Raw genomic sequence first — 115,343 nt, forward strand, 5'->3', positions numbered from 1 at the left:
TAAGTTTACTCGGTGCATACATAAACTGGGGCTTTGGAATTGTTGTATCTGTTTTATACGCAAAAGAAGTGGCAAGGCAGCTGGACGGATTAGATTATAGACTAGCAATCGCCTCTTCTTACTCTGGATTTCTCATTTGGCATGCCGGTCTTTCTGCCTCTATTCCTCTTACGTTAGCAACAGGCGGTGAAACGTTAATTAAAACGACTGCTGGAAGTATTAAAGAGGCGATTCCAATAACAGAAACGTTATTCTCACCATACGCTCTCGTTCCAGTTATTATTTTTCTCATTACGATGCCTCTCATTAATAAAGCGATGCATCCAGATGAAAAACATACGATTACAGTAGATCCTAGCGTGTTCCATGAAGAAGCTGCTGCTCAAGAAGTAGAAAAAAATACGTTCGCTGAAAAGATGGAAAATAGCATTATTATTACACTTTGCGTTGGATTGTTAGGTCTCATTTATATTTTCAATTACTTTTATACGAAAGGTTTTAACCTTACTCTCGATATCGTGATTTTTATGTTATTAATTGCAGGTCTTATTTTCCACCGTACTCCGATTCAGTATATTCGTGCTTTTTCAGACTCTACGAAAAGTGCTTCTGGCATTTTACTTCAATTTCCGTTTTACGCAGGAATTATGGGCATGATGATTGGAGCAAATAGTGAAGGACTTTCACTTGGAGGAGCTATTTCTAATTTCTTTATTAGCATTTCAAATGAAACGACTTTTCCGCTCTTTACATTTTTAAGTGCTGGCATTGTTAACATTTTCGTTCCATCTGGCGGCGGTCAATGGGCTGTGCAAGCACCAATTATGATTCCAGCTGGCGCTGAACTTGGTGTACCTGCTGCAAAAACAGCAATGGCAATTGCATGGGGCGATGCTTGGACGAATTTAATTCAACCTTTCTGGGCATTACCAGCATTAGCGATAGCTGGTTTAGGAGCTCGTGACATTATGGGATTTTGTGTTGTGAACTTACTATATGCGGGTTTTATCATTAGTCTATGCTTCTTATTTATTTAAACGAAAAGCTAGTTTTATACTAGCTTTTTTACATAATAAATCACTTATTTCCCATGAAATTTATAATCTTCTCCCACTCTAACTCCGTAAGATGTAATGACTCAAATGCAAAAAAATCTTCGCACACTTTTTCAATTAGATGTGGATTTTCCCTCAAAAAATTCCACTGTAATACTTTAGGAAGAAAATGCATTTCATATTCTTTACTTCCCCGTACTACCTGATCAACTTCTCTTTCACAAATTCCTCTTATTAAATAATCATTTCTTAACTCTATTTGAATTTGCTGAAATGTTTCGCTACATTTTTTCAATTGAAGTAAACACGTAACATACTTCCGAAAAAGTTCGCCATCATACTGAACACAGTTTATAATACGATCGACTTCATTCATAATGCACGAGCCTTTTCTTCTATTTGTAATAACCATTTCTCACGCTTTGATACTTTACTCGTTTTCACAGATTGAAACACTGACCGTTTTATATCGCGAATGCCACAAAAACGTAAAATACCTCTCTTCATCATAATCCAATCTGCTGATCGATATAACAATGCGACGTACCATAGAGGCGAGTCTAACGTATTAATAACCCATGCTTTTTTCCCTTGCAATAATCCTTTCGGCAGAGCCCCTTCATATTTATAAGCAAATCCAGCTACGAAAATACGATCGATAAATCCTTTTAAAATTGCTGGCATCCCCCACCACCATATTGGATAGATGAATAGAAGTGTATCTGCTTCTTCTACTAACGTTCTATACCGAGCTGTTTCCTCTTCATTTACTAAATCGCGTCTTTTCTTCTCTTCATTAAATACGAGGACTGGATCAAATTGTTCTTTGTATAAATCAAGTACGGTAACTGAATGATTTGTTTCCTGTAGTCCTTTTTGCACATGATTGAAAATCGCCGCGTTAAAACTTGAAGGGTTAGGATGAGCATATATAATTAGTACGTTCACTACAAAACAACTCCCTCTATACGTTAAAGTTTCTCCTTCTTTAATAACTTCTCTACAATTTGTACGTTTTTCGAACTTTGCAACAATCGATTTAATAATATAAGTAACTCTTCTTTTTCTAAATCTTTCAGTTTCTCTTTAACTGCACTCTCACCAGCACCTTGCATATCATAAACAACTGCCACCATATGTTTACAATAATTTTCATAGGGACACTCACAGTTACTTTCTGAAAAATCTTCGAGATCGATAACTACTTCATAATTCCCTGCATTTCCAGTAACGAAAGCAAACACTTTTTTATCTTGTATTTCAACATCTTCTACATGCCCATCTTCATAATATTCATATCCCTTATCTACAATGTACTTTGGGATCCATTTCGTTATATCTTTTAATAAGTAAGCGTACATAATTGTACCCCTTCCTTTAATTCCCTTTTGACTTCAAAAATCCTGCATGTTATTCTAATTACTGTTAAGTAGCAAGTCTACGTGACAAAACGACTGACACCTATTCGGCGAAGGTGTCTCTTTTCATTTGCAGCCGATATGAATTGCCTCTTTCAGGCACATTCAATTTTTGACACTACACACTCAACACCATTCCCTGTATCAGGCTGCTTTAGCAGTCTTTTACTCTACATACTCCGTTATTTTAAGAAAAAAGAGAGCTTAGCTCCCTTTTCTCGCCTTATACAATACCCCTTTTTCAGCATAGAGATATTCATCAGCTAATGTAATTTTCCCATCCAGTTTTAGTTCGTCTAATAATCTTGATAAATAAAATTGATGCAACATCTTTTTCGTGAATTTTCCTTCATGATGCGAAACGATATGTTCTTGAATATCTAACAATGATATCGGCTTATCTTGCTCTATCATATATTCATAAACTGTACTACGCAGTTTTACGTATTTTTCGAGTGTCACAGTAATGCGCAACCCCTTTCTTCTTAATATAAATTTTCGTAATCGGTTTTTTTGCAATAAAAAAACCTCTCCGATAAGAAGAAGTTACGTATATATCTTCGTCTTATCTCCCAGAACAAATATGTTCTGCTGGAATTAGCACCTGCATCGCGGTTGCTGGGTTTCATCGGGCCAGTCCCTCCACCTCTCTGGATAAGAAAATATTCACTTAATTCTTACTATACGTAATTCCACTTCAATTGTCAAACAAATATAATAAATATAACAAATTATATTTTCTTCCTTACTGTTCATACTACCCATATACGAACATGCAAGGAGGATTATGAAATGCATCAAAATGCTCGCGGATATGTACAAGATTCTTTTCAATCATTACAAGAAGCTAAAAATTGTTTAGAAGAAGCGCTCGAAACAGTTGAAAAAGATTTTAATCGCGCTCGTATTGAACAATCACTTTATGCTGTTGAACAAGCTATTCAACGTTGTGAGTACACCGTTCACATTTTAGAAAAAGATTAAAAACTTCCCATCAATTGATGGGAAGTTTTTTCAAATGGCATACTTCATAATTATTGCCGTTATGATTAAAAAATATACAGAATTAGCAATTTCTAAAATTCCTACTTTTATAATAGAAATTTTTTTGCCATACAACACAATTGCTCGAAAGACACTTGGTATAAAAATAAGAGAACACCACGGATTAATCACAAATATGATTATCGTTAATACAATATGATATCCCCAAGATATAAGACGATACTTCGGATTATTTTTTTCACGAATCATCGTTTTCACATAGAACGTACTACCTAAAAAGTATAAAAATGAAATAAGCGCAATGAATAATGCTGTATGATCGATTTGCTTCATTGAAAAGGAATAACTAATTAACCCACCGATACAAAACACAATAATCGCACAAATATCATTTAATAGTGCTCTTTCATTTTTTTGACGAGCGTAATACATATTCACTATAAATAATGGAATCATTACTATTACGAATAAAAGAATTCGCCACTCATATAATAAAGAAATCATCCCAAATAGGAACGCAATAAGAAAATAAATAATGGCAACTTGTAAAAACTCTTTTTTTCGTCTTTGCTTTATGTACGTAAGAAATGGGTACGTAGCTAAATAGATAAAGAACCACGCTAAAAACAATGGAATATGATAAATAGTAGGTTTCCCAAGTATGACACTTAATAAAAAAGGAATAACAAGCATGGCCCATGCACCATGTTGCTTCGGAATAACTAACTTCATTAACTATACACCTCCCTTTTGAAAAAAGTTCTCACCTACAATTATACAAATAATTTTATATAATAGCGGATGCATATTGAATCGATTTTTTGACAAAAAAATGCTCCTTACATTATGTAAGAAGCATGAAAGAGGCAAACGAATATGTAAGTCGCGACCCTACCTTATATGAGTATGCTTTTCTATGTCACGTTATGCTCATCTAATATACCGTATTTCTTTTTAAATCTTGTAAGAATCGTAATCCATGAAGTACTAAATAGTAATAAGAAAATAACATTCGAAATCGCATGGCTCAAATCAAAGTAAAAACTTGCGATATAATACGAAATGACAGTTTCCCATGTTGCTTCTCGTATAAAACCGAGAAGGCCCCAGAAATTCATAATCCAGCCAAATAAAAAGCCAACAATTACTCCGTAAAGAAGTCTTCCCCATAGCTTTTTCATAAAAACTGTATTACGAAGTAAACCTGCTATAAAACCAATCATGCCCCACGAAAACATTTGCCACGGTGTCCATGGACCTTGTCCTAAAAAAATATTAGATACGATTGCTGCTGTAGCACCAATCATAAAACCAGTTTCACTTCCAAATACAATTGCAGAAACGATAATGACAAAAGAAGTTGGTTGTACACTTGGTAAAATAGAAAATGGCACCCGGCTTACTGCTGCAATTGCCGCTAATACAGCAACGAGAACAATTTCACGTGAAACAAACGCCTTTCTTTCAAAACGGATATAGAAAGGTAACATAATAACCGCTAATAGAAACAAACTACTTAACATGTAATAACCGTCCATGACAAGTGTCGTAAAGAGTAATGTGCCGATTATTACTGCAAAGATACATATTATGAATGCAACATATCGTTTGGACAAGCTTCGTACACATCCTCCCACGTTAATGCATATGGCAATTCTTTTCGAATGAATCGATTAATAGATGTTGTATAAAAGAAGTTGCCGCTAAAAAATTCTTTCGGTGCATCATTCATAATGACTGTTCCATCAAATAACATCATACATTGATCCACGTATTTCGCTGCAAACTCAATATCATGCGTTGCCATTACAATTGTTGTACCTTCTTTTTGCAGCTTCCTAAATAGTTCTCCTACTCTTTCTTTCTTCCATGGATCCAATCCCTTTGTCGGTTCATCAAGTAATAATATCGTTGGCTTTGATAATAACGTCGTACATAACGCAAGTAATTGTTGCTCTCCTCCGCTACAATCATGCGGATGGCGTTCTTTAAGCGAGTACAACCAAAACTGTTTTAGCGTATCTTCTGCTATTTCTTTTCCTTGTTCTCCATATAATTCACGCGCACGTTCATAAACCTCGTCCCATACTGTATCAAATGTAAAATGGTAATACGGATGCTGCGATACATACCCAATACTTTTAAACCGTTCTTTCGAATCAATTTTATGTATCACTTTTCCGTTCCACTTTACTTTTCCTCTTCTCGCTTTTTGTAATCCTGCTAAAATCGTTAACAGTGTAGACTTACCTGTACCGTTCTTCCCAACGAGCGCTACCCATTTTCCTTTTTCAATCGAAACTGATAAATCACGTAAAATAAGCGGACTATTTTTTTCATATTGGAACGAAATATGCTCTGCGCTTAAAATTACCTCTTGCTTTTCACTTTGTGCTATTGGGTCATTTACATATGATATCGCTGCAAAATCATTCATTTTCATTTGCGCCTCTCGCACTGTAAACGGAATATCTCTCACATTCCACTCTAAAAATAGCCTTGGAATTTGCGGAATAAATGGACGGAATGTTTCTACTCCCCACATATCCGTAATAACAATTTTAGGACTACCATCATACATAATACGGCCATTATCCATACAAACAACGCGTGTTGCAAGCGGGATAACTTCATCTAAACGATGTTCACTTAAAATAATCGTAATTCCAAGTTCTTCATTAATCCGTTTTAATAATCCTAAAAACTCTTTTGCAGCGATTGGATCTAACTGCGCTGTCGGTTCATCTAATAATAGCAATTTCGGCTGCATAACTAATACCGCAGCTAAATTAACAAGTTGCTTTTGCCCACCAGATAACGTGTGAACAGATTGATGCAATAAATCTTGAAATCCTAAAAAGCTAATAAGCTCTGCTATTCTTTTTTGAATAATATGTGATGATAATCCGATATTTTCTAAAGAAAATGCTAATTCTTGAATCACTGTATCCATAACAATCTGGTTTTCTGGGTTTTGAAATACCATCCCAATTTCTTGGGCAGATAACAAATCAGCTACTTCCTCTATTAAAACACCCTCATAAAATATCTCTCCAGAACGCGTACCAATTGGAAGTAACTCCTTTTTAAAATGTTTTAATAACGTCGTCTTCCCAGATCCCGATCCTCCAGCAAGTGCAATAAACTCACCTTTTTGAACAGAAAGAGAAATATGCTGTAACGCTTTTTTATTTTCATCAGCATATACAAATGATAAATTGTTTATTTCTGCATGCGCCACCATATCCATTCCCTTCCTTCCATCATAATTGGTAAACTAATAAACAGTGTAAATAATACAAACATCATTCCATCGTATTGCTGGAATAAAATAGATTCGACTTTCGGATAAATAATCAATTTCCCTCCGCCATAATTACTACATACAATAGCAGCTATAAATAAAATGATTAAATAACTGAGCGTATACCAATCACGCCTTTCCATTCTATAGCGAATATACGTCGTACGCTTCGTTACACCAAATCCACGAGCTTGCATAGAATCTGCCGTTTGCAGTGCATCTTCTAATGAACAAATTAATAATACTTGCAGCAATTGCATACCATTTTTGACGCGTTCTATTATCGAACCTGAATCTACCTGCACACCTTTCGTTTTTTGGACGAGTGTGATTTTCTTTAATCGCCTTATAAACAAAGGAACAAATCTCACTGTAATCATCGTTAACAATGCAACTTTCGGTGAAATTCTTGAAAACAAATATAAAAATTTATGACTGGAAATAATATCATTGTATGACGCAAACGTAAACATAACTGCAACTAGTAATAACCCCATTACTATTCCAAACATAATCGCCTCAAGCTTAACACGGCTATCACCTAACCAAAATAACGTAGTTCGACCTCTATGCGTTAATAACGAATTAAATAAAATTACCATAAAAAAGAAAACAATTGTGCTCGGTAGCATCTTTCTTATCTTTTCGCTATTTCCTTGCACCACATTTAACATAATAATTAATACTATTGCTCCAATTAAAAAAAGAGGATGAAGACACATCGTACATAGTATCATCACCCCGATATAATAGAAAAAATTCACAAAAGGATGTAAAGAAGAAAAACTTATTTTCATAGCCCTTTACCGAATGCCTTTCTTATTGTAATACGTATACCCACTCAATTGTATCTCCTGGTTTTACCGTAACTACACCAGCACTATGGTTTGGAAAAGCACCGTTCACACGATATTTCCATCCACTAGTATCCGCAATATCTTTTTCATATAAATCATTAATACCTTTTACATAAATACTATCTCTAGATCCGCTTGCATCAACATCTAATCCTGTACGTTGTAATACTTTATACACAGTATCGCCATCTTGTACATCCATCTTTTTCGCACCCATTATATATCCGTTATTTCCTTTTACCGAGATTGTTACTTGTTTTGCTTGCGGTTTAGGCGGTGGAACCGGATCTGATTTTCGTTGTTCAGAATTTGGAACGGTCGGAGTCGGTATCGTTTTCTCCGCTTTATTCGGATCAACTTTTTGCTCCTGCTTCGGTGTTTCTTTCGGCTGATTCACAACCTTTGCTTCTTCTTTTACTTCTGGTGCTTTCGGTTGTTGTTTCTCTTCTTGTACTTGTTGCTGCTCTGGTTGCTTATTTACAGCAGGTTGCTCTTTCGGTTGTTCCTGTTGTTTCTCTTCTTTCTTTACCTCTGGTTGTGCCTGCGGCTTTTCCTCTTTCGGCTTCTCTTCTACTTTTTGTTCTTGTTTCTCTTTCTGTTCTTCTTGCTGCTTTTGCTCTGATTCAGCTTGCTTTTCTTCTGCTTTTTCTTCTGGCTTCGCTTCATCTTTTTGTTCTTCTTGTTTCGCTACCTCTTCTTGCTTCGGTTCTACCTTCTTTTCAGGCTTTACAGCTGCCTCTTCACATCCGGCAAGTAGCCCGAGCGAAAGCAGTAAAGAAATGAACCATTTCACCTTACTCATCCTATCTCTCACCTTTCATACGAAAATTAGGAGCAAATAATTGCTCCTAATTTTTTGTTAAGCTGCTTTACGTCTCCATAATACATATGCAGAAGCAATACATAATACACCCATACCTACTTCTGTTGCTGCGCTATGAGAAGATGCTCCTGTTTTTGGTAGACTGTTATCGTTTCCGATTTTTTTATTCTTAACTGGTTCGTTATCTACAACTACTTTTAGATTTTCATCTTTTGTTTCTTGTTGTACTTGTTTTTGTTCTTTCGGTTCTTCAATAACTTCTTTTTCTACTACATTATTTTCTGGTTCAACGACCTTTTCTGGCTCTTCAATCGGTTTTGGCTTAATTACATCACCAGCGTCTACATTAGACCAATCATAAATAGATTTTCCCATTTCCTTAAATTGAAGTAATGCTAAAAGAGCCTGTTCTGTAGCCATTCCGTTACCATTTTGATCACTTGGTAACCATTTAAATTCACCATTTGAAAGTTGATATGATAATAGGTTTTGCATTGCCTTATGAAGACGATTTTGATCTACATCTTTAACAAGCGATAATCCAATAATTGCTTGCGCAGTACTATTTGAATTTTCTTGTCCATCAGCTGAAAAACCACCATTTTGCAGCTGTTCGTTATATAAATATGCAACAGCTTTTTGTATAGCTGGTTTCACATCTGATCGCTCTTGATAAGGAGCTAATGCTGATAAAACCATACCTGTTACATCAACACTACTAGCACTATCTTTACTACCTGAACTATTATAAGTCCATCCACCGTCTGTATGCTGATTATTTAACAGTGCTTCCACTAGAGCAACTCTGTTCCATTTTGATTCAACTGGAATCTCATACTTCTTCGTATCAAATGCAAGTAAAGCAAATGCATAACCTGTAACAGAATTCACTTTATCTGACTCATACAATTTTTGAACTAAATTATGTCCACCTACATTTTTAGGGTCTGCACTCATTGCATTCATCATAATAATTGTTCTAGCTAAATCTGTCGCTGAAAAACGATTAATGCGCTTTTCTACTTTTTCAGTTACTGACTTAACATAATTTAATTTTGCCTCAATTGGCACATTCTTTCCAGAACGAGAAAGCGCTACAGCTACCCAGTCACTTTCAATTCCATCTTGTAACATCTTATCTGATGTTTTAGAAATGGCTTCGTTTAATTGTGCACTTGGATCTTGAATGTTCTCTTGCTTTGGTTGTTCTGGTTTTTTACTATCTTGGTCACCTTGGTTTTTCCCATCTGGCGTTTTACCGTCTTGGTCACCTTGGTTTTTCCCATCTGGCGTTTTACCGTCTTGGTCACCCTGGTTTTTCCCATCTGGCGTTTTACCGTCTTGGTCACCCTGGTTTTTCCCATCTGGCGTTTTACCGTCTTGGTCACCTTGGTTTTTCCCATCTGGCGTTTTATCATCTTGACCTTCTGATTTTGGTTCTTCTGGTTTGCCACCGTTAGGTTCTTCTGTTTTACACGTCCCGAACTTATCTAACGTTTCTTTCAATGTTTCCTGGCTTATATTGCTCCAGTCTGAAACAAAGCGAAAGACAACAACATCTCCAGATTTTAATTTATAACTATCTGCTCCGACTTCTGCAGACTTATCATTTACATCATATAGCCAAGCACTTGTAGCCCCGGCCATTAAACCATCGATTCCTTTTACATATGTTCCAAACGACATCGTTTCAGATTCTACTTTGTCCCCCATGACCTTTTGCAGCAAACTTAAAGCTGTTTCCCCATCTTTAATTTGCTCTTCTTTCGGACATAACATAATGCCCTTTTGTGATTCCCCAATAATTGCAAGTTTTGCTGTATTTTCTTCAGCAAACGTAATATGTACTGTATTCGCAAAAGAAACAAATACAAGTGTCACTGCCATTAACGACGTAAGCAGCCACTTTTTCAACATTGCCATCCCAAAATTTCCTCCCTTACTACCATTTACACAAAAAAAGGCCCTTCAAGGGCGTGCGATTGACACTCTCTTTTTGTAAGTGTCGAACAAAAATGTACAACACCTCCTACCCGCATTATTCGCGGCTATATTTGTATAGGAAAAATAATTTTGTTTATGAACGTATCATTGTGATAACATTCATTTTTCTTGGCACAACTTACTTCCATTTAAGTTATCGTAAAACGATAAACCTATACATTCTGTAAATTTTAAATTTCTGTATTATTTTACTATTGACAAAGAATTTTGTCCATGCTTTATCGGATTTATTTTCTAAGAATAATAACTTATTAACTCTTAACGATGTAAACTCTTTTCACTAATAATGACGCCATCTTCATCCGCATAGACATATTCATTTGGATTCCAATCCACTTGTCCAAAGTGCAATGAAATATTTCGTTCTCCTTTTCCTTCTTTCACACTTCTATTTGGCATCGCTCCTAACGCTAAAATACCAATATTAATATTCTTTAGTTCACTAGAATCACGAACATACCCATTCACAATAATTCCTGCTAGCTTTCTTTCTTCCGCAATAGCTGCCAAATTATCACCAAGTAACGCACAATTCGTAGACGCTCCGCCATCAACAACTAATACTGTTCCTTCTGGTAATGTTTGCAATCCTTCCTTCACTAGTACATTATCATCTTTCACTTTTACAGTTGCAATTTTCCCGTGGAATTGTTCTTTCTTCCCAAAAGACCGAAAAGACTGGCGACATATTTGTAATTCCTTTTCAAATTCATCACATAGATCAGTAGTTTTCCACATCTTGTTCCCTCTTTTCCTTTTTCTTTCTACATAACATATTCTTGGCTTATTATCGTTTCCCTGTCTAATATTGCAATAATTTGTACGTGCGGGAAAAGGATACAAAAACTATTGCCTTAAGAAGCTACCTTTATTATAATCTATTTCACAGATTAAATTCAGAATATTGAAAATTAACCAAGTGAAGAAGGAGGGATTTTATGCAAATACAAACTGAGGCAAAAAAACAACCTAGTAAACAAAAGTTTAAAATGCCTGATGCGTACGTACTACTATTTTTTATTGCCTTACTTTGCGCCATTGCTACGTACTTCGTTCCTGCTGGAGAATTTAAAAGGGTTACAAACGGGACCGTTACAACGACAATACCAGGTAGCTACCATTCTGTTCCGCAATCACCCGTAGGATTTGTTTCTTTTTTTACCGCTATTGAAAAAGGAATGACACTTGCTGCTCCTATTATCTTTCTAATTTTATTTACAGGTGGAGCTATTGCAATTCTTGAAAAAACAGGTGCTCTTGACGGTTTAATCTATCATGTTATTAACAAATTTCGTAATCAGCAATTACTTTTCATTTGTATAGTTGCTGCGCTTTTTTCTATTCTTGGAACGACTGGTATTATCGTTAACTCAGTTATCGGTTTTATCCCCATCGGCATCATCGTTGCACGCACGTTAAAATGGGATGCTATCGTCGGTGTAGCAATTATTTATTTAGGCACTTATGCTGGTTTTAATGCTACTATTTTATCTCCCTCACCTTTAGGCATTTCACAAAAGATCGCAGAACTTCCGATGTTTTCCGGGATTGGTTTACGCACCGCAATCTATATATCTTTTTTACTTGCCACTATCCTTTATATAAATTGGTATGTAAAACGCTTGAAAAAATCAAATAAAGGAAGCATCCTTGGCGACAACTGGTTTCCCAGTAACGCTCTTTCAAGCGAAAAAGAAACAGAGAAAAAAGAAGTCCCTTGGACGATACGTCATAAATTAATTTTACTCGTTTCAGCTTTATCATTAATTGCATTTTTAATAGGCGCTTTTCGTCTACATTGGACGGACGCAGAAATGACCGCTACTTTTATTTTCATAGCAATTACAGCAGGAATAATAGGTGGCATGAAAGCAAACGATATCGCATCCACTTTTCTAACTGGCTGCCAAAATCTTATCTACGGTGCTTTAATCGTCGGAATGGCTCGCTGTATTTCAGTCATTTTAGAACAAGGCAAATTACTTGATACTATCGTTAACCAGCTCGCACAGTCTCTTGAAGGACAAAGCCCTGTATTTGGCGTTATCGGTATGTACGTAAGTAGTGCTGCATTACATTTCCTTATTTCATCCGGGACAGGAGAATCGGTTATTTTCATTCCGATATTAGCTCCATTAGCTGATTTCATGCACATTACACGCCAAGTTACAGTACAGGCTGTTATGCTCGGAGAAGGTGTAGTAAACTGCTTAAATCCAACTTCCGGTGTTTTAATGGGCGTTCTCGCAGCAAGCGGGATTTCTTATGGAAAATGGATTCGTTTCATGGCTCCACTTGCACTCATTTGGTTTATCATTGGACTTGTTTTTCTTATTGTTGGGGTGAATATTGAGTGGGGACCTTACTAAATACTTAACTAGATAAATAAGTACTATCGTTCCATATAAATATCTATTCTATTTCCCTCACTAGTCCTATAAAAATCATTTATTCTAGTAAAAATATAAGAAGGGATTGATCATAATGATCAATCCCTTTTATCAAAATATAATACCTTTAAAAATCTTAGTTCCAGATTTTATTTACCCATTCTGGATGATCAATAAAAGGGTTGCGGTTATGTTGATATTTTGTAAAAATCACTTCATTACGCTTTCGCTCTAAATCATCGACCGGGTCTTGTTCATTCCATTTTAATAAGACAGATAGTTTCCCCATGTATGGATCTTTATTGTTATTCACTTTTTCATTTAGTTCTAAATCTATTTCGCCGTTGTCCCCCTCGTAACGAACAGCCATATAAAACAGCATTCTAGCAATATCTCCTTTTACACTATCACGAGGTTCCCAAGAATCACTATCATATTTACATTCTGTCGCTTCAGAATGATTTACACCACCGTTATCAAAATCTAGATTTCCACGTGAACTATTTACAGATACATCCGTCGCTCTTAAATGATGTAGATCTGTTCCAGGTCCTGCAGTCGTTCCAAAGTCACCGTGAGATTTTGCCCAAACATGCTCTCGGTTCCAGTTATTTACTCCTGATCCATTCGTAAGTTTCCCTTGCGAACGACCAGTATATAAGAGTATCACATTATTTTTATTATTCGGATCTTCATCAGTATCTCTTAACGCTTCCCAAACCGCACTGTATGATAACTTTGTATGATTATCAATAATATTATGCAATTCCTTCTTTAATTCTAACCCCGTTTTTCCTATTGCGTTATTATAATATGTATCGTCATAATTTTTTACAATAATCTCCTGTGCTGATGCAGGAACCACTTCACCATGTATAGTATCTGTGAATGATAGAGATGCAGAACCTAAAATAAAAAATGAAGATAGTGTAACCATAGCAATCTTTGTATTTCGAAACTTCATATACCCATTCCCCTTTAAAATATAATTTAAAGCTATTAACTAAAAAGTGCTTTCTAACCCCCGAAACCTTTTAGAAACCCATTCCCCTTTTCTGTTTATTTAATACAAGACTCTATCCAGTCTGTATCACTTCTAAACTTTTTGTTTATTCACATTCCAAACAATTTCACTTTTTACAAGGAATATCCTTTTCTTATAAAGATTATTAACATATTCTTTACAACTAAAAAGTAGTTTAATATTAACTTATAAATTTAAATTTATTTATGCAATAATGCATATTTGATAAATACTTTAAAAAACAGTTTGAATAAAATGCATTCAAAGAAAACCGTGCCACAAAACAGATACGGTCTAAGACAGAAATAATAAAAATTAAGATGATAGCTCGACTTTTCCCTTTTCCATAACTATCTTTATTTTTGTGTAAAACCTTTCTTTCTCTGAATAATACGTACAAAAATAGATTGGTTACCATGTAGGCACCAATCTATTTTAATTAAAGAAACTGTGTCAATTCTGAGTTCACAACACGTTGTGCAGTAATAATAACATTTTCAGCTGTTAGTCCATAAACACTATATAGTCCACCAGGTTGATTAGGAACAATTTGAACTTCATATTCAAATGCTTGTCCAAGAGCAGGATGAACTAAACTTAGAGTTGCAAAAGTAGAAGCATTAGAATTCACATTGAAGTTTACCTGTTCAATTAATACTAATGAACCGTCAAGTCTAAAAACTCTAGCTACTCCAGTAAGTGGGCCCGCAGTACGGTTAAGGATCTTCACCCTAACTTTATTTGCATTAGCAGGTTGATTTCCTACGTTTTCAATTGGTCCTGTAGTAAGAGCCATATAACACCACCTCCATTATATTATTATTATATTCAATGATAAATATTAATGTTATAGTCTAATTACCCAATTTATTTAAAATAAAAAGAAGCTCCAAATTCTATTATATTTAGGTCATAGATATTAAACTTAATAAAATCAAAGGCAGGAACATATTTGATATGTTCCTGCCTTTTTATTGTGGGATACCGATAAATAGCCCTCTAGCTAAGATTTTAAAGTGCTACAAAATCAAAAATTTTATCTCACCAAAGTTTTCTACGAGAATCCAGTGAACAGCTTATTTACATAATTTTTGTTCTCAGAAGTTGATCTTGTAGCGCTCTTTCTCGTAATTCACTATGTTTTCCAAAGAAAATAGTGAAAAACAGGGCGGTGAATACATTTACAAAATGACAAAACTGTAAGAATACACGAATGTTTGTAAGAAAGTTCGATGTTTTCTTTTTCCTTTTTTTATTATAGTGAAAAAGAAGAACAAAATATTCTCTTATGTAGGAAAGGAAGATAATAATGATCGATCTATTAAATAAATGGATGTTAGAAAGTACAGCCAATTTTAATATCGTTGTAGGACTTACAGCACTTCTATTTTTGGGTTCAGTAATTGCACTTATTATTATTTACAAAAAAATTGGTAAACCGGTTGAAAGAACAAATGCTATTTATTTAAAAATTACTTCTCGTATGTTTACTACTCAAATTCTAATGAATGCTATATTTATTTCTTTAGTTGGTAAAGATATTGAGAATTTCCGTCAAATCTTTATATTATTTGAAGCTTTTGTATTCTTTATTGGAGCTATTTATTCGTTTAAATTATATAGACAGGAGTACAAATGATTCACTTATAAGAAACAATAAAAAACAGTAGTGATTTTACATTACTGTTTTTTATTGTTCATTTTTAATTGTAAACTTTTCATTTTTAGTTAACTGTATATTCTATACATATGAGGTTAACATAACCCATCATTAGCGTTAGCGAGGAAAAAGGACAACCCTGCTCTCACAAGTGAACCCTTTTTTAGTTCTATGAATCTATACATATTATATACATTCCTATCCTAACGTGGTTTTAGTGCTCTTGTTTGTTACTGGATTAGCCAAAAAACTGTATAAAATCTTGCATACTATTAGCGTGTTTTTTCAAAAATACTGGCATCCCCCAATTGGTGCTTTCTTATGGATATTGCTTGACTCCTCATTAAACACTCTCCTGTTCTTTGTCTATCTTTAAGAATAAACCCTGCTTGTTTATTTCAAGTTCTTGCATCGAGGTTTTACCTTCTCCCAAAGCCAAACAAACAATTCAGATTACATGCCTATATCAAACTAAACATTCAATCTTTATCCAGTTTGTAAATAAAAAAGGACAATCAGCCCTCACCAATCGGGCTTTTACGGGCAGTTGATCCCCACCTAATTTCTTTGCTTCCGCTGAAATTTGAGATGAGGGTCTTACTGCCCGGCAAATAGCGGGATAAAACTAGAACTTCTTTTCCTATGTATATTTACTTCGTTACCTCTCCAAACTGCGCTCTCGTCACTTTCGCCAAGTCATCTACTTTAAGCTCAATTTGTATACCAATTTTCCCGCCACTTACAATCATCGTTTCAAGTGATTGAGCACTCGCATCAATACATGTAGAAAATAACTTCTTCATTCCGACTGGCGAACAACCGCCGCGAATATATCCTGAAACTTTCGTAATATCTTTTACAGGAATCATTTCAATTTTCTTTTCACTTACTGCTTTTGCGGCAGCTTTTAAATTTAGTTCCTCATCTACCGGAATAATAAACACATGATAATTTTTACTATTCCCTTGAGCGATTAACGTTTTATATACTTCTCTCACTTCTCGTCCAATTTTCTCGGCTACTGATACGCCATCAATTTTCCCATCGTCTGGATCATATGACATCATCGAATATTCAATTTTTTCTTTATCTAATATTCGCATCGCATTTGTTTTATCTTTTTTCATAGTGATCTCCTTAAAAGGTTATTTCATATTATTAAGTTTTATTATACACCCTTTTCCATTTCTCCTACATAACTTCACGTATATTTCAAAACTAAAAATATTGATAATTCAAAAATCATCTGATATAATTTGGAAAAACTTACGTTAAGGAGAGATTTGCAATGCTAAATTTTAATACTTCTTTCCAACTTCATCATCAAACGTAACGCCGTGTATCCGAAGAAAAATTTTTCTTCGTGGGTACAGGGCTTTTCCTGTTGACCCACGAAGCGTTCATAAAGCTATGTGGGTATTTTTATACCTGCATAGCTTTTTTTAATTTGAAAAAGGAGTGATTATGATGGAAATGAGAAATGTAAAAGGAACGAAAGACTATTTACCAGAGGAGCAAGTGCTGCGAAATAAAATTAAAAGAGCTTGTGAAGATACGTTTGAACGATACGGATGCAAACCTTTAAAAACGCCGACGTTAAATATGTATGAGCTTATGTCTTACAAGTACGGCGGTGGCGATGAAATATTAAAAGAAATATATACACTTCAGGATCAAGGAAAACGTGAGCTCGCCTTACGATACGATTTAACTATTCCATTCGCAAAGGTTGTGGCAATGAATCCGAACCTCCGCCTCCCTTTTAAACGTTATGAGATTGGGAAAGTATTTCGAGATGGGCCAATTAAACAAGGAAGATTTCGTGAATTTATACAATGCGACGTTGATATCGTCGGTGTTGAGTCTGTCATGGCAGAAGCTGAACTTATGGCTATGGCGTTTGAGCTGTTCCGAACGTTAAACTTAGAGATAACGATTCAATATAATAACCGAAAATTGTTAAATGGTATTCTTCAGGCCATTAACATCCCTACTGAGTTAACAAGTGACGTCATTTTATCATTAGATAAAATCGAAAAGATTGGGATTGATGGTGTACGAAAAGATGTATTAGAGCGCGGAATTTCTGAAGAAATGGCTGATACGATATGTAATACCGTATTATCTTGTCTAAAACTTACTATCGCTGACTTTAAAGAAGCTTTCAATAATCCACTCGTTGCCGATGGAGTAAACGAACTACAACAATTACAGCAATATTTAATCGCCCTTGGAATAAATGAAAATACGATATTCAACCCGTTTTTAGCGCGAGGACTCACAATGTATACAGGTACTGTATATGAAATCTTTTTAAAAGATAGATCGATTACATCTAGCATCGGTAGCGGCGGCCGTTACGATAACATTATCAGAGCATTCCGTGGTGATAATATGAACTATCCAACAGTCGGTATTTCATTCGGTTTAGACGTTATTTATACAGCACTATCGCAGAAAGAAACAATCTCATCTACAGCGGATCTATTTATCATCCCACTCGGGACAGAGTTACAATGCTTACAAATTGCCCAGCAATTACGTTCTACCACTTCCTTAAAAGTCGAACTAGAACTAGCAGGACGCAAATTAAAACGTGCCCTTAATTATGCCAATAAAGAGAATATCCCTTATGTGCTTATTATTGGGGAAGACGAACTTAGTACAAACACTGTTGTGTTGCGGAATATGAAGGAAGGTAGTGAGGTGAAGGTTCCGATTTCTTCTTTAAGTAATTATTTATAATACGAACCACCCTCGTTTGGGTGGTTTTTCTATTTTATAGATACCTAACAATTAGTTTACATAAAATTATTATAATCTATTAAAAATACAAATAAACAATATCCAATTACCTATTATTTTTGGTAATATATAGATACGAATTGTTTTAGGAGGATTAACTTTGAAAACCTACATTCAAGCACTAAAGTGGACTACAGGGATCTATCATCTTTTATTACTTCCTTGTTATTATGTATTTCCAAGTCTTGTTAACCTATATGGGATACCTTTACTACTATTGATTGTTTTACATATCAATACTATTTTATTAGCTAAAAAAGAAGGCATGAATACGTCCCCTCATTATATCGGTATTATCGTTACTCTAGTTGCCTTTTTCCCTTATATAGACATCGTTCTACATATGATAGCAGCCATTTTCCTTTTATTAGATGCTGCTTCTACGAATGCAAAAGAAGTGTATGATTCATAACAGGATGAAATGAAACTTTAATCAGTAGAGTTTTGAAGTCGGTTAGCAAATTACAAAACTTACACAATAACTTCATTGCTAACACCCAAAAAGGATTTACTTTTTAAGTAAATCCTTTTTTAAATTCCCCTCCTTACTCCAGAATAATAAAAGAATATTCTGTTTAATTTTTATAAATTTCTAAATATTTATAATACATTCGAATTAACATACATTTTAGTTATGTAAAAAATCTAAGTTTTAAGGAGATGAATCCATGCTTAAAAAGTTGGTAGCAGGTGCATTATTAACTGTTTCGTCGTTAACTGGAGGAATGGGATTAGTATCAGCTAGTACCGAAAAAGATTATACGATTTCCTCTTTCGAATATGTAACTGTAGATGAAAAGACTGTTGATTCGTTTAACAAATTGAGTGCTCCATCAAAGGAAGACGTAAAAATAACGTTAGTTCTACCGAAACAAAATCAAAATGGAGACTGGTTATCTTATGGATTTTCGAGCAAAGAAAGTTTAGAGTCTTTTATTGAAAAGGATAAACAAAGGTTGAATCATTCAATCACTCTCCTTGGTGTTGGAGGAAGCGGACCTGGTAGTACAGACTTCTATAAACTCACAAATCAAGGTAGCGAGTATTTTTCTCTAAGTAGCGGTTATAAAAACTTGTCTGCTAGTTGGCAAAATCAAATTGTTTCTGTACGTACAGCAGCTCCTACTGCTAGCTATTCAACAATACTATGGGAACATACTTCAACTGACGGATATGGAAAAGGTGTTGTTTTTAAACATGCTGATTGGTATGGTCAAACTGCAAACTTAAATAACTTTCCAACTTCAGCAGTTGAAGTTAAAAAGTAAAAAATATAGAAATAAAAGGTGTTTTCACGTATGGAAACACCTTTTATTTCTACAACTATTTCACATAACTCGTCTATATCAATTTCAACTCTTAACTATTATTTTTCGTATTCCTATTCTCCAAAACCTTCTCCATATTATGAGTTGCCCATTCCATCATTAATAGAATCACTGGACGTAGTGATTCACCAAGCTCAGTTAACGAATATTCAACTTTAGGTGGCACTTCACGGTATACTTCACGATGTATAATGCCATCAGCTTCAAGTTCTCTCAGCTGCAGCGTTAACATTCTTTGTGTGATATTTGGTTTTAATCTTTTTAATTCATTAAACCGCTTTGTACCATCTAATAAATGATACAAAATTACCCCTTTCCATTTCCCTCCAATCACCTCAACCATAGCTTCAACTGGACAAGAATATTTATTTAAAAATGGGTAATTTATATTATTTTCGTTTGGACAATCCATAATAAATCCCTTCCCTTAAAATTAGTATCTTTTTTGATACTATACCACATAAATGTGCGTACTTGTATCTATGTTACTTTAAAAATATAATTTACTTACAAAAATAAATTCATGAAAAGAGGAACTTTTATGACAAATACAAACGAAATTACAAAAGAAAAGATTATGGAGGCTTTTCATTTCAGACATGCATGTAAAGAATTCGATCCTATGCACAAAATTTCAGAAGAGGATTTCAAATTCATTTTAGAAACAGGCAGATTATCTCCTTCTTCTTTTGGATATGAGCCTTGGAAATTTATTGTCGTACAAAATAAAGAATTAAGAGAAAAACTACAACCGTATTCATGGGGCGCTGGTGGGCAACTTGCAACAGCTAGTCATTTTGTTATTGTTCTTTCAAGAAACATTAAAGATATGCATTATGATGCAGAGTATATTAAATATATGATGAACGATATTATTGGATTGCCTGAAGACACTCAAAAAATTAGATATGAATTCTTCAAAAAGTTCCAGGAAACAGATTTTAACTTATTACAATCCGATCGTGCTGTATTTGATTGGGCATCTAAACAAACTTATATTGCTTTAGGTAATATGATGACGAGCGCAGCTCAAATCGGTATTGATTCTTGTCCAATAGAAGGATTTGATAAAGAGGAAGTAGATTCTTTACTTCGTCAAGAAGGCATTATACAAGACGATAACTTTGAAGTATCAGTTATGGTTACCTTTGGTTACCGTAAAGAAGAGCCAAAGCGTGATAAAACAAGACAGACTATGGATACAATTGTTGAATGGATTAAGTAATATAGCACAGACAAATAATGCTCCTAATAGCTGTATACTCATACTAAAGAAGAATGAATTGTTTTCTTACGTATGAATTTGGTTTTTCATGGAAAGATATGTTAGTATGTATACAGTTTGAGTGCTCTATTTTTTAGAGTCGAACAGGAGGAGAATGAATATGTCTGATATTGAAGTTGGCGAAGTGTTTACTCTTAGTGATGAGAATAACGAAGAGCAAGAAGTAGAAGTACTTGGAGCGATGGATGTCGAAGGTGCAGAGTATATTGCTGTTGCCTTTGTTGAAGATATCCAAACAGAAACTGAGGAAGACATTGATATTTTCTTTTTAAAAGTAGAAGAAGATAATGAGTTTTCATACATTGAAAATGATGAAGAGTTTGATAAAGTATCTACTGCGTTTGAAAAGATTTTGGATGAGCAAGAGCAAGAATAGTATGAATGAAAAACACGCGGGCGGATGTATATCCGCCCTCTTTTTATTTATTACTCATCCAGAGACTCACGCAGTAATTGCAGTACATCTTTCATCGCAAAAGGTCCATCTTTTTTAACATGTTCCGCAAATTCTGAAACGAGACGTAATGTTCTCACACTTTCGATTGGATGTTCTCCTGATGCACTTTCAGCTGAAAGCATAACTGCATTCGTCCCGTCCAGTACAGCTTGAAACACATCAGTCACCTCTGCCCTTGTTGGAATAGAATGATCTACCATAGATTGAAGCATTTGTGTTGCTGTAATGACATATGTATTCGTTCGATTACATTCCTGAATCATCATTTTCTGTAAAAGCGGAATGCATTGATACGGTAACTCTACTCCTAAATCGCCCCTTGCAATCATAATTCCATCTGCTTCTTTACATATATCTTGAAAATTCTCGATTGCTTCCATCGTTTCTATTTTTGCAATTACATTAGGTGACGTTTCTTTATACTGTTGTATAAAATCTCGTATTTCTTTTATATGACTAGGTTTTCTTACGAAAGAACACGCGATAAAATCAACATTCTCTTCTAAAAGAAACTGAATATCTTTTTTATCTTTCTCTGTAATAGCTGGTAAACGAACAGCCGCATCTGGTAAATTAACTCCTTTATGAGATGAGATATTGCCACCTGTTTTTACCTTCGTTTCTATTTTATCCGTACTTATCTTTTCAACAATTAATTCAACTTCTCCATCATTAATTAAAATTCTACTGCCTACTTTCACATCATTCGCAATTCCTTCATAATCAACGCTTGCTTCTGTATTACTCCCTGTAACTGGTTGTGTATGTAAAATAAAAGAATCTCCTGCCTGAAGTGTAATTTGCTCTCCCTTCACTTCACCTAATCTTATTTTAGGACCTTGTACATCACCCAAAAATTTAATAGAGTCATCTAATGATTTCACTAAACGAATGATGTCTTTATGACTTTCATGCGTGCCATGCGATAAATTCAGTCGAACAATTTTCATACCATTCTTTATTAACTGTGCTAACGTTTCTTTATTATTACTTGCGGGTCCAATTGTACAAATTCGATCGATTGTCATTTTTGTCACCATCCTTTTTTTAATAAGTTTCCCATATGAACTTAAAAATAACAGAGATTCTGACATGAATAGATTTAAATTTACATGAATTTCATAAAATTAAACCTGTATCCCTTGCTGGCTAAGCATTAGAAGATATATTCGCTTTTTTGCAAATGAAGACATGTTGAATCGAAAGTAAAAGAAAAGTTAAGTATGGGATAAACCATTGAGAGTTTCGAAATTTTCATATATTGTATAAATTGAGTTCGAACTCAAAAATTTAAAAAGGTGGGAAAATTAGTGAATATGAAAAAATCTTTATCGGTGACAACTTTAGGGTTAGCGATTTTAGGTTTTGGTTTTACTAATAACGCAAGTGCTTCAGAGGTCGATACTGTAGACAAGCAGCCCGTTTTAGTTGACTTTGATACAATTCAATCAACAAAAACATCTAGTGTTCCTAGTTTGACTGTTGCAGTTGCACCTAAGAATGACTCTAACATTAGCGTATATACTCCCTTTTTTGGTAACCCATATGCAGTTGCTAAATCGAAATCAACTACGACCGAAGACTATGTTTATGCAAAAGCAAGAACTTTCAATGGCGATGGCTCATTAGTGAATACGAAAAGTAATAGTGCAAAAAAATCATCCTTTGTAAGTGCTACAGCGACCAACACAAGCATCTATTATGGAGATGATTACGCTATCGGTAATCATACCTATAAATTAAGTGGTTATAATGATGTGAATCACGAAACAAAAGCTTTCTGGTAAGAAAGAGAAAAAAGATATGCATCTTGCATATCTTTTTTCTATAATATTTTACATATATTGAGGTGCTATTTATGAAACAAATATATATTATTAGCGGTGTTTTACTTATTTCATTACTTACAATTTATATTTTGTTCAATACTTCATTCATACAACCTCATCCACCTTCCATAGAAAATAAACGAGAGCAACAAACCAATACTATTTCTTACGGATTGAAGGATAATCAAGGCCAACATATTAACAATGGTAGTACAATTACTAGTGAGGATAATAAAATTAATGTAACATTATCATTCGTACATACTATTAATGAAAACCGAAAATATGGATTAATTGTTCTAGAAGATTACGAACAAAAACCTTTTAAAATAGAAGATACTACTAATGAAATATCACACTATTTTTTTGATATGAAACCAAACAGTTCAATTACTACGAAAATCTCTTTACACACTTCTCCTAATGCAAGTGAATTAACCTTTTTAATAATTAAAAAACCTGAATACAAATTAAAAGATAATAACTTAAATAAAGCAGCTATTTTAGAAGATATTCTAAGTATGCGATATTCAATGCATCCTCTTCAGAAAGAAAACGAAAAAATAAAACTCTCCCTTATAGATCCAGATGCTATTTTAAAAGATGGTCTTTACGAACCATTATTTGTTACGAACCGTGAAGAGAACTTACAAACTGTCTTCTTTGAAAAGGAAGGCAAGCAATTAATTTTATCAAACGGTAATGAAACAAATGATGAAATGACTTACGCAATCGTGGCTTTTAAAGATTGGAAACAAGTTGAAATATTTAACAATAGAAAAGTCGTTTATACTAAGGTTGCACCTGAAACGAGGCAAATCTTTAATTTCACATTGCCTTCAGTGGATCAGGAAAGTAATTTGCAACTCGTCGCTTTTCCATTTCCTTTTAAAGTTAGCGAAGAAGATTATGTTAGTCAACAAGCATTCAGTTCCTTTCGTATCGTAATTGAAAATGAAAATGAATAAGTTATACTGTGCACATTACAACAACCAAAAAAAGCCTACTCACACGAGTAGGCTTTTGAAACTATGAAAGTTTCGTCAATAACTGATTTAAATCTTTTTTCGTTTTCGTCGTTAATGATTTCATTTTATTAATATCGATTTTTTCTTTCTCCGCTCCTACAATTAACGGATACATACTTTGACCGATTGTTTTAGAATCCGTCGGATGTGATGCTTCTAGCTCTTTTTCAATCACATCCCACTTTTCATTAATTTGTTTGCCAAGCTTATTCACTGTTTCCAATTTTGGATTAGCAGCTAACTGCTTGTCCAAGCTATCAATTAATGCTACAACTTCTTTAACATTCGTTTTCACAGCAACACTTTTCTTCGGATCTTTCGTTGTCTTTCCGTTATTGTTTGTGCTTGTACTTGTGCTTTGATCTGTTGTTTTCCCGCTAGTCGTTTGATCATTCGTTTTTCCTGTCGTCTCTTTTTCTTTTGTTTTTACATTTTCGTTTTGAGTTGACGTTTTGCCGTTACTTTCTGTCCCTGATGATTCTTTCGTATTTTTTGCATCCTTATCTGTTTTTTCATTTGAAGAAGTATTTGTTTCTTTTTCAGTATCTTTCGTTGTTTTTGACGCTTCATCTGCACTTGTCGTTTTTGCTTCTCCATCATTTTGCGCAGTTACTTGCTCTTTCTTTTCCGTTTCTTTATCTGCTGAAGGACTACAAGCTGCCATAGTAAGCATTGTACCAATTGTTATCGATGCGATAGCGACCTTTTTCATTTTCATATAAATCCCCCTATGTTTTACATAATTTATCCTCCCCTTTACGATTCGATTCCCCCTTAAAAAATCCCTTTTCATACGAATTATCATCTTTCCGACAGTAATCTTCATAATAATACGTACAAAAACTGATAAACTCATTTTAATATTCGAGTTTCTTCTACTTCATTTTTCTACTCGCAAGTAAAAGAAAAAGAGTATATTGTCACATTAAGAATTACTATCTTCATATGACGATATACTCTTCTATCAAATTTTTATCTTTCTTGACATTTTATTTATACAAAAAAATAAAATTTTCTTTCGTTTTTTGTTTCTCAACATTTGTTAACATAATATTTTTATGAATAACCACCATTCGAGTGAATGACTTGCCCAGTAACCCATTTCGCTTCTTCACTTACTAAAAAAGAAATTAAGCGCGCAGCATCCACCGGTTCTCCTACTTTACCTTGTGGGAACTTCCATACTAAATGATGCTTCAGCTCCTCTGTAATCCATCCTGTATTCGTCGGTCCTGGATCTACAGCATTCACTGTAATCCCCTTCTCCATCGCAACTGGTGCTACTGACTTTGTAAATGCTTCAATTGCCCCTTTCGTTGCTGCATATGCAAGTTCATCTGGCATTGGACCTACTGACTGTCCCGAAGTAAGATTAATAATACTCCCGCCCGTTTTAAGTGAATAATGTTTTATAAACAATGAACTTAATAGCATAGTAGCCCGAACATTAACTGTATAATGTTTATCCAACTGCTCTACATCTAATTCCTCAATCCTCGTATGAGTAGAATATACTGCATTATTAACTAGAATAGATGGATCACCTAACCGTTCTGATACCATATAAAACAAACGATTTGGCGAATAAGACTGCGATAAATTGATTTCTGCCATTTCACATCGAACATCGTAACTTTCAATTTCCTTTTTCAGCAAAAAGGGTTCTTGATCACTCATTCCCCATGGCATCGCTTTATCATACTTTGGCCAGTACGTGAAAAAAATGTCTATCCCCTTTTGAGCAAGCACCTTGCATACAGCTGCACCAATTCCATTCAGACGAGTTGCCCCTGTTACAATTGCTATTTTCTTCACCTTTTTCTCCTCCATCTATACACAGATCCCCTGCATGAATACAGAGGATCTATCTTCTTATTGAATATTTGACAGTATACGTTCAGCACCTAATTTTAACATTTTAATAAAGATATAATTTACAATCGTAAACATTACAAATAAAACGATAAACATAACCCACAGTCCGACATGAAGGAAGAAGTATAATACACTTACTCCCCCCACAATAATTAAAGCTATTAAAATATTAGCTAAAAAATTCCATAAAGTTGTATATCGACTTTTAAATAATTTCTGCTCTGTATCCCAATGAATATCTGCAGTTTGCGCGTCCCAGCGTGTTCCGATTAAATTAATTAATAACAACCCGTTCGCACTTAGTAAAAACCACAGTATCATAAAAACTGGAGAAATCCCAGCTACAACTGCCATCGTAATACCGAATACTGCTAAAATGATCACATTAATTAACCAAGCAGTGATTGCTTTCGCAAAAAAGATATCCGAAGCCTTTACTGGTAAATAACGATTCACAAACCAAGAGCTTCCATCTCGCGAAAATGACGTTGTTGCAATGACGTTACTACCCATTAAAAATAACGATGCACAAAGGCCAACACCAATTGCAAATCCTGTTGTCTTTGGATTGTTAATATACTCTGTAATAAACTTTAAGTTTCCATCTTGCACAAATAAAATAAAGAACAACATAATTGGCATAACGAAAGTTTGTACAATGCAATTTAAGAAAAATTGTGGTGTACGGAATAACGTTTTAAATTCTTTTTTCACATACGCTTTTAAATGCGAACTTTGTACTGTTGATTTCTGTAAACCTTCCGCCGAAATAACTTGTTTCTTTGCTGTACTCGTTGAAAGTCCAATAACCCCTTTTAAATATGTACGCTCTGCTATGTAATAAAACAACACAAAGAAGACAAATGAAATAACTGCAAAGATTATTACATATAAAGGTCCCTTCCAATTTGCATTTTCTACTAATGCTACTGCTCCAAAATATGTAGTTGGAAAATAGTTTGTCATTTGTACTAAAAGAGAAGACTGGTTGTTTGCAAGGTAATCCGCAATTGCATCTTCAGAAAACGAACTTTTATTTTTCCACTGCAAAAATACGTTAATTCCTACAATAAATAGTATACTTACGATTCCAATAAATATATTTCCTCGGTCTTTATTTTTCGCTATATTTGTATACCTCATAATAACTGTCATCAGTAACGAAGCTAGTACTAACGGCACAATTGGGAAGAGTAAGTAAATGAAAATCATATATATGTAATATGTAATAAATGCTCCACTTTTTAAACCGTACGTAATAAAGATCGGTAATAAAATAAATGAACTCATTACGTATTGTGTAATTAATACTGTTAAAAATTTGGCTGAAATAATTTGCGCTGGTTTTAATGGTAATGGTAATAACATTTCAATGTCATTGCTGTAGTAAAATACAGTTAAAATGTTCGTAATACTCATTAAAAATACCCATATACTCGCAATCGCAAGTCCCATTGCGATAATCATTCCTGGATCTTGCCCTAAATGTATCATTCCCTCATACATTGCATGCGTGATAGAACCAAACAGTAAAAAGCCGACAAATAAAATAGCTGCAAATGAAAATACATACGCCCATCGCTTCTTCTTATCTGTTATAAAATCTGCGTAATTTAACTTTAATAGTACCTTCGTTAACGTCCAAATTTTACTCATTGCCCGTCATCTCCAAGAACATTTTTTCAAGTGATTCATTGGATTTAAAATGATCTCTCATTTCATCTAAATTTCCTTTAAACTGCAAATTCCCCTTATTAATAATAGCAACCCGGTCACATATTTTTTCCGCTACTTCTAATACGTGTGTAGAGAAAAATACAATCTTTCCTTTATCCGCATGCTCTCTCATCATTTCTTTTAAAATATATGCAGATTTCGGATCAAGCCCAGTTAATGGTTCATCTAAAATCCATACATCTGGCTCATGTACGAGCACACCAATAATAACGATTTTTTGTCTCATACCGTGCGAATAACTTTGAATTTGATCAGATAAAGCATTATAAAGATCAAACTTCTTCGCTAAAGACTCTATTCGTTCTTGTCGTACTTCTTTCGGCACTTCATACATATCGGCCATAAAGTTTAAATATTCAATTCCTTTTAAACGTAAAAACATATCTGGGCTATCCGGCACATAACCAAACGTCTTCTTCGCTTCCATCGGCTCTTCCATAATATTTTTTCCGTTAATCGTAATAGTCCCTTTGTCCACCCCGTGAATGCCAGTAATCATCTTAATTGTCGTGGATTTACCCGCACCATTCGGTCCTAAAAATCCAAAGATTTCGCCGCTAGGTACAGATAAACTTAAATCTTTTACTGCATAAGTAGACCCATTATAACTTTTTGACACATTCGTAATTTCAATCATTCCATCCAATCCTTTCCTTAATTACCAAATAACTATATTGATATTATAGCATAGTTCTATTTTAAGATTTTTACATTTTTCAGTATATTTAACCTTTAAAATAAATATACACCCCTAATCCAACAACTAAAACGACAGCTAGTATAATATAAATCATTGTTAAGCGTTTAATATTCCCCTTTGTCGCTTTGCTATAATTTGCATCACCATTCCGCCCAATTAACACCGTCGCAATGACAGTAATCACTACAAGTAATACAACGATCATGATCCAAGTTAGCATTTCTTCCTCCCCCTCCTTACAACCATTTTACAATATTATCCTCTTTATTTCGCAGCATATTTCCTCTTTTTACTATTATTATGAAGCAAACTGGAAAACTATTATTACCATTCCTATCCAATTGTGATATGTTTGTAACATAACGTGACTTATTTCTAACAACGTAAGGAGGACCTATCATGAAAACAACTTGGATAAAATATTTAGGATTTCTCGGTTTCTTCGGTTTCCTCGGATTTTTTTATGAAAAAGGATTGTTTACTATGTTCTGTTTCTTCTCCTTTTTCACATCGTATAGAACAGTTCAACACGATGAACTGTTTGAACAAATTGTCAATAAATCGTGCCGCAATGCATTTATCGTTACATTACTAACTACTGCTATCATTATATTTATTGAAATGTTATTTCCAAACTCTACGCTACAAGAGATTGATATCGCTCTTATTTTCGGCACACTAATTCTTACATTCGGTTTTTCTATGTTCTTTTATGATAAACCTGTTGATGAAATGGAAGATGCACCATGGCGTTCGTAACGAAGATAAAAGAATACCGCGCAAAATTGAACATGACACAAGAAGATTTAGCGAAGAGCGTTAGTGTGCGACGTGAAACAATTAGTCATCTCGAAAAAGGTAAATACAATCCTTCCTTACAACTTGCTCACGATATAGCGAAGGCACTACATAGTACGATTGATGAGATTTTTATTTTTGAGGATAAATAAAAAATACCGTCATTCTTTCCAAGAAGAATGACGGTATTTCTCATTGATTATCCATATAAAACCGCATGAAATACGCCTAATAGTAAGTATTGATCCTGCATGTAATCTTCATCATATACATTCATCTCAATGTAATACATATCTTCCTCAAGACGAATATTCCAATCTGCAATTACATAGCCCTTTCGTAATAACTTTCCCATTCCAAATGAAGTTTTATGAACAACATATTCTTCTGCCTTATATGTAAAGGTAAATAAGAAATTTGCATCCAATAACTTTCCGTCACATACAAGTATTTCATGCTCTGCATCATGATTATCTTTGTACATTACTAAAATCTTTCTTTGGCGCTGCCTACTTACATCCTTTGCAATGACGCGAATATTGTCCTTACTATCCTTTATTTCATAAATAATATTACTACCAATTTTCGGAATAAAATCAAGCACTCTCATCAGCGTATTTTTATAATAGCCCCTTACTACACCTACTTGCTCACTTCCATTATAAACCTCTATCGGTGTCGTATCTGCTTTGCTATCACACGGTCGTTTGTAAGAGAGCTGCATCATTCGCTCTCCTCTTAAGTACTGATCAAACGTCACAGGATATTCTATCATGCGCAGTTCTTTATTTAACTCATACAAATAGCGTTGAACACTCTCTATTAATGTTATAGTAGCTATACGCTCTTGAAGTTCAAATTCTTGCCAGCTGGAAAAAACATTCCATTGATTATGATCCTCTTCGTAGAAGAAACTAAGAATTACCTCTTCACGGTCAGCCGTTTCATATTTCATAGGCACGTTCTGCCCATGTTGCACTTGTTCCATCCACTGTCCTAAATAAATGCCCAGCTCTGCAACCTTCATACATGATTTTTGAAAAAATACGCTGTCACTCGCGCAAATCGTTACATCTCCTTCGATAAAGCCCTTTGAATAAGCATCATACCGTGGCTCATCCTTCTGCGGGAGATTCTTGTCTAACTCAAATAAAAACGTTAACATTCTTTATTCACCTCTAGTTGTTACACTAATCATACATGACATCGCATCACGCTAGGAAACTATTTATATACGCATATTTAATTCACGCATTATAACACGTGAATGACCTTGTATAGTAGCTCTATTTTTTTGTTCTATATCTTAGTATATAAATTTATATGAGCGATTTTTCAAATATATCTATCGCAACTTACAATATATCAACGATTTTTCAAATATATCTATCGCAACTTACAATATATCAACGATTTTTTCAATATATCTATCACAACTTACAATATATCAACGATTTTTTCAATATATCGATTTTTCGACAAATATCAGCACAATTAAAATGAAGCTACCTTTTCTTCAGCCACTTCTACAATTTCTAAAATTTGTAGAAGACTCTCCATTTCATAAGTCGGATTAACACTCGTCTTATTCTCTTTCAAACTCGGATTATACCAACACGTATCAATGCCGTAATCTTCTCCGCCTTTCATATCAGAAGTTAACGAATCTCCAACCATGAGTACGCTTGATTTATCTGTAATCCCAAACTTTTCAAACGCATAATCAAAAATCTCACGTGCTGGTTTTTGATGACCAACTTCTTCAGAAATAATAATGTGATCAAAGAAATTACATAAAGGCGAATTTCCGATTCTTGATTGTTGCACCTTCGTATATCCATTCGTAATAATACCTAACTTGCAATCTTGTAGATTTTCACATAATTGTACTGCGCCTTCTATAAGATGTACTTCTTTCCCTAAGTTTTCAAGATATACATCACTAAATTGCTGTGCATCTACGTCTATATTATGAAGTGCAAATAATTGTCTAAATCGATCTACTGCTAATTCACTTAGCGTAATCATTTTATTTTCTAAATCTCTCCATAATCCATTACTAATCTCTTTATAGCTTGCAAGATAATCATTATACCCTGTAGGCATATCAAACTGTACAAACGCATTATGTAATGCGTGTCTTTCCGTTTCAGGGAAATCTAATAATGTATCATCTACGTCGAATAATATAACTTTGTATTTCATGATGTTTTTCTCAACTCCTATATTCTCATAGCATAATTATAACAACAATAAGAAAGGGAGGCTAATTAAAACCAGCCTCCCTTCTTTTTACTTTTCTTCCAGCAGTAACACTTTCATTTCTTCTAACGAATCTTTCGTAAAGCCAAGAGCTTTTTCAGCGTATGCTTCAACTGATCCGTATTGCTTTTGAATTTCACCAATCGCAGCTTGCAAGTATTCAGCACGTGCTTCAAACATTGCACCTAATATTGCTCTGCTCTCATCGTTTTGTAATTTCGCACCTAAAAAGGCCATCATTTTTTCATTTAACTTTTCACGGAATCCGTTACTTAATAAGTAATCTTCCATTACTGTTTTTTCCGGTATACCTAGTAAAAGTAATAATAATGCTGAACCAAATCCAGTACGATCTTTTCCAGCTGTACAGTGGTTTACTAACGGTAAGTTTTCCGGGTTTTGCGCTAAGTTTAAGAAGCTCACGAATGCCTCGTTGCCACTTACGAAATCTTGATTCATTTTCACAAGATACTCACCTGGTTTTCCTAACATAGAAAGGTCACCAACTTGGAAAAACTCATTTATATTTAAGTCTTTCGCTAAGTCTTGCATAACTGGTAAGCACACTTGACGAGCACCTGTAATCTCAGGATTTGGCTTATGCTTTACCTCAAAGTCTGTACGATAGTCACAAATTAACTTTAAACCACACTTTTGTAAATAGTCGATATCCCACTCTGTTAGTCCTGCTAATTCTTCAGAACGGTATAATTTGCCCCATTTCACTTTACGTCCATCTGTCGTTTCATATCCACCCATATCACGGAAGTTAAACGCACCTTGTAATGGCAATCTACGCTCAGCTACTGTTACTGCTTGTCCATTACTTCCTACTAATCTAAAATATGGACGTTCATTTTCACTCGGGTTTTCAATTGTATATGATAATTCCCCATTTACAGTTGCAAGTAATTCTCCAGTTTCTTCAATATGTTCTGGTGAAGTACTCCAATAAATACGAACTTCTTCTATATTATTTTCCCATTTTATTTGTAACGTATTATCTTCATTTCTCTCTACAGTTGCTTGTAGCCAATTTCTTTGCTGCTCCATTCTTTCACCAACGCTTTCTCTTATAGTCAAATCTTACTCTATTTTATTATAGGAATAACTACTTTGTCGTTCTCATTTTTCTTTTTATCTTACAAACAGGCGAAAAGTTCTTTTACTTGTTCAAAATTTGTACATGGATTACCGCGAAATACGTATGCGATTTGTTCATTACCTAAATCTTCGTATACAACTGTTCCGCGATTAGGGTGCGAATAAAACTCTAACCCGTTTATAATTTGTTTTGGGCCATAGTTCATTGTCCATGAAGAAATAGGATAATACGCTTTGTTTTTATGTCTACAAACCCAAAGTGCATATAGTTTATTAACTTCGTCCCAGTATACATACTGCGTTTCGTCATTTCCGAAACCGACCGATTCAAGTTTCCAATTTAGTTTTTCATGAATTAACAAATTTACATAGGATACGTCATCTGGAGCATTCCACTCTCTACATCTTCCTATCTCACCCATTTCACTTCTCTTCGCTTGAAAGCTTAATAAGTGAAATGATGTATGTAATATCGTTTTCCCAAGCTCCATATTTACTGGTTGTAATTCAAATAGAAATCGTTCCATTTCGTCTTGGTTTACATATCCATGATCAACAGAAATTTCAACTTGTGTTTTCCATATAGATGTAACGTAACTTTCTTTTCCTTTATAATTTATACCTTTCCAATACACAAGCCCTTTATATTGAAAACAATCTCCTTTTGCTTGAGAAATACAGCTATCCGGAAATACTGGTTCCATTATATCGAGAAAAAATTCCTTTACTCGAAACATCCCAGTTGGAGTAACAACCTGAAACCAAAAAGTTCCCCACTTTTCACCTTCATAACGTTCTGAAACTTTTTCAACATTCCAGCCTTCTAACAATACATTTGGATACAGTAACACGAATGAATGCATGGATTGCTTTAACATATATAGTCCCCTCCCGCTATACGAGTTCGAGAGTATACATCATTCATCCTCCTAAAACTTTCTCACATATCTCTCAGTTGAACTAAGCAACTGACATCCGTTCTTTTCAAAAACATCCTTCATCCACTCATTTTGCATATTTGTCTCACCAATATAATAAGATGCACCTATTTCCTTTAAGACAAACATCGCACCTGCAAATAATGCGGCTTCATATCCCTTATTACGCACATTTGGAGTAACTGCGAAGTACATAAGTTTTCCTTCTTCTAACGTACCTCTTTCAATATGCGGGATTACAATTCCTATCGGCTTTTCATCGACACTCGCTGTTAAGCAATGTTCTTTCCATTGCTCACCAATTTCTTGTAGCATCATATGCACAAATTGATCATGAGCGACTGGTTCTCCCGTCGCTTCATTCCACAGTGAATAAAAAGCCTCTTCTCCAACTTCTTCAATAAGCTTAAAATCAATTTCACTTTCTACATCTTCTACTTCGTATATATCTTTAAATACAATCATGTTTTCCGTAACATATTCAAATGAATACGTTTCAAAACATTTTTTATACACATCATAATTTGGACTTTTTGAAGAGATTTCAAAATGTAGTTTTTCTAATCCATCTTTTTTAGCTTCAGCAACGCAATATTGCATCATTTCCTCTAATTGCTCTTCTGTAAAAATCTCTGCATTATTTTCTTTTATCATAATAGAAGAAGCACTTCTTCTTATTTTAAAATGTTTTTCTAACTGTTCTATCGTCGTCATATTCTTCCCTCATCTATATCATACTCGAATTTCTAATCGTTCTCCTTGCATGAGCAGGATTGTCCTTGAATATATAGAATACTAGAAAAGATCGCATCTTTAAAGTGCGGAGGAGGTTCTCCATTGGATATTACAGCATTGCAACAACAGTTAGAGCTTATACAACAAAATGACTATACGCAACTGCAACATATAGACGTAAATGAGTTAACTTTGAACATGCTTCAGTATATCGGAACGACTGATAGCTACGTTCGTTACCAACTTATATATAAATGTTTTGCGCATTTCATTCATCATGAATTCCTTATGGACGATCAGCTGAAATTACTTCTGCAAACTTGTTTAAGTGATGAGTATTTATATTGTGACATTTACTCCCCACATACAGATGGGGTTTTCACACGTTCTTACACTGTTTCGTTAATTGCGTTAATACTCCAATTCGCTAATTCGCACTACTTTTGTACAGAGGAGGATATCGAAGAAATAAAAAATAAACTCATTACATACACAAACTTAGAAACGGATTTTCGGGGCTATATTGAAAATAAAGGATGGGCTCATTGTCTTGCTCACATATCTGATGCCTTTACTGAAATTGTTCATAATACGTATACAACTTTTGAATGGTACGAGGAGTTAATTCATTGTTTATTAAATAAAATCTTTATTCCATCTGATCTTTTTCATAATAACGAAGATGAGCGCATCGTTACTCCATTACTAGCAATGCTGTATCATGATTTTCCTCAGAACGATTTAATTTCTATTATTCATAAAAAAATAAAAAGGCTTCCTCAAATTAGAAAACGCCTTTCGCTTAATGAGTATTGTATTTTATGTGCTAATATTAAAACCTTTTTACGCACATTATTTTTCAGAACGAAAGATGACCATAACTTAGCCTTTACAGCACGTAAAACAGAAAGAATGTTAAAAGAACTTCCTAACTATTATTAAATACAAGGAGCAATGACATGGGTTATATTGAAGATATGAGAAATCTAGTAGGAAATCATCCACTTATTCTAATAGGATCACACGCCATTATATTAAATGAAAAAGATGAAGTATTGCTGCAACTCCGTACAGATTTTAACCGCTGGGGCATTATTGGCGGTGCCTTAGAATATAACGAAACGTTAGAAGATGCTTTAAAACGAGAAGTGTTTGAAGAAACTGGACTTATTATTAAAAATCCAGAACTATTCCGTACATACTCAGGGCCAGATTTCTTTCAAATCTATCCAAGTGGCGATCAAGTACACGGTGTACTCGTTGTTTATATTTGCCGAGAATTTTATGGTGAACTTGTATGCAATCAAAGTGAATCAAAAGAACTACGCTTCTTTTCACTTAATGAATTACCTAATAATCTTCCTCCTGTTATCGAGAAGATTATTACAGATTATCTAAAAAAATAAGGGAACGCTTAACGTTCCCTCTCAAATCCAATCCGTTTTTTAATTTCTGCTAAATTTATCTTCGCAATAGCGCGTGCCTTCTCAGCACCGTTTTCTAACGCCTCATATAATAAATTCGGCTCATTCATATACATAGTGTATTTCTCACGAGGCCCAGCTAACTCACGATCTACAACACGGAATAGCTCTTTTTTTACATCGCCCCATCTGATTCCAGTCTCATACTTTTCAAGCATCGACTGTATTTCATCTTCGGTCGCAAACTCTTTATATATCATAAATAATGTTTCTAATTCTTTCGGTTCATTTGGAAGTGAAGAGTCTGTTTTGATTTTAAATATTAACTTTCGAAGTTTTTCTTGCTCTGAAAATAATGGGATTACATTTCCGTAACTTTTACTCATTTTCCTTCCATCAAGACCAGGTAAAATAGCTCCTTCTTCTTGTATGACATACTCCGGTAGTGTAAATGTCGTGCAAAATGTATGATTAAAATACGTCGCAATATCACGCGCGATTTCAATATGCTGAATTTGGTCTTTTCCAACTGGTACATGGGTAGCTTGAAATAATAATATGTCAGCTGCCATTAAAATCGGATACGTATATAACCCCATATTCACTCCTACATCGACCTCTAACCCCGCTTCTTTATTTTGCTCCACCTTCGCTTTATACGCATGAGCACGGTTCATAAGACCTTTCGGAGTTAGGCAAGCTAAAATCCAAGCTAATTCTAGAATTTCCGGTACTTCTGTTTGCCGATAAAAAACAACATCTTCACCAAGTCCAAGTGATAACCAAGTAGCTGCTACCTCTTTCGTATAACTGCTGAACTTTTCTGAATCATGCACAGCATTTAATGCATGATAATCAGCTATAAAGTACAATGCTTTTCCTTCATTATTCTTTGACATTTGTAATGCAGGTTTAATCGCACCAATATAATTCCCTAAATGCGGATAACCTGTCGGCTTAATTCCTGTTAACATTATTTTTTCACTCACACTAACTCCTCCTTTCTCAAAATAAAAAGAGCCCCTCATCCTTAAAAAAGGACGAGAGACTCCCGCGGTACCACCTTAATTAGCTATCATTAGCTCACTTCATACTTCAATAACGTGAAGTAACCGTCTTTACCTACTCATTTCAGTTAGAAGCTCCAGAGCCCATTCCATATTCATCCCTTACTGATTTCCACCACACATCAGCTCTCTAAAAAGTTTCGAATATGTACTCTTCTCTTTCATTGCTTTTTCGTTATTTTTTACAGTTTATCACATTTCACTTCCAAACAAACCCTAATTTTCTATTTTATATAGCAGGAATTTCCACTTCAATTGTCTAATGTTATATAGGTTTGTTGAAATATTCGAAACAACTTTGGAGGTTTTTTCATGGTAAAATATATATCAATTTTAGGTTCAACAGGATCCATCGGCACATCTGCATTAGATGTCGTTTCAGCTCATCCTGAACATTTTAAAATCGTCGGTTTAACCGCAAATTATAATATCGATCTTCTTGAGCAACAAATCAAAACGTTTCAACCTCGTATTGTAAGCGTTGCGACAAAAGACTTAGCAGACAAACTTCGTACGCGTATTTCAGCAAATACAAAAATCACACACGGGACTGATGGCTTAATTGCAGTAGCTACTCACCCTGATTCAAATCTTGTATTAAGCTCTGTTGTAGGTGTTTCAGGATTACTTCCAACAATTGAAGCATTAAAAGCGAAGAAAGATATCGCTATTGCTAATAAAGAAACTTTGGTTGCAGCTGGACATATCGTAACTGAACTAGCGAAACAAAACGGATGTCGCTTAATTCCAGTAGATAGTGAGCATTCAGCTATTTTCCAATGTTTAAACGGAGAAAATAATAAAGAGATTGAGAAGTTAATTGTAACAGCTTCCGGTGGTGCTTTCCGTGATAAAACACGTGATGAAATGCAAACATTACAAGCAAAAGATGCTTTAAAGCACCCAAACTGGTTAATGGGCGCAAAACTAACGATTGATTCTGCCACATTAATGAATAAAGGGTTCGAAGTAATGGAAGCGAGATGGCTATTTGATATTCCATATGAAAAAATTAATGTAATGATTCATAAAGAAAGTATCATTCATTCTTTAGTAGAATTTATTGATGGATCAGTTATGGCACAGCTCGGTGCTCCTGATATGAGAATGCCGATTCAATATGCGTTTCACTATCCTACTCGGCTACCTTCTTCCTATGAAAAATTAAATTTATTAGAAATCGGTAGTTTACATTTTGAAAAACCAGATTTAGAGAAGTTCCCTTGTCTACAATACGCATATGAATGTGGCAAAATCGGTGGTACTACTCCCGCTGTATTAAATGCAGCAAATGAAATTGCGAATGCGCTATTCTTAAAAAATGAAATTGCCTTTTTCGATATTGAAAAAACAATTTACAAAACAGTTGAAGCTCATCATAACGTAAAAGATCCTTCACTAGATGCTATATTAGAAGCGGATCAATGGGCGCGCCAATATGCAAATGAATTGTTAATAAAAAAGCGCTAAAACAGTTCCCACTGTTTTAGCGCTTTTTTTTACGTATTCAACTTAACAAATCTATAACCGTGTGTAACTAACACTTTTAATATCGCATATCCTGGAATGGCTAAAATAATGCCCCTAATCCCGAATAAGTTTCCGGCAGTTAAAATGATAAAAATGATAGTAATCGGATGAATATCTAACTTTTTACCCATAACTTGCGGAGAAATAAATTTACCTTCTGCTAATTGTACAACCATCATAACGATAATTACTTTTAACACCATTGCTGGCGAGTCGATAAATGCGATAATTAACGCTGGTGTAATCGCGATAATTGGTCCTACGTACGGAACGATATTTACAATCATCGCTAAAATCGCAAGTAATACCGCATATTTAATACCAATAATAAGATAACCAATTAATAGCATAATACCGATAAATAAGCTGACGATAATTTGACCTCTAATATACGAGCTAATCGCATAATGCATATCATCTAGTATTCTCATTGCTGCTGGTTGTCTTTGCTCTGAAATAAACTTTAAAAAGTGATTCGGCAATTGCTCACCATCTTTTAAAAGATAGAACAATATAAATGGAACCATTACAAATGTCAAAACAACCTCTGTAACAGTACTCAAAAATCCAGTTACATTCCCAGTTACTGATGATAATGACTTTGTAAAATCAACTGTGTATTCTTTTACCATATTCGCAACATTAATATTTAAATTCTCCTGAATTTTACCGAGTAAATTACTTTCCCCGAATCTACGTGCTGCTTGTTCAATCTCATGGCCAAAATACGGTAAGTTATCAATTAATGCATCAATTTGATCTTTAATAATAGGGATAACCGTTACAACTAAAAATACAAATAATCCTAGTACGATTAAATATATGGAAGCTATCGATACGATTCTTGAAACACCTTTCTTTTCTAAAAGCGAAACGAATGGATGCAAAATATAAAATAGCACGCCTGCTAATAGTACTGGGAAGAAAATTGTTTTTAAAAATACGATAAACGGTGTAAAAACAAATGATATTTTTGTTAGCAATAAAATATTAATGAACAATAACGCAAATCCAAGTAATACCGCCAAATAATTTTGTTCTCTAAAAAACTTTCTTAACTTATCTCTTTTTCTTATATTTATTTTCTCCAATGAAACCACCTCTTCGAATGATGAAAAGCCCTTATTCAGGGCTCTTCATCATAATCTATATCTCTATTTCCTTGCAGCTTTCACTACAAATGATACAATAAGAATTAACACGATTGCACCTAATAATGCCGGCACGACATGAATCCCACCAAATGATGGCCCAAAGGATCCAAATAATCTACCACCTAACGAAGCACCTAATAAACCTGCGATAATATTTCCGAACATACCACCTGGGAAATTTTTACCTGTTATAGAACTAGCAATTGCACCTATAATAGCACCAACTATTAATGTGATAATCCATCCCATTTTTAGTCCTCCATTTCTATTATAGTTTGTATGATTCAATACAAACATATGTATTTATCATTGCTAATCATATTTCACTATAGAAATATATTTACTACTATTTTACATATGGAGATACATATATTATATGCAAAAAAGAAAAATATTGTCAAACTCACCCATAAAGCAATTATATTCATATACCATATTTAAAGGAGGCTTCATTGTCTATGATTCTTAAGTTAAATTCCACTTCTTTTGAAGTAGCAACATCCATTTTACAGGTTCAAATTCCAGCTTATAAAGTTGAAGCAGACTACTTAAATAGTACTGCCATACCTCGTTTATATGATACTGTAAACGATATTCAAAATTGCGTTGAAACATTCTATGGATATTTTTCTGAAAATAAACTTGTCGGTTTTATTTCTTTTGTACAAGAAGAAAAACTAATCGATATCCACAGGTTAGTTGTATCGCCCAATTTTTTTCAAAAAGGAATCGCAACGAAACTCCTAATTTATATATTTAACATGTTTCCCTCTTCAATGGCATACATTGTACAAACAGGTAAAGCGAATACCCCTGCTATTACTTTATATAAAAAACACGGATTCATTACAGTATCAGATACAATACTTCCTGACGGTATGATTCTTACGCAATTAAAAAAGACAGAATACACAAAATAATTTGACTTGTTCGCTCCTTTATGTTATTTTTTACTTTATAAAACCTTTTGCTGAGTCCAAATTTTGGAGCGGGGGAACCATTTTTGTAGCTATGCTACTTGGGGCGAATCTTTTTTAAGTAGGGAAACTCTCACTTCCCGAGTCCGACAGCTAACCTCGTAAGCGTAATGGGAGAGGAAGGTGCTTTTTGCCTATGTTACACATTTTGCCTCCTTAATTATAAATATGGGATCGATATCAAATAGTCACCTATATTTATAGAAAAGGAGAATGTATTATGTTACGTTTATCTGATCACGCAATAAAAATGATGGAGCAAAGACTTCGAATTGAAAAACAACGCACATATCAAGCAAATAAGGTTGTAGATAACTTACATCACAAATACTTCTTTCAGCATATTTTTCAACCGAAAAGATAAAGAAAATGTTTATTTAATATTAAAAAACACAAGGTGTGTCTTACAAAGACATTCCTTGTGTTTTTTATATTCTTTATAAAATTCTCACTACATTTAAGCTTGCTGTAATCGCACCTGCTATAGTAGTCACATGCCCTACACCTAACGGGCCATTTTGTAATATTAATGTTGAATTGGCACTCGTCACATTCACAAGAAGTGTATTTGAAATGGCTGGTTCGATTACTACAGTTGATGTCGTTACGTTTTGTATAAAACTCCCTGTTAGTTGCGTTCCATTTAATAGCAATCTAACAGATACTGTCTCATTCCCACCATTTGCATCCCCTTGAAAATAGTAGCTTACTAAATATATTCCTGGCGTCGTTACTGTGACTGTCGTAGCACTAGTTAAAAATACACCAGTTCCATATACAGTGGATCCAGAATTAATTGGGATGTTGGCATTTGCTGCAATTGTGCTTGTTGATGTAGAAAAGAAATATCCGCCACCTGTCGATATAGCAGATGATCCTGTTGCTCCAGTTAAGCCTGTTGGACCCGTTGCTCCTGTTGGGCCTGTTACTCCTGTTCCCCCTGTCGCTCCTGTTATTCCTTGTATGCCTTGTATTCCGGTCGGTCCAGTTGCACCAGTCAATCCCGTCTGGCCCGTTACTCCTGTTGGACCCGTTATCCCTTGTGGACCTTGGATTCCTTGTGGACCTTGAGGACCCGTTGCTCCCGTCTGGCCGGTTGCTCCAGCCTGCCCCGTTGCTCCTTGTGGTCCTTGGATTCCTTGTGGACCTTGAGGACCCGTTGCTCCCGCCTCGCCGGTTGCTCCAGTTGGACCGGTTGCTCCTTGTGGTCCTTGAATTCCTTGTGGACCTTGAGGACCCGTTGCTCCCGCCTCGCCGGTTGGACCGGTTGGACCAATTGGACCTTGTATTCCCTGAATTCCTTGAGGACCCGTTGCACCCGCCTGGCCGGTTGGGCCTTGTGGACCTTGCACACCTTGTATTCCTTGAGGACCAGTTGGGCCTATACTTCCTTGTGGTCCCTGAATACCTTGTATTCCTTGAGGACCAGTTGGACCTGTTATGCCACTCAGACCTTGTATGCCTTGCACTCCTTGAGGACCGGTTGAACCACTCGGACCTTGGATTCCTTGTAGCCCCTGTAAACCAGTTGGACCGGTCGCTCCCCTTACTCCTTGCTCACCTTGTATGCCTTGTATCCCTTGAGGGCCGGTTGCTCCTACCGGTCCCTGGATTCCTTGTAGACCTTGCGGACCAGTCGGACCGGTTACTCCTTGTATCCCTTGTGGACCTTGAATGCCTTGATCACCCGTTGGACCCGTTGCCCCCATCGGTCCCTGTACTCCTTGCAAACCTGTTACACCAGTTGCTCCGGTCGGTCCCTGTATTCCTTGTACCCCTTGAATTCCAGTCGCTCCTGTTGCTCCGGTCGGACCAGTTGGACCCCCTGGTGATCCTGCTGGACCGGTTGGACCAGTTGGACCTCCTGGTGGACCAGTTGGACCGGTTGCTCCAGTCGGGCCAGTTGCAGAACCTGTCGGACCAGTTATCCCAGTGGCTCCTGTTGGGCCGGTTGGACCTGGATCACCTTGTAAACCGGTTGGACCAGTCGGACCGATTACACCTTGCACTCCTTGTATTCCTTGTATTCCTGTTGGACCTACCTGCCCCATTTCTCCCTGGGGACCTTGTAAACCTTGAACACCAGTTTCCCCTTGTGAACCCATTGGTCCTTGCTCCCCTTGAATTCCTTGAGAACCAGTTGGCCCGGTTGGACCAATCGGACCCTGTATTCCTTGTATTCCGGTTACACCTTGTAAACCACTACCTCCTAAATTACCTTGCACACCTTGTATACCAGTATTTCCAGTTGGTCCAGTCGGACCAATTTCCCCTTGCACTCCTTGTATTCCTTGTATTCCTGTTGGGCCGGTTGGACCGATCTCTCCTTGCATTCCTTGTATGCCTTGTATTCCTGTTGGACCGGTCGGACCGATTGGGCCAGGAATTCCTTGTATCCCTTGAATACCAGTTGGACCAGTCGGACCTCTTTCTCCTTGTATTCCTTGAACACCTTGTATTCCCTGTGGGCCTCGTTCTCCCATAGGTCCTTGATTACCTTGAGAACCTTGTGGTCCAGTTAAACCAGTTGGGCCGGTTGGACCATTTTCTCCTTGCACCCCTTGCACTCCTTGTATTCCTTGTGGGCCGGTTGGACCGATTGGACCTTGTACGCCTTGTATTCCTTGCGGTCCAGTTGGTCCACCTAAAGCACCAGTTGGACCGGTTGGACCAGTGGGCCCCGTAATACCTGGCGGTGGAAAAGGAATAGGTGCTTGAAACTTACTACACTTATCTTGATTCTTCACAAGCATCTCCCCCGTTATAACTAACGTATCAAACTATTTTTAATACATTTAAACTAGCTGTTATCACACCAGATAATGTCGTTACATGCCCGATAGCTAACGGACCATTTTGTAAAGACAAAGTTGCATTTGAAGAAGTAACTTCAATGACCATCGTATTCGAAACTGCTGGTTCTAATATAAAAGTACCTCCTGTAACATAAAAAATAAAACTCCCTGCGACTTGTGTTCCATTTAAAGTAAGCCTCACTGAAATTGTTTCATTTCCGGCAGTTGGATCACCTTGAAAATAATAGCTTACTAAATAAATTCCCGGCGTACTTAACGTTACAGTTGTTGCATTTGTTAAACTGACATCAGAACCAAAAACTGTAGATCCAGAATTAATTGGTATTAACGCATTCGCTGCAATTGTACTCGTTGAAGTAGAAAAGAAATAACCGCCCCCACTAGGTAAACCAGTCGCTCCTGTCGCTCCCGCTATTCCAAAGAAACCTATTGAACCTGCACTACCAGTTGCTCCTGTCGGTCCCACCACGCCACTTGGGCCCTGACTACCTTGTGCTCCAACTGGGCCTATACTACCACTAGCACCTGTCACCCCACTTGCTCCAATTGGGCCTTGCAACCCTTGAATACCTTGTATCCCTTGTATTCCTTGCGGACCCGTTGCACCTGTATTGCCTGTCGTTCCCGTTATTCCTTGTATTCCCGTAATCCCTTGAACACCTTGCACTCCTTGTAGTCCAGTTGCCCCAGTTGCTCCTGTGGCTCCAGTTTCACCCGTTGCACCTGTAATTCCAACATTTCCTTGTGGGCCTTGTGGGCCTTGACTACCTTGCGCCCCTTGGACTCCTTGTGGGCCTGTTATACCGACTTCCCCTGTATTTCCTTGGGGACCTCTAATTCCTTGTGCACCTGTTGGACCGATAATTCCTTGCACACCTTGGATTCCTTGCACTCCTTGCGCTCCTGTTGGACCCGTTATTCCTTGTAATCCTTGAGGACCTTGCAAACCGATAGCTCCAGTCGGTCCTATTATTCCTTGCACTCCTTGAGGACCTTGGGCACCTTGTGTACCTGTCAATCCGGTAGTCCCTTGTATCCCTTGAACACCTTGAGGACCTTGTGTTCCAGCTGCTCCTGTTTCCCCTTGAATTCCTTGTACGCCTTGGATTCCTTGTGCTCCAGCTGGGCCGGTTGCTCCTCGGATTCCTTGTGCTCCTTGAGCTCCTTCCGCTCCTGTAACACCAACTGGACCAGCTATCCCTTGTATTCCCACCATTCCTTGTGCACCTGTTGGACCTATCACACCTTGAATACCTTGAATACCTTTAGGACCTTCTGCACCAGTTGGACCAGTTACTCCCAGCGGACCTTGTATTCCTTGAGAACCTTCTGCACCCGTTGGACCTGTTATACCTTGGTTACCTTGAGGACCTTGTGCTCCTTGTACTCCAACTGCTCCAACTACACCTTGGGCACCTTGCGCTCCCCTTACACCTTGATGACCTGTTGGACCTGTTATACCTTGCACACCTTGCCCTCCAATTGGACCTATCCCTCCGCTTGCACCTGTTGAACCGGTCGCACCCGTTGGACCTGTTGGACCTCCTAGCTGGTCCAGTCACCCCACTAGAAGGGCCAATTGGACCGGTCACTCCCGTCGGACCGCCCGGTGGTCCTTCTGAGCCTTGAGTACCAATACTACCCGTCGCTCCTGTTATACCTCTTATCCCCTTTATCCCTTGAAAACCTGTTGCTCCCGTTATACCTTGTATTCCTTGCACACCTTGTGGTCCTTGTAAACCTATTACACCTGTTATCCCCTTTATTCCACTTATACCTTGGGCACCTTGCATTCCAGTAGAACCAGTTGGACCCACTTCACCTTGTATTCCTTGAGCTCCTTGTGGGCCTTCCTCTCCAGTAATTCCTTGTATACCTTGGAAGCCGTCTTCTCCTTGTATACCAATAGCCCCTTGCTCTCCTTGTATTCCTTGAACACCTTGAGGGCCTTGTGGACCAGTTACACCCGAGACTCCAGTTACGCCTCTTTCTCCCTGCATTCCTTGTGCCCCTGTTTGTCCTCGCTCACCTATTTCCCCTTGTATTCCTTGTATACCTTGTATTCCTTGACTACCAGCAGGACCCGTAGCTCCTTGTATTCCTTCTAATCCTTGTACTCCAATATCACCAATTAGACCTTGGTTTCCGATTAATCCTTGAGCACCTTGGAGACCAGTTGGGCCAGTTATACCTTGCTCTCCTGTATCACCAATAACTCCTTGTATTCCTTGTGCTCCTGTTGTCCCTCGGGGACCTTGTATCCCCCTGATACCTTGAGGACCTTGGGGCCCAGTTGCTCCCGTCGGTCCAGTCACCCCTGTAGGACCAACAGGACCTTCATGCCCTCCAGTTGGACCGATTGGACCACTATTACCTGTCGGACCCGTTGCTCCTATAAGCGGAAGAGGCAGTGCCACTCCAAATTTTTTGCACTTTCTATGATGACGCACAACAATCCCCCTTCCCCAAAATAATTACACCTTTTATATGAAATGCATTTTTATAAGAAAAGTACACCTTTGACCTCATTTTTTTAAAATAAAGAAGCCTATCATTTCATCTATTTGAAATCATAGGCTTCTTTTATAAAAACACTTTACTTTCTAGCTTTAATAATAAAAGTAGTCGGCACCATTCTAGCTTTATATAAAGAATAATACTTCGTAGACGGCTCAGCTAGTTCTCCATCAAACGAGCTTGATGGTTCAGGCTCTTCTATTCTCTCAATTTTAAATCCCGCTCTATTTAACTCATTTATGTATGTACTTATTTTTCTCTTATATAATGTCGCTTGTACATTTTCTCCTTTAAATGTTTCAAACGTAATGGGCGTTTCCTCATGATAAGAAGACTTTATAGCAACTTCTTCCGTACCATACTGTAAGTTTGAATATACCGGGTGCTCCCAACTAAAAATAAAACTTCCCCCTGGCTTTACATATGAATAAATCAGTTCCAACGTTTTTCTTAAATCCGAAGTCCAACCTAATGCATAAATGGAATATACAATATCAAAATATCCTTTCGGAATATCGCCTTCTTCTTCCATTGCTCCGCATACTAACTTTGGATTCCAATCCTTTAACGTCTTATTCGCTATTTCAATTTGTGTACTCGAAAGATCAAGCCCCCATAATTCCTCTGCCCCTTGTTCCGCCATATATTGCAACGAATGCCCACTTCCACAGCCAATATCAAGAACCTTTTTCTTTCTGATTGAATCGAACAAACGAATCTCATCTTCAGACGCCGTATACGGACCATATTTAGGTAAACAATCCACTTGAAAGAAATAAGGTGCAACTGTATCCCAACACTTTTTATTTAAAGCTAACATTTGCGTACCTTTCATATTCTACATTCCCCCATCCATTTTTCTTTCTCTAATATTAATTACATATCATAACCAGATCGCCCTTTTCTCTTCGCCCGGTAGTTTTTCACTTTCGCAATCGTACCGCATGCTCTTCCTCCTTCTTCTCCAGCATACATACCGCACCATCTTTTACTTCCATTTCGCGAATGATCATAAAATACCCAGCGACAATCTGGACATGCTTTTAACCTTCCCCATACATTTTCTTGAATTGACATTAACACAATGCTTAACACTTTTGTATACACATTCTCTTCATATACCGGTTCATATGTAATACCTTTCATATCATCCTTTATATGTACATGAAATGGGTATTTCTCTAACCATTTTTGCAATGATCCTTCGCCTTCAATTGTCATCCGAATATCTTCTCGAAAACCTCTTAATTCCTCTATCGTATGAAATGGAAACTCTTCATCAAAATATTCTTTCATAAAAAGCTTTATGTCTTCTTCTGTTTGCAGCAAATCAATTGGCTCTCTCGTATCGTTTGGTATTCTCCATGTATTTAAAAATTCCCGAATATATTCTAGTTCATTTGGAGCGTTTTGATTCAATTCGATCCACCTTCTTCTTAAAATTTACTTTTTTCTGACTTTATGTATAATTATAGTATAAAATAGTTAACCATCAAATGATTTTACTGGTTACATAATTAGGAGGATTTCTATGAAAAGTTTCTCAACACCGATACGTTTCATGCTTATTTCTTCATTTTTTATGTCTTTTGGGTATTTTGCAGTATACGCATTTTTAGCTATTTATCTATTAACCTTTCTTCATTTTTCTGCTGTCCAAGTAGGAACAGTGTTGACGGTTATGACAATTACATCACGAGTTATCCCATTATTCTCAGGGTTAATTGCTGACAAAATAGGCTATATCATTATGATGATAGCCGGTTTATTTTTGAGAGGAATCGGATTTATCGCTTTAGGAATATGCTCTGATTTCTATACAATTTCTATTTCTTCTGCACTTATTGGCTTCGGAACTGCATTTTACGAACCTGCTGCGCGCGCCATATTCGGTTCACAACCAGCTCATTTGAGAAAAAATTTATTTACATATTTAAACCTTAGCTTTAATTGCGGTGCAATAATCGGACCAATTGCAGGAGGGTTCTTACTCTTACTTGATCCAATCTATGCCTTCTCTCTAACAGGATCACTTATGCTGTTATTCGCTTTTATCTTTTACTTACTTAAAAATCACTTCCAAGTCACTACTGAAAACACGTCTATTACATTAGGAATACAGGCCATCTTACAAAACAAGTCTTTCCTTCTGTTTTCCTTTATCATGATTTTCTTCTATATTATGTTTACTCAACTTACTGTCGCACTTCCACTTCATATGAAAAACATTAGTAGTAGCAATCAACTTGCTACACTCGTTATTACGATAAATGCGATAACAGGCGTCATATTTATGGTATTATTCCGAAAATTATTCCACAAATACAACACACTTTCAATTATTAAATACGGTGTTTTATTAATGAGTATTTCCTTTTTACTCATTCCTTTATTTCAACACCCATATTGGCTCTTTATTTGTGTAATTTTATTTACAATCGGTGAAACACTCGTATTACCTAACGCTGATATCACTATTGCAAATTACAGTAATGAATCATATACAGCCACTTTCTTCGGATTTTATCAACTATCACTCGCATTTGGTTTTATCATTGGTAATTATACCGGTACATCTTTTACATCCAACTTAAGCGGAATGTATACACCATGGCTTATTTTTGGCGGAATAGGACTTATTGGTTTTATTTCACTACATATTTTGAATATAAAAAAAGTGGCCTCTAAAGAGGATATACACCTATGTAATACAAGCGACCTATAACGAAAAAGATTCGACCATCATCTTTGACAGTCGAATCTTTTTATTTTTCATATTCAAGGTGATTATGTCTTTTACAACCAAATAAATAGCAAGCCCCTATATAATCAGTTTCAAACTCTAATCCTGGAACGTATCCAGATTTGATACGTTCTACCATTGTTTTATAACAATTATTCTCTTCTGTATATTCCTCAATTAACTCTTTCTTATCATTTTCTGTCCAGTTTTCTTCTACTTCTTCATTCTGAACATCTTCTATTTCTGCTGTTTTCGCTTCGATACATTCCCGTATAACTTCATTTATACGGGAGAAATTATTCGTTTTATATAGAGCATACACAAATCTACCAATCCAATTAGGACTTTTCCAGCATTCTTTATATCCCTTTTCGAACCATTCAATTGCTTCTTTATAGCAATTCAACTCAACATATAAATCTGCTACATTAATTTCCCCTAAAAAATTATCAGATTCCCTGTTAAAAGTATCTAACTTCTCTTTTGCTTCTGTCGTTCGTTCTAAATCAATTAAACATTTTACATAGCTATACATGATATAGTCCGAATCCCCTGCAACTCGCAAGAAAAAGTCTGAAGCTTTTTCCAGCTCTCCAAGGTTATAATGCGCTACAGCTACATTATGATATGCTTCATCTGATGGTTGAATCGAAATAGACTTTTGTAATGCTTCTTTCGCTTCTGTCCATTTTTCTTGTTTCATGTAAATGTCCCCTAAGATGTTATAAGGAAAGTATGAAGAAGGATTAAACTTAACAACTTCTCTTATTAATTCAAGAGCTTTATCATCATTCTCTTCCTCATAAAAGTACATCCAAGCCAGATTATTGAGAGATTGTACGTCTCTAGATTCATGTACTGCTTGTTGAAACAGTTCCATTGCTTCCTCATATTTATTTTGTTCAAACATTTCAATTGCCTTCTCATTAATGTTCAAATAACTACCTCCGAAGTAAATGAATTCATCTATTCCCTATCATTATTGTAAAATGTAAAAATTATAATTTCTATAAAAAAATTTCTTTCTCTCGCCTACATTTCGATTGAAATAGAAGCTAAAACATACGAATTTACAAAAATCAGTAAATTTTTCATTCTCCCTTAAATTGGATATACCTCCTGTTTCATTTTACATATTATGGTACAATTAAGAGGGTACTAACTAAACATTTACGCTCCGCACTAGTAATCTAGCAATACAAAAATCAAAAATCACATGGAATTGAGGGATGTTATGAAACAGAAATTAGCTGTTCTTCTATTCACTGGAATCATATTATCAGGATGTTCAACTATAGCAGAGAATTCTTTAGAAAGCGGGAAAGGCAGTATGGAATTATTAACACCAACGATTACAGCAAAAGACAATGAATTAGAAATTAAAACTAAAGGCATTGATGAAAATAAAGTAACTTTTATTTATGTTGCTAATAAAAAAGTGTTGGAACAAAAACTAAAAAATGGTGAATCCTACAAACTTAACATTAAAGATATCGAACACGCTCATAGGACGGACTACAAACCAAAAGTTCAACTTTTACAAACGAAAGACGATGATGATGATGGAGAAATAGTAACCTTCAAACAAGTTAGATATACAGTTAAAAACTGATTTTAAAGTTGTTTCATTATAAATGTAACAAAAGAAAATATACTTTTAACAGTAGATAAATGTAGGGGGTGCTAACATGAAAAAACGATGGATTTCTTGGTGGATTGGTAACATATTTTGGATTATCGTTTTTGGAATATGGGCCGCTATTATTTGGCTACGAGATGTTGATGGTGCTGGTGTTATTCAAACACCTGAAATTAAATCAATATCACTTATCGTTTTATTAATCACGTTTATCATACCGGTATTTTTTCAAATTATATGGCTAATCATTAATTTGAGAATGAGTAAAAAACATAATTATACGATTTAGTTTTTTTGAATTAACAGATGAATATTTTTCATAAAAAAAGAGAGGAATCTACATCAAAATAGATTCCTCCCTTTTACATTTAGACTTATACTGCGCTTTTAATGCATCACTATTCCTCTTTTTTACGATGCATGTTCATCTTTCTTCTTCATTAACGCTCTTTTCTTCATCGCCTTCGTTAAATATCCACCCTTAAACGAGCGAATTTCATACGAAGACATAAACGCTTTCGGTGCAATTTCATTAATGATTTCTAAAAGCTCTTTCTCTCTAGAACGCTTTGCGACGATATCTAAGCGATAACGTATAGAATTAATACCTTCGCCTTCAAATACTGTAACGCCAAATCCAGAGTGACGTAACTCATCTACTAATTCATTACAACGGTCTAGTAAACTAACTTGATACGTAATATAACCAATTGCTAATTTATTCTCTATATAACCGCCTAATAACAGTCCCGCACTAAAGCCAATGACATAGGCAACGATGTTCATCCAATTTGATAAATCTTGAAACACAATACCTAAACTGACAATGTAAATAGCTCCTTCTAACAATCCAACACCAGCAGCGGATCTTGTTTGATTCTTTACAAGCAAAATCGTACGGATTGTTAATATTGGAACGTAAATAATTTGAAGCACAAAAATAAGTAGCGCTTGTAACATTGGTATCCACCTCTTTCAAAAAGTCTTTTGTCATAATAACATACATAACCTTTAGAAATCGATGGGTTTTTTAAAATTTTTTTATTATTTTTCATACTATTGAAAAACACAAAAAAGAAGCGTATTATATTTGTCATTAATTTGATTACTTGTATCATATCGCTAAACTAAAAAAGGAACCTGATTAGGTCCTTTTCATCATAGCTCTATATTTTTCGAAGCATGTTCTCTTTGCTTCTCTTCTTCTTTCACTAACTGCATATTTGCGTACGCTAAATTTGCAATCATTAAAAAGTGACCACCTAAAATACCTGTACCGAATGCCCACATTTCCATTTCATGCTCAATTTCATACATGATGATAGCTCCTAAAATAGCAGCTGCAAATCGGTTTAAAACTCCTAATCCAGGAGCCTTTTCCTTCATTACGATACTTTTCCCGAGTTTCTCCACTCTGCGAGCTAATAACCAAAGACAATAAGCACTTACTGCTAATCCAATACCGAACCCTGTCACTTGTTTTCCAAACGGAGTAATCGTCCACATAAGTAGTAAACCACTAAAGATCACATACAATTGTAATCGATATACACGTAAGGCTTCTTGAATCAAAATATCCGCTCCTAAGTTCTCATTTTTTGTACTTTAGAAGAAAAGCAGCAACTTACACAGTTGCTGCTTTCTCTTCTTCTTGTTCTTGTTCCATCTTACGAATTTCAACACGTTTAATTTGGTAAGCGTCTTTTTCTAACACTTTAAATTCATAACCTTCCGCCTCAACGTGTTGTCCTTCTTCGATTTCATGATTTTGCATCATAATCCATCCACCGATTGTATCCACATCATCTTCTTCGATGTGTAATCCAAATAAATCTTTCACTTCTGAGATAAGCACTTTTCCATCAACAATAATATGTTGCTCGTTCACATGTTGAATTGGTGGTGCTTCATCTTCATCATATTCGTCACGAATTTCGCCGACGATTTCCTCCAAGATATCTTCAAGCGTTACAATTCCAGCTGTTCCTCCGTACTCATCATATAAAACAGCCATCGGAATTCGCTTCTTCTGCATTTGAAGTAATAAATCGTGAATTGGAGTCGTTTCCATCACTTCAATAATCGGACGCATATACGAGCGAATAGATGATAAATCTTTTTGATCCTCGGTCATATATCGAATAAAGAAATCTTTTACGTTGACCATACCGATAATATCATCTTTATCTTCTCCAAAAATCGGATAACGTGTGTATCGCTCATTTTGGATTACTTTCATGTGTTCTTCTACTGAATCTTCCAGGTAGAAACCAACGATTTCTGTTCGCGGTACCATAATCTCTTTTGCAATACGATTATCAAATTCAAAAATGTTATTTACATACTTGTATTCAGCTTGATTAATTTCGCCACTTTCATAGCTATCTGAAAGGATAAGACGTAATTCTTCTTCTGTATGAGCTACTTCATGTTCTGAAGCTGGCTTTAAACCAAATAAACCAGTTATCACACGAGCTGAACCGTTCAATACCCAAATAAATGGATACATTACTTTATAGAACATCATTAATGGACCTGCCAATAATAACGTTACCCTTTCAGCCTTTTGAATTGCCATCGTTTTTGGAGCTAATTCTCCTACTACAACGTGTAAATACGTCATAATCATAAAAGCAAGACCAAATGTTAATACTGATGAAATAGAAGGATTTAAGTTCCATTTCTCAAATAACGGGTGTAATAACTTTTCAATTGTCGGTTCACCCAACCAACCTAATCCCATAGCTGTAACTGTAATACCTAATTGACAAGCAGATAAATATTCATCTAAATTTGTTGTTACCTTTTTCGCTGCTAAAGCACCGCGTTTTCCTTCCGCAACAAGCTGATCGATACGGCTTGAACGTATCTTTACAATCGCAAACTCTGCTGCTACGAAAAATCCAGTAAATGCGATTAAAATCGCAACCATGACTAAATTAAATATTTCCAATGAATCCCCTTAGTTAAAAAACTAAGGTGTCCACCTCCTGTATACTATAATGTTTTCTTATTTGTTTGTTAGAAAACATAGCCCGATACAAAAATTAAAGAGGTCGGATTTCACTTATTCTATAATAATAGAGCAAGTGTCTGTATTAAAGCTGTCGTTTGACCTGATAAAGATTTCGATATTTTTTCACGTTGTGAATCAGTCAATTCATCTAAAAGCGGTTTTAACTCAGTAAGCTCCACTTCTAATCGATGAATATGGTCTGTCACTTCATTCACTTGTTTCGAAACGTGTTCATTGATACCGAGCAGCTTCTTCTTCTCCTCGATTTTCTCTTTAATCTCACAAAGCGGCATATGCATTTCTTTGCACTTCTCAATAAATTGTAATGTCTCAAATGCTGTTTCGTCGTAATAGCGATAATTAGATTGAGATCGCTCCGCTTTTAAGATACCTAGATTCGTATAATAATCAATCGTTCGTTTCGACACGTGAGCCATGAGAGCCAACTGTCCGATTCGATACACCTTCCCAACGATCTTCCCCCCTTGTTTATATTACTTACATCATACAATACATAAACTGTACAGTCAAACGTGACGGTTTATTATTCACAATTTATACAAAATTCCAATCTCCTCCTATGATGATTCAATACGAGTAATCTACACTTATACAATAAAATTACTAAACTACTACCTAATCACTACATTATCTGCCACTTTTAACCTTTCTTATTTAAAAGCATATCCTACTAATAATAATTGCTTGTATAGGAGGGAATTAATATGAAAAAGACAATCATTTCTCATTTTTATAATGAAGAATACCTACTTCCATGGTGGCTTATGCATCACACGAAAATATTCGATCACGGCATTTTAATTAATAGAGGGTCTACAGATCGTTCCGTAGAGATTTGTAAACTATTAGCACCCCACTGGGAAGTACGAAATTCAAGATTTCTTGAGTTTGATCCAACTAATACTGATATTGAAGTGATGGAAATTGAAAGAGAAGTTTCAGGTTGGAAAATCGTTTTAAATACTACTGAATTCTTTTGTTGTAATAATACTGAAGAATTTTTTTCATCTCTTCATACACTAGGCCAAAACATGTATGCGATTAGAATGATTTTAATGATAGATAATCATAATTATAATTATTCAAAGCCTAGATATTCTATCCCCTTAGTAGAACAGCGATACCACGGTGTCTTCCCTTATAACCCAAATCTCGGATGTGCTTGGAGATTTATTCACAATCATCTAGACGGTGCATATTTACCTGGTAGACATCATTCGCGGCACGGATATATAATTTATGACTATCCTTCATTTATTTTAAAATTTTATTTTAGCCCTTGGAATGAACAATCAAAGGCAAGAAAATTACAAATTACACCTACCCTTTCAAAAAGGGGTGTTCAAATGGGACTTCAAACACATTACGGTCAATCTCCTGAAGTACTGGACATACGTTTTTTAGAGCTTAGTAACCTAACACAAGACCTCCGTCATAACCCTGAATATCAAGAATTATTCCCAAAATTCAAACCGTAATACTTTCTGCATCGTCATCACCTCAAACATTTTCATTCACTTAATCAAAAACAATCTCATTTGCATAAAACATGAATACTGTATAAATAATAAATTTTTATTTTAGGAGGAAAAAATGAAAGCTGTTATTCTTGCTGGTGGGTACGGTACAAGAATTGGGGAAGAAACACATTTAAAACCGAAACCTATGATTGAAATTGGAACAAAACCCATTCTATGGCACATTATGAGTTTGTATAGTCATTACGGAATTACTGAGTTTATTATTTGCTTAGGCTATAAAGGATATGCAATTAAAGAGTTCTTTCTAAATTACAACTTACACATGTCTGATTTCACAATACAATTAAACGATAATACAATTACTAGCCATTCTCATCGTGTAGAACCATGGAAAGTTACACTAATCGATACTGGTGTAAATACCGAAACGGGTGGCCGAGTGAAAAAGATTCAAAATTATGTCGGAGACGAACCTTTCTGCCTCACTTATGGTGATGGATTAAGTAATGTAAATATAAAAGAACTTATTACATTCCATAAAAAACATGGAAAAATGGCTACTGTTACTGCCGTACAACCTCCTGGTAGATTTGGTTCTCTCATATTAGATAAACAGTCTGTAACATCTTTTCAAGAAAAACCATTAGGTGATGGCGGATGGGTTAACGGTGGATTTTTCGTTTTAAATCCTGAAGTTTTCAATTACATTAGTGGAGATAAGTCTGTTTTTGAAACAGACACTTTAGTTCAGTTAGTAAACAAAAATGAATTGGCCGCATATCAACATTCTGGTTTTTGGCATCCGATGGATACATTGCGCGATAAAAATAAATTAGTCGAGCTATGGGAAAGTAATAACGCTCCGTGGAAGGTTTGGTAATATGGCTTCATCATCTTTTTGGAATAAGAAAAAAGTATTTATTACAGGACATACTGGATTTAAAGGCTCCTGGCTCACCCTTTTCTTAAATTCTTTAGGTGCAGAAGTAGTAGGCTTTTCTTCTCATCCCCCATCCATTCCTAACATTTTTGAACAAGGTAACGTAGCAAAAGAGTGCACGACAATGAAAGGCGATATTACAGATTACCATTCTTTATTTCATGCTATGAAGCAGCATAAACCTGACATAATATTTCATTTAGCAGCTCAGCCAATCGTAACCGCTTCATACAAAAATCCTATCGATACATTCAAAACGAATGTTTTAGGTACTGTCCACGTGCTAGAAGCAGCAAAGTCCGTCGAAAGCGTACGTGCCATTATTAATGTGACAAGCGATAAATGTTATGAGAATGACGGTAGTGGCGACCGAGCGTTCGTGGAAAATGACCGACTAGGAGGTTTCGACCCTTATAGCGCTAGTAAAGCTTGCGCTGAAATAGTAGCAACATCCTATCAAAAATCATTCTTCCGCACTAATACCCAGAAACTCGCCTCAGTCAGAGCTGGTAACGTCATCGGCGGTGGTGATTGGGCAGAAGATCGATTATTCCCTGATATCATTCGGGCATATTTGCACAATCATACTTTGTGTATTCGAAACAAATATGCCGTCCGTCCATGGCAACATGTTTTAGATCCTCTACATGGCTATATCCTTTTAGCTGAGAAACTTTGGAATGATGCTAAATATGCAGAAGCGTGGAATTTCGGCCCAATGAATGAACCTAACAGAACCGTTCATGATGTCATTGAATCTGTAATAAAATTATGGAATAACCCACTAACAATCATTTCCTCCTCTACAAATACTCCTTATGAATCACCTGTTTTAACACTCGATAGTACAAAAGCAGTAAACAAACTCGGCTGGACTCCTAAGTTATCAACAGATGATGCTATCGCTTGGACTGTTGATTGGTACAAAAAATATGCATCTGGTGAAAATATAGAATCTTTCACACGACAACAAATCGATGCATTCAAAAATTTATAAGGAGGCTATAAAATGGAACAGAACAAATGCCGTTTTTGCCACTCATTACTAACCAACACTTTTTTAGATTTGGGCGTTTCCCCTCTTGCTAATTCATTTGTAGCTCCTGAAAGCTCATATAAAATGGAACCTTTTTATCCGCTGCACACATTTGTTTGTAACTCTTGTTTACTCGTACAGCTAGATGAATTTGAATCCCCACAAAATATTTTTCATAACTATTTATACTTCAGCTCTTACTCCTCAAGTTGGCTACTACACGCTAAACAATATGTAGAAATGGCGATTAAGCGTTTCAACTTAACGAAACATTCAAAAGTGATTGAAATCGCAAGTAACGATGGGTACTTATTACAATACTTTAAAAAAGAAAATATCGAGACATTGGGAATTGAACCCGCGAAAAACGTAGCAGAAATTGCTATCAAAAAAGGAATTCCTACTCATGTGAATTTTTTCAGTAATGACTTAGCAAAAAAATTGCCACAAGCTGATTTAATCGTCGCAAATAACGTATTAGCACATGTTCCAAACTTGCATGATTTTGTTGCCGGTTTAAAAACGTTATTAAAACAAGATGGCACGATAACAATTGAATTCCCACACTTATTAAACCTCATATCCTTTAAACAGTTCGATACTATCTACCATGAGCACTTTTCCTACTTCTCACTTATAAGCCTTCAAAAAGTTTTAAGTTATCATCATTTACAAATTGTTGATGTAGAAGAACTTTCAACGCATGGTGGTTCCTTACGGATTTTTGTAAACCATCTAAATGCCCAATCAACTATCCATTCCAATGTTACAAAATTAATTCAAAAAGAAGTCGACCACGGGTTAGATACTTTAGATTGCTATCTCCTTTTTTCTAAACGCATCGAACAATTGAAAATAAATATTTTAAAGTTTTTTATTGAAGCGAAAGCTTTAAACAAACAAATTATCGGTTACGGTGCTCCAGCTAAAGGAAACACCCTTTTGAATTATTGCGGGATAGGTAAAGAATTTCTAGCTTATACAGTAGATAAAAATCCTCACAAACAACATCTCCTTTTACCAGGAACTCGTATTCCAATAAAATCTCCAGCAGAAATTAAACGTACAAAACCGGATTACATTCTTATACTTCCTTGGAATTTGAAAGACGAAATTATGAAAGAATGCTCTTTCATTCGTGAATGGGGCGGTAAATTTTTAGTGACGGTTCCAGAAATTGAGGTGATCGAGCCATGAAGAAAGTTGTTGTAACAGGTGGTAGTGGCTGGATAGGTAAATATGTTGTACATTCACTTATACAAAAGGAATATGAAGTGCACGCCACGTATAATAAAAATAACCCCTCTCACCTCCCTTGCCATTGGCATAAAGTAAACTTGCTTCGCGATGACGAAGTAAAACAATTCATTTCGGATGTTCAGCCTAGCCATCTCATTCACCTTGCTTGGGAAGCAGTGCCACCAGCATGCTATGTATCTATTAATAATTACTATTGGCTAAAGTCTAGTATTTCATTGATTCAACACTTCACAACATGCGGTGGAAAGCGTGTTGTCGTTGCAGGTACTGGCGCAGAGTACGAATGGTTTAACGGCGTATTATTTGAAGATTCACCGCTCCTTTCCTATAAAACCCCGTATTCTTTATGTAAAAATGCACTGCACTCCTGGCTAGAAACGTATGCACAACAAACAGGCCTCAGCATGTGTTGGGGCCGCATTTTTCATATGTATGGACCTCACGAACAAGGTAATCGGCTCGTTTCTAACATTATCACTTCCTTATTAAAAAACGAGGAGGCACTATGTACACATGGAAAACAATCGAGAGATTTCCTCCATGTGAGTGACGTCGCTGACGCTCTCGTAACAATATTAGAACACAGCGTTACAGGCACCATCAATATCGCTTCTGGTCAATCTGTACAAATTAAAAAGTTAGCTTCTATCATTGCTAAAAAGATAGGAAAAGAACATTTAATTAAACTAGGTGCAATCCCTTTCTCTAAAGATGAACCTTTATTTGTCGGGGTTAATGTAGAACGTTTAAAAACTGAAGTAAACTGGAAACCAACATACGATCTAAATACAGGAATTGAAGAAACAATTTTATGGTGGAAATCATTTATACAAAAACATAACGATATGCATCATTAAAACGTAAATCCTTCGTTCCTCTCGCTAATTCCTTATACCATTCTTCTAATCTTTCCGACGTAACAATATGTTGCGTCCCCATTCCCCCATGCTTACTAGCTTCAGAAAGAGTCGGACCAATTTGTAACTTTCTCTTTCTCATCGCATCGTTCCACGGACTAAACCCAAACCATAATATACAGGCAAGAGGTGGATAAATCATCGATTCATGCGCAGATAAATGTCTTCCAACCGTATAACTTCCATGCTCATGATTATGAATAAATCTACCTCTTCTCCATAACGGCCAATCTTCTGGTAAATAACCATGAAATCGCTGTTTCATTAAAGGTATTCCAAAGTTAAGGTCCGGATAGTTGTAGTTAGGATCATCAACCATAATAAGCCCGTCCAGCCAATACATCCTCCCCCCCAATTCATGTAGCGATTTCCAAAACTGATTTTTATCTTGCACGCAAAGAAACTCAGTCGTATTTAAAATCATTTTCCATCCTTGTACTTCTTGTTCTATCCTCATCACTTCATGATCTGTCGCATATGCATCAAACTCTGGATTTACAGAATCTCGCACCTCCCAATGCGGTGCGAATTTTTTACAAATCTCAACGGAACGATCTGTTGAACCTTTATTAATTAAAATACCATGATCAAAAAGTTTCGTATGATGCATAAGCCACCATGGCAATAAATACTCTTCATTGTAAAAATGTGAAATAACGGTTGTAGTTATAATAATCTCCTCCTCTTTCTCTATTAATCTACTTTTTATCCTACAACCAATATACTCATAAGCAAAAATATGTTTCCTAATTATTGATCAAATATTATTATTAATATTTTTGTAAGTTTTCCTTTGGTACCCAGCCCTTCTCACCATCTCTTCCTTCGCACCAAACCCATCCATTCAATTCTTCTAATCCGATCAATCTTTCTCCAATACTCACATTTAATTCTTTCGCAGTATATTGTTTTATAATAATTCCTGTTCCATTCATATCTTTTCTTATAATTTGCTCCGGAACCCATCCTTTCCGGTTATACTTCTCTTCGTGACAAAACATCCAGTTTTCCCAGTTTTCCGGACCAGCGTAACTCTCTATCATTTTCACTACATCCCCCTCTTCTAAGCGAATTGGATTAGGATAATTGCTAACATGTGATTTTATAACGATATATTTCATAACAACCTCCAATAATCAGAAAATTAAGTTATAATATCATTATAACTTAAAGAGGAGGAATGCACTCATGTACTACAACACTTCATTCGAAAACGATCAACCTGTAGGCCGTCTATAAACTAAGACGGGCATTCATTTAGCACATACACTATGCCTCGTCTTAGGGAGCACATATTACCCTAAAAATAGACGGAGGTATTTCAAATGAAACAAACAATTTTAGGAGCTATATACTTATCACTAGCAGCAAGTATATGGGGCGGTATGTATGTTGTTAGCAAATACGTACTCGATTTCATTCCACCACTAACACTCGTTTGGCTACGCTTTATTATCGCTTTTGTTGTTTTATATGGCATTTTGAAACTAGCTGAGAAAAAGCAAAAGAAAAAAGTAACCATTCGCAAAAAAGATTGGCTCCTATTCGCTTGGATTGGATTTATCGGCTATTTCATTTCGATCACATGCCAATTTATCGGAACAAAATTATCCGACGCTCATACAGGCTCGTTAGTTACATCAGCTACACCTGCATTTATGGTTATATTTGCAGCGCTCATTTTGAAAGAGAAACTAACTGCTCGTAGACTTTTATCTACTATAATAGCGACAATCGGTGTCATTATCGTAATCGGATGGGACATTGAAATCGGCTCTTATTTTATCGGAACAATCATTTTAGTTGGAGCCGCTATTACGTGGGCTTTACTATCTATTTATGTAAAAACCGCTTCAGCTCGATTTTCATCTTTAGTTATTACAACGTATGCCATATTCTTTTCACTCTTTTTTATTACACCTTTTATGATATGGGAACTACAAACATCCTCTATCGGAACAGTAAATACGTACGTCATATTAGGCGTATTATACTTAGGAATCGTCTCAACAGCAGGTGCCTTTTTCCTTTGGAATAAAGGATTAGACTTAATGGATGCAAGCATCGGTTCCTTATTTTTCTTCTTCCAACCTATCGTTGGATCATTACTTGGCTGGCTCTTATTAAATGAGACATTAAATAGTAACTTTTTCATTGGTGGTATTCTCATTATATGTAGCGTTTTCATTACTACTTTTGAAAAGAAATAAAAAGTAGGCAGAGATTCTTAGTCTCTGCCCGTTCGCATTATTGGATCTTGGTCGTGAAAACCAATACAAATCGGTATATTACTTTGCACTTCACTACGTACACTTATAAAACTACACAGCGTTTTAGCAATTAAATATAAAGTTATACCGACTGCTTTTTCACTTGTGTCAAAGCCATTTTCAGTATACATATCTGCTAATTCTACAGACCCCGGCCCCTCAATATTATATGTCCATTCAGATGCCCAATCGTCATCCTCTTCTTCCATTAGAAAATACTCCTCACAAATATAGAACTGACTATCCCATTCGTTATCAAGGTCATACTCAAAATAAATCGCTTTTTCTTCTTCATTAGTAGCCCTTTCTACAGTTGCATCCAAACCTACTCGAATACTTTCCTTATATGACTCTAAATCAATTACTTTAATTCGCTCTGCACATTCTGTAGACGCCAACATGCAACAAATATCATAATACTTCGCTTCTATTTGCTCTACTGCTAACGAAAAGACATCCTCTTGCATCTCTTCTAAATACTGAAATATATCCACACTAAACACTCCTCACTCTTTACGCACTCCAATGCGATGGACGAGACAATAATTTCGGTAATTTCGTATGTTTGTCCCCTCTAGCAGCATTAACTTGAACTTGCGTCAGAAAAATACTATTAGTAAAATCAGCCCCGCGAATATCTGCATCTCGCAAATCTGCTCCGATGAGATCTGCTCCTCTTAAATCTGCACCATTTAAGTTAGCCGCAATTAAGTAAGCTCCTCTTAAATTTGCACCTTGTAAATTTTTCTTTTTCAGATTCGCTCCCATAAGGTCTGCTCCGCGGTGAATGATTCGTTTCTTACGCGAAGTATTCATTTCCTTCCATACTAATTCGCTCGTTTCTAAAAGAAGAATGTTCACCTCTGCCCTATGCATTGGAACATTTATTTTCATTAACTCATCTGGATTTAAATTCGAAAGTCGCTCTGTCTCCTCAATTGCGGTCTCCAGCTCTTTATGAATTGGCTGTGTTGCCTTTAAAAGAATCGCTTCATTCAAATACCAAAGCATTTCATGAAGTTGATGCATAACCGGAAAAGCATCGTACATTTTTCTTGCATGCTTTGCATCTTCCCTCCAATCAATCCCTTTAAACGTACCCTGAGAAATCTTCTGCCCAGCACCGAAACATTCAAATACTGTACAACCTTTATAACCTTTTCCTCTAAGATTTTTATGTATACTACATTTAAAATCTGATTGTAAGTTGGAACATGGTTTACCACCATCTTTATTCACTGCAAAATCTACCGATGCTGCAAACGGTAATGCAACGCAACATAGACCGAAGCATTTTTCGCAGTTTGCTTTTAAATGATCGTTATGATTAGTCAAAATCTATACCCCCTGTTGTCTTTTGACTATTTCATAATATTCCAACTGTAATAAATAATCAATTTTAAAATAAACCAGCATCTTTCGTTTCAATTCATAACTTTATCATTCGATTTCCTTTCAATTGAAAAGGACTATTTCTATTTAATGAATTATAATTAAATTATAAATTTTCTAACTAAAAAGGAGACTTATTATGGCACTAGAAATGAAAACAAACTGTCAAATTTGCGATCAATCGCTCGAACAAAATTCTGAAGCATACATTTGTGTATATGAATGTACATTTTGCGCACCATGTACAGAAGAAAGACATAACGTTTGTCCAAACTGCGGCGGCGAATTAGTACGTAGGCCGAAAAAGAAACAATAAAAAGCAAAGCGATATCGCTTTGCTTTTGTTTAGGCATCTGAAATTATATATTTAAAAACTTCACACAAACAGGCTCTGGCACAGCAACATCAGATTGTAAAAGTGTTAACTTACCTGTAGATTCATCTCTTGAAAATAACACAAGATTATGTGACTTTTCATTTGTAGCAACAAGGAACTTTTCAGTAGGATCTAATACAAAGTCTCTTGGCCAATTTCCTTCTGTAGATGTGTGTTCAACAAATGTAAGCTGACCTGAATTTTGATCTACTCTATAAACAGCGATACTATTATGACCACGATTACCTGCATATACAAAACGGCCGTCAGAAGAAATATGAATCGCACTTCCTTGATTATTTTCATCAAACTCTTCTGGAACAGTAGAAATATACTGTAATTCTGTAAAGGATCCTTCTGCAGGATTATAGGTTAACACAATAACCTCTGAACTAAGCTCCGTCATCACATATGCATACTTTCCATTCGGATGAAAAGTAATATGTCTTGGACCACTTCCTGGATTTACAGATAAACGATTCACTTCTGTTAATGTACTATCTTTTACTTCATACGTAATTATTTTATCTATCCCTAAATCAACGCCCACTACATATTTTTCATCAGGAGTGTACCCCGCGTAATGTGCATGTGGTTTTTCTTGTCTTTCTTTATTCGGACCTGAACCTTCATGTGCCATAATAGATGAAGCAGGATTTACAGTTCCATTTTCTTCATTTATTTCAAAAGACTCAATCGTTCCTTTATGGTAATTCGCTGTAACTACTGTATGATTTCCACTATCAACACTAATATGACAAGGAGAAGCACCTTCTACTACTTGTCTATTTTTCGCTTTTAGTTCTCCAGTATGACTATCAATGGAATACGCAGCTACACCGCCAGATTCGCCTTCCTTAACAACGGAATAGAGATATTCATTATTTCGGTTAATCGTTACATATGTAGGGTTATCCAGCTTAGCGGCAAGTGTTACATTACTAATTTTTTTTGCTTCTACATCTAGCGTAAATTTATATATTCCTTCGCTATTTTCTTTCGTGTAAGTTCCAACATATCCAATAAACTCTTTGTTATCCTTCATTTTCATAACCCTCTCTCCCTATATTTTTCGTTCATCATGCTTCTTAAAATATTTTATGTTGAAAGAGTATCCTAAAAAATCGGAGTACCTCTTTATACGTTACCATATTTTCTTGGTAAATAGCTTTTAAACCCACTTTTTTTGATACGCTGCTATACTTTCATATTCTTCTTCCAATTGACGGGACAGACGGATATAGATTGGCGTTAAATCTTTATATTTTTCCACACTTTCCATGTTTGGCTCATGATGGAAATCTGCACCTACCATTTCAGAAACTACATGCAACGTATCTACTTCACCTAAACTATATAAACCGAGGATTGCAGCTCCTAAGCAAGAGCTTTCGAAACTTTCCGGAACATATACGTCTTGATGGAAGATGTCCGCCATCATCTGTCTCCAAAGTTCCGACCTTGCAAAGCCGCCTGTCGCTTGAATTTTTTTCGGTTCGCCAATTAACTCTTTTAAAGCGAGAAGAACCGTATATAAATTATAAATTACTCCTTCTAAAACAGCACGGATAAGATGTTCTTTCTTATGATGCAATCCGAGTCCAAAGAAAGATCCTCGTGCATTTGCATTCCATAAAGGAGCTCTTTCCCCTGCTAAATACGGGTGAAACAATAAACCGTCAGATCCAGGATTCACTTTTGCTGCTATTTCAGTAAGTACTTCATATGGATCTTTCCCTAAACGCTTTGCAAGCTCAATCTCTGAAGTACCCAATTGGTCACGAGCCCATCTGAAAATCATACCGCCATTCTTAACTGGTCCACCGATTACCCAATGGTCTTCAGTTAACGCATAACAAAAAATTCTACCTTTTGGATCTGTTACAGGACGATTTGTTACAGCACGTATCGCACCGCTTGTACCAATTGTAACAGCCACAACGCCAGGATCTATTGCATTTACACCTAAATTAGATAGTACTCCATCACTCGCTCCTACTACAAAAGGCGTAGAAACAAGTACATTCATCTCTTTGGCAAGCTCTTCATCTAATCCTGTTAAACTGTGCGTTGTTGGAACAAGTTTAGAAAGCTTTTCATCTGTAATTCCCGCAACATGTAAAGCCTCTTCATCCCATTTTAAAGATTTCAAATTAAACATCCCTGTTGCTGACGCTATAGAATAATCAATTACATACTCTTTATATAACTTGTAAAAAACATATTCTTTAATAGAAATGAATTTATAACTTTTTGCGAATAACTCTGCCTGCTCATTCTGTAACCAAACTAATTTCGAAAGTGGTGACATCGGATGGATTGGTGTCCCAGTACGAAGGTAAATTTCATGACCATTCATATCATTCTTTATTTTCTCCGCCCAGCTTGCACTTCTATTATCTGCCCAAGTGATACATCTCGTTAACGGCTCTCCCTTTTCATCTACGGCAATGATACTATGCATTGCCGAACTAAAAGAGACACAAAGAATATCACTTGGCTGTACACTACTTGATCGTACAGTTTCTTTAATCGTATGTATTACTGCACGAAAAATTTCTTCTGGGTCTTGTTCCGCTGTTTCAGGCGTAGGAGAATATAAAGGATATTCAATTCCATGACTAGCAATAACAGATCCATCAGTAGAAAATAGAACTGATTTTGTACTAGTTGTCCCAATGTCTACACCAACCATATATTTTGAGCTCACCATTTCTTCCTCCTAACAAAAAATTGTTACAGTATCCCACCATAAAAATACATTCCTTTTGTCTATTGATAACGTTGTATGCCACAATTATCTAAATAGAAACATCTTTATCTTAAACAAACATATCGAGTAGTAAAACTCCTCCAAAAGCGATAAATGAAAGTAACGTTTCTAATACTGTCCATGTTTTAAATGTTTCTTTCACTGTTAAACCTAGGTATTCTTTTACCATCCAAAAACCAGCATCGTTTACGTGTGAAAACATTAATGCTCCTGCACCTGTTGCAATAACGAGTAACTCTAAGTTCACACCTGTTGTATTTTCAACGATTGGCGAAACGATACCCGCTGCTGTTGTTAAAGCGACTGTAGCTGACCCTGTTGCAATTCGAATTAATCCTGCTACTATAAATGCTAATACAATTGGGGATAGAGCTAAATGCTCAGACATTTGAGCAATAGCATTGCCTACACCACTATCGATAAGAATTTGCTTAAATCCCCCGCCGGCACCAATAATCGCAACAATTGAACCGATTGGTAATAAGCTATCTTCTGTTATCTTCTTAATAGCTTTTTTATCGATACCTTGACGAAATCCAAGAAAATAGAACGCCGCAAAACATGCAATCAATAGTGCAATGATAGGACTACCGATTAATGTGACAATCTTCATCAAAGTATTAGAAAGAGGCACATAAGGAGCTGCTGCAGCTAAAACCATTAACATAACAGGTAACAATATAACTAAAAATGAAACTCCTATTCCTGGTAATTTCGTTGATTTTGTATTTACACGAATCAATTCTGGCTCATTTTCAGGAATTACACGTTTGTGAATCCATTTCGCAAATATAGGACCTGCAATAATCGCTGCAAAAAATGTAATAATGAGTGAATACATTAGTACCTTCCCAAGATTCGCTTTATAAATACCAATTGCTACAATTGCCCCTGGATGCGGAGGAACAAGGCCGTGTACGACAGATAGCCCAGCAATTGCTGGTAATGCTATCAATAAAATATTTTGTTTCGTTGTTTTATGAATTGAAATTACTAACGGTAGTAATATTAAAATACCTACTTCAAAAAACACCGGGATTCCAATAATAAAACCTGCAATTAACATAGCCCATGGTAAGTTTTTTATCCCAAAGGATTTTATAAAGAACTCTGCCACCTGCATTCCAGCACCTGACTCTGCCATCATTTTCCCTAAAATTGTACCTAATACTAAAATACCTACTAAATGCCCGAGAACACTTCCAACTCCCGTTTCATAAGCACTTACTATTTTATCCATTGGCATTCCAGACATAATTGCTAAAAACAAACTTGCAATCGTTAAACTAATAAACGCATGCCATCTCCACCACGATACCCCTAAAATAACAATTACAATTGATAATAATGTAATAATTAAAAGGTACATATTCATACTCAACCCCCCTTTATGTAAACCCTTTCATAAATACTATATAATTAAAAGAACCTATATAGTTCTTACTTGAGTAAAAGATACCTTTTCATATTGCTATACGTTTAAAAGCATCTTTACATCATAATGATTTATATAAAAAGAATCTCCCTTATTAGAGATACACTATAACTCATCTCTCTAATAAGGGGATTTCTCTTTCATAATTATAATGTTATTGTGATAAACGCTTCGCGCGATCAATTTTTCCTTTTTTAAAAGTGAATGACACTTTCATCTCTGCTTTTTTCACGTAGTAAGACTACAAAATCAGGATCCAGTTTAAACGATGAAGTTACTTAGGATTTGTCCTCTCATGAAAAGCAATTTTCGGAAAGCACCTTCACTTTCATGCATTATAATTTAGGAGCTTTCGCCCAATCCGCAGCAAATTTCTCAATACCTTGGTCTGTTAATGGGTGCATAGCAAGTTGCTCGATTACTTTATAAGGGATTGTTGCAATGTGAGCACCTGCCATCGCTACACGAGTTACATGATCTGGATGTCTGACAGAAGCCGCAATAATTTGTGTATCTAATTGATGAACATCGAATAATTCAGCAATTTTAGCAACTAATAGTACACCATCTTCAGAAATATCATCTAAACGTCCTAAAAATGGAGAAACGTACGTTGCACCTGCTCGAGCAGCTAAAAGTGCTTGGTTCACAGTGAAAATAAGTGTAACGTTCGTTTTCACACCTTTTTCAGTAAGATAGCGACAAGCTTCTAATCCTGCTAGCGTCATTGGAAGTTTTATCGTGACGTTTTTATCGCCACCGTTAATTTTAATTAATTCTTCTGCTTGAGCAATCATTTCTTCAGCTGTAACAGCATCTGGCGTTACTTCTGCCGAAACAGACTCAACTTTAGGTACTGCCTGACAAATTTCTGCGATACGGTCTTCAAACTTAACGCCCTCTTTTGCTACTAAAGAAGGATTCGTTGTAACACCAGCTAAAACTCCAAGTTTATATGCTTTTTTTATGTCCTCAAGATTTGCAGTATCAATAAAAAATTTCATGATCAATTCCCTCCAGTTTTTAAACGTTGATGAGTTACATGTTTAATATGCTTATCCCGTAAAAGCCCGATTGATGTGGAATAAAGCCCCTACTTATTAAAGTTTCACTTTATTTCTTTTCTACTGCATGTCCGCCAAATTCATTACGCAGAGCTGCTACAACTTTTCCTGTAAATGTATCATTGTCTAATGAGCGGTAGCGCATTAATAGAGACATTGCGATAACAGGAGTTGCTGTTTGAAGGTCTAATGCTGTTTCTACTGTCCATTTTCCTTCACCAGAAGAATGCATAACACCCTTAATTTCATCCAGTTTTGCATCTTTAGAAAATGCATTTTCTGTTAATTCCATTAACCAAGAACGAATGACTGAACCGTTGTTCCATACTCTTGATACTTTTTCATAATCGTAGTCAAATTCACTTTTCTCTAGAATCTCAAATCCTTCACCAATAGCAGCCATCATACCGTATTCAATTCCGTTATGAACCATTTTTAAGAAGTGACCACTACCAGCTTTTCCAGCATATAAGAATCCATTTTCTACAGAAGTATCGCGGAAGATAGGTTCAACGATGTCCCAAGCTTCTTGATCTCCTCCAATCATGTAACAAGCACCATTACGAGCGCCTTCCATTCCGCCAGAAGTTCCTGCATCCATAAAGTGAATGCCATCTTTCTTTAATTGTTCATATCGGCGGATAGACTCTTTATAATGTGAATTACCTGCTTCAATTAAAATATCTCCTTTTGATAAAAGTGGTGTAACCTCATCAATAACAGAATCAACAACAGCGTGTGGTACCATTACCCAAAGAATTCTTGGTGTTTGTAATGACTGAACAAGTTCACTTAAACTAGATGTACCTGTAGCCCCGTACTCTTTCATTTCTTCCACTGCACTTGCATTTAAATCAAATGCTGCTACTTCATGTTTATGATCCATTAAATTTTTCCCTAAATTTAATCCCATTTTACCTAACCCAATTAATCCTACTTGCATAATATAATTCCTCCTCAAATTATCTTTTATTAAAAATTCATATCACTACAATCTGGAATACCTTTCAGCACTGAAATGTTAGTATGTACAGAAAGGTATTCACAGTCATAGCTTAAGAATTCAACACATTTTTTGTAATTTGAACAACATTTTCTGTCGTAAATCCAAATAGATTCATGACTTCAGTTCCAGTTCCTGAAGCTCCAAATGTTTCAATTGATAGTACTTTTCCTTCTTGTCCTACATAACGTTCCCACCCGAGAGATACACCCATCTCAAGAGATACTCGTTTCGTTATAGAAGACGGAAGAACGGATTCTTTATATTCGTTCGATTGGCGATCGAATAACTCCCAGCTCGGCATTGCAACGATGCGAACAGAAACTTGTTCTTCTTCTAATTTTGCTTTCGCACTAGCAGCTAAGGATACTTCAGAACCTGTCGCAATTAAAATTACATCCGGATTTTCATTTGTTTGTGTTAATACGTAAGCTCCTTTAGAGAGATTCTCTATGTTCGCTTTCGTTTCATTAAACACCGGTAAATTTTGACGGCTCAGTACTAAAACGACTGGACCATCCGTTTGCTGTAAAGCATACGCCCAAGCACTTGCTGTTTCATTTGCATCTGACGGACGGATAACTGTTAAACCAGGAATTGCTCGAAGCGCTGCCAATTGTTCAATTGGTTCATGCGTTGGACCATCTTCTCCTACAGCAATCGAATCATGTGTAAATACGTAAGTAACAGGTAAATTTTGCAGTGCAGCCAGTCGAATCGATGGACGAAGGTAATCATTAAATACAAAGAATGTACTTACGAAAGGTTTTACTCCTCCGTGGAGAGCCAGTCCATTCGCTGCCGCGCCCATTGCATGTTCACGTACACCGAAGTATATATTTCGTCCAGCATATGATTCTACTGCATATACTGCTTCACCTTTTATATCTGTCATCGTAGAATGAGAAAGATCCGCACTTCCACCGAAAATAGAAGGAATCGATTTCACATAATGATTAATAGCTTCCCCACTTGCAACACGAGTGGAAATCGTTTTTTCAGTATCAAAAGATAGAATGTCTTTCACTTCAATTAAAACATCACCTGTAATCGCTTTTTCTAATTCATCTGCTAGTGCAGGGTTCGACTCTCTGTATGAGTTGAACTGCTCATTCCAGTCATTTTCTTTTTCAATACCTTTTTGTTTCAGTTCATTAAAATGAGCTGTTACTTCTTCAGGCACAAAGAAGTCTTCCTCATAGTGCCAACCATACACTTGTTTTGTCGCTGTCGCTTCTTCTACTCCAAGCGGATTACCATGTGCTTTGTTCGTTCCAGCAACTTTTGGACTTCCATAACCTATAATGGTTCTAATTTCTATAAGAGTAGGTTGATCCGTATTTTCTTTCGCTGATTGAATAGCTTTTGTAATAGCATCGACATCGTTTCCATCTTCAACTCTTACATATTGCCAATGTACAGATTCTGCCCTTTTCTGAATATCTTCAGAGAAAGCAATGCCTAATTCACCATCAAGTGAAATTTCATTTGAATCATACAGTACAATTAACTTGCCAAGTTTCATATGTCCTGCCATTGACATCGCTTCATAAGCGACACCCTCCATTAAGTCACCATCTCCGACTAAAGCGTACGTATTGTGATCTATAATAGAGTGACCATCCTTATTGAACTTCGCTGCTAAATGCGCTTCTGCCATTGCCATTCCGACAGCATTAGCAATCCCTTGTCCTAACGGGCCTGTCGTCGCTTCAACTCCAGGAGTATGACCAAACTCAGGATGTCCTGGTGTTTTACTATTTAACTTTCTGAAGTTTTTCAAGTCATCAATTGAAACGTCATATCCAGCTAAATGAAGTAAGCTATACAGTAGGCTCGATCCGTGTCCCGCTGATAAAACGAATCGATCACGGTTAAACCATTTCGGATGATTAGGATTGTGATTTAAATGATTCGCCCATAATGCATAAGCCATCGGTGCTGCTCCCATCGGAAGACCTGGATGACCTGAATTTGCCGCATTAATAGCATCAATTGATAATGTACGAATTGTATTCACTGCTAATTGATTTATGTTTTGTGTCATAGTAATCGTCCCCCTACATGCTTTCATGAAAGAAAGTACTTATTTTTCCGTCTCTTGATCTAACCACCATTTAAATCCACTTTCTTGCAATAATTCATTAGACGCATCTGGACCATATGAACCAGACTCATATTCATGAAGTGGTAATACGTTCTCCTCGAATGCTTCAAGAATTGGTTGTACCCATTCCCATGACAATTCAACTTCTCTCCAATGTGCAAAGAATGTAGCGTCTCCACTCACCGCATCATGAATGAGTCTTTCATACGCTTCAGGTACTCCCACATCCGCTTGCTCACAAGTAAAGTTAATACGCATCGGTTCAATTTCTCCATTTTTCAATGGATTTTTACTATTTAACTGTAATGAAACGTTCTCACCTGGACTAATTTCAATTATTAATAAGTTAGGTGCTGCATTTGGATTACTATCTTGATATTGCTGTTTTAACGTATTTTTAAATTCGATTACAATACGAGTAGACTTTTCTTTCATTCGTTTTCCTGTTCGTATATAAAATGGAACGCCAGTCCAAAATGGATTATCGATCCACAGGCGAGCAGCAACAAATGTGTCTATGTTAGAAGAAGGATTTACTCCTGGCTCCTCTTTATACGCTACAACTTGTCCGCCTTTTATTTCTCCTGAAACGTATTGACCGCGAACGATATGGTTTTGAACGTCTTCTTTTTTCACTTTACGAAGCGTCTCCATTACCTTTCGCTTTTCCTCTCGAATTTCACATGCATTAACCTTTTCCGGCAGATTCATAGCAGTCATCATTAATATTTGTAACATATGATTTTGAACCATATCTCGAATGGCTCCTGCCTGGTCATAATATCCTGCCCTTTCTTCAACCCCAACTGTTTCACTAGCTGTGATTTGTACATTCGCTATATGTTCTTTATTCCAAATCGACTGGAGAACAGGATTTGCAAATTCTAGCGCTTCAAGGTTTTGAATCATCGGTTTACCTAAATAATGATCAATACGGTATATCTCGTCTTCTTCAAACGTGCGACTAAGCTTATCATTCAGCTCACGAGCAGATGCAAGGTCGTGCCCAAACGGTTTCTCAATCATCAGGCGTTTCCATCCATCTGTTTTATCAAGTCCGCTTTCCTTAATATTTAAAGCAATCGTCTCGAAAAATTCAGGAGCAACTGAAAGATAGAACATTCTATTACCTTTTATATGTAGTTCTTCTTCCCTTTCACGAACGACTTGTAATAATCTCTCATAGTCTTCCGGCTTACTGACATCTAATGGACAATAGCGAAAATTATCTAAAAAACCTTCCAGTTCCGGAGTACCTTCTTCCCTCTGACGAGAAAACGTCTCTATTGATTCTTTTATTCTTTCTTGAAAATCTTCGTGAGATACTTGACGTCTTCCAAGCCCGATAACGGATATTTGCTTTGGAAGCTTTTGATCTCTATATAAGTTATATAGTGCGGGGTAAATTTTGCGTTTCGCTAAGTCCCCTGTCGCTCCAAATAAAACAAAGGTCATTGATTCCAATTTCAGTCCCCCTCTTGTTGTATAATCCTTGTCAATATTTTAAAAATGAATTGTACAGAAGCCCCTGTTTTTATAAAAAAACAAAGAGTTATCAAATTCCAATTCCTTTTATACCTTTCGCTTTCTAATTGTCCCCAATATTAATAGTGGCAATTCAAAGCACTTCTACCACAGATTACTTATTTATCGAACCCAACAAACAAATGTATATCCGATTACTTTTAGTAATTAAATAATCTTATGTCTAGTATATTAACCATATAAATTATTATCGTCAATAAAAATGTCTTGCATTACATACTATTTATTTCGTAATGCTTTTCTAAGTGTATTCCTAATTACCATTCATTTTCAAAGATAATGATTGATATAACAAATGTCAGTTTCATCAAAATCTTCAATCATTTTTCCATTAAACTCACGAGCAGACGTTACATGATAACCAAAAGGCTTCTCTATAATAAGACGGTTCAATCCTTTTGTAGCCCACAATCCACTTTCCTTAATATTTAAAGCAATGACATCAAATACTTCTGGTATAACAGATAGGTAAAACATGCGGTTTTCAGGAATGTTTAATTCTGTTTCACGCCTCTTTACAAGACGCAACAAATCTTGATAGTCCTCTATATTCGCTGTATTTAATTGACAATAACGAAATGTGCTAATAAATTCTTCTACTCCTAATTCATCATCAGTAGATCTTCTAGAAAATGTAGCAAGGGATTGTTCTACCTTTGTTTGAAATTCCACATCTGACATTACCCTTCTGCCGATACCGATAATCGAAATAGATTGTGGTATATTTTGATTACTAAATAGCTTATATAAAGCAGGATAAATTTTGCGTTTCGCTAAATCCCCTGTCGCTCCGGATAAAGTGAAACTTTAATCAGTGGGGATTTTGTTCATCCCCACTGATTATTAGTTGAACCAATCGGGCTTTTACAGGCAGTTGCCCCCACCTAACTTCTATGATATCGCTGAATTTTGAGGTGGGGGTCTTACTGCCTGTTAATGCGGGGTAAAAGAAATGTCATTGAATCCATTTGTTCTCTCCCTTTTAAAACAATTGCTAGAATAGAATATATAAGTTCATTCGCTACTTAGCACAATACTGTCTCTAAAACCTCATACTTTACCAATGTTTCTTCAATACAATTTTCCCAAGAGCACGTTCTGACTCACTTATGTGGTGTGCTTTTTTTACACCTTCTACATGTAAAGGCAACACATGCGTGACAACAGGTTTAATCTTCCCGCTCTCAATTAATTCTGTAATAAGAGAAAGTTCATATCCGTTAGGTTCAGTAAATATATGGTCACTCTCAATATTTTTCTCTCTTGATATCTCGGTTTGCGGAATTTTCATACCTTTCGGACCATAAATAGACGCTAACTTTCCATTTGGTGCAAGTACTTTATAACTATTCTTTAGTACATCCCCACCTAACACATCAAATACAATATTGTAATTATGCAAAAGCAAAGAAAAGTCTTCCGTTTTGTAATCGACGACAGTATCAGCGCCTAGATCCTTTACAAATTGCATGTTTTTCGTACTAATCGTAGTTGCAACATGTGCACCGAAACTTTTCGCTAGTTGAATAGCAAACGTACCTATCCCGCCAGATCCAGCATGAATTAAAACCTTATTACCCTTTTGAACATTAGCGAATTTCACTAAACTTTGCCAACTTGTCAAACCTACTAGAGGGATTGATGCCGCTTCCTCAAAAGATAGATTTCTCGGTTTTTTCGCTACATACTTCTCATCTACTGCCACGTACTCTGCATACGTACCATTTCGTTCAATATCTGGACGACTATATACTTCATCCCCCACTTTACATACTGTTACGTTTTTTCCTATAGCAGCAACTACACCTGCAACATCCCATCCTAAAACGAGCGGGAAGTCATAAGAAATTACGTCTTGAAGTAAACCCTCACGTATTTTCCAATCCACAGGATTTACACCAGCTGCATATACTTCAATCAGTACATCGTTGTCTTCCAATAGCGGTGTCTGCATTTCAATCTCTTGTAGTACACTTTTATCTCCATATTGCATAAGTCCTATTGCTTTCATTCTTTTCACTCCTTTACAAGGCTGGGAAATGCGGTAGCACTTCTTCTCCTAGCTCATCCAATACTTCGTCAGCTGGACGTTGACCATCAAATAGAGCAAGGAATAAATGATTCACACCAATACTTTTATATATATCAAGTAATTCAATTAGTGCCTTACGCCCTGTACGGTAACCTAAACGTATCGGTGTAGGACGTTCATTTGGATCTTCAGATAAATCTAAATGCATCGGTTGTATAAATGGTTTGAATACATCTGGATGATAATCCTCTACTAGTTCTCTCCATTGTCCAATTGCTCCCGCCTGATGCACCGGACTACGTGGATAATACATCCATCCATCTCCATGTTCAGCAAACCATTCCATATTTTGCTGACTAAAACCTGTAATAAAGGTTGGAACACGTTTAGACGGTTTTGGAACTAAATTCGCACCATGAACTTCTCCTAGTGTCGACTGGATAGACGGGAAGTTTTTATACAAAATTTCTTCCAAGTAAGCAAATGCTTCTCTAAACTTTTCACCTCGTGTTTCATGACTAACACCTAACGCTTTGAAATCGGCACGTCTGTCACCGGATGAAACGCCAAGCATAATTCTTTCTGGAAATAGTTGATCTAATGTAGCAATTTCTTTTGCTACACGCAATGGATGACGAAGTGACAACACTGTTGCCGACGTTCCAAATGCGATTTTCTCTGTCTTGCTTGCTAAATACGTCAAATAAATCATCATATCGTAAATTTGACCTGTTGCAGGATCACCAAAATCAGGGTCTTGCAGCAATACATCGCGAAGCCATACACCTGTAAAACCGTATTGTTCCGCTTTTTGTACTAACTCTACTTGTTTTTCCATCGTTGGAGCATGAAACTGATAATTTTCAATCGGAATGTGAACTCCTAACGTAAGTTGATCTTTCGCAAACATACGATTATATCCAAAATGGTTCGCAAACTTTTCCATGTGTTTCACTCACTTTCCCTCATTCATATAAACCTATACTTTTCATATTTCTTCTCAAAATTTATAAGCAACACTGCAACACCACATTGTTGCCGATTGTAATCGTTATAACTTTCTTTGTGCTACGAGTGTTATTATAAATCGGCCATAACATGAATAACAGTACGTACTTTAAAGTGATGTAGGCACTTTAAAGTACCTATACTAAGTGAGTAATAATAAATCATGCTGCAAAAATAACATCTACCCTTTCTTCAAAAAGCTTTACTGTTGCTTTTGCAAATACGTTTCATTATTTCACGTACTTTCCCTTTCTTTATATAAAATTGTTACTAACCAAATTCAAAATATTATACTTATTTTTCGTACTTTGCTATGCTATAACCACAAACAGGAGGTATAAACTATGAAAGCACAAATTATCCATTCTTTTGGGGGTTCATCTGTATTTCAATTAGAAGAAGTTTCAAAACCAAAACTTTTACCAGGTCATGTTCTAATCGATGTAAAAGCAACAAGTGTAAATCCAATCGATACAAAAATGCGTAGTGGTGCCGTTTCAGCAGTCGCTCCTGAGTTTCCAGCTATATTACACGGCGATGTAGCTGGTATTGTTATTGAAGTAGGAGAAGGTGTTTCGAAATTTAAATGTGGGGATGAAGTATACGGATGTGCCGGAGGTTTTAAAGAAACTGGAGGTGCACTTGCAGAATTTATGCTTGCTGATGCACGATTAATTGCTCACAAACCTAAAAATTTAACAATGGAAGCAGCTGCTGCTCTACCATTAGTTGCAATTACAGCTTGGGAATCTTTATTTGATCGTGCAAATATTAAACCTGGTCAAAATATTCTCATTCATGGAGCTACTGGTGGCGTAGGACACGTAGCCATTCAACTAGCTAAATGGGCAGGCGCTAAAGTTTTTACAACCGCTTCTCAGCAAAGCAAAATAGACATCGCCCATCGTCTAGGAGCCGACATAGCTATTAATTATAAAGAAGAATCTGTTCAAGAATATGTACAAAAACATACGAACGGAAACGGATTTGAAGTTATATTTGATACAGTAGGCGGCAAGAATCTTGATCATTCTTTTGAAGCTGCTGCGGTCAACGGAACTGTCGTAACAATTGCAGCTCGTTCAACCCATGACCTCTCTCCTTTACACGCAAAAGGACTCTCTCTGCACGTTACTTTTATGGCGTTAAAAATATTACATACAGATAAACGTGACGCTTGCGGGGAAATTTTAACTAAACTAACGCAAATAGTAGAAGAAGGACACCTTCGACCATTGCTAGATTCTAAACTTTTTACGTTTGATGAAGTTGCACAAGCACATGAATATTTGGAGTCAAATAAAGCAATTGGGAAAATAGTGTTGAAAAACGTTTGGTAACTTTCACTAAATAATACAAATAACAGCGGGATTGCTTCGCCTTATCTTTGTCTTAAGAGGCGTGCCACAATCTTAAAAGCTTTCCATCCTTTACAACAAGTAAAAAAAGAACAGCCGAATTTTTCTTATAGTAGAAAATTCGGCTGTTTGCATGTCGCAATTTGCTTTTTATATATTTCCATTAATAGATAAAATACAACTCATTTGCCTTACCATCTTTACCTTCAACAGAATATTATGTTGTTTTTAATTTTTTAAAACACACTACGTACTAATCCCCCGTCTATTCGCAACGCGGAACCATTAATTGCTGAAGAAAGTGGGCTGCTTAAGAACGTGACAAGATTGGCAATTTCTTCTGGTCGAATAAGTCTTTGAATAATAGAGGTTGGTCGATTCTCTTTCATAAATCGCTTCTCAGCTTCTTCTATTGTCAATTGCTCATTAGGATAAAGACTATTTAACATAGTCTCCACTCCTTCCGTTAAAGTCGAACCAGGCATTATAGTATTAACAGTCACATTCGTTCCTGTCGTCAGCTCAGCTAAACTGCGAGAAAGTGAGAGTTGCATCGTTTTAGTCGCACTATAGTGAGCCATTTCTTGAGATGGCATAATAGCTGCTTCGCTAGCAATAAAGATGACTCTTCCTTCTTTTCTTTCAATCATTTTTTTCAAGTACGAGCGAGTAAGTCGAACACCACTCATAATATTGACTTCAAACAATTTAAACCAATCTTCATCAGGGATATCAAAATATTCTACAGGTTCAAAAATTCCTAAGTTGTTAATAAGAATGTCTACTTCAGGGTACTTTTCAATCACATTTTGGCACCCTTGTTCTGTTCCTAAATCAGCTACTACAGGTTGAAGAATAGCATCCGGATACTGCGCTCGAATTTCGTTTATCGTTTGATTAACATTTTCTTCACGGCGTCCATTAATAAGTACAGTAGCTCCTTCCGCTACTAATGAAGTGGCAATTGCTTTTCCAATCCCTGCCGTAGATCCAGTAACCAGTGCTGTTTTTCCTTTTAATTGCATATGCATATAGATTCCTCCAAATTCATGTGCTACATGATTGACTTACGTTGGAATAAATAATTACGTTTATATTGTGGTTCACTTCTCTTATCTTTAACAGAAAATAAGCAGATCCACCCTTTTTTCGAAAGAGTATAAACGAAAATTATGTAGCTATTGGACTCTGTACGGAATTAAAAATCGAAATTATCATCATTTAGATCTACTCGATAATTCTGATTCTAATCATTGTCATGTTAAAAAATCACATCAACAGCAGAGTAAAGCTAAAACCAACTAATAAATACCATTATGATATATATTAACGATAAAGAAAATTACGCACTTTAAAGTTCCATAGGAACAAAAAAGTGCCCTATAAACTATAATTTCTAACTCTTTATATTTGCTAAAGTAGTATCTTTTTTTATCATAGAAAAGGTTGTAAAATCACACATTCTTACATACAGTTATAGGATTATTTTTATCCTAATTAACTAAAAACCATATAACACATTTGTAAAATAAAATTCTAAAAAAACCTTGCAGAAAAATTCTACAAGATTTTTGCCTATACACACAAATTAATCACTATATTAAAATAAAAGGGTTTATAATTCATCGCAATATTATTAAATATAAGCTGCTTTAAAGGCTTGTTGGACAGCTTGTACTTCTAATGAGTCTTTACCATATAAGTTCGTTGCTACACGAATACAAGCTTCTTTTAATTCTTTAAAGTTAGAAGTCATATTTAATTCATCCGTATTTGCATAATAGAAAATATCAAACATTTTATCTTCTCCAATGCCATGTACGTTTACTCCATTATGGTTTCCACCACTAGCAATCAAGTAAGCTACTTTATTAATAATGCTAGAGTTCGTGTGTACACCACCATGATCGTGGTCAGCATCAATAGGTAAGTTATTATAATGTCTATAGTCCTCCGGATATCTAGAAGAGATAGATGATGGGTTTTTCATATCTCTAAAAATACGACCTGATTGTTCTCCCATTGTCCAATTGAACTTTCCGTTATTAGCATACTTTTCAACTGCTACTCCTAAAATATCAGATAGAGCCTCATTAATTGCACCAGCTTCTCCTGCATACTCAAGTCCAGACTCATTTCTTGTAACCGCGTGTGTAAATTCATGTCCTGCCACATCAAATGCTCTAACAATTGGATCTCCGTATACTAGCATAGCTCCATTACTAAATGCATTAAACCACTGCTTAGGATTTCCTTTATTCGTACCATTTGTGTTCCAACCATGAACGACAGAAATTACTTTTTGTCCGTTATTATCAAAGCTGTTACGGCCATATTTTTCTTGATAAAAATCATATACTTTCGTTGCTAAATAATGAGCACTAACTGCTTTAGGATCAGTAAAATTTGTAGAATTACTTGTTACTAAATCATCGAGATAACCCCATACATTTCTTCTATAATTATTATAATCTTTATAATTAGCAGTATATGTTTCAATTCCCTTACCACGAGAATAATCTGCAAGCATGTACGTTCCATCACTTCGCTGCGTAATTCCAAACGTACGATTAATACCTAAGTCATCTTTTCCTGTACCTGTTAATCTTGAAGAATCTTGTGATTTATTTGCTGGCGTAGATTGGACAATACTACTATCTACTTGTATACCCAATTTTTGAACGAGTTCTTTTAATAGATTACCACCAAAAGCATCAATTAATACTGTACCAGATACATATTCAGGTGTAGATGCACTAAAAGTAATTTGATATGCGTTTGTAGCTTTATTTGTATTTTCATCTACATATACCACTTGTTTAATTTCTGGTTCTTCAATAAATGTGAGATTATTTCCATAGATGTTGAAAAGCTGTTTTTTTGCATCCTCTTCTGATAAAGTAATAGGTTGTTTCAAATCTTCCTGTTGTTGTAGATCTTGGGCACTATCCCCTGAAACGCTCGTAAGTACACCATCATCATTAATATGTGCTGTTAGTTGATATCCGTATACATCACGTCCTTCATACGTTTGTTGAAGACGTACCATTGTAGTACCATCATAAGATTTACGACTTTGCGTAACATTATAATTAACTTTGGATTCCGTATTAACTTGCTTTGATGATAATGCTTGTTCTGTTTTTCCTTTTAGTGCATCCTTTGCTACATTTTCTGCCGAATTTTGAGAAGGTGCTGTTAAATTACCTGTTCGGAACGTATCTTCCTTTGTTTCCACTTTTAAATCTTCTGTTTCCGCATGTACTCCTCCATAGGGCATAATCGCCGATAACACCACTCCTGTAGTTAAACCTACCTTTACGAAATTATTCATATTCTTACTCATTTATAATCTTATTATTAAGTTAAATAAATGTTTTTTCAAAATTGGAAACATAGATATTTCAAACTATCTATGTTTATCTACTGTTTATGAATTGTGATTCCTCATAATATAGATAGATTGCGTCTTTACTTTTAGATTCATTTCATTCCTCAAAAATTACTCATTATATAAGCTATCTTTATATTTATTTATATACGTTATTTTTTGTGGTTCTGATAACATATTTATCGCCATCCACACATTCTTTTTCATTTCTAATTTTTGCATTGGTATCTCTTTTAAAACCGGATTACTTATAATTTCTTCCATTTCTTCATCAATTCTTTTCATAAGATTTTCTTCTGGATTATTTTTTAAATAAGTATTTTTCAGTCCCCATTTTGTCATTATAAATTCATTCGTTTTATTCATAGGATTAATAATAGTAGCTTTACTAGTTAATCGTTTTTTTATTTCATCATGATAGATATTAATTTTATATCCTTCTTTTAGTGGAATAGTATCTTTTACAATCGTTACATTTGTCCCTTCCATTTCCTTCGTATAAATTTTTTCACCTTTCTCATTAAACACCTGTTATGAAGTGACCTTTGTCAATAGTTTTTCACCCATAATATTTTTCTTGATGGCATACAAAAGCTTCAGAAATAAGATCTATCGACAGTTAACCACTCTGTTATTCGTGGATTGGTTACCTCAGGTTAATGGTTCGTCGTTAGGCTCTTATAATCTCACTGCGTGGATCACACCTTTTCAAATTCTAATAAATAGCTTGTTTATCAGAATTTCAGCCATGCCAGAAGAGGTGAGTCATAGATAGCCAGACCTGTAATTCACTATCTCTGAAGCTCATCTATGCCATCAATTGATACCTTTGGTTTCTAACTATGAATGAATCAATCAACTTCATATCCTTCCCTCTTTATTTTCGGTGAATTTTACCTGTTTCTAATCCCCATATAAAACACCCCAGTTCTCTTGCGATAGCTGTAACGGCAACATTTCTAGGTTTCCCTTGATATATCATGCGATAATATTTTCTTTGTAACCTTTCTACAGCCTGATCCGCATAAGCAATCACTTCGCTTCGTTGCCCTTTTTGTCTTGCTTTCACTCGCTTCGATTTTAATCCGATTGTTCCTTTTACCAACGCATTTGCACATTCTACAAGAGTAGACCTAACGGTCGAATTTCCTTGTTTTGTAATCGAACGTCGACTGATTTTTTCTCCACTTGAGCTTTCGCTTGGTGTCAATCCTACATAAGCCATAAATGCTTTAGCCGTGGGAAAACGAGTGAAGTCTGCAATTTCCACATGAACAGTCATTGCCGATGTTGTATCTATACCTTTTAAGCATCTTAAATTTGCGATTGGTTCTTCGTACCTTTCACGATGAGATAATTCTTCTAATCTCAGACTGAACCGCTCAATTTTATCGACTAGAACATCATACTGTAATAGGTATTCGCCTAACGTTTCTTTGAATAATCCTTGTAGATCAAGATTCTTTAACCATTTCATATAAGCGATTGTCCAGCTTGATTTCCCTTCATACACATAGCCATGCCTTAAAAGGAATGCTTTTATCTGTTGTTTTATTTTTTTCAAAGATGTTTTAAAATCACCTAACATGCGGATATACTCTTTCACGGCAACATCCTCTTCTTCTGGAACATATACTTCTTTATAGGTGCCATTTGCTAAATTAAGAGCAATCATTTTGGCATCGAATTTATCATTTTTAACCATTTTATTTTTTGATGAACTGTACATTGTTGTGGGAGCTAAAATATCACAATCAATTCCATTTTGTTCAAGAAGATTATGAAGTGAATACCCTAAACAACCAGCCTCATATCCAGCTTTAATTTTTATATCTTCACCATATTTTGTTTTCAGTTTCTCAACGAATTTTTTTACGAGAGATACATTTGAAGCACATCGTGCTTCTCTTACAATTTCCCCAGTTGTTCCGTGTAGTGCACATAAGCTAAAACTTTCCTTGTGGACATCCATCCCAATATAGATTATATTTTCCATAGTGGCCTCCTATTATCATAGGGTATAACCCCATTCATAATGTTTTCATTCATTATTATGGGTTAAAATCCCTGACTTGATAATCTAGGAGGTCACTTCATATTATCTCTATTGATGCGTATTTTTCATCTGCATAATAGCTATGAGGCGTTTTAGTAGTAACCGTAAAAACAGCCCGCTTTTGCTCTAAGTCTGTATTTAATTCGGCAAACTGATCATCTCCTAATCCTAGGAATTGAATCGTTTCATTTACCAAATTGCTCACTTTCATTTCGTTAACATCAATCGTTAGACTATTATCCTTTTCCTTTACATAGGCATAATACGAACGGAAATGATACATTCTATCCATTTTCTCACCTGAAATTTCAACCGTATAAACCCCATTTGGTACGTCTTGTAAATTGATATCTGCTGTTTCAATTGTTTTTTCTTGAACAACTGTATTCCCTTCTTTTAATTTAATCTTTCTTCCTTTCAATGTATCTATTTCATTTGTATTTAAATGGATATGCAAATTCCCTTTTAACCCAAGTGAAGCAATTTGCTGATTCGTAACTATTTCAAAGTTAGAGTTTATCGGAATATCAGGATCAACTAGAGCTCTCGCCTTAGCTAATTGTGATTCAGGCACTATATACGCTAAAGAAGTAACTGCCGGATAACCTTTCGCCCTATTCATCTCTATTTGTTTATGATTAAGCTTAAAGCCCCATCTTTCAAAAACGGATGTAAAATCAACTTGTACATTCTCGCTATAATACTGATTCATTAAATCTGGTAAAGAATGGTCACCTTTTTTAAAAGCAGCATTACTAGCTAGTTTTCGATAACCTTGATACATTTTTGCAAAAGCTTCATCGCCAGCTTTTTGTTTCGCCATCGTTAAAAGAATAAGTTTTTGTCGTAAATCTAAGTCATCATAATTTTTATTTTCTTTCATTAAAGCATTATATAAATTCCGTTCTACTTGTTCCTTTTTCCCGAAATTAAACAACCAACCAACTTGATCTGCTTTTTTTCCATATTTACTATATTGATATTGAACACCGAATAGATTATTAGAAACTTCTCCTGTAAATATTCCTTGATTATCAAAACCAGCTTGGTATCCGTGAGCGATTTCATGTAAAGTTCCCCAACTCAGTTTATCTAACCACATCTTTGTACTATCTGAACTATTCGCTGTCCAATTTGCACCATAATAGGCACCGCCAGCACCGGATATATCTGCTTTTAAAAAATAACGATTTTGACTTTTTTTATTTTCAACCGCTGAACCATCTAAACCAATAATTGAATCATACATCGCAAAAATATTTTCATAATACGCAATTAACTCATCCAATGATTGAAAATCTTTTAAAGACCTTACTATTTCTTTATCTTTTTTAGGTATAAATAATTGAAAACTCTCCCCTTGAAGTAACGCATACTCTCCATCAAATTGATCCCATGTACTAAAAAATTGAGATACACTTCCTTGTTGTTTATAAATGGGAAGAGGTTTAGTAGCACTTTCATTCCCTACTTGGTACTCAAGTACAGCGTGCTCTTCACCATACGGAGTATCTATGAAAGGAACTAAAGGCGTATCACCTTGAATGGTAATCCATTCATTTCCTACTTGTATGGATTTTTCATTTTTAGAGTCATTAGACAATAAACGTAATGTTAATTTGTCTTTAAAATTAGGATTCGTTTGTCTTACCTTTAATGGTGTATTTCTCTGCAAAATAAATCCTAAATCTTGTCGATCGTGATATTTACCCTTACTTATGCCCGCCTGAAATATCCAAGTAGGCTCTTCTAAACTAGTAATTTCTTTTACATTTGTTCGTTCATCAGCATGTAAGTGTATATTTCCTATGAGGAAAAACATTGTATACATGATGCCTATAACAAGTAGCCTTTTCATTTACATATCTCCTTTTCTATTTTTTATATACAAAATACAATAAAACCCTCCTTCTTTACTTATAACTGTCGTCAGTAAGTTACTTATTAGTGTAATTATTATAGTTACATTAGCTCATGATTATCAATCATTAAATACATGTAATTTTGCATATATTAATGTTTAACGAAAAATTTCGAGATATCTTGTAATGATCCAATATTATTTCATACATTATTCAATAAAAAAAACACACGAAGCCCCTTAAGTCTTCATGTGTTTTCATACATGTTATTACATTTATAATTGAATAAATTATCTTATTCTGTAATATTAAATTTTGAAACCAATCCCCTTAATTCTTCCACCTTTTCTTTCATTTTGTTGGATTGGATTGATATTTGTTCAATTGATACGGCCTGTGATTGAATTGAATTTACTGTTTGAAGCGTCTCCTTTTTCACATCCGTTGCAGTTTCAGAAACTAGCGAAAGAGAAGCATTTACTTCTTCTGTACCAGCAGACATCTCTTCTGTCGCTGCGGATACTTCTTGAATTTGACTTGTAATCTTATCAATATCTCTCATAATAGACAAGAAGGTTTGATTCGCTTTGTGGGCAGCTTCTTTTCCTTCTACTGCCTTCTGTTGGCCTTTTCGCATGACATTAACTGTATCTTGAGTATCTTGTTGAATGGATTTTATTAAATGATTCACTTCCTTTGCAGATTCTTTAGATTGCTCAGCCAAGTCTCGAACTTCTGCGGCAACCACTGCAAATCCTTTCCCATTCTCTCCAGCACGTGCCGCTTCAATAGCGGCATTTAAGGCAAGAAGATTCGTTTGTTCGGCAATATTAGTAATTGCAGCGAGAGCTGTATCAATCTGTTGTGTACGTGTAACAAGTTTATTTATTACTTTTGATGTTTCCTCGACAACATCATGCACACTATTCATTTGAAGAATAGAGTGATTTATCACTTCACTACCGATATTTATTCGTTCTGTAGTCGTTACTGCTACCTCAGCGACTACAGCTGAAGATTCAGCTACAGTTTGCACCCCGGTTGTAATTTCTTCCATTGAGGATGAGCTCTCTTGAATACTAGTTACCTGTCCTTCTATTTTTGTTTTTACTTCTAAAACAGTCTGTACAACCTCATTTGAAATACTAGACGCTCGATTTGTATCTTGTAATACGCCCTCCGTAGTAGAAATAACCTCTTGTGTTGTCATCTTAACATTCGCAATTAATTGTTGAAGGTTATCTAACATACTATTAAAAGACTGAACAATATGCCCTAATTCATTATTTGCTTTATAAGGAGTACGTGTTGTTAAATCTCCAGCTGCTACTTTTTCCATATCACTTTGTAGTAACGCAAGTGGTTTTCGGATAGTTATTTTAATAATATATCCGATTAATATAATTATTAAAATTGCTAAAATCGAAATACTAACAAACATTATCATTGTATTTTGAGCACTATTATTATTTTCCTTCTGTAAAAGCTCTGCATTATTACTATTATATAAAATCAATTCACGAATTGATTTTATTGATTTTTGCATATTAGGTTCAATCTCTTTTAGGTAATATGCATATGCTTCCTCATTATTAGATTTCCCTAATTCTTGCGCTTTCTTCATTTGAGTCCTTAATTCATTAAATGTTTCATGAAACGTGTTATATAATTCTTTTTCTTTAGTAGAAATAACTTTAGCCTCAAACAGCTTTAAAAGATGATCATTTTCCTTACGAATTCCATCCATTTCTCTTATTAATTCATTCATTCTTTTTTCATCTTTTGATAACATTATTTCCATAAAGTTCATATTAACATGATAAAAATTAGATTCTACAATCCCAATCCGCTCAATTGGTAGTAAATTATCCTCATACATATTAGAAGAAGTACTTTTCCCTCTTTCTAGCCCCAAAAATCCTATTAGGGATAATACTATACATGCAATACTTGATATAGCTATTAGTATGTTTAGTTTTGTACCAACCTTACTGTTTCTTAATAATTCCAATTTAACATTCTCCATTCTAATATATAGTTTAAGTAATGTATTTTATAATAAGAATCCCAAAATTACGATGTTTATTTTGCGATATGCAATTTTGCATATCATCCACTACTGATTCAAAATAACCTAACATTGTAATTTTGGTTTTCCAAAAATTCATGATTATGAACACACCCTATTAATTCTTGAACTTCTCATCCAAAATATCCAAAAATATTGTGGCACCAGGGGAACCCATCATTGATGTATAAATTACACTACCATACAAGACTAGCTTAAAAATATTTTTCTTATTGCTCATTTTTCTATTTCCTCTCTATTAGAAGTACTCCTAGCACATCACACTAATAAAAACGATAGTATTAAAAAATAAGGAAAGACATAACACCTATGTCTTTCCTCTAAAATTGTAACACTCAATATACTCTTAGCTCTATTTGATTTGCCAGTTAAATCCTCACATTTCTTTCTTTATAATATCTCCTAACTCCGTCCAACTTGTAATCCGCGGGATATTGAGATGTTGATTGTAAGAAGTAGTTTTTGCATACACATTTATCGGTTTTCCTATTAACGTTTCTAAGACTGCCGGCTTATCATCAAAGAAATAGTTTAATTTTATTTCTTGTATGAAGTGTATTTTTTCTTCATCCTTCATTCCATAGAAAAAGCGATCTTCATGTACCGGAAAACCTTTTTCTATTAACCATTTTTTTGTTTGCTCTCCATGTTCTTTAGGCCGTGCTGTTATATAGTATATTTCATGTCCCTGTTTTTCTAATTCTTGTAATGTCTCTACTGCATATGGAAACGGTGAACAAGAAGTATAATAAATCTCATCCAGCAAACTATTCCACATATGACTGCCTTCCTCCGAAGTCATCCCAAATGCTTCATGAATTTCAATTGTTTTTAAAGAATGAAATACATCCAATCCTACTTTTTTGTTTAATTTCTTATTATATAAATGAAAAGCATGCTGCCTTAAATCAATTAATGTATCATCGATATCAAATCCAAACTTCACTCTTCATCGCTCCTTTCTGCAATCCATTTATCGAAACATATAAGTAGCTTTTATTCTCCTTATATTTTCCGATATTCTGGATAGCCAATAAATCTATAATCTTTTCCAACCTGGGTAAATGATACATCCTTAAATTCAATTGCATCTTGCATTTTAGTAATACCAGTCCCCTCTACAAAGCTAGGCGCCAATCTGCCCCCAATAATTTTTGGTGCGACATATAATATAAGTTTATCCATCAATTTATTTTCAATAAACGAAGCATTTACCTCTCCACCACCTTCAACAAGCAGGGAGGAAACTCCTTTTTGCCCTAAAACATCAAGCATTTCATGTAAGTTTATATGCTTTTCTCCGCTAGTAACAAATACTTTAACTCCTGCATTTTCTAATGCTATCTTTTTTTTCGCTGCATGATTACTTGTTGTAAATATCCAGGTAGGAGCTTCTCCATCTGTAACAACATTAGCTTCCATCGGTATGCGTAATGTCGAGTCCAATATTATTCGAATTGGATTTCGTCCATTTGGAATACGTGTTGTCAATGATGGATTATCCTTTTGAACAGTATTCGCTCCTACTAAAATAGCCGCATTTTCGTTTCGTATTTGGTGTACTTCTTGTCTTGCTTCTTTAGATGTAATCCACTTACTATCCGATGAAGACGTAGCGATTTTACCGTCTAATGTAACTCCTGATTTAATCGTTACAAATGGACGCTTTGTCAAAATATATTTATTAAAGACTTCATTCATTTTTTTAGATTCTTCTTCACACACTCCTACAAGTACTTCAATACCTGCATCTTGTAGAATTTTAATTCCACGTCCAGAAACAAGCGGGTTTGGATCAAGTGTAGCAACTACTACCTTCTTAATTCCTGCTTGTACAATTGCTTCAGCACAAGGCCCTGTTCTACCATGATGAGAACAAGGTTCAAGAGTTACATAGATTGTAGCACCACGTACCTGTTCTCCAGCCATACGTATCGCATGTATTTCGGCATGTGGTTCTCCGGCCTTCATATGTGCTCCGACCCCTACAATTCGATTATCATTTACAATTACAGATCCAACCAATGGATTTGGAGTCGTTTGTCCCTTCATAGCCTTGGCATTTTCTAGTGCTAGCTTCATATACAATTCATGCTCAAGCATGTAAGTGTCCCCCTTCAAAATGTCCAGAACGCTGAATCTTCGTTTGCAAATATTTCTCATTAAACTCTGAGATATCACCCCATAACGGTTCACGACTCGTAACATTTAATCCAGCTTTTTGTAACGCTTCTAATTTTTTCGGATTATTTGTAATAAGTTTTACAGGTTTTGAGCGTAGCGCTTTTAATACTTCAATTGTATCATCATAGTTTCGAACATCATCTTCAAAGCCTAGGTTCAGATTAGCTTCTACTGTATCTAACCCATTTTCTTGCAAGAGGTACGTCATTGCTTTACTAAACAAACCAATTCCTCTTCCTTCATGATTCGCTAAGTAAAATAAAGCACCTGAACCATGTTCTGTAATCATTTGTAAAGACTGCTTTAATTGGAATCCACAGTCACAACGTTTACTACCAAAGATATCACCGGTGTGACAAATACTATGCATACGAATTAGGGCATCTTCAGAATTCTCAAAATCACCATATACAAGCACACTAGATTGCTGCATATCAGCTAAATTAATAGATGAGAGTTTTTTGATAATTCCTTCTACACTATTTGTAACCTCACTACATTGTAACCAAGAATACCATTGGAAAATTTTAGTCTCCCCATATAAATTAATTGGCAATTTGATAGGTCCTACTAAATAAATATCCTTTCCATCTTGATGTATAAATTGAATTTTATCTTCTAACATATGAATTGTATCTGTTGTAACCATTAGGTACCTCCTAGTATTGAGAATCTCTAAAAATTCTCTTCCATTGTTATATTTTTTATTGTTTAACTTACACAACGTAAGTGTTTTTACAGATGCTATTCTTTTTTCTCTCAGCTTATATGCAATATGTATCATTACAACTTTGGCCATTTAAAGAAAAGAGTTTTAGTTACATAAAACAACTTAGTTACTTTATGTAAGTGAGTATACATTCGTAATTAATTTACGTCAAGTAATTAATTATAAAAACATTTGTTACTAATAGTAAGATGTTATATAATTTGTTTTAGGAGGTGAAGGAAAATGAATGATTCTACATTATGCCCTCGCTTTGAAAAAGGAATGAAATTTTTTAGCCAACGATGGACAGCACTAATTATTTACCAACTTTTTTCTGGATCTCAGCGCTTTTGTACGCTTGAATCTTCTCTTCCTGTTAGCGGAAGATTACTTTCAGAAAGATTGAAAGAATTAGAACTAGAAGGAATTGTCGAACGTAAAGTCTTTCCTGAGACACCAGTTCGTATAGAATATTCTTTAACTCAAAAAGGATTTGCTTTAGAAGCTATTATTCGCGGAATAGAAGAATGGTCACAGGAATGGATAGAACTTGAGGAATAACATAAAAGCTTTTTCGTATATAGTTTTAAGTAATCAAATTACAGATATCTATTATTAAAACGCTAGTTTTTCAAGCATTTATGAAAAGCTAGCGTTTTTTAATGAATAAAATAAAATTTAAGAAATGAAACAAGATGATCAAACCGATCACCTTGTTCCTTTAAAGATTAAAATAGTGATTTTAACAACTTTTATTAATACATACTCGATTAACAGAAATAATAAATAGAATTTTTGTAACTAAACAGTTTTATTTTCGCAATACAGTTAGCTTATCCCGCTATTTGCGGACAGTAAGACCACCACTGATTAAATTCCCATTTTATTGCATTTGAATATTACTTATGAAATTTCACACGCTCTTCAAGTGGTTGGAATTCTTTTTCACCTGGTGCAGCTGTTGGATTACCAAATGGCATTTGTGCAATTAGCTTCCAATTAGCAGGGACATTCCATTCTTGTTTTACCTCATCGTCAATTAATGGATTATAATGTTGTAAAGATGCCCCTAATCCTTCTGCTTCTAAACCTGTCCACACGACTAATTGGTGCATACCTGATGCTTGGTGTGACCAAATTGGGAAGTTTTCAGCATATGCAGCAAATTTTTCTTGAAGCGATTTAACGATAGCCTCATCTTCAAAGAATAGTACTGTTCCATAACCAGCTTTAAAAGAATCCATTTTTTGTTGCGTTCCTGAGAAATCTCCATCTCCAACTACTTTTCTTAATGTTTCAGTTGTAATATCCCATAATTTATCATGAGCTTCACCAAATAATACAACTAATCGCGCAGTTTGAGAATTGAAAGCTGATGGAGTATATTTCACAGCAAACTCCACAATTTCTTTAATTTTTTCATCCGATACTTGTACCTCTTTGTTAATTCCATAGTAAGTACGTCTTTCTTTCAGTGCAGTATAGAAATCTTTTGTCATAATTCATTTCCTCCTAAGTTTTAATATTCTTCAAAATGATACATTGCGAAGATAATATGAGTTGAAATGAGTTCATTTTTGAACCATTGAACACCATAACACCAATTGCTAGTCATTCTGAATCTAAACCACTGCTTCTTGCTTCAGTTTCCCTAAAAAAACACTTATAGCATCATTGATATAATCTAGTGATCATTCGGTATTATTTTACCCATTCTCTATTCATGTATCCTGCTTGTTTCATATTTACACAAATATGAAAATAACCTTAAATTGCTGGTCAAAAAAGCCAGGTAGCATGAATAACACATTACCTGGCTTTTTACATTTTTAATTTAAATTCAACTAAACATTACCAATGAATAGTAGTAAAAACTATACCTGTCACTTATTTAATAATTAACATCTCATAAGGATGTTGTTCCATAAATCTATTCTCCCAAGGAATCTCTAATGATGTCCAATTTGAACCACCGTCTACTGACTGATACACTCCTTTATTGCTAAACAGATAAAACGTTCCATCACTTGTTGCCTTTAATACTGGTATGATTGTGCCTTTAGGAGTTGGTAAACCTACATTCATTTCTGCCCAAGACTGATTTTTTTCTTTCTTATAAATAAATGATTCACAATTTCCATTATTGTAATCATGCGCTACGTGTGGATTTGAAGATGTCGCGATAATAATATTTTCTGGATCATTTGGGTTAACTGCCATTTGATATGCGTAATGATGCTTTAGCCCACTACACATATAGTTCCAAGTCTTACCTCCATCATTACTCTCCGCATACTCTTGACCTGGTTCTTTCAAGAATGAATCACCTAACACCCCGTATAAACGATTTGGCGCATCGCCATGTGATTTAAGAATGTGAATATCTTGAGGATAGTTCCCCTCTTTTTCCTCAGTCCATGTCTTACCTCCATCTACACTTTTAATTAATCCGCCTACCTCAATAGTCGTATAAATAGTTTCTGGATTATTAGCATCAATTTCAATATGTTTTACATGGTGTGTATATGTTCTTTGAGGAAAGAACCATGATGAATATGATGGCATTTGTCGATAATCAGTTAGCAGCTCAAAACTGTTTCCTCCATTTTTGGATACGAACATTGCGCTCGGTTCAGTTCCTACATATACAATCCCGTTACCGTCATCCCCCTTCGCTGGAGATACAGAAACTGCTGTAATAGCTCTCATATGAATAGCATTTGCTGGGAACACTTCACCAAAGGAAGGTAACGCACCAATCGCTTCCCATGAACTTCCTCCATCTTTACTTCTCCATAATCCCCTGTCAAAGGTACCACAATACATTCTTTCTGGATCGTATGGATCTGAAGCTAACGCAACCGGATTCGCACCTACAAACTGCGATTGGACGCTCCATGTTGAGTCTTTTTTTTCTGCAATTACAAGTTCTCTATCAAACGCTAATATGAATTTTTCCATAACTAAAATCTCCTCGTTTCATAATATATCTACTGTATTATTTAAATTTTTACCGTTACAAGTTATGAGATAACACTTATATGCTACAGCATATAAAGGATAAATTTTATAAGCAATATGTGATTAAAAACTTACATTATATAATTTGTTAACTTCACATCAGTATGATGAACAAGATGTCCTGTTAACTCATATAAGTCCATATGCCACCTTCAAATAAATCGCAATTTATATGCTATAGCATATATAATATAGAATGCATTATTTTATGTCAAACTTTAATACTGTTAATAAGTTCTTTAGCTCGCCTAAAGTAATTTAAAAGTCATAATATAAACAGAAACATTTTATTGAATAGAAAATAAAAAAAGAGTGCAATTTTTGCACTCTTTTTACTCATTTCTATTAGAAATCAAAGTTATCAGGATCTGGACCAACGCGGTGATTTTGATTTAATGCATCGATTTTTTCCATATCTTCTTTCGTTAATTCAAAGTTAAATACATCTGCATTTGCAATAATGCGGTGCTCTTTCGTTGATTTTGGAATTGTGATCACTTCATTTTGAAGGTCCCAACGTAAAATCACTTGTGCTGTTGTTTTACCATGTTTCTCAGCAATTGCCTGTAATGTTTCATTATCTAATAATTGACCTTGCATAAGTGGTGACCATGCTTCCATTTGAATACCTTGTTCTTTACAGAAAGCTTGTAATTCTTTTTGTGTTAAACGAGGATGGTATTCTACTTGGTTGATCATCGGCTTAATTTCTGCATCTTTTATTACATCTTGCAGATGGTGAATTTGGAAATTACTTACGCCAATTGCACGTACACGCTTTTCTTTATAAAGTGTTTCTAACGCTCTCCATGTATCTTTATATTTCCCTTCTACAGGCCAGTGAACAAGATATAAATCTAAATAATCTAGCTTTAATTTTTTTAAGCTCTCTTCGTATGCAGCAATCGTTTCTTCATATCCTTGATCTGCGTTCCATACTTTTGAAGTAATAAATAATTCTTCTCTTGAAATACCAGTTGTTTCAATACCGGCACGAATCCCCTCACCTACAGCTGCTTCATTTCCGTAAATTGCAGCTGTATCAATGCTGCGGTATCCTGCTTTAATTGCTGATTTAATCGCTTCTACAAGTTCTGGTCCTTCTTCTACTTTAAATACACCTAAACCAAACCAAGGCATTTCCACACCATTACTTAATACTGTTTTACTTTGTAAGTTTTTCATTTTATTTTCTCTCCTTTTATTTTACTTGATCTCTTTTTTCTAATGTCATGCTCCATGCTGTTAAAATAACAGCACCTACTACCATAATGCCGCCTACCCAAGCTGTATGAATTAACCCTAACGAGTTCGTTACAATACCGCCTAAATAAGCACCAAGAGCAATCCCAGCATTAAACGCCGCAATATTAATTGCCGATGCAACATCGACAGCACTCGGTACAAATCGTTCAGCTAACATTACGACATATACTTGTAACCCTGGAACATTCATAAATGCGAATAGCCCCATTAAAATAATTGTGATTAACCCAGCTACCTTAAATGGTGCCGTAAATGTTAAAACAAATAGTATAATCGCTTGAATAAAGAACATGTAGAATAGCGCTCGAATTGGATTATGATTCGATAATTTTCCGCCAATCACATTCCCTATCGCAATGGCGATTCCATACACTAATAAAATGATAGTAACCGTATTTGCTTTAAATCCTGTTACCTCTTGTAATAACGGAGATAAATACGTAAATGTTACGAATGTTCCCCCATATCCTAATGCAGTAATAATGAAAACTAGTAACAGTCTTCCGTTCGTAATCAGTTTAAATTGATCGCGGAATGATACAGACGCACCTTTTTTCATATTAGATGGAATGAGAATACTATTTGCAATTAAGGCGATAATTCCAATTACTACAATTGCTAAAAATGATGTTCTCCAGCCAAATTGTTGACCAATAAATGTTCCAATTGGTGCACCTGTAATAGTTGCAACTGTTACACCAGTAAACATAATCGCAATCGCGCTAGCCCGTTTATTTTCTGGGACAAGTGCCGCAGCAATTGTTGAACCAATTGACATAAACACACCATGCGAAAGTGCAGAAATAATTCGCGCAATAAGTAATACAGTGAAGCTTGTTGCTACCGCTGCGATCCCGTTACCAATAATGAAAATAATCATAATCCACATTAATAACGTTTTTCGTGACATATTAGCTGTTAATGACGTTAATACTGGAGCCCCAAACGCTACGCCTAACGCATATAAAGAAACTGTTAAACCAGCCGTTGTAACCGACACATGTAAATCTTCCGAAATAGATGGTAATAAACCGACACTAACAAATTCAGTTGTCCCAATCCCGAACGCACTAATTGCTAACGCTAACAACGCAAATATACTTCTTCGATTCGTCTGAACTTCTGAAGACGATGCTGTATATGAATTCAATTGAGTTTCCCCTCTTCCCTATAATTCCTATCATAATAGTGCGATAAAAAGGCCCTTTTATCTTCTAAAAAACATATTTAATCTCTACAAACGCTATTATGAATGGTTTCATTCTTTTTTTAAAGAACGCACTTTAAAGTACTATAGGTACTTTTTAGTACCGTAAAGCTTGTCTCTCTCTTACATGTACTATTATGAAATATATTCAATACAATGAATAGTACGTACTTTAAAGTGCTGTAGGTACTAAAAAGTAACATAGTTAGTTACCAGTACCGTAAAGCTTGTTTCTCTCTTACATGTGCTATTATGAATGATAATCACCCTAATAAAAAGTACGTACTTTAAAGTACTATAGGTACTAAAAAGTAACATTTATATAACCTAGCTTATTTTGCTCAAAAATTGAAATCTACATTCCACGAAAAAGACTTTCAAATGAAGAAATACACTTTCCCGTAGAGGCAACTTTAGAGAATATTACTTAAACATATAAAGGATCATGTTCATTACCACAGACAAATAATAAAAAGGCAAAAACGAACAGAAATGTGTTCATTTTTGCCTTTTTTATTTAATGATTAAAATGTACGACTTTTGGAAAGGAAATCTGCATTAGCTCCTGTTACACCACTTTGTCCCCAGTTCCCTGGAATCATTTCACGAATAAGAATTAGCACTTTATCCAAAGGTGCATGAGTATATTTAGATGTTACTTGTGTAAGTTCGTTTACCCACTTATCCTTTGTCTCTTGATCAAATGTATTCCATATATCAATCTTAATAATAGCCATTCCATTAACGTTACGACCTAGTGTATCGTAAGACTCTTTTGTCTCCCAATCGGACACCCTACTTTTCACAGCAAAGGTAGCATCACTTGCTACAGCCCCAGCTTTCCCCCAGTTTTCTTTCTCAAGTTCCGTTATCAACACTTGAATTTTATCAGGGACAATTTTTAATAGTTTTATTGTAAGTTCCGTTACACTATAAATAAATTCCTTCTTTTCTTCTGTTGACATGGTTGGCCAAGTATTTAGCTCGATTAATGGCATAGTATTGCCCCCTAAATTTAATTATCTATTGACTAGTTACAACTATTGGTTCAAATGATTTTTAACTGCTCTTACTACCAATTCGTGATCTTCTTCTGGTGGTAATCCTGAAACTGTTATCATTCCAATAACCCCTACGTTTTTTATTCTGATAGGAAAGCATCCACCAAACGCAGCATATTCCGAAGTATCTAAAAGATATTTTTCATTATATGAAATTCCAGTTATTTCACTTTGTATCTGCATATAATACGAGCTACGATCATGCAGGGAAACGACTCGTTTTTTACGCTCAATCCATTTCGTATTTTCCGCATTTGTCCCTGTCATCTTGAAATGAAATAATTGCACACCATTTTTCGTTATATCGACAGCAATCAATTTCCCCTCTCGCTTTGCTGTTTCAACGATAAATAAACCTAGTTGCAAGGCATCTTCATTTGTAAAAGAGGAAAATTGAAGCGTTTCCTCCTCTTTTACAATTTGTTTACTTATTTCATTCAAATTTGAAGTACTCATATCTTTAACCTCCATAATTGTTTTATGCCACACCGACATTTTTTCGAAATTATTAGGCCATATAGTACAACCTTTCAATCAATCTGATTCCAAATAAACTGCTGTAACATCGTTGGTAACTAGTAGTACCGTAAAGCTTATTTTCTTCTTACTGGTGCTATTATGAATGATATTCAAAGTTATAAAAAGTACGCACTTTAAAGTGCTATAGGTACTTTAAAGTACTATTCTACTTATCCCTATCTTACAGAGACTATTATGAAATATATTTAACATCTTAAAAATGTATGTACTAAAGAATAATATTTTTAATCACTAACTTTTTTGATCAATCGTTATAATCCAATTTCATCAAAATTTTTATCAATTATTACACTATCCAACAATAGGAGGAAACAAAGATGGATGAAAATATATCCAAAAGCTGAAAAGCAGTTGAGTCCCTTGAGGAAATAGTTATAATTCACTACTTATAGAAATAGGCATACAAAAACGCCATCCTTTCCTATAATTCTACAGAAAGAATAGCGTATTTTTCAAAAATGAGTTCTTTTATTGAGAAACTTTGATTCTATATCATACATAAAAGGGCAACCAGTGCTAAAACAGCTGGAAGTCCTTGTTTCACAATAATTGATTTATTAGATGTGAAACCTCCGAAAATAGCTGCTACCACCACACAAATCACGAAAAATAATTGGACCATATAACCAATTGGATTGAGTCCAAGTACAAGTCCCCAAATGAGACCAGCCGCTAAAAATCCATTATATAAACCTTGGTTTGCAAACATAATGGCTACGTTTCGATCTCCTTCTAAATGCTTCGGTAATTTGAAAGCACGTTTCGCTACTTTTGAATCAATAAAAAACATTTCAAGGATCATGATAAACAAATGTTCTAATGCTACGATCCCGACTAAAATAGCTGCGATTATTTCCACACTATTCTGCCCCCTACACTCTCTATTCTTTAATATTCTCTACATTTTTTTGCACCTGTAATAGAACATGAATAAGTATTTTGCGTTCTTCTCCACTGATATTTACGAACATTTCCTTCATAAAATGTTCCTTTTCTTTCTTGTCAAAATATTAATTGATATATCAATTATTGATACATCAATTAATATACATCTCTCTTTTTATTTTTGCAAGTTTTTTTGCTCAATTGGTTTTATTTTGTTCCAGCAACTTTAAACCAATTCAAAACATCAGTTCGCATTTCTAGAAATCATAATTACTTTAAGTTCATTCTGACAATCATATTTAACTAAATATATAAAAGAATTGAGTTATATCTCCATCAATTTATAAAAATTAATTTTTTCTAAAAACAGATACTTTACGTTTTTTATAGTAATAAAAATCATTTTTTTGTTTCAGAGGCAATCCATTTTGTTAGCCTGATGGGCATAAGATAGCACCCATATGGAGAACCAATTATCTTTCAAGAAGATGGCTAGAAATCTGGAATTGGTACAGGAGTTGCCTACTTCCCCGATTCAGATGGTACTAATTTAGAGCTAATTGCTCCAAAAGGGCCATTTAGACGTGACTAATTAAAATATATTAATACTGAAAAACCACCTTTATGAGAGGTGGTTTTTTGTTGCTAATAGTGAAGGTTAATATTGAGGTCTGATTGATACCTATTCCTTTTCCACATCTTTCATCATACCATCGAAAGAATAGTCTTATAGCTATTTCAAATATTTCGGCAGTACTATATTGCTAGCAAGCTAAAATTTCATGGTACTCCCCAAAAACTCTGCTGAATCATAACCCAAAGTTCATTTTATCATTTCAAGGTAATTCGAAATTCTTAAGTTGTTGGGCACGGGGTACAGCTGAAAAACAGTGTATATTCATTAACTTCAAACTAATTTTGATGTAACAAAATTGTATTTATACCTTTTTAACAAATTCAGATTTTAATTTCATAGCTCCAAAACCATCAATTTTACAATCAATATTATGATCTCCATCAACTAATCGGATACTCTTTACTTTTGTACCAATTTTTACAACTGATGAAGTTCCTTTTACTTTAAGATCTTTAATTACTGTTACAGAATCACCATCGTTTAAAATATTTCCATTTGCATCTTTAATTACCTTTGTATCTTCACTATTTTCAGCTTCTAATTCTAAAGTCCACTCATGAGCACATTCTGGACAAACAAAAAGATTCCCATCTTCGTAAGTGTATTCTGAATTACATTTTGGACAATTTGGTAAATTAGACATATTTTTATTTCCTCCACTCATTTTCGTGTATTCTATTAAATAAATATTATTTTTAATTTCCCTTTTCCGTTTAAATATACGGAAAATATTCTCTTCTTACTGTTTGATACTTATTTGTTGAATGTATAAAAAAACTACTTGTTCACACCTTGTAAAAAATCTTCTCCACATTCTCCAAAGCAAACTTTCTTCTTCTCTATTTTTTAATAAAATGATGAAAAAGTAGATGAAATCAAACAAACTTTGTATGTGAAGTGAAATTTTTAAAAATCTAATGCATTTACTTTATTCTTTATTGTATTGATTTCCTGAGATTGCTGAGAAAGCCCTGTACACTCATGAAAAGCAAAATGCTTACACCCTATACATTTTCTTGTATTCAGATGTCCTAAAGCACAATTAATTGCTTCCCCGGTATGATCAAAAAAGTTTTCTTTCCCAATCTCAGCGTACAATCCATTCTTATCTAGATTGGCTTTTAGCTCTGATTGAATTCCAGAAATAAGAAGTACGCCACCTTGTTTTTTGAAGTGCTGAACAATATTCCTAAAGTAAGACTCTCCTGTGGTATCAATAAAAGGAACTTTTCCCATACGTAAAATTAAAACTTTAGGTTTATAATGAATAGTCGCTAAAATATTTTGTTCAAATGTTTGAGCAGCCCCAAAGAATAATGGGCCTTCTATTGTATAAATACTAATTTGTGGACAATCATGAGCTTTATTTACCACATGCGATAACAATTTTTCATTCTTTTTTGTATGATCAGGAAGCACTTTAGATATAACAAGCATATTACTCATACGTTTTGTAAACAAAATAACAGCTAAAATAAGACCGATCTCCACAGCTGTTGTTAAACTAGTAAATACAGTAAGTAAAAATGTTACTAGTAATACAAGGGAATCTCCTGTCTTCATTTTGAGTATGTGATAAAAATGTTTTTGTTCGCTCATATTCCAAGCTACCACCATTAAAATGGGAGCCATACTAGCAAGAGGAATATGTGAAGCATATGGAGCTAACAGTAAAAGTGTCAATAACACAAATCCCCCATGAATAATACCCGACATCGGAGATACAGCCCCACTCTTAATATTAGTCGCTGTACGAGCAATTGCTCCAGTTGCTGGAATCCCGCCAAATAACGGGGTAACAATATTTGCAATCCCCTGACCGACAAGCTCTTTGTTACTGTTGTGTTTACTATTTGTCATACCATCTGCCACGACAGCGGATAAAAGCGACTCAATTCCACCGAGCATCGCAATAACAAATGCAGGACCAATTAACTGTTTTATACGTTCTAATGTGATTTCTGGTATATCAAACTGAGGAAGTGTATTTGGAATCGTGCCATATGCTGCACCAATAGTAGGTACATGACCTGAGAAAAATACAGTTGCAATTACAGTTGAAATAACAACACCTACTAATGAACCAGGCACTTTTGGTAAAATCTTTGGTGTTATGAGTATAACAAAAAAGCAAATCAAAGCAGTTATAACACTATAAAAATTGGTAGTACTGATATGAGTGAAGAGTTCCTTCAAATTCGCTAGAAATTCCTCATGCTTTTTTATACCTGTTAAACCTAAAAAACTAGCAATTTGTCCCGTAAAGATAATAACAGCAATACCTGAAGTAAAACCAATTGTTACAGGACGTGGAATAAACTTAATTAAAGAGCCTAGTTTGAAGATTCCCATAAGACATAAAATAATTCCAGCTAACAAACCCGCGAGTAGTAAATTTTCGTATCCATAGGTAATTACAACTCCTAAAAGAATCGGAACAAAAGCACCTGTAGGTCCTCCAATTTGATACTTCGAACCACCAAACAGTGAAATGAGTATTCCAGCAATACAGGTTGTATAAATCCCATACTCTGGCTTAACACCAGAGGCTATAGCAAAAGACATAGCAAGTGGAATCGCAACAACTCCAACAATCATTCCTGAAAGAAGATCCTTTTGAAAATGTGCTAATGAATATCCTTCAAACCTTCCTGTAAATAACTTTCTCATTACAAACCCTTCTTTTCTATTTTTAATAGATCTGGATTACAAATGTATTTCTCGGTCCCTTATACAGAAAATTGTCCTTTTCACAAAAATAAAAAACATCCTAATATTTACTATATGTTTTACTTAAATGACACTCCAATTCACCTATATCTCCACCTTGTTGTACATAGGATTTCAATCTTTCTGCTAAACGTTCTCCGGCTCGACTATCTAGCTTCTTCGTATCAATAAACGATCTAATCCTTACCTTATCTGGAGTAATATCTCTACGAAACATTTGTCCTGGAATTTCACTCCAAAAACGATTCCATTCATCCAGTAATCCTATTTGATCAAATAAAAAACCTTGAATTCCACATAACCAAGCTGTACAAGCAGTATTTCTTTTTCGACATCCAACTCCATCTTGTAAATGTTGGCATGAAAAACAACAAGAATTTCCACTTTTTATACAAACTTCACAAACGTAATGAGCTCCTAATGAGCGAAATGTTTCAATCCCATGTTGGATGATATCTTCTTTCTTAACCTCAATACTCAACCTATCCCTCCTTGGCCATCATTTCACTTTCTGCTTCATCTAGCTCTTCTAACATTGAAATCGTATCGATTAAATGGTTGTTGAAAATCTTCCGTGCAACCACCAATAAATCCACAATAATAGGGTCTCGTAAAGAATATAAAACTCTTTTTCCATCTTTCCTACCAACAACAATATTTTTTGAACGTAGTACACTTAATTGCTGAGAAACAGCTGAGCCTTCCTTATTTAAAATATCTTGAATTTCGTTTACGCTTTTTTCACCTTCTGACAATAATTCTAAAATACCTATTCGCAAAGGGTGTGCTAAGGCTTTAAAGAAATCTGCTTTAAATTGTTGCATTTCGTTTCCCATTGAAATCCCTCCGTTACTTTTCCTCAATTTCAAAAAGTATCATATACATCTTCAAATGTTTGAATATGTATATGATACTTTTAAAACCTCGAATTTTCAATACAAATTTTACAATATTAAATAAGCATCAAATAGAGAAATATACTATTCAAATTCAGGTTCAAAATTTATTATCCAAAATAAAAGCGCCTAACATATTAGGGATATATAATACGTTAGGCGCTTGATATTTAAAATTTTTCGATTTAGGTCTTGATAATATTGGATGAGTATATGACCAAAACGCTAGATGACTAATATGAATAAACTTATTTGTAAAATTAATTCCTTAGAATATTTTAAGAGCAAGTTTTGAAAAAAACTATTCAAAACTTGCTCCTTATTTTCTCAGATCCAACTATTTTGATACTAAAACCAACAGTAGTGAATTAGAATAATGACTTAATACTTGCTAAGACAGTAAGTACACCTACAATAATAACAAATACGTTGCTCATTTTCCCTTTGTATTTAGCTAGTACTGGCACTTTTTGAATCGCATACATCGGTAATAGACATAAGATAGCAGCAACTAAAGGACCGCTTAGAGAATCAATAAGTCCAAGAATACTTGGATTTGTATAAGCAACAAACCAGCATGATAATACAACAAAAGTAAGAATTATTGTCTTAATTGTTTTTTCTTCAATATCTTTTCCACGTGATTTACCAAACTTAATAATCATGTCACGCATTACTTCAAATGCTCCTATATAATGGCCAAGGAAAGACTTTGTAATAGCCACAAAAGCAATAATTGGAGCTGCAATAGTGATTACAGGCGAATTAAGCTCATTAGCAAGATATGAAAGAATTGATAAGTTTTGCTCTTTTGCCATTTTTATATCATCTGGAGTCAAGCTCAATGCGCTACTCCAAACGAAGAACATAACAACAGCGAATGTCATGATATAACAAACCTTTTGTATTTGCGCACATTTAGCATCAGTGGCTTCGATTCCATACGTAGCTCTCTGTTTCACAACAAATGATGAAATCATAGGTGAATGATTAAATGAGAATACGATGATTGGTAGAATCATCAATATCGTCCCAAAATAGCCTGTTCCTGTTGAAGCAGTTGAAACAGCTGAAAAACTAAGCATTGACGTATTCCACTGTGGAATTAAAGATATTGCGATAAACAGTAGAGAAACTATGAAAGGATACACTAACATACTCATTACCTTTACAGTAATATCTTGACCAAAATTCAGTATAGCGATAAGACCAAGAACTAATACAAGTGATAAAATAGCTCTTGGAGGTTCTGGCATGTGCAATTGATGCACAATAAAACTACTTGCAGTGTTTGTAAGCGCAACCGAATACATTAGTACGATTGTATAAATTGAACCGAAATATACGATGTTAAAAATGATACTCGCTTTATTTCCGAAATACTCTCTAATTGTACCTGTGATCCCCTCATCAGCAGAATTAGAAGCGTATATCATTTTAGCAAGTGCCCTATGTGAGTAGTACATAACTGGATATGCAAGCAATGTAATTAGTAGTAAAGATAATAAACCACCTGAACCTGCATTAATCGGTAAAAAGAGCACCCCTGCTCCAATTGCAGTTCCAAATAGACTGAGTGCCCATGTAGTATCCTGCTTATGCCACTTTTTCGGATCTGCATATTGCTCATTTTTTAGTGCGGTATTTTCAGCTTGAACTTCTATTTTCTTTGCAGTATTCCCGTTCATATAATAACTCCCCCTTGTATCTATTCCTGCATTTCTCTTTGCAACTAATAAATATTCCCTTTTTGGAAAATGAATTCCTTACAAGTTGCCCCACATTGTATGTCCTTCATCATAATGAATCCAAATTGAAACATTCGCTAATTAGCGTCCTAATATAATTGTTAGCGTTCACAAAAAAGTTTACTCGTAATATCCGCTCTTTATATAAAGAACCCTTAAGAGAACAATATGGAATAGACTTCATAAATACGTTGCAACATTTCTAATAACAGTGTATTACTTTAATGGTTTCTCTTTTTTACTTTTAACAGTAATTTTAGCTAAACCGGCCTCTCTTCATTTGCGAGGCATTTCTTTCTCAATTCTATACATTACTTTCATAACTTCGGTAGCACTGATGATATTGCTCACACAAGCCACTGAAGCACATTACATACGTTTCGCCTCTAATCACACACCTTTCTTACTAATAATCGCATTTTTTATATTTTCTCCAGAGATAATAAAATTTCTCTCGACGCCCTCATTATAACGTGTATATTTATAAAATTAATATTTTTATATTTTCAGAAATATTAAAGAGGAATAATTTTATATGGATAATATTTTACAGTTAGCATGTAGCCATTGTTTTTATCGCTTAAAGCTGAATTAGTTAGTAAAAAAATACAATAATACATTGTTTTTCTAGGTGACTTATTATAAAAATACTTATATCCCCTTTTATCAAAAAATTTTATTTTAAACATAAAAGATATTCTAATAAATAATTAATGTAGGTAAAAAGAAAAAAATCCCAAAATAAAAAAACCAAATTTTAGGATATATATTATTAATATTGAATTCATATACAATTTAAAAAGCTACACTGAGCAAAAAACAAAAAAGCTGCCCCATATGGACAGCTCATTTACATAATTATCGTTATCAGGAATACACAAACAAATCACTTCAATATCATCTTAATTGTAGTTTGTTCGGCTCTTCTTCAGGGATATCTCTATGTTTGTAATGAATCGTTTTTACATCATTTCCTTTTATGCGAAAAGTAATTGTGTCCCATAAGGCGGATTGTGTGCACCCTCAAAAGTTTAAATTTTAAAATCCCTCATTAACTAGCTCTTTTATCGAGTTTAATTTTGAAGAAAGCTCGATAAACCATTCTTCATCCCCTGTTAATAATGCAAGATCTATAAGATAAAGGATTTGTTCCTTATTTATTACCTTTGATTCAGGGAGTTTGTTAACGTGTTTACTAAAGAGTAAAATCGCTTCGTTTATTGTGTACTGGCCGTCACGTTTCACAATACTAACTGTAACTATATCCTCTACATCATCAAGTGATACAATATAACCAACTATTAATTCACCTTCATTTGATATTCCACGAACCCAATCTCCTACTTTTAAAACATGATTATTATTTGACATCATACCGTTTCACCTTCCTATAAATATTTTTTGTGACGATAAAAAAGATATAAAAACAAATTATACTGTAATATTTTTCATTACATTTAAGTGTTAAGAACTCACGGCTATATAATAATTAAGCCGCTTAACGCTCTTGATTGATAAGGTCAACAACTTCTTTCATTGTATAATTCTTTAAGTATTCACCTAGATGCTCTTCAGCACCTAAGAAAATAGCGAAAAGAACTTTTCGCATATTCGAACCTACAACACACTGATTGTTTGATTCTGGACACTTCGGCTGCAAAGCACCTTCAGAGGTTATCTGATAAATATGCCAAAGATTAATTTCATCTAAATCGCGAGCGAAAATAAAACCGCCACCAGTCCCCTCTTTCGATTGTATAAACTTATGTTTTTTTAACAAACTTAGTACTTTGCGAATGCGTACTGGATGAACACCTGCACTTTCTGAAATAGCATTACTTGTTGACATCCGGTCTGGCTGTAAAGCTAAATAAGTTAAACTGTGTATGGCCAAGGTAAAGTCGCTGTTCATGATTTTCCTCCTACGATTAAAAATATTGTTTCTCATATATTAACATACTGTAGCCATAAATATTACAGATTGATTAGAACGTTAAAACATGTGGAATGCTTCTTGCCATAAAAAATTAATTCCCTTATATTCTATCCCGTCCCACCTATATCTGATAACTTCATTTAGCTTTTTAAGTTAAAAAGAAAATTAAACACTCCACTGTTTCTTCACTTGTTCTTCTGCCAACTGTTCAATTTTTGTCCAAATCGTATCTTTACTCACAATAACATTTGTTTGATAATTTTTATCATTATAATTAACTGTAACACATACTTCAATCATCTTCTGCTTCCTCCTTTCAAGAAAATTTCTTATTTATATTTAATACCTGAAAAATTTTGAATTTAGTTATAATCTCTAGCATATAACTTCATTTTTTTAAATAATTAAGTTTAAAAACCCCACTGTTTCTTCACTTGTTCTTCTGCCAACTGTTCAATTTTTGTCCAAATCGTATCTTTGTTCACAATGACATTTGTTTGATAGTTTCTATCTTTATAATTAACTGTAACGCATACTTCTATCACCTTCAGTTTCCTCCTTTCAAAAAATTTCTCTTTCATACTATTACTTATTAATTAGCCAACTTTTGCAGTTCAATGTTTAAAAATGTTCGGACACTACGTGGTAAAAATTTGCGAATTTCTTCTTCGTTAAAACCAATTTGCAATCTTTTTTCGTCCAGCATAATCGGGCGACGCAACATTAGTGGATGCTCAATTATTAATGTATAAAATTCATTTAGCGAGAGCTCATCAATATTTATATTTAAGTCCTGAAAAGTTTTGGATCTAGTTGAAATAATTTCAGTAGCCCCCTCTTCAGTTAAACGAAGAATCGATTTAAGCTCATCAACTGTCATAGAATTTGATACGATGTTTTTTTCAATATAATCAATTTGATGCTCTTCAAGCCATGCTTTCGCTTTTCGGCATGAAGCACAGCTTGCTGTTGTATATAGAATTACCATATTTAACTCACTCCTTTAATGTTATTAAACGTACATTTTAAATATCGCTTATTGAAATGTATTAAAAAAAATTACAGTTTAGAATCAAATTCACATAATGTTAATTATTCAGCAATGTTTCATTTATCTCTATTATTCATGCTACATTTTACAGACGTTAACAACTCACTTTTAAAAATCTTACTGTAATTTTAAACTTTACAGTTCGATTAATCAACTGTTAAGTCTTGGATTAATTTTAATAACACAACAAATTATTCTCATGTAAAATTCCCCATAGCATGATGGCTCCTTCAAAGCACATTTCACGCATTTCTTGCTTACAAGTGCTATTATGGATTATATTCATCCTAATAAAAAGTACGTACTTTAAAGTGTTATAGGTACTAAAAAGTAACATATGCATTTTTAAGTGCCGTTCTGCTTATTTCTCTCTTACATCGGTTATTATGACCGATATTTAGCACAATAAATAGTACACACTTTAAAGTGTTATAGGTACTAAAAAGAAATAATTTTAGTATTGCAACGGATGTAGGCTCACAACTGTAATCTAAATTCATCAAAGGAGTTTTTTTATGAAGACATACAATATTCCTGTAGAAGCGACTTTAGAAGTTATTGGCGGAAAGTGGAAAGTTGTTATCCTTTGTCATTTAAAAAAAGGAACAAAAAGAACGAGTGAATTAAAACGTTTAATGCCTGGTATTACGCAAAAAATGTTAACGCAACAATTACGGGAACTAGAAGAAGATGGTGTAATCCAAAGGAAAGTATATGACCAAGTACCACCAAAAGTAGAGTATTCTTTAACGGATTACGGTTCGTCTTTAGGAGCTATACTCGATTCCCTCTGTTCCTGGGGAGAAGTTCATCTTGAAAAAACCGGGAACACATCCATGCTGATTACAGCAGATGAATAATAACTGTAGAAGACATAAAAATAGGTTGAGACAATACTTGCCTCAACCGGTTTTTATGTCTCTTTATAATTTTTTGCCGTAATGACTGTTTCAAACTCAAAGGTTTCCGGTAGATGATCTGCATAAGAATATTCAAAAGTTCGTCCATCCGTTAAGTAAGCTACTTGCTCAACTCGCATTAGGAAATCCTGATTTGTTAAGTTCATAAACTGCTTTTCCCTATCATCCGGGCGAATCCCTTTAACCCTGACAACAGATGTCCCTACTTCAAGACCAAGTGTATTTTGAATATGTGAGTATATCGATTCCTCTAAAACAGAAGCCTCAACACCTGGGATAATCGAAATCGGCATCCATGTATGCTCCATAATCGTTGGAATGCTGTGAATGATGCGGAGGCGAATGATTTTATAGACGAAATCACCAATTGAAACTCCCAATTTCTCAGCAACTACTTCATCAGCACCTACAATCGCAAACTCGATAATTTTACTTTCTACCTCACTACCGTAAACAGCTTTCGTACCTGTTAAAGTTTGAATCATTCGTGCCTTTTCCTGCTGATGCCAATCTTGTACCACTGTTCCACTTCCGCGCCGACGGATAATGTAGCCGTCTCTTACTAATAGATCCAGCGCTTTTTTAATCGTAAGTGCTGAAACATCGAATTCTTCAGCAAGGACGGAGCTACTCGGAATTTTTTCGTTGATTTTATATTCACCGTCTAAAATTTGCTGTTTAATCTTTTGATAAATGCCGAGGTATTTTACTTGTGTTGATCCGCTTGCCATTTCCATACCTCCTCGTATATTAATATTTAAGCCCTATTACAGGCTTAGATTTTCTTCTTAATAAGAGCCCTATAAATAAAAATACTTGGACGTCTCAAGATATTTCTAGATAATGATTGTAGGATCATTTGGGACAATTCTTTCACCTCCTGTGGATTTACCACATTTGAAGAGTGTTTCTCAGTGAACGTGCGGGACTCCCTACTCGCAGGCTGAGCAGCCTGCCCCTCGAACCTAGATGATAGTAGCTCTAGGGCGGCTTTCGATTCAGGACTAGCTCTCATACACGAGGTTGTTGGTCGGCGTACACACTAGAGATATCTCGAGACGTCCAAGAAATGATTCTAATATAGAAGGGAGGTCTCTTACATGAGATTATTTGTTGGTTTAGATGTAAGTTCGTTTGATATGAAAGTTTGCTTTTTAAATGGTGATGGAGAAAAACTGGATTCTTTTTCGGTCAGTAATGACCTACCAGGAGCTACTACACTCAAAGAAAAATTATTACAGTGTGTTGCAGGGAAAGAGGTCGACATCCTTAAGATTGGCCTAGAATCCACCTCTGTTTACAGCTTTCATCCTTCTATGTTTCTTCACCATGATATAGATTTACAGCGTTTTGGAGCAAAAGTATTTCTCCTAAACCCAAAGCAAGTCGCAAATTTTAAGAAAAGCTATTCTGACATGAATAAAACCGATGAGATTGATGCCTATGTCATTGCTGATTACTTACGATTTGGCCGCAATCAAATGTCTATCGTAAAAGAAAGCCAGTACGTGGCACTGCAGCAATTAACTCGATCACGATACCAACTTGTCAAAATGTTAACGAAAGAAAAACAACACTTTCTTCAACACCTAAGTTTTAAATGTAATACATTTTCACAAGAGGTGGATACTTCCGTATTTGGTAGCGCCATGACAGAACTATTTCTTGAAAAATTCAGCTTAGAGGAACTAGCTAATATGCCTTTAGAAGAACTCGCTGAGTTCCTACAGGAAAAAAGTCGAAACCGTTTTGGTGATCCAAAATGCGTAGCAGCATCCATTCAAAAAGCTGTGAAAGCTTCTTATCGCTTGGATAAGGTTGTAGAAGATTCAATAGATGTCATCTTAGGTACATCCATCGCAGTCATTCGTACGTTTCAACAGCAAATCAAGGAATTAGAAAAGTCTATTAAAAAAATCATGGCTGGTTTGACCCAAACACTTGAATCTATTCCTGGAGTAGGTCCTGTTTTCGCTGCCGGTATCATTGCTGAAATTGGCCAAATCGAAAGATTTGACGATGAAACAAAAATAGCCAAATACGCTGGATTATACTGGCGAAAGCACCAATCTGGTCGTTTTACAGCTGAAGATACTTCATTATCCCGTACAGGTAATCATTACTTGCGTTATTACTTAGTTGAAGCCGCCAATTCAGTAAGAAAGCATGTATCAGATTATCAAGAGTATTACGTGAAAAAATATAATGAAGTACCAAAACATCAACACAAACGTGCACTCGTTCTAACCGCAAGAAAATTTGTGCGATTGGTGGATGCGCTACTACGTAGCCACCAACTTTTTACGCCTGGAAGGTGTGTGAAAGAATGACATAAATTTTTGTCATCGCTACCTTTCATTATTTTCCAGTAAATTACATTCGTTACTGGTTTAGTTTCGTGATGCCTTTTTTAAACAAATTGACCTTTGGCAACTTTAAACTTTGTTATTTCTCAGTTGACATACTACCGCAGGTCTTATACTGCAAACTCTCTTCTATTTATTCAAATATAAAGCCTCAAGTTTGTAAACTGAAGGTGATGGGGCAGCAAATCCGTTTTCCAAGATTTCAATATTCGTTACTGCTTCTTCATCTTTCACAAGTTTTGGTGCACCATTTACAATTGTGTCATACGCTGCATCATAGAAACGACCGTAATCACCAAGCGGTGTTTTAATTTGTTTTTCAATCCAGTCACCATTTGCATTACGATACTTAGCAACTACATAGTACATCGGTGAATCTTCACCAAACCCTGCACTCTCAGGCATAATCCCCGCTTTCAAATCATTTTCTTGCTGATCTTCACCGTATTTAATAAATGATCCATTTGTTCCATGAACGATAAAGCGTGGATAATCTTTCGCTACGATATGGTTCGTTTTCAGCTTAATCTTCAACTGATTTCCATAATGTAGACCAACATCGAAATAGTTATCAACCGCACCTTCCACTTCATTATTACGAATATCGTATGTCACTGTATTTGGACGGCCGAATAGTGAAATCATGCGGTCCATCGTATGAATACCTAAACTGTAAAATGAACCTTCTTCTTTTGGAGCTTCATGAGTGATTGAACCAGGACGGAAATAATCAATATGTGATTCAATCTCAATAATATCACCAAGGAATCCTTGTTCAACTACTTGCTTTACAGCTAAAAAATCACCATCAAAACGACGGTTTTGATAAGGCATAACGACTACACCTTTCTCTCGTCCTAAAGCTAATAATTCTTTCGCATGTTCTACTGTATCGCAAAATGGTTTTTCAACGATAACTGATTTTCCGGCTAGTATAACTTTTTTTGCTAATTCATAATGCGTATGTGCTGGCGTACAGATCGTCACGACTTGAATTTCTTTGTCATTCAACAATTCGTCCAAATCAGTAGTGAAGTAAACACCTCTTTCCTCATATGGAGCCGCTAATTCTTCATTTATTTGACGTACAAAAATCGTTTTTACTTTTATATTATTACGTGTCTTTAGATAAGGTAGGTGATAACGGTTAGCTGATTTTCCAAATCCAATAAAGCCCATTGTTAATGTCATGTTCTTCAACTTCCTTGCTCATAAATTTTCGTTTCTACATTTATTATATATTTTTATCTTTAAAAGTATATAGTTTTTGTTTTAAAATTATATATCAAAAAGTCGAGATAGAAATCATTTTCTGATCCCCATCTCGACTTTACGTTATAGACTTATGTCCTATCATCATTTTATTTACACTCGATGACTAGAGAGATACTTAGTTACACGCTCTTATTCATACATATAAGAACGTGTCATCGGAATTGTATCATTAATCCCTTTTGTAAATACAAATTGATGTAAATCAATATTACCTGTAAAGAACGAAGCTGCACATGCATTTAAATATAAACGCCACATGCGGATAAATCGCTCATCTTTCGTTTTGCGAACTTCCTCTAGTACGTTTTCAAAATTTCGAGCCCAATGTTGTAATGTATTCCCGTAATGTCTACGTAAGCTTTCCACATCAACAATGAAAAATTGTTCGTTTGTCATGTTCGTGATTAATTCGTTAACAGCAGGAACATACCCACCAGGGAATATATATTTTTCAATCCAACCATTCGTAGCACCACCATTAGCCGGAGAAGTAATGCAATGCAGCAGAGAAATCCCGCCATCATTTAGTAGTTTGTTAACTGTTTCAAAGTATTGCTTAATGTTGTCTTTTCCTACATGTTCGATCATACCTACACTAACAATTTTATCAAATTTACGATTCTTAATATCGCGGTAATCAAGTAAAGATACTTCAACTAAATCTGTAAGTCCCTCTTGTTTAATTCGCTCGGAAGTCTTTGCAAATTGTTCCTCACTTAACGTTACTCCCATCGCTTTCACACCGTACTGCTTAGCGGCAGCTGTAATGAGCTCACCCCACCCGCAACCGATGTCTAATAGCGTATCACCTTTTTGAAGGTTCAACTTTTTCAAAATATGATTTACTTTATTATGTTGAGCTGTCGTTAAAGAATCTTGCTCATTTTGGAAATATGCACAAGAATATGTCATTGTTTCATCAAGCCATAATTTATAGAAATCGTTCCCAATATCATCTTTATTTTTTTGTTTTGAGAAATTCCATTTACTTTTGAAATATTGCAACTTACTATCACCTAAAAAGCTATCCTGCCTTTTATAAATAGATTGAATTGCTTTTTCAAGGTTACCCTCTATTTCAAGGTCTCCATTCATATATGCTTCACCGAATGCAATAGAAGGATCCTTAGCAATTTCTTTTTTTGAGAGCGGCTTATGGAATGTTATATGAAATTGAGGTTCCCCTTCGCCATATTGTATTGTTTCTCCATTCCAAAGTGTAATTTGAACTGGATCTGAAAACAGATTTTTAAGTATTTTTTTATAAAAAAGTTCTTCAACCATAAAAACATCTCCTACTAAAAAATTGAACAAAAAACTATACTAGTTAATAAGTCTTTTTGAACATAGCTTAAAATCTTTATGACTTCTTGCTACGAGTGTCATTATAAAACGGTTATATTATGAAGCATAGTACGTACTTTAAAGTGATGTAGGCACTTTTAAGTACCCATGGCTGAAACAGGTCCTCAAAAATTTTACTTTTCATCATAACAACTTTCTAAAGTTTTAAAACGAAAAACACCACCTCTTCATTAGGTGGTGTTTTCAATATTACATATAGAGATTTCACTTAACTTCTGTGTTTTTTCTATCTATGCATCGTTCTCCCCATGCGGTTAATTGATTTAATACATTTTGTAAAGACCACCCATAATCGGTTAGGGAGTATTCTACTCGAGGGGGAATTTCTTTGTAAATTTCACGTGTAATCACACCATCTTCTTCCAGCTCACGTAGTTGCTGCGTTAACATTCTCACAGAAATTTCAGGAATTAGACGTTGCAACTCACTCGTTCTCTTCGTCCCTTTCGTTAAGTGACATAAAATGACGACCTTCCACTTTCCACCGATAATTTCTAAAGTTGCTTCTATAGGTATATTATATTGTTTCACGCGATCTCCTCTCCTTTTTTATAAATTCCTTATCTATTGTTACGTAAAAATAAATAATTTTCTATACGGCACATTTTAGTTCCTACAGCACAAAAAAGTACCTATATTACAAAAAAGTAATTATGCTGCTTAAAAATCTCCCTCTATACAAAAAGAAAAAACGAACGTATTCTCGTTCGTTTTTTCTTTCTTTATTCAGCTGCGGTTATAAGCATAGACGTGTTACCATTCTTTTCAAGATGATTTTCTCCCCAGTTACAAAGAGTATCGAGTATAGAATCTAAAGAATGACCGTAATCAGTTAAAGAGTATTCTACTTTTGGTGGCACTTGGTTATACACTTTTCTCTCGATTACACCATCTTCTTCTAATTCACGTAATTGTTGCGTTAACATCTTTTGTGTAATACCAAACATTAATTGTTTTAATTCGCACGTTCTCTTTTTGTCTTTCTTTAAATGACAAAGGATAACTACTTTCCACTTTCCACCGATAACCTCTAAAGTTGCCTCTACAGGAATATTGTATGTTTTCATATAAAAATCTCCTTTAATAATTTTATAAGACAAATAAGCTAAAATATTTAAATATTACTTTTAAGTATCTATAGCACCTTAAAGTACGTACTTTTTATTGTGTTAAACATGTTTCATAATAGCATACGTAAACAGCAGATGAGTAGTACGGCACCAAAAAGTACCTGTATTACTTTTTAGTATCTATATCACTTTAAAGTACGTACTTTTCATTATGTAAAATACATTTCATAATAGCATTTGTAAGAGTTGAGTGAGTCATGCAGTGTTAGAAATTACCTGTTAGTACCTTTACTTTAAAGTGAGTATTTTTCTCATACATTTTGTCAGACGATAAAATGACATGTTTTCATTTTCACATCCATTCACAATGAATAAATAATTTTCAAATACATTTTAGGAGGATATCTATAATGAGTAAATTACTAAAAGAAAAAATCGGGTTTGGTACAGCACCACTAGGAAATATGTACCGTAATATCCCAGAGGAAGAAGCAATCGCTACAGTGGATGCTGCTTGGGAGAATGGCGTTCGTTACTTTGATACAGCTCCACTTTATGGATCTGGCTTAGCGGAGATTCGTCTTGGTGAAGCACTATCAAAAAGAAATCGTGATGATTACTTTTTAAGTACGAAAGTAGGTCGAACTATTTCGGATGAATTAGAAGATCCATCTGCACGTGATTTAGGTGAAAAAGGCGGGCTTTTCGAATTTGGTCGCAAAAATAAAATGATCAATGACTATAGCGCAGATGCAACACTTCGTTCTATCGAGCAAAGTTTGAAACGTTTAAAAACAGATCGTCTAGACTTTGTTTTCATTCATGATTTAGCACAAGACTTTTATGGTGATGCGTGGATTTCACAATTTGAAATTGCTCGAACAGGAGCATTCCGTGCGCTAACACGTTTACGTGAAGAAGGAGTCATTAAAGGCTGGGGGCTTGGAGTAAACAAAGTAGAATCAATTGAACTTATGCTTGATTTAGAAGAAGCGAAACCAAATATATCCTTATTAGCTGGTCGCTATTCATTATTAGACCACGAACGTGCATTGCAACGAGTAATGCCTGCATCTGTAAAGCATAATATGGATATTGTTGTTGGTGGCCCATATAGCTCAGGTATTCTTGCTGGCGGCGCTCACTTCGAATATCAAAAAGCATCGCCAGAAATTATTGCAAAAGTTGAGAAAATCAAAGCTCTTGCAGATCGTCACGAAATCAGCATCAAAGCTGCTGCATTACAATTTTCACTAGCAAATCCAGCAGTTGCTGCCGTTGTTCCTGGGGCAAGTAAACCGGAACGAATTGTAGAAGACCAAAACGCCTTAAATACAGTAATTCCAGCAGCATTCTGGGAAGAAATGCGCGAACAAAAACTAGTAGCACCTAATGCACCACTACCAATCAACGTAAAATAATTTGAAACCTTAATCAGTGGGGTCATCCCCACTGATTATTTGCTCGCAAATATCGAGATAAAAAGGAGCGTAATGAACATGGCACATACTACTACATCTATGGAAATTTTCGGTTCACCTGAACAAGTATGGCAATTAATCGGAGGTTTCAACTCCCTTCCAGACTGGTTACCTTATATACCTAGCAGTAAATTAACTGAAGGCGGTCGTGTACGTCATCTAGCTAATCCAGATGGCGATACAATTATAGAACGCTTAGAAGTATTCAATGATAAAGAACGCTACTACACGTATTCAATCATGAATGCACCATTCCCAGTCACTAATTATCTATC

At 35.2% G+C, this 115,343-nt stretch carries 113 protein-coding genes, 7 pseudogenes, 2 riboswitches and 1 other annotated feature (2 of these 123 cut by a window edge); of the genes and pseudogenes, 35 read left to right on the plus strand and 85 right to left on the minus strand.

The features are described from left to right. Positions 1-1,037, plus strand: partial view of a short-chain fatty acid transporter gene (locus tag MHH55_RS10475; protein ID WP_000490030.1) — the 3' portion only. The gene continues 310 nt to the left of window position 1, outside the view; only the last 1,037 of its 1,347 coding nucleotides appear in the window; its start codon lies beyond the left edge, outside the window; the stop codon is at positions 1,035-1,037. Between the two features lie 40 nt (positions 1,038-1,077). On the opposite strand, the gene MHH55_RS10480 is transcribed toward MHH55_RS10475, so the two are convergent. The 4 genes from MHH55_RS10480 to MHH55_RS10495 all read right to left on the minus strand — a co-directional run bounded on the left by MHH55_RS10480 (position 1,078) and on the right by MHH55_RS10495 (position 2,935). Then, positions 1,078-1,431, minus strand: a complete 354-nt coding sequence (locus MHH55_RS10480; protein ID WP_001006475.1) for a hypothetical protein — start codon at positions 1,429-1,431, stop codon at positions 1,078-1,080. Continuing rightward, on the minus strand, positions 1,428-2,003 hold the full coding sequence (locus tag MHH55_RS10485; RefSeq protein WP_001101572.1) for an NAD(P)H-dependent oxidoreductase: 576 nt from the start codon (positions 2,001-2,003) through the stop codon (positions 1,428-1,430). Before MHH55_RS10485 ends, MHH55_RS10480 begins: the two co-directional genes overlap by 4 nt. A gap of 23 nt (positions 2,004-2,026) precedes the next feature. Then, positions 2,027-2,416, minus strand: coding sequence for an SWIM zinc finger family protein (locus tag MHH55_RS10490; RefSeq protein WP_000271531.1), 390 nt, complete (start codon positions 2,414-2,416; stop codon positions 2,027-2,029). Positions 2,417-2,677: 261 nt separating this feature from the next. After that, on the minus strand, positions 2,678-2,935 hold the full coding sequence (locus tag MHH55_RS10495) for a hypothetical protein (protein WP_000171476.1): 258 nt from the start codon (positions 2,933-2,935) through the stop codon (positions 2,678-2,680). A gap of 100 nt (positions 2,936-3,035) precedes the next feature. Further along, a riboswitch (SAM riboswitch) is annotated at positions 3,036-3,134 on the minus strand. A gap of 131 nt (positions 3,135-3,265) precedes the next feature. Between MHH55_RS10495 and MHH55_RS10500 the strand changes: the two genes are divergently transcribed. Then, on the plus strand, positions 3,266-3,457 hold the full coding sequence (locus MHH55_RS10500) for a hypothetical protein (RefSeq protein ID WP_000554032.1): 192 nt from the start codon (positions 3,266-3,268) through the stop codon (positions 3,455-3,457). A gap of 30 nt (positions 3,458-3,487) precedes the next feature. On the opposite strand, the gene MHH55_RS10505 is transcribed toward MHH55_RS10500, so the two are convergent. The 7 genes from MHH55_RS10505 to rraA all read right to left on the minus strand — a co-directional run bounded on the left by MHH55_RS10505 (position 3,488) and on the right by rraA (position 11,204). Beyond that, the gene (locus MHH55_RS10505) at positions 3,488-4,210 is read right to left on the minus strand and encodes a YwiC-like family protein (protein WP_000779985.1); all 723 of its coding nucleotides are present in this window, start codon (positions 4,208-4,210) and stop codon (positions 3,488-3,490) included. A 182-nt stretch (positions 4,211-4,392) separates the two neighbouring features. Next, entirely contained in the window at positions 4,393-5,094 is a 702-nt protein-coding gene (locus MHH55_RS10510; RefSeq protein ID WP_000044905.1) for an ECF transporter S component, read from the minus strand. Continuing rightward, positions 5,067-6,728: an ABC transporter ATP-binding protein gene (locus MHH55_RS10515; protein WP_139362449.1), complete on the minus strand. Its 1,662-nt coding sequence runs from the start codon at positions 6,726-6,728 to the stop codon at positions 5,067-5,069. The genes MHH55_RS10510 and MHH55_RS10515 overlap by 28 nt, the downstream gene beginning before the upstream one ends. Continuing rightward, a complete protein-coding gene (locus MHH55_RS10520; protein ID WP_033666295.1) occupies positions 6,701-7,579 on the minus strand; it encodes an energy-coupling factor transporter transmembrane component T in 879 nt (292 codons plus the stop codon). Before MHH55_RS10520 ends, MHH55_RS10515 begins: the two co-directional genes overlap by 28 nt. A gap of 22 nt (positions 7,580-7,601) precedes the next feature. Then, on the minus strand, positions 7,602-8,441 hold the full coding sequence (locus MHH55_RS10525; RefSeq protein WP_000048881.1) for a DUF4430 domain-containing protein: 840 nt from the start codon (positions 8,439-8,441) through the stop codon (positions 7,602-7,604). 57 nt (positions 8,442-8,498) lie between these two features. After that, on the minus strand, positions 8,499-10,385 hold the full coding sequence (locus MHH55_RS10530) for a DUF4430 domain-containing protein (RefSeq protein WP_078186752.1): 1,887 nt from the start codon (positions 10,383-10,385) through the stop codon (positions 8,499-8,501). A gap of 339 nt (positions 10,386-10,724) precedes the next feature. Continuing rightward, positions 10,725-11,204: a ribonuclease E activity regulator RraA gene (gene rraA / locus MHH55_RS10535; protein WP_078186751.1), complete on the minus strand. Its 480-nt coding sequence runs from the start codon at positions 11,202-11,204 to the stop codon at positions 10,725-10,727. Positions 11,205-11,404: 200 nt separating this feature from the next. On the opposite strand from rraA, the gene MHH55_RS10540 reads away from it, so the two are divergent. Continuing rightward, positions 11,405-12,835, plus strand: a complete 1,431-nt coding sequence (locus MHH55_RS10540; RefSeq protein WP_025686826.1) for a YfcC family protein — start codon at positions 11,405-11,407, stop codon at positions 12,833-12,835. Between the two features lie 157 nt (positions 12,836-12,992). On the opposite strand, the gene MHH55_RS10545 is transcribed toward MHH55_RS10540, so the two are convergent. The 3 genes and pseudogenes from MHH55_RS10545 to MHH55_RS36405 form a co-directional block, all read right to left on the minus strand. After that, positions 12,993-13,820, minus strand: coding sequence for an endonuclease I family protein (locus MHH55_RS10545; protein WP_000672193.1), 828 nt, complete (start codon positions 13,818-13,820; stop codon positions 12,993-12,995). A 499-nt stretch (positions 13,821-14,319) separates the two neighbouring features. After that, positions 14,320-14,676, minus strand: coding sequence for a hypothetical protein (locus MHH55_RS10550; RefSeq protein ID WP_001229415.1), 357 nt, complete (start codon positions 14,674-14,676; stop codon positions 14,320-14,322). A gap of 287 nt (positions 14,677-14,963) precedes the next feature. Next, positions 14,964-15,050: pseudogene (locus MHH55_RS36405) on the minus strand (transposase); the annotation flags it as partial. A gap of 139 nt (positions 15,051-15,189) precedes the next feature. Here MHH55_RS36405 and MHH55_RS10555 point away from each other — a divergent pair. Beyond that, positions 15,190-15,519: a hypothetical protein gene (locus MHH55_RS10555; protein WP_000566271.1), complete on the plus strand. Its 330-nt coding sequence runs from the start codon at positions 15,190-15,192 to the stop codon at positions 15,517-15,519. Positions 15,520-16,190: 671 nt separating this feature from the next. Here the strand turns inward: MHH55_RS10555 and ybaK are convergent. Next, entirely contained in the window at positions 16,191-16,667 is a 477-nt protein-coding gene (gene ybaK / locus MHH55_RS10560; RefSeq protein WP_075678144.1) for a Cys-tRNA(Pro) deacylase, read from the minus strand. A gap of 337 nt (positions 16,668-17,004) precedes the next feature. Between ybaK and MHH55_RS10565 the strand changes: the two genes are divergently transcribed. The 3 genes from MHH55_RS10565 to MHH55_RS10575 all read left to right on the plus strand — a co-directional run bounded on the left by MHH55_RS10565 (position 17,005) and on the right by MHH55_RS10575 (position 19,613). Continuing rightward, positions 17,005-18,285, plus strand: a complete 1,281-nt coding sequence (locus tag MHH55_RS10565) for a histidine--tRNA ligase (protein ID WP_340880670.1) — start codon at positions 17,005-17,007, stop codon at positions 18,283-18,285. 160 nt (positions 18,286-18,445) lie between these two features. Next, on the plus strand, positions 18,446-18,757 hold the full coding sequence (locus MHH55_RS10570) for a hypothetical protein (RefSeq protein ID WP_075678140.1): 312 nt from the start codon (positions 18,446-18,448) through the stop codon (positions 18,755-18,757). A 256-nt stretch (positions 18,758-19,013) separates the two neighbouring features. Further along, positions 19,014-19,613, plus strand: coding sequence for a hypothetical protein (locus tag MHH55_RS10575; RefSeq protein WP_078186374.1), 600 nt, complete (start codon positions 19,014-19,016; stop codon positions 19,611-19,613). A gap of 91 nt (positions 19,614-19,704) precedes the next feature. Here the strand turns inward: MHH55_RS10575 and MHH55_RS10580 are convergent, their stop codons facing one another. Beyond that, positions 19,705-20,085: a winged helix-turn-helix transcriptional regulator gene (locus MHH55_RS10580; RefSeq protein WP_016124938.1), complete on the minus strand. Its 381-nt coding sequence runs from the start codon at positions 20,083-20,085 to the stop codon at positions 19,705-19,707. 129 nt (positions 20,086-20,214) lie between these two features. On the opposite strand from MHH55_RS10580, the gene MHH55_RS10585 reads away from it, so the two are divergent. Beyond that, on the plus strand, positions 20,215-20,898 hold the full coding sequence (locus tag MHH55_RS10585; RefSeq protein ID WP_078186373.1) for an NAD(P)H-dependent oxidoreductase: 684 nt from the start codon (positions 20,215-20,217) through the stop codon (positions 20,896-20,898). Between the two features lie 154 nt (positions 20,899-21,052). Continuing rightward, positions 21,053-21,334: a DUF1292 domain-containing protein gene (locus MHH55_RS10590; RefSeq protein ID WP_002026117.1), complete on the plus strand. Its 282-nt coding sequence runs from the start codon at positions 21,053-21,055 to the stop codon at positions 21,332-21,334. 50 nt (positions 21,335-21,384) lie between these two features. Here the strand turns inward: MHH55_RS10590 and MHH55_RS10595 are convergent, their stop codons facing one another. Beyond that, on the minus strand, positions 21,385-22,443 hold the full coding sequence (locus MHH55_RS10595; RefSeq protein ID WP_000151079.1) for a pyruvate kinase: 1,059 nt from the start codon (positions 22,441-22,443) through the stop codon (positions 21,385-21,387). A 282-nt stretch (positions 22,444-22,725) separates the two neighbouring features. Between MHH55_RS10595 and MHH55_RS10600 the strand changes: the two genes are divergently transcribed. Both MHH55_RS10600 and MHH55_RS10605 read left to right on the plus strand, forming a co-directional pair. After that, entirely contained in the window at positions 22,726-23,202 is a 477-nt protein-coding gene (locus tag MHH55_RS10600; protein WP_075678138.1) for a XoxI protein, read from the plus strand. Positions 23,203-23,273: 71 nt separating this feature from the next. Continuing rightward, a complete protein-coding gene (locus tag MHH55_RS10605) occupies positions 23,274-24,212 on the plus strand; it encodes a hypothetical protein (RefSeq protein WP_075678136.1) in 939 nt (312 codons plus the stop codon). A 61-nt stretch (positions 24,213-24,273) separates the two neighbouring features. Here the strand turns inward: MHH55_RS10605 and MHH55_RS10610 are convergent, their stop codons facing one another. The 5 genes from MHH55_RS10610 to MHH55_RS10630 form a co-directional block, all read right to left on the minus strand. After that, positions 24,274-24,990: a hypothetical protein gene (locus MHH55_RS10610; RefSeq protein WP_000782545.1), complete on the minus strand. Its 717-nt coding sequence runs from the start codon at positions 24,988-24,990 to the stop codon at positions 24,274-24,276. A gap of 338 nt (positions 24,991-25,328) precedes the next feature. Then, a complete protein-coding gene (locus MHH55_RS10615) occupies positions 25,329-26,087 on the minus strand; it encodes an SDR family oxidoreductase (RefSeq protein ID WP_000716965.1) in 759 nt (252 codons plus the stop codon). Between the two features lie 57 nt (positions 26,088-26,144). Continuing rightward, positions 26,145-27,803 (minus strand): putative ABC transporter permease subunit, encoded by a 1,659-nt coding sequence (locus MHH55_RS10620; protein WP_000036885.1) that lies wholly within the window; start codon positions 27,801-27,803, stop codon positions 26,145-26,147. After that, positions 27,796-28,521 (minus strand): ABC transporter ATP-binding protein, encoded by a 726-nt coding sequence (locus MHH55_RS10625; protein WP_000570204.1) that lies wholly within the window; start codon positions 28,519-28,521, stop codon positions 27,796-27,798. The genes MHH55_RS10620 and MHH55_RS10625 overlap by 8 nt, the downstream gene beginning before the upstream one ends. An 88-nt stretch (positions 28,522-28,609) precedes the next feature. Next, a complete protein-coding gene (locus MHH55_RS10630; protein WP_000958863.1) occupies positions 28,610-28,804 on the minus strand; it encodes a hypothetical protein in 195 nt (64 codons plus the stop codon). A 179-nt stretch (positions 28,805-28,983) separates the two neighbouring features. Between MHH55_RS10630 and MHH55_RS10635 the strand changes: the two genes are divergently transcribed. Together MHH55_RS10635 and MHH55_RS10640 are read left to right on the plus strand one after the other, a co-directional pair. After that, positions 28,984-29,343 (plus strand): DUF3796 domain-containing protein, encoded by a 360-nt coding sequence (locus MHH55_RS10635; protein WP_000859210.1) that lies wholly within the window; start codon positions 28,984-28,986, stop codon positions 29,341-29,343. Further along, positions 29,331-29,534: a helix-turn-helix transcriptional regulator gene (locus MHH55_RS10640; RefSeq protein WP_000896308.1), complete on the plus strand. Its 204-nt coding sequence runs from the start codon at positions 29,331-29,333 to the stop codon at positions 29,532-29,534. The genes MHH55_RS10635 and MHH55_RS10640 overlap by 13 nt, the downstream gene beginning before the upstream one ends. 47 nt (positions 29,535-29,581) lie before the next feature. Here MHH55_RS10640 and MHH55_RS10645 read toward each other — a convergent pair whose 3' ends face one another. From MHH55_RS10645 to MHH55_RS10665, 5 genes are all read right to left on the minus strand, one after another. Then, positions 29,582-30,547 (minus strand): tubby C-terminal domain-like protein, encoded by a 966-nt coding sequence (locus tag MHH55_RS10645; protein WP_000955105.1) that lies wholly within the window; start codon positions 30,545-30,547, stop codon positions 29,582-29,584. Positions 30,548-30,876: 329 nt separating this feature from the next. Further along, positions 30,877-31,587: a YjjG family noncanonical pyrimidine nucleotidase gene (locus MHH55_RS10650; protein ID WP_017657573.1), complete on the minus strand. Its 711-nt coding sequence runs from the start codon at positions 31,585-31,587 to the stop codon at positions 30,877-30,879. A gap of 87 nt (positions 31,588-31,674) precedes the next feature. Beyond that, entirely contained in the window at positions 31,675-32,697 is a 1,023-nt protein-coding gene (locus MHH55_RS10655; RefSeq protein WP_017657574.1) for a tyrosine-protein phosphatase, read from the minus strand. A gap of 89 nt (positions 32,698-32,786) precedes the next feature. Then, positions 32,787-33,626: a hypothetical protein gene (locus MHH55_RS10660; protein WP_011110255.1), complete on the minus strand. Its 840-nt coding sequence runs from the start codon at positions 33,624-33,626 to the stop codon at positions 32,787-32,789. Between the two features lie 51 nt (positions 33,627-33,677). Then, positions 33,678-34,400, minus strand: a complete 723-nt coding sequence (locus MHH55_RS10665) for a GNAT family N-acetyltransferase (protein ID WP_075678132.1) — start codon at positions 34,398-34,400, stop codon at positions 33,678-33,680. A 123-nt stretch (positions 34,401-34,523) separates the two neighbouring features. Here MHH55_RS10665 and MHH55_RS10670 point away from each other — a divergent pair, with 123 nt between their 5' ends. Further along, positions 34,524-35,363, plus strand: a complete 840-nt coding sequence (locus MHH55_RS10670) for a DUF2785 domain-containing protein (protein WP_078186372.1) — start codon at positions 34,524-34,526, stop codon at positions 35,361-35,363. Between the two features lie 17 nt (positions 35,364-35,380). After that, positions 35,381-35,827: an NUDIX hydrolase gene (locus MHH55_RS10675; protein WP_075678130.1), complete on the plus strand. Its 447-nt coding sequence runs from the start codon at positions 35,381-35,383 to the stop codon at positions 35,825-35,827. Between the two features lie 8 nt (positions 35,828-35,835). Here MHH55_RS10675 and MHH55_RS10680 read toward each other — a convergent pair whose 3' ends face one another. After that, positions 35,836-36,834 (minus strand): tryptophan--tRNA ligase, encoded by a 999-nt coding sequence (locus tag MHH55_RS10680; protein ID WP_078186371.1) that lies wholly within the window; start codon positions 36,832-36,834, stop codon positions 35,836-35,838. A gap of 44 nt (positions 36,835-36,878) precedes the next feature. Next, positions 36,879-37,086: a binding site (T-box leader), on the minus strand. A gap of 138 nt (positions 37,087-37,224) precedes the next feature. Between MHH55_RS10680 and MHH55_RS10685 the strand changes: the two genes are divergently transcribed. After that, positions 37,225-38,382 carry a 1-deoxy-D-xylulose-5-phosphate reductoisomerase gene (locus MHH55_RS10685; protein WP_048538234.1) on the plus strand — a complete coding sequence of 386 codons (1,158 nt, stop codon included), beginning with the start codon at positions 37,225-37,227 and terminating at the stop codon, positions 38,380-38,382. 29 nt (positions 38,383-38,411) lie between these two features. Here MHH55_RS10685 and MHH55_RS10690 read toward each other — a convergent pair whose 3' ends face one another. Continuing rightward, positions 38,412-39,533, minus strand: coding sequence for an AI-2E family transporter (locus MHH55_RS10690; RefSeq protein WP_139362418.1), 1,122 nt, complete (start codon positions 39,531-39,533; stop codon positions 38,412-38,414). A gap of 63 nt (positions 39,534-39,596) precedes the next feature. Continuing rightward, a complete protein-coding gene (locus MHH55_RS10695; RefSeq protein WP_000539733.1) occupies positions 39,597-39,845 on the minus strand; it encodes a GlsB/YeaQ/YmgE family stress response membrane protein in 249 nt (82 codons plus the stop codon). 209 nt (positions 39,846-40,054) lie between these two features. Here MHH55_RS10695 and MHH55_RS10700 point away from each other — a divergent pair, with 209 nt between their 5' ends. Continuing rightward, entirely contained in the window at positions 40,055-40,516 is a 462-nt protein-coding gene (locus MHH55_RS10700; RefSeq protein WP_000601230.1) for a GNAT family N-acetyltransferase, read from the plus strand. A gap of 38 nt (positions 40,517-40,554) precedes the next feature. Continuing rightward, positions 40,555-40,697: riboswitch (cyclic di-AMP (ydaO/yuaA leader) on the plus strand. 96 nt (positions 40,698-40,793) lie between these two features. Continuing rightward, complete coding sequence (locus MHH55_RS10705) at positions 40,794-40,937, plus strand: hypothetical protein (protein WP_000945243.1); 144 nt, start codon at positions 40,794-40,796, stop codon at positions 40,935-40,937. Positions 40,938-41,010: 73 nt separating this feature from the next. On the opposite strand, the gene MHH55_RS10710 is transcribed toward MHH55_RS10705, so the two are convergent. The 4 genes and pseudogenes from MHH55_RS10710 to MHH55_RS10725 form a co-directional block, all read right to left on the minus strand. Further along, a complete protein-coding gene (locus tag MHH55_RS10710) occupies positions 41,011-43,326 on the minus strand; it encodes a BC_3345 family exosporium-associated protein (RefSeq protein WP_340880677.1) in 2,316 nt (771 codons plus the stop codon). 22 nt (positions 43,327-43,348) lie between these two features. After that, a pseudogene (locus MHH55_RS10715) lies at positions 43,349-45,839 on the minus strand (collagen-like protein). 146 nt (positions 45,840-45,985) lie between these two features. Continuing rightward, complete coding sequence (locus MHH55_RS10720) at positions 45,986-46,741, minus strand: class I SAM-dependent methyltransferase (protein ID WP_063245668.1); 756 nt, start codon at positions 46,739-46,741, stop codon at positions 45,986-45,988. 41 nt (positions 46,742-46,782) lie between these two features. Further along, a complete protein-coding gene (locus MHH55_RS10725; RefSeq protein WP_001072930.1) occupies positions 46,783-47,325 on the minus strand; it encodes a CGNR zinc finger domain-containing protein in 543 nt (180 codons plus the stop codon). A gap of 112 nt (positions 47,326-47,437) precedes the next feature. On the opposite strand from MHH55_RS10725, the gene MHH55_RS10730 reads away from it, so the two are divergent. Then, on the plus strand, positions 47,438-48,631 hold the full coding sequence (locus MHH55_RS10730) for an MDR family MFS transporter (RefSeq protein WP_000834867.1): 1,194 nt from the start codon (positions 47,438-47,440) through the stop codon (positions 48,629-48,631). A gap of 40 nt (positions 48,632-48,671) precedes the next feature. On the opposite strand, the gene MHH55_RS10735 is transcribed toward MHH55_RS10730, so the two are convergent. Then, positions 48,672-49,586, minus strand: a complete 915-nt coding sequence (locus tag MHH55_RS10735) for a tetratricopeptide repeat protein (protein WP_001024458.1) — start codon at positions 49,584-49,586, stop codon at positions 48,672-48,674. 279 nt (positions 49,587-49,865) lie between these two features. Here MHH55_RS10735 and MHH55_RS10740 point away from each other — a divergent pair, with 279 nt between their 5' ends. Continuing rightward, on the plus strand, positions 49,866-50,261 hold the full coding sequence (locus MHH55_RS10740) for a hypothetical protein (RefSeq protein ID WP_002041528.1): 396 nt from the start codon (positions 49,866-49,868) through the stop codon (positions 50,259-50,261). A gap of 76 nt (positions 50,262-50,337) precedes the next feature. Then, the gene (locus tag MHH55_RS10745) at positions 50,338-50,577 is read left to right on the plus strand and encodes a DUF3923 family protein (RefSeq protein WP_000747681.1); all 240 of its coding nucleotides are present in this window, start codon (positions 50,338-50,340) and stop codon (positions 50,575-50,577) included. Positions 50,578-50,699: 122 nt separating this feature from the next. Here the strand turns inward: MHH55_RS10745 and MHH55_RS10750 are convergent, their stop codons facing one another. The 4 genes from MHH55_RS10750 to MHH55_RS10765 form a co-directional block, all read right to left on the minus strand. Further along, a complete protein-coding gene (locus MHH55_RS10750; RefSeq protein WP_000938438.1) occupies positions 50,700-51,248 on the minus strand; it encodes a DUF2179 domain-containing protein in 549 nt (182 codons plus the stop codon). Between the two features lie 198 nt (positions 51,249-51,446). Beyond that, on the minus strand, positions 51,447-51,860 hold the full coding sequence (locus MHH55_RS10755; protein WP_000613876.1) for an ATP synthase subunit I: 414 nt from the start codon (positions 51,858-51,860) through the stop codon (positions 51,447-51,449). Between the two features lie 52 nt (positions 51,861-51,912). Next, a complete protein-coding gene (locus tag MHH55_RS10760; protein WP_000402258.1) occupies positions 51,913-53,241 on the minus strand; it encodes a hemolysin family protein in 1,329 nt (442 codons plus the stop codon). Positions 53,242-53,360: 119 nt separating this feature from the next. Beyond that, the gene (locus tag MHH55_RS10765) at positions 53,361-53,768 is read right to left on the minus strand and encodes a MerR family transcriptional regulator (RefSeq protein WP_000285639.1); all 408 of its coding nucleotides are present in this window, start codon (positions 53,766-53,768) and stop codon (positions 53,361-53,363) included. A gap of 261 nt (positions 53,769-54,029) precedes the next feature. Here MHH55_RS10765 and MHH55_RS10770 point away from each other — a divergent pair, with 261 nt between their 5' ends. The 5 genes from MHH55_RS10770 (at position 54,030) to MHH55_RS10790 (ending at position 58,899) form a co-directional block, all read left to right on the plus strand. After that, a complete protein-coding gene (locus MHH55_RS10770) occupies positions 54,030-54,803 on the plus strand; it encodes a glycosyltransferase family 2 protein (RefSeq protein WP_000750973.1) in 774 nt (257 codons plus the stop codon). 115 nt (positions 54,804-54,918) lie between these two features. After that, positions 54,919-55,686, plus strand: coding sequence for a glucose-1-phosphate cytidylyltransferase (gene rfbF / locus MHH55_RS10775; RefSeq protein ID WP_000648807.1), 768 nt, complete (start codon positions 54,919-54,921; stop codon positions 55,684-55,686). A gap of 1 nt (position 55,687) precedes the next feature. After that, positions 55,688-56,743: a CDP-glucose 4,6-dehydratase gene (gene rfbG, locus MHH55_RS10780; protein ID WP_017657580.1), complete on the plus strand. Its 1,056-nt coding sequence runs from the start codon at positions 55,688-55,690 to the stop codon at positions 56,741-56,743. Positions 56,744-56,755: 12 nt separating this feature from the next. Beyond that, a complete protein-coding gene (locus MHH55_RS10785; protein ID WP_078186368.1) occupies positions 56,756-57,979 on the plus strand; it encodes a class I SAM-dependent methyltransferase in 1,224 nt (407 codons plus the stop codon). Then, positions 57,976-58,899 (plus strand): NAD-dependent epimerase/dehydratase family protein, encoded by a 924-nt coding sequence (locus MHH55_RS10790; protein WP_071741117.1) that lies wholly within the window; start codon positions 57,976-57,978, stop codon positions 58,897-58,899. Before MHH55_RS10785 ends, MHH55_RS10790 begins: the two co-directional genes overlap by 4 nt. Here the strand turns inward: MHH55_RS10790 and MHH55_RS10795 are convergent. Together MHH55_RS10795 and MHH55_RS10800 are read right to left on the minus strand one after the other, a co-directional pair. After that, positions 58,868-59,668 carry a glycosyltransferase family 2 protein gene (locus MHH55_RS10795; protein WP_071739851.1) on the minus strand — a complete coding sequence of 267 codons (801 nt, stop codon included), beginning with the start codon at positions 59,666-59,668 and terminating at the stop codon, positions 58,868-58,870. The two genes, MHH55_RS10790 and MHH55_RS10795, sit on opposite strands and share 32 nt — an antisense overlap. Before the next feature lie 61 nt (positions 59,669-59,729). Then, entirely contained in the window at positions 59,730-60,080 is a 351-nt protein-coding gene (locus tag MHH55_RS10800; RefSeq protein ID WP_000875289.1) for an SH3 domain-containing protein, read from the minus strand. Between the two features lie 204 nt (positions 60,081-60,284). Here MHH55_RS10800 and MHH55_RS10805 point away from each other — a divergent pair, with 204 nt between their 5' ends. Further along, positions 60,285-61,169 carry a DMT family transporter gene (locus MHH55_RS10805; protein WP_000814763.1) on the plus strand — a complete coding sequence of 295 codons (885 nt, stop codon included), beginning with the start codon at positions 60,285-60,287 and terminating at the stop codon, positions 61,167-61,169. 17 nt (positions 61,170-61,186) lie between these two features. Here the strand turns inward: MHH55_RS10805 and MHH55_RS10810 are convergent, their stop codons facing one another. Next, positions 61,187-61,723, minus strand: a complete 537-nt coding sequence (locus MHH55_RS10810) for a hypothetical protein (protein WP_078186367.1) — start codon at positions 61,721-61,723, stop codon at positions 61,187-61,189. Positions 61,724-61,742: 19 nt separating this feature from the next. Beyond that, a complete protein-coding gene (locus MHH55_RS10815) occupies positions 61,743-62,564 on the minus strand; it encodes a pentapeptide repeat-containing protein (protein ID WP_000181424.1) in 822 nt (273 codons plus the stop codon). Between the two features lie 196 nt (positions 62,565-62,760). On the opposite strand from MHH55_RS10815, the gene MHH55_RS10820 reads away from it, so the two are divergent. Then, on the plus strand, positions 62,761-62,937 hold the full coding sequence (locus MHH55_RS10820) for a DUF1272 domain-containing protein (protein ID WP_001162793.1): 177 nt from the start codon (positions 62,761-62,763) through the stop codon (positions 62,935-62,937). Positions 62,938-62,980: 43 nt separating this feature from the next. Here MHH55_RS10820 and MHH55_RS10825 read toward each other — a convergent pair whose 3' ends face one another. The 10 genes and pseudogenes from MHH55_RS10825 to MHH55_RS10870 form a co-directional block, all read right to left on the minus strand. Further along, the gene (locus tag MHH55_RS10825; RefSeq protein WP_078186366.1) at positions 62,981-64,048 is read right to left on the minus strand and encodes a lactonase family protein; all 1,068 of its coding nucleotides are present in this window, start codon (positions 64,046-64,048) and stop codon (positions 62,981-62,983) included. 120 nt (positions 64,049-64,168) lie between these two features. Next, positions 64,169-65,710 carry a gluconokinase gene (gene gntK / locus MHH55_RS10830; protein ID WP_078186365.1) on the minus strand — a complete coding sequence of 514 codons (1,542 nt, stop codon included), beginning with the start codon at positions 65,708-65,710 and terminating at the stop codon, positions 64,169-64,171. A gap of 109 nt (positions 65,711-65,819) precedes the next feature. Continuing rightward, entirely contained in the window at positions 65,820-67,145 is a 1,326-nt protein-coding gene (gene gntP / locus MHH55_RS10835; RefSeq protein ID WP_001057598.1) for a gluconate permease GntP, read from the minus strand. Positions 67,146-67,540: 395 nt separating this feature from the next. Next, a complete protein-coding gene (fsa, locus tag MHH55_RS10840) occupies positions 67,541-68,209 on the minus strand; it encodes a fructose-6-phosphate aldolase (RefSeq protein ID WP_000667692.1) in 669 nt (222 codons plus the stop codon). 109 nt (positions 68,210-68,318) lie between these two features. Further along, positions 68,319-69,212 (minus strand): phosphogluconate dehydrogenase (NAD(+)-dependent, decarboxylating), encoded by an 894-nt coding sequence (gene gnd, locus MHH55_RS10845; RefSeq protein WP_001195914.1) that lies wholly within the window; start codon positions 69,210-69,212, stop codon positions 68,319-68,321. Between the two features lie 112 nt (positions 69,213-69,324). Then, positions 69,325-71,319, minus strand: coding sequence for a transketolase (gene tkt, locus MHH55_RS10850; protein ID WP_071739365.1), 1,995 nt, complete (start codon positions 71,317-71,319; stop codon positions 69,325-69,327). Between the two features lie 39 nt (positions 71,320-71,358). Further along, positions 71,359-72,843, minus strand: a complete 1,485-nt coding sequence (gene zwf, locus MHH55_RS10855; RefSeq protein WP_078186364.1) for a glucose-6-phosphate dehydrogenase — start codon at positions 72,841-72,843, stop codon at positions 71,359-71,361. A gap of 351 nt (positions 72,844-73,194) precedes the next feature. Beyond that, a pseudogene (locus MHH55_RS10860) lies at positions 73,195-73,731 on the minus strand (glucose-6-phosphate dehydrogenase); the annotation flags it as partial. A gap of 250 nt (positions 73,732-73,981) precedes the next feature. Continuing rightward, positions 73,982-74,935 carry an NADP-dependent oxidoreductase gene (locus MHH55_RS10865; RefSeq protein WP_078186363.1) on the minus strand — a complete coding sequence of 318 codons (954 nt, stop codon included), beginning with the start codon at positions 74,933-74,935 and terminating at the stop codon, positions 73,982-73,984. Positions 74,936-74,948: 13 nt separating this feature from the next. Next, a complete protein-coding gene (locus MHH55_RS10870) occupies positions 74,949-75,902 on the minus strand; it encodes an LLM class oxidoreductase (RefSeq protein ID WP_002195683.1) in 954 nt (317 codons plus the stop codon). A 406-nt stretch (positions 75,903-76,308) separates the two neighbouring features. Here MHH55_RS10870 and MHH55_RS10875 point away from each other — a divergent pair, with 406 nt between their 5' ends. Next, a complete protein-coding gene (locus MHH55_RS10875) occupies positions 76,309-77,304 on the plus strand; it encodes a zinc-dependent alcohol dehydrogenase family protein (protein WP_000647269.1) in 996 nt (331 codons plus the stop codon). A gap of 254 nt (positions 77,305-77,558) precedes the next feature. Here MHH55_RS10875 and MHH55_RS10880 read toward each other — a convergent pair whose 3' ends face one another. The 9 genes and pseudogenes from MHH55_RS10880 to MHH55_RS10920 form a co-directional block, all read right to left on the minus strand. Further along, positions 77,559-78,353, minus strand: coding sequence for an SDR family NAD(P)-dependent oxidoreductase (locus tag MHH55_RS10880; RefSeq protein ID WP_000551092.1), 795 nt, complete (start codon positions 78,351-78,353; stop codon positions 77,559-77,561). Positions 78,354-78,958: 605 nt separating this feature from the next. Next, on the minus strand, positions 78,959-80,656 hold the full coding sequence (locus MHH55_RS10885; RefSeq protein WP_078186362.1) for a M4 family metallopeptidase: 1,698 nt from the start codon (positions 80,654-80,656) through the stop codon (positions 78,959-78,961). Positions 80,657-80,824: 168 nt separating this feature from the next. Beyond that, positions 80,825-81,244 (minus strand): annotated as a pseudogene (locus MHH55_RS10890) (putative mucin/carbohydrate-binding domain-containing protein); the annotation flags it as partial. Between the two features lie 346 nt (positions 81,245-81,590). Then, entirely contained in the window at positions 81,591-82,709 is a 1,119-nt protein-coding gene (locus tag MHH55_RS10895; protein ID WP_340880263.1) for an IS110 family transposase, read from the minus strand. 103 nt (positions 82,710-82,812) lie between these two features. Then, positions 82,813-84,627: pseudogene (locus MHH55_RS10900) on the minus strand (M60 family metallopeptidase); the annotation flags it as partial. 299 nt (positions 84,628-84,926) lie between these two features. Then, positions 84,927-86,642 (minus strand): MCP four helix bundle domain-containing protein, encoded by a 1,716-nt coding sequence (locus MHH55_RS10905; protein ID WP_174766969.1) that lies wholly within the window; start codon positions 86,640-86,642, stop codon positions 84,927-84,929. Positions 86,643-87,096: 454 nt separating this feature from the next. Next, positions 87,097-87,666, minus strand: coding sequence for a 5' nucleotidase, NT5C type (locus MHH55_RS10910; protein ID WP_000668224.1), 570 nt, complete (start codon positions 87,664-87,666; stop codon positions 87,097-87,099). A 59-nt stretch (positions 87,667-87,725) separates the two neighbouring features. Continuing rightward, positions 87,726-88,823, minus strand: coding sequence for a bifunctional diaminohydroxyphosphoribosylaminopyrimidine deaminase/5-amino-6-(5-phosphoribosylamino)uracil reductase RibD (gene ribD / locus MHH55_RS10915; protein WP_139362488.1), 1,098 nt, complete (start codon positions 88,821-88,823; stop codon positions 87,726-87,728). Continuing rightward, on the minus strand, positions 88,816-89,553 hold the full coding sequence (locus MHH55_RS10920) for a GTP cyclohydrolase II (RefSeq protein WP_000258858.1): 738 nt from the start codon (positions 89,551-89,553) through the stop codon (positions 88,816-88,818). Before MHH55_RS10920 ends, ribD begins: the two co-directional genes overlap by 8 nt. Positions 89,554-89,856: 303 nt before the next feature. Between MHH55_RS10920 and MHH55_RS10925 the strand changes: the two genes are divergently transcribed. Further along, positions 89,857-90,174 (plus strand): winged helix-turn-helix transcriptional regulator, encoded by a 318-nt coding sequence (locus tag MHH55_RS10925; RefSeq protein ID WP_001000104.1) that lies wholly within the window; start codon positions 89,857-89,859, stop codon positions 90,172-90,174. A 338-nt stretch (positions 90,175-90,512) separates the two neighbouring features. Here MHH55_RS10925 and MHH55_RS10930 read toward each other — a convergent pair whose 3' ends face one another. From MHH55_RS10930 to MHH55_RS10960, 7 genes are all read right to left on the minus strand, one after another. Next, on the minus strand, positions 90,513-91,112 hold the full coding sequence (locus MHH55_RS10930) for a nitroreductase family protein (RefSeq protein WP_000158938.1): 600 nt from the start codon (positions 91,110-91,112) through the stop codon (positions 90,513-90,515). A 388-nt stretch (positions 91,113-91,500) separates the two neighbouring features. Further along, positions 91,501-92,574, minus strand: coding sequence for a WD40/YVTN/BNR-like repeat-containing protein (locus MHH55_RS10935; protein WP_078187196.1), 1,074 nt, complete (start codon positions 92,572-92,574; stop codon positions 91,501-91,503). Positions 92,575-92,979: 405 nt separating this feature from the next. After that, positions 92,980-93,819 carry an aldo/keto reductase gene (locus tag MHH55_RS10940; protein WP_000793565.1) on the minus strand — a complete coding sequence of 280 codons (840 nt, stop codon included), beginning with the start codon at positions 93,817-93,819 and terminating at the stop codon, positions 92,980-92,982. A gap of 16 nt (positions 93,820-93,835) precedes the next feature. Further along, entirely contained in the window at positions 93,836-95,050 is a 1,215-nt protein-coding gene (locus MHH55_RS10945) for an MFS transporter (RefSeq protein ID WP_001089891.1), read from the minus strand. 581 nt (positions 95,051-95,631) lie between these two features. Further along, entirely contained in the window at positions 95,632-96,105 is a 474-nt protein-coding gene (locus MHH55_RS10950; protein WP_001128306.1) for a tautomerase family protein, read from the minus strand. Between the two features lie 42 nt (positions 96,106-96,147). Continuing rightward, on the minus strand, positions 96,148-96,663 hold the full coding sequence (locus tag MHH55_RS10955; protein ID WP_139362489.1) for a heme-degrading domain-containing protein: 516 nt from the start codon (positions 96,661-96,663) through the stop codon (positions 96,148-96,150). A 532-nt stretch (positions 96,664-97,195) separates the two neighbouring features. Then, positions 97,196-97,567 (minus strand): DUF1304 domain-containing protein, encoded by a 372-nt coding sequence (locus tag MHH55_RS10960; RefSeq protein WP_000402473.1) that lies wholly within the window; start codon positions 97,565-97,567, stop codon positions 97,196-97,198. Between the two features lie 483 nt (positions 97,568-98,050). Between MHH55_RS10960 and MHH55_RS10965 the strand changes: the two are divergent. Further along, positions 98,051-98,185 (plus strand): annotated as a pseudogene (locus tag MHH55_RS10965) (VOC family protein); the annotation flags it as partial. A gap of 346 nt (positions 98,186-98,531) precedes the next feature. Here MHH55_RS10965 and MHH55_RS10970 read toward each other — a convergent pair. From MHH55_RS10970 to spxA, 11 genes and pseudogenes are all read right to left on the minus strand, one after another. Then, entirely contained in the window at positions 98,532-98,873 is a 342-nt protein-coding gene (locus MHH55_RS10970) for a zinc ribbon domain-containing protein YjdM (RefSeq protein WP_000067659.1), read from the minus strand. A 263-nt stretch (positions 98,874-99,136) separates the two neighbouring features. Further along, positions 99,137-100,900 (minus strand): SulP family inorganic anion transporter, encoded by a 1,764-nt coding sequence (locus tag MHH55_RS10975; RefSeq protein ID WP_078187199.1) that lies wholly within the window; start codon positions 100,898-100,900, stop codon positions 99,137-99,139. Between the two features lie 100 nt (positions 100,901-101,000). After that, complete coding sequence (locus tag MHH55_RS10980) at positions 101,001-101,441, minus strand: hypothetical protein (RefSeq protein ID WP_000021461.1); 441 nt, start codon at positions 101,439-101,441, stop codon at positions 101,001-101,003. A gap of 1 nt (position 101,442) precedes the next feature. Continuing rightward, the gene (locus MHH55_RS10985) at positions 101,443-101,796 is read right to left on the minus strand and encodes an ArsR/SmtB family transcription factor (RefSeq protein ID WP_000526187.1); all 354 of its coding nucleotides are present in this window, start codon (positions 101,794-101,796) and stop codon (positions 101,443-101,445) included. Positions 101,797-102,224: 428 nt separating this feature from the next. Next, the gene (locus MHH55_RS10990) at positions 102,225-103,544 is read right to left on the minus strand and encodes an aromatic amino acid transport family protein (protein WP_001014168.1); all 1,320 of its coding nucleotides are present in this window, start codon (positions 103,542-103,544) and stop codon (positions 102,225-102,227) included. Positions 103,545-104,501: 957 nt separating this feature from the next. Next, positions 104,502-104,635, minus strand: a pseudogene (locus tag MHH55_RS10995) (DUF3888 domain-containing protein); the annotation flags it as partial. A 7-nt stretch (positions 104,636-104,642) separates the two neighbouring features. Further along, the gene (locus tag MHH55_RS11000) at positions 104,643-104,978 is read right to left on the minus strand and encodes an IDEAL domain-containing protein (protein ID WP_000987462.1); all 336 of its coding nucleotides are present in this window, start codon (positions 104,976-104,978) and stop codon (positions 104,643-104,645) included. A 124-nt stretch (positions 104,979-105,102) separates the two neighbouring features. Beyond that, the gene (saiR, locus tag MHH55_RS11005; RefSeq protein WP_001083465.1) at positions 105,103-105,516 is read right to left on the minus strand and encodes an Rrf2-family transcriptional regulator SaiR; all 414 of its coding nucleotides are present in this window, start codon (positions 105,514-105,516) and stop codon (positions 105,103-105,105) included. A gap of 189 nt (positions 105,517-105,705) precedes the next feature. Then, positions 105,706-105,840, minus strand: a complete 135-nt coding sequence (locus MHH55_RS11010) for a BA3454 family stress response protein (RefSeq protein WP_078187588.1) — start codon at positions 105,838-105,840, stop codon at positions 105,706-105,708. 110 nt (positions 105,841-105,950) lie between these two features. After that, on the minus strand, positions 105,951-106,085 hold the full coding sequence (locus tag MHH55_RS11015; protein ID WP_000573515.1) for a BA3454 family stress response protein: 135 nt from the start codon (positions 106,083-106,085) through the stop codon (positions 105,951-105,953). A 47-nt stretch (positions 106,086-106,132) separates the two neighbouring features. After that, positions 106,133-106,528: a transcriptional regulator SpxA gene (gene spxA, locus MHH55_RS11020; RefSeq protein WP_000236189.1), complete on the minus strand. Its 396-nt coding sequence runs from the start codon at positions 106,526-106,528 to the stop codon at positions 106,133-106,135. A gap of 578 nt (positions 106,529-107,106) precedes the next feature. On the opposite strand from spxA, the gene MHH55_RS11025 reads away from it, so the two are divergent. Then, positions 107,107-107,451 (plus strand): winged helix-turn-helix transcriptional regulator, encoded by a 345-nt coding sequence (locus MHH55_RS11025; RefSeq protein WP_000860831.1) that lies wholly within the window; start codon positions 107,107-107,109, stop codon positions 107,449-107,451. 53 nt (positions 107,452-107,504) lie between these two features. Here the strand turns inward: MHH55_RS11025 and MHH55_RS11030 are convergent, their stop codons facing one another. Continuing rightward, complete coding sequence (locus MHH55_RS11030) at positions 107,505-108,242, minus strand: GntR family transcriptional regulator (protein ID WP_074554943.1); 738 nt, start codon at positions 108,240-108,242, stop codon at positions 107,505-107,507. 369 nt (positions 108,243-108,611) lie between these two features. Between MHH55_RS11030 and MHH55_RS11035 the strand changes: the two genes are divergently transcribed. Then, entirely contained in the window at positions 108,612-109,841 is a 1,230-nt protein-coding gene (locus MHH55_RS11035; RefSeq protein ID WP_340880302.1) for an IS110 family transposase, read from the plus strand. A 165-nt stretch (positions 109,842-110,006) separates the two neighbouring features. Here the strand turns inward: MHH55_RS11035 and MHH55_RS11040 are convergent, their stop codons facing one another. The 4 genes from MHH55_RS11040 to MHH55_RS11055 form a co-directional block, all read right to left on the minus strand. Next, positions 110,007-111,068 (minus strand): oxidoreductase, encoded by a 1,062-nt coding sequence (locus MHH55_RS11040; protein ID WP_078187589.1) that lies wholly within the window; start codon positions 111,066-111,068, stop codon positions 110,007-110,009. A gap of 213 nt (positions 111,069-111,281) precedes the next feature. Then, positions 111,282-112,436, minus strand: coding sequence for a cyclopropane-fatty-acyl-phospholipid synthase (locus MHH55_RS11045; RefSeq protein ID WP_078187590.1), 1,155 nt, complete (start codon positions 112,434-112,436; stop codon positions 111,282-111,284). Between the two features lie 285 nt (positions 112,437-112,721). After that, positions 112,722-113,048, minus strand: a complete 327-nt coding sequence (locus tag MHH55_RS11050; RefSeq protein ID WP_000816339.1) for a winged helix-turn-helix transcriptional regulator — start codon at positions 113,046-113,048, stop codon at positions 112,722-112,724. Positions 113,049-113,239: 191 nt separating this feature from the next. Beyond that, positions 113,240-113,584 (minus strand): winged helix-turn-helix transcriptional regulator, encoded by a 345-nt coding sequence (locus MHH55_RS11055; RefSeq protein ID WP_000860816.1) that lies wholly within the window; start codon positions 113,582-113,584, stop codon positions 113,240-113,242. Positions 113,585-113,997: 413 nt separating this feature from the next. On the opposite strand from MHH55_RS11055, the gene MHH55_RS11060 reads away from it, so the two are divergent. Then, complete coding sequence (locus MHH55_RS11060) at positions 113,998-115,008, plus strand: aldo/keto reductase (RefSeq protein ID WP_000040527.1); 1,011 nt, start codon at positions 113,998-114,000, stop codon at positions 115,006-115,008. 78 nt (positions 115,009-115,086) lie between these two features. Further along, positions 115,087-115,343: the 5' portion of an SRPBCC family protein gene (locus MHH55_RS11065; RefSeq protein ID WP_000951521.1), read on the plus strand. Its footprint extends 160 nt past the window's final position; the window shows 257 of its 417 coding nt (coding positions 1-257); the start codon lies at positions 115,087-115,089; its stop codon lies off the right edge, out of view.

It is taken from the genome of Bacillus sp. FSL K6-2944 (assembly GCF_038005385.1).
Lineage (GTDB): Bacteria > Bacillota > Bacilli > Bacillales > Bacillaceae_G > Bacillus_A > Bacillus_A cereus.

Coding starts and splice junctions, on each gene's coding strand:
- MHH55_RS10500 (WP_000554032.1), top strand. CDS start 3,266: ATGCATCAAAATGCTCGCGGATATGTACAAGATTCTTTTCAATCATTA.
- MHH55_RS10885 (WP_078186362.1), bottom strand. CDS start 80,656: ATGAATAATTTCGTAAAGGTAGGTTTAACTACAGGAGTGGTGTTATCG.
- MHH55_RS11045 (WP_078187590.1), bottom strand. CDS start 112,436: ATGGTTGAAGAACTTTTTTATAAAAAAATACTTAAAAATCTGTTTTCA.
- gnd (WP_001195914.1), bottom strand. CDS start 69,212: ATGCAAGTAGGATTAATTGGGTTAGGTAAAATGGGATTAAATTTAGGG.
- MHH55_RS11060 (WP_000040527.1), top strand. CDS start 113,998: ATGAGTAAATTACTAAAAGAAAAAATCGGGTTTGGTACAGCACCACTA.
- fsa (WP_000667692.1), bottom strand. CDS start 68,209: ATGAAATTTTTTATTGATACTGCAAATCTTGAGGACATAAAAAAAGCA.
- MHH55_RS11025 (WP_000860831.1), top strand. CDS start 107,107: ATGAAGACATACAATATTCCTGTAGAAGCGACTTTAGAAGTTATTGGC.
- MHH55_RS10950 (WP_001128306.1), bottom strand. CDS start 96,105: ATGCCATTAATCGAGCTAAATACTTGGCCAACCATGTCAACAGAAGAA.
- MHH55_RS10515 (WP_139362449.1), bottom strand. CDS start 6,728: ATGGATATGGTGGCGCATGCAGAAATAAACAATTTATCATTTGTATAT.
- tkt (WP_071739365.1), bottom strand. CDS start 71,319: ATGACACAAAACATAAATCAATTAGCAGTGAATACAATTCGTACATTA.
- MHH55_RS10605 (WP_075678136.1), top strand. CDS start 23,274: ATGAAACAAATATATATTATTAGCGGTGTTTTACTTATTTCATTACTT.
- MHH55_RS10505 (WP_000779985.1), bottom strand. CDS start 4,210: ATGAAGTTAGTTATTCCGAAGCAACATGGTGCATGGGCCATGCTTGTT.
- rraA (WP_078186751.1), bottom strand. CDS start 11,204: ATGTGGAAAACTACTGATCTATGTGATGAATTTGAAAAGGAATTACAA.
- MHH55_RS10640 (WP_000896308.1), top strand. CDS start 29,331: ATGGCGTTCGTAACGAAGATAAAAGAATACCGCGCAAAATTGAACATG.
- MHH55_RS10875 (WP_000647269.1), top strand. CDS start 76,309: ATGAAAGCACAAATTATCCATTCTTTTGGGGGTTCATCTGTATTTCAA.
- MHH55_RS11055 (WP_000860816.1), bottom strand. CDS start 113,584: ATGAAAACATACAATATTCCTGTAGAGGCAACTTTAGAGGTTATCGGT.
- MHH55_RS10990 (WP_001014168.1), bottom strand. CDS start 103,544: ATGAACGGGAATACTGCAAAGAAAATAGAAGTTCAAGCTGAAAATACC.
- MHH55_RS10620 (WP_000036885.1), bottom strand. CDS start 27,803: ATGAGTAAAATTTGGACGTTAACGAAGGTACTATTAAAGTTAAATTAC.
- MHH55_RS10955 (WP_139362489.1), bottom strand. CDS start 96,663: ATGTCGGTGTGGCATAAAACAATTATGGAGGTTAAAGATATGAGTACT.
- MHH55_RS10530 (WP_078186752.1), bottom strand. CDS start 10,385: ATGGCAATGTTGAAAAAGTGGCTGCTTACGTCGTTAATGGCAGTGACA.
- MHH55_RS10880 (WP_000551092.1), bottom strand. CDS start 78,353: ATGCATATGCAATTAAAAGGAAAAACAGCACTGGTTACTGGATCTACG.
- MHH55_RS11040 (WP_078187589.1), bottom strand. CDS start 111,068: ATGACATTAACAATGGGCTTTATTGGATTTGGAAAATCAGCTAACCGT.
- MHH55_RS10480 (WP_001006475.1), bottom strand. CDS start 1,431: ATGAATGAAGTCGATCGTATTATAAACTGTGTTCAGTATGATGGCGAA.
- MHH55_RS10730 (WP_000834867.1), top strand. CDS start 47,438: ATGAAAAGTTTCTCAACACCGATACGTTTCATGCTTATTTCTTCATTT.
- MHH55_RS10940 (WP_000793565.1), bottom strand. CDS start 93,819: ATGAAAAACTTACAAAGTAAAACAGTATTAAGTAATGGTGTGGAAATG.
- MHH55_RS10565 (WP_340880670.1), top strand. CDS start 17,005: ATGATGGAAATGAGAAATGTAAAAGGAACGAAAGACTATTTACCAGAG.
- MHH55_RS10920 (WP_000258858.1), bottom strand. CDS start 89,553: ATGGTTACAACAGATACAATTCATATGTTAGAAGATAAAATTCAATTT.
- MHH55_RS10520 (WP_033666295.1), bottom strand. CDS start 7,579: ATGAAAATAAGTTTTTCTTCTTTACATCCTTTTGTGAATTTTTTCTAT.
- MHH55_RS10675 (WP_075678130.1), top strand. CDS start 35,381: ATGGGTTATATTGAAGATATGAGAAATCTAGTAGGAAATCATCCACTT.
- MHH55_RS10585 (WP_078186373.1), top strand. CDS start 20,215: ATGACAAATACAAACGAAATTACAAAAGAAAAGATTATGGAGGCTTTT.
- MHH55_RS10545 (WP_000672193.1), bottom strand. CDS start 13,820: ATGAAGTTTCGAAATACAAAGATTGCTATGGTTACACTATCTTCATTT.
- gntK (WP_078186365.1), bottom strand. CDS start 65,710: ATGGTGAGCTCAAAATATATGGTTGGTGTAGACATTGGGACAACTAGT.
- MHH55_RS10975 (WP_078187199.1), bottom strand. CDS start 100,900: ATGAGAAAGTTATTTACAGGAAGGTTTGAAGGATATTCATTAGCACAT.
- MHH55_RS10805 (WP_000814763.1), top strand. CDS start 60,285: ATGAAACAAACAATTTTAGGAGCTATATACTTATCACTAGCAGCAAGT.
- MHH55_RS10685 (WP_048538234.1), top strand. CDS start 37,225: ATGGTAAAATATATATCAATTTTAGGTTCAACAGGATCCATCGGCACA.
- MHH55_RS10740 (WP_002041528.1), top strand. CDS start 49,866: ATGGAATTGAGGGATGTTATGAAACAGAAATTAGCTGTTCTTCTATTC.
- MHH55_RS10770 (WP_000750973.1), top strand. CDS start 54,030: ATGAAAAAGACAATCATTTCTCATTTTTATAATGAAGAATACCTACTT.
- saiR (WP_001083465.1), bottom strand. CDS start 105,516: ATGAACAGCGACTTTACCTTGGCCATACACAGTTTAACTTATTTAGCT.
- MHH55_RS11035 (WP_340880302.1), top strand. CDS start 108,612: ATGAGATTATTTGTTGGTTTAGATGTAAGTTCGTTTGATATGAAAGTT.
- MHH55_RS10710 (WP_340880677.1), bottom strand. CDS start 43,326: ATGCTTGTGAAGAATCAAGATAAGTGTAGTAAGTTTCAAGCACCTATT.
- MHH55_RS10895 (WP_340880263.1), bottom strand. CDS start 82,709: ATGGAAAATATAATCTATATTGGGATGGATGTCCACAAGGAAAGTTTT.
- MHH55_RS10625 (WP_000570204.1), bottom strand. CDS start 28,521: ATGATTGAAATTACGAATGTGTCAAAAAGTTATAATGGGTCTACTTAT.
- MHH55_RS10575 (WP_078186374.1), top strand. CDS start 19,014: ATGCTTAAAAAGTTGGTAGCAGGTGCATTATTAACTGTTTCGTCGTTA.
- MHH55_RS10800 (WP_000875289.1), bottom strand. CDS start 60,080: ATGAAATATATCGTTATAAAATCACATGTTAGCAATTATCCTAATCCA.
- MHH55_RS10590 (WP_002026117.1), top strand. CDS start 21,053: ATGAATATGTCTGATATTGAAGTTGGCGAAGTGTTTACTCTTAGTGAT.
- spxA (WP_000236189.1), bottom strand. CDS start 106,528: ATGGTAATTCTATATACAACAGCAAGCTGTGCTTCATGCCGAAAAGCG.
- MHH55_RS10750 (WP_000938438.1), bottom strand. CDS start 51,248: ATGTTACAAGCGCTACTTATTTTTGTGCTTCAAATTATTTACGTTCCA.
- MHH55_RS10525 (WP_000048881.1), bottom strand. CDS start 8,441: ATGAGTAAGGTGAAATGGTTCATTTCTTTACTGCTTTCGCTCGGGCTA.
- MHH55_RS10865 (WP_078186363.1), bottom strand. CDS start 74,935: ATGAAAGCAATAGGACTTATGCAATATGGAGATAAAAGTGTACTACAA.
- MHH55_RS10935 (WP_078187196.1), bottom strand. CDS start 92,574: ATGGAAAAATTCATATTAGCGTTTGATAGAGAACTTGTAATTGCAGAA.
- MHH55_RS10550 (WP_001229415.1), bottom strand. CDS start 14,676: ATGGCTCTTACTACAGGACCAATTGAAAACGTAGGAAATCAACCTGCT.
- gntP (WP_001057598.1), bottom strand. CDS start 67,145: ATGAATATGTACCTTTTAATTATTACATTATTATCAATTGTAATTGTT.
- MHH55_RS10555 (WP_000566271.1), top strand. CDS start 15,190: ATGATCGATCTATTAAATAAATGGATGTTAGAAAGTACAGCCAATTTT.
- MHH55_RS10790 (WP_071741117.1), top strand. CDS start 57,976: ATGAAGAAAGTTGTTGTAACAGGTGGTAGTGGCTGGATAGGTAAATAT.
- MHH55_RS10610 (WP_000782545.1), bottom strand. CDS start 24,990: ATGAAAATGAAAAAGGTCGCTATCGCATCGATAACAATTGGTACAATG.
- MHH55_RS10925 (WP_001000104.1), top strand. CDS start 89,857: ATGAATGATTCTACATTATGCCCTCGCTTTGAAAAAGGAATGAAATTT.
- MHH55_RS10490 (WP_000271531.1), bottom strand. CDS start 2,416: ATGTACGCTTACTTATTAAAAGATATAACGAAATGGATCCCAAAGTAC.
- MHH55_RS10660 (WP_011110255.1), bottom strand. CDS start 33,626: ATGTTAAAGCAATCCATGCATTCATTCGTGTTACTGTATCCAAATGTA.
- MHH55_RS11030 (WP_074554943.1), bottom strand. CDS start 108,242: ATGGCAAGCGGATCAACACAAGTAAAATACCTCGGCATTTATCAAAAG.
- MHH55_RS10580 (WP_016124938.1), bottom strand. CDS start 20,085: ATGGATTGTCCAAACGAAAATAATATAAATTACCCATTTTTAAATAAA.
- MHH55_RS10650 (WP_017657573.1), bottom strand. CDS start 31,587: ATGAAATACAAAGTTATATTATTCGACGTAGATGATACATTATTAGAT.
- MHH55_RS10665 (WP_075678132.1), bottom strand. CDS start 34,400: ATGACGACGATAGAACAGTTAGAAAAACATTTTAAAATAAGAAGAAGT.
- MHH55_RS10930 (WP_000158938.1), bottom strand. CDS start 91,112: ATGACAAAAGATTTCTATACTGCACTGAAAGAAAGACGTACTTACTAT.
- MHH55_RS10820 (WP_001162793.1), top strand. CDS start 62,761: ATGGCACTAGAAATGAAAACAAACTGTCAAATTTGCGATCAATCGCTC.
- MHH55_RS10695 (WP_000539733.1), bottom strand. CDS start 39,845: ATGGGATGGATTATCACATTAATAGTTGGTGCTATTATAGGTGCAATT.
- rfbG (WP_017657580.1), top strand. CDS start 55,688: ATGGCTTCATCATCTTTTTGGAATAAGAAAAAAGTATTTATTACAGGA.
- MHH55_RS10635 (WP_000859210.1), top strand. CDS start 28,984: ATGAAAACAACTTGGATAAAATATTTAGGATTTCTCGGTTTCTTCGGT.
- MHH55_RS10645 (WP_000955105.1), bottom strand. CDS start 30,547: ATGTTAACGTTTTTATTTGAGTTAGACAAGAATCTCCCGCAGAAGGAT.
- MHH55_RS10970 (WP_000067659.1), bottom strand. CDS start 98,873: ATGTCTAATTTACCAAATTGTCCAAAATGTAATTCAGAATACACTTAC.
- MHH55_RS10655 (WP_017657574.1), bottom strand. CDS start 32,697: ATGGAGCAGCAAAGAAATTGGCTACAAGCAACTGTAGAGAGAAATGAA.
- MHH55_RS10700 (WP_000601230.1), top strand. CDS start 40,055: ATGATTCTTAAGTTAAATTCCACTTCTTTTGAAGTAGCAACATCCATT.
- MHH55_RS10630 (WP_000958863.1), bottom strand. CDS start 28,804: ATGCTAACTTGGATCATGATCGTTGTATTACTTGTAGTGATTACTGTC.
- MHH55_RS11000 (WP_000987462.1), bottom strand. CDS start 104,978: ATGATGTCAAATAATAATCATGTTTTAAAAGTAGGAGATTGGGTTCGT.
- MHH55_RS10870 (WP_002195683.1), bottom strand. CDS start 75,902: ATGGAAAAGTTTGCGAACCATTTTGGATATAATCGTATGTTTGCGAAA.
- MHH55_RS10540 (WP_025686826.1), top strand. CDS start 11,405: ATGCAAATACAAACTGAGGCAAAAAAACAACCTAGTAAACAAAAGTTT.
- MHH55_RS10705 (WP_000945243.1), top strand. CDS start 40,794: ATGTTACGTTTATCTGATCACGCAATAAAAATGATGGAGCAAAGACTT.
- MHH55_RS10745 (WP_000747681.1), top strand. CDS start 50,338: ATGAAAAAACGATGGATTTCTTGGTGGATTGGTAACATATTTTGGATT.
- MHH55_RS10985 (WP_000526187.1), bottom strand. CDS start 101,796: ATGGGAAACGAAATGCAACAATTTAAAGCAGATTTCTTTAAAGCCTTA.
- MHH55_RS11010 (WP_078187588.1), bottom strand. CDS start 105,840: ATGATTGAAGTATGTGTTACAGTTAATTATAATGATAAAAATTATCAA.
- MHH55_RS10825 (WP_078186366.1), bottom strand. CDS start 64,048: ATGAAAATGAAGGATAACAAAGAGTTTATTGGATATGTTGGAACTTAC.
- MHH55_RS10595 (WP_000151079.1), bottom strand. CDS start 22,443: ATGACAATCGATCGAATTTGTACAATTGGACCCGCAAGTAATAATAAA.
- ybaK (WP_075678144.1), bottom strand. CDS start 16,667: ATGAAAAAAGATAAAACAAATGCGATGCGAATATTAGATAAAGAAAAA.
- rfbF (WP_000648807.1), top strand. CDS start 54,919: ATGAAAGCTGTTATTCTTGCTGGTGGGTACGGTACAAGAATTGGGGAA.
- MHH55_RS10785 (WP_078186368.1), top strand. CDS start 56,756: ATGGAACAGAACAAATGCCGTTTTTGCCACTCATTACTAACCAACACT.
- ribD (WP_139362488.1), bottom strand. CDS start 88,823: ATGCTTGAGCATGAATTGTATATGAAGCTAGCACTAGAAAATGCCAAG.
- MHH55_RS10720 (WP_063245668.1), bottom strand. CDS start 46,741: ATGAAAGGTACGCAAATGTTAGCTTTAAATAAAAAGTGTTGGGATACA.